Annotated in this window: 109 protein-coding genes (1 of these 109 running past the window's edge); 56 read left to right on the top strand and 53 right to left on the bottom strand. The window is 70.8% G+C overall.

Going from position 1 to position 112,571, the window contains the following annotated elements:
• Nucleotides 1-163 carry the 5' end (the start) of an FAD-binding protein gene (locus tag IF54_RS0110810; RefSeq protein WP_030317006.1) on the bottom strand. 1,265 nt of this gene lie to the left of the window's left edge, so the window shows 163 of its 1,428 coding nt (coding positions 1-163); the start codon lies at nt 161-163; its stop codon lies beyond the left edge, outside the window.
• Between the two features lie 133 nt (nt 164-296).
• Here IF54_RS0110810 and IF54_RS0110805 point away from each other — a divergent pair, with 133 nt between their 5' ends.
• From IF54_RS0110805 to IF54_RS0110795, 3 genes are all read left to right on the top strand, one after another.
• Nucleotides 297-833: a phosphatase PAP2 family protein gene (locus IF54_RS0110805; RefSeq protein WP_030317005.1), complete on the top strand. Its 537-nt coding sequence runs from the start codon at nt 297-299 to the stop codon at nt 831-833.
• Nucleotides 830-1,810, top strand: coding sequence for a decaprenyl-phosphate phosphoribosyltransferase (locus IF54_RS0110800; protein WP_030317003.1), 981 nt, complete (start codon nt 830-832; stop codon nt 1,808-1,810). Before IF54_RS0110805 ends, IF54_RS0110800 begins: the two co-directional genes overlap by 4 nt.
• Before the next feature lie 140 nt (nt 1,811-1,950).
• Nucleotides 1,951-2,997, top strand: coding sequence for a YihY/virulence factor BrkB family protein (locus IF54_RS0110795; RefSeq protein ID WP_030317000.1), 1,047 nt, complete (start codon nt 1,951-1,953; stop codon nt 2,995-2,997).
• On the opposite strand, the gene IF54_RS0110790 is transcribed toward IF54_RS0110795, so the two are convergent.
• Nucleotides 2,942-4,276 (bottom strand): D-alanyl-D-alanine carboxypeptidase family protein, encoded by a 1,335-nt coding sequence (locus IF54_RS0110790; RefSeq protein ID WP_030316999.1) that lies wholly within the window; start codon nt 4,274-4,276, stop codon nt 2,942-2,944. The two genes, IF54_RS0110795 and IF54_RS0110790, sit on opposite strands and share 56 nt — an antisense overlap.
• A 145-nt stretch (nt 4,277-4,421) precedes the next feature.
• On the opposite strand from IF54_RS0110790, the gene IF54_RS43315 reads away from it, so the two are divergent.
• From IF54_RS43315 to IF54_RS0110770, 4 genes are all read left to right on the top strand, one after another.
• Nucleotides 4,422-4,691, top strand: a complete 270-nt coding sequence (locus IF54_RS43315; RefSeq protein ID WP_030316997.1) for an SCO4848 family membrane protein — start codon at nt 4,422-4,424, stop codon at nt 4,689-4,691.
• Nucleotides 4,688-6,049, top strand: coding sequence for a metallophosphoesterase (locus tag IF54_RS0110780; protein WP_030316995.1), 1,362 nt, complete (start codon nt 4,688-4,690; stop codon nt 6,047-6,049). The genes IF54_RS43315 and IF54_RS0110780 overlap by 4 nt, the downstream gene beginning before the upstream one ends.
• 195 nt (nt 6,050-6,244) lie before the next feature.
• The gene (locus tag IF54_RS0110775; RefSeq protein ID WP_030316993.1) at nt 6,245-7,801 is read left to right on the top strand and encodes an ABC transporter substrate-binding protein; all 1,557 of its coding nucleotides are present in this window, start codon (nt 6,245-6,247) and stop codon (nt 7,799-7,801) included.
• A gap of 134 nt (nt 7,802-7,935) precedes the next feature.
• Nucleotides 7,936-8,334, top strand: a complete 399-nt coding sequence (locus IF54_RS0110770) for an ATP-binding protein (RefSeq protein WP_030316991.1) — start codon at nt 7,936-7,938, stop codon at nt 8,332-8,334.
• 85 nt (nt 8,335-8,419) lie between these two features.
• Here IF54_RS0110770 and IF54_RS0110765 read toward each other — a convergent pair whose 3' ends face one another.
• Together IF54_RS0110765 and IF54_RS0110760 are read right to left on the bottom strand one after the other, a co-directional pair.
• Complete coding sequence (locus IF54_RS0110765) at nt 8,420-9,877, bottom strand: sensor histidine kinase (RefSeq protein WP_030316990.1); 1,458 nt, start codon at nt 9,875-9,877, stop codon at nt 8,420-8,422.
• The gene (locus IF54_RS0110760; RefSeq protein ID WP_030316989.1) at nt 9,874-10,575 is read right to left on the bottom strand and encodes a response regulator transcription factor; all 702 of its coding nucleotides are present in this window, start codon (nt 10,573-10,575) and stop codon (nt 9,874-9,876) included. Before IF54_RS0110760 ends, IF54_RS0110765 begins: the two co-directional genes overlap by 4 nt.
• Before the next feature lie 163 nt (nt 10,576-10,738).
• Between IF54_RS0110760 and IF54_RS0110755 the strand changes: the two genes are divergently transcribed.
• On the top strand, nt 10,739-13,177 hold the full coding sequence (locus IF54_RS0110755) for an MMPL family transporter (RefSeq protein ID WP_030316987.1): 2,439 nt from the start codon (nt 10,739-10,741) through the stop codon (nt 13,175-13,177).
• 5 nt (nt 13,178-13,182) lie between these two features.
• Here the strand turns inward: IF54_RS0110755 and IF54_RS0110750 are convergent, their stop codons facing one another.
• The 4 genes from IF54_RS0110750 to IF54_RS0110735 all read right to left on the bottom strand — a co-directional run bounded on the left by IF54_RS0110750 (nt 13,183) and on the right by IF54_RS0110735 (nt 15,371).
• Nucleotides 13,183-13,956 carry a TetR family transcriptional regulator gene (locus tag IF54_RS0110750; RefSeq protein WP_030316985.1) on the bottom strand — a complete coding sequence of 258 codons (774 nt, stop codon included), beginning with the start codon at nt 13,954-13,956 and terminating at the stop codon, nt 13,183-13,185.
• A gap of 11 nt (nt 13,957-13,967) precedes the next feature.
• Nucleotides 13,968-14,462 (bottom strand): thiol-disulfide oxidoreductase DCC family protein, encoded by a 495-nt coding sequence (locus IF54_RS0110745; RefSeq protein ID WP_030316983.1) that lies wholly within the window; start codon nt 14,460-14,462, stop codon nt 13,968-13,970.
• Nucleotides 14,459-14,854 carry a hypothetical protein gene (locus IF54_RS0110740; protein ID WP_020135659.1) on the bottom strand — a complete coding sequence of 132 codons (396 nt, stop codon included), beginning with the start codon at nt 14,852-14,854 and terminating at the stop codon, nt 14,459-14,461. The genes IF54_RS0110745 and IF54_RS0110740 overlap by 4 nt, the downstream gene beginning before the upstream one ends.
• 106 nt (nt 14,855-14,960) lie before the next feature.
• Nucleotides 14,961-15,371, bottom strand: a complete 411-nt coding sequence (locus IF54_RS0110735) for a VOC family protein (protein ID WP_030316981.1) — start codon at nt 15,369-15,371, stop codon at nt 14,961-14,963.
• 126 nt (nt 15,372-15,497) lie between these two features.
• On the opposite strand from IF54_RS0110735, the gene IF54_RS0110730 reads away from it, so the two are divergent.
• From IF54_RS0110730 to IF54_RS0110715, 4 genes are all read left to right on the top strand, one after another.
• The gene (locus IF54_RS0110730) at nt 15,498-15,995 is read left to right on the top strand and encodes a TM2 domain-containing protein (protein ID WP_030316979.1); all 498 of its coding nucleotides are present in this window, start codon (nt 15,498-15,500) and stop codon (nt 15,993-15,995) included.
• Nucleotides 15,967-16,428 (top strand): DUF2752 domain-containing protein, encoded by a 462-nt coding sequence (locus tag IF54_RS0110725; protein ID WP_234438960.1) that lies wholly within the window; start codon nt 15,967-15,969, stop codon nt 16,426-16,428. The genes IF54_RS0110730 and IF54_RS0110725 overlap by 29 nt, the downstream gene beginning before the upstream one ends.
• Nucleotides 16,429-16,614: 186 nt before the next feature.
• Nucleotides 16,615-17,007 (top strand): hypothetical protein, encoded by a 393-nt coding sequence (locus IF54_RS0110720; RefSeq protein ID WP_030316974.1) that lies wholly within the window; start codon nt 16,615-16,617, stop codon nt 17,005-17,007.
• Nucleotides 17,008-17,009: 2 nt separating this feature from the next.
• Complete coding sequence (locus IF54_RS0110715) at nt 17,010-19,478, top strand: DUF4132 domain-containing protein (RefSeq protein ID WP_030316972.1); 2,469 nt, start codon at nt 17,010-17,012, stop codon at nt 19,476-19,478.
• Nucleotides 19,479-19,614: 136 nt separating this feature from the next.
• Here the strand turns inward: IF54_RS0110715 and IF54_RS0110710 are convergent, their stop codons facing one another.
• Both IF54_RS0110710 and IF54_RS0110705 read right to left on the bottom strand, forming a co-directional pair.
• Nucleotides 19,615-20,898 carry a M48 family metallopeptidase gene (locus IF54_RS0110710; protein WP_051735395.1) on the bottom strand — a complete coding sequence of 428 codons (1,284 nt, stop codon included), beginning with the start codon at nt 20,896-20,898 and terminating at the stop codon, nt 19,615-19,617.
• 92 nt (nt 20,899-20,990) lie between these two features.
• Nucleotides 20,991-21,776, bottom strand: coding sequence for a hypothetical protein (locus tag IF54_RS0110705; protein ID WP_030316968.1), 786 nt, complete (start codon nt 21,774-21,776; stop codon nt 20,991-20,993).
• 167 nt (nt 21,777-21,943) lie between these two features.
• Here IF54_RS0110705 and IF54_RS0110700 point away from each other — a divergent pair, with 167 nt between their 5' ends.
• Nucleotides 21,944-22,861 (top strand): hypothetical protein, encoded by a 918-nt coding sequence (locus IF54_RS0110700; protein ID WP_078851942.1) that lies wholly within the window; start codon nt 21,944-21,946, stop codon nt 22,859-22,861.
• A 3-nt stretch (nt 22,862-22,864) separates the two neighbouring features.
• On the opposite strand, the gene IF54_RS0110695 is transcribed toward IF54_RS0110700, so the two are convergent.
• The 8 genes from IF54_RS0110695 to IF54_RS0110660 all read right to left on the bottom strand — a co-directional run bounded on the left by IF54_RS0110695 (nt 22,865) and on the right by IF54_RS0110660 (nt 28,894).
• The gene (locus tag IF54_RS0110695; RefSeq protein ID WP_030316965.1) at nt 22,865-23,176 is read right to left on the bottom strand and encodes a hypothetical protein; all 312 of its coding nucleotides are present in this window, start codon (nt 23,174-23,176) and stop codon (nt 22,865-22,867) included.
• Entirely contained in the window at nt 23,166-23,771 is a 606-nt protein-coding gene (locus IF54_RS40470) for a hypothetical protein (RefSeq protein WP_159002112.1), read from the bottom strand. The genes IF54_RS0110695 and IF54_RS40470 overlap by 11 nt, the downstream gene beginning before the upstream one ends.
• 163 nt (nt 23,772-23,934) lie before the next feature.
• Nucleotides 23,935-24,543, bottom strand: coding sequence for a Uma2 family endonuclease (locus IF54_RS0110685; RefSeq protein ID WP_030316960.1), 609 nt, complete (start codon nt 24,541-24,543; stop codon nt 23,935-23,937).
• A gap of 159 nt (nt 24,544-24,702) precedes the next feature.
• Nucleotides 24,703-25,482, bottom strand: a complete 780-nt coding sequence (locus tag IF54_RS0110680; RefSeq protein ID WP_030316959.1) for a succinate dehydrogenase iron-sulfur subunit — start codon at nt 25,480-25,482, stop codon at nt 24,703-24,705.
• Nucleotides 25,482-27,236 (bottom strand): succinate dehydrogenase flavoprotein subunit, encoded by a 1,755-nt coding sequence (gene sdhA, locus IF54_RS0110675; protein WP_030316956.1) that lies wholly within the window; start codon nt 27,234-27,236, stop codon nt 25,482-25,484. Before sdhA ends, IF54_RS0110680 begins: the two co-directional genes overlap by 1 nt.
• Before the next feature lie 22 nt (nt 27,237-27,258).
• Nucleotides 27,259-27,741 carry a succinate dehydrogenase hydrophobic membrane anchor subunit gene (locus IF54_RS0110670; protein WP_020135645.1) on the bottom strand — a complete coding sequence of 161 codons (483 nt, stop codon included), beginning with the start codon at nt 27,739-27,741 and terminating at the stop codon, nt 27,259-27,261.
• Between the two features lie 5 nt (nt 27,742-27,746).
• Nucleotides 27,747-28,127: a succinate dehydrogenase, cytochrome b556 subunit gene (sdhC, locus tag IF54_RS0110665; RefSeq protein WP_007384241.1), complete on the bottom strand. Its 381-nt coding sequence runs from the start codon at nt 28,125-28,127 to the stop codon at nt 27,747-27,749.
• Between the two features lie 254 nt (nt 28,128-28,381).
• Entirely contained in the window at nt 28,382-28,894 is a 513-nt protein-coding gene (locus IF54_RS0110660) for a 2-oxo-4-hydroxy-4-carboxy-5-ureidoimidazoline decarboxylase (RefSeq protein ID WP_030316953.1), read from the bottom strand.
• 155 nt (nt 28,895-29,049) lie between these two features.
• On the opposite strand from IF54_RS0110660, the gene IF54_RS0110655 reads away from it, so the two are divergent.
• The 4 genes from IF54_RS0110655 to IF54_RS0110635 all read left to right on the top strand — a co-directional run bounded on the left by IF54_RS0110655 (nt 29,050) and on the right by IF54_RS0110635 (nt 32,993).
• On the top strand, nt 29,050-30,720 hold the full coding sequence (locus IF54_RS0110655) for a beta-N-acetylhexosaminidase (protein WP_051735413.1): 1,671 nt from the start codon (nt 29,050-29,052) through the stop codon (nt 30,718-30,720).
• A gap of 196 nt (nt 30,721-30,916) precedes the next feature.
• Complete coding sequence (locus tag IF54_RS0110645; protein ID WP_030316949.1) at nt 30,917-31,699, top strand: DUF4328 domain-containing protein; 783 nt, start codon at nt 30,917-30,919, stop codon at nt 31,697-31,699.
• 109 nt (nt 31,700-31,808) lie between these two features.
• Nucleotides 31,809-32,321, top strand: a complete 513-nt coding sequence (locus IF54_RS0110640) for a hypothetical protein (RefSeq protein ID WP_030316947.1) — start codon at nt 31,809-31,811, stop codon at nt 32,319-32,321.
• A gap of 75 nt (nt 32,322-32,396) precedes the next feature.
• The gene (locus IF54_RS0110635; RefSeq protein WP_030316944.1) at nt 32,397-32,993 is read left to right on the top strand and encodes a hypothetical protein; all 597 of its coding nucleotides are present in this window, start codon (nt 32,397-32,399) and stop codon (nt 32,991-32,993) included.
• A 29-nt stretch (nt 32,994-33,022) separates the two neighbouring features.
• Here the strand turns inward: IF54_RS0110635 and IF54_RS0110630 are convergent, their stop codons facing one another.
• Nucleotides 33,023-33,484 carry a DUF1877 family protein gene (locus IF54_RS0110630; RefSeq protein ID WP_030316942.1) on the bottom strand — a complete coding sequence of 154 codons (462 nt, stop codon included), beginning with the start codon at nt 33,482-33,484 and terminating at the stop codon, nt 33,023-33,025.
• 224 nt (nt 33,485-33,708) lie between these two features.
• Here IF54_RS0110630 and IF54_RS0110625 point away from each other — a divergent pair, with 224 nt between their 5' ends.
• On the top strand, nt 33,709-34,101 hold the full coding sequence (locus IF54_RS0110625; protein WP_030316941.1) for a hypothetical protein: 393 nt from the start codon (nt 33,709-33,711) through the stop codon (nt 34,099-34,101).
• Between the two features lie 103 nt (nt 34,102-34,204).
• Here the strand turns inward: IF54_RS0110625 and IF54_RS0110620 are convergent, their stop codons facing one another.
• Nucleotides 34,205-36,331: an N-acetylmuramoyl-L-alanine amidase gene (locus IF54_RS0110620; protein ID WP_030316938.1), complete on the bottom strand. Its 2,127-nt coding sequence runs from the start codon at nt 36,329-36,331 to the stop codon at nt 34,205-34,207.
• A gap of 294 nt (nt 36,332-36,625) precedes the next feature.
• On the opposite strand from IF54_RS0110620, the gene IF54_RS0110615 reads away from it, so the two are divergent.
• The 4 genes from IF54_RS0110615 to IF54_RS0110600 all read left to right on the top strand — a co-directional run bounded on the left by IF54_RS0110615 (nt 36,626) and on the right by IF54_RS0110600 (nt 40,288).
• Nucleotides 36,626-37,243, top strand: a complete 618-nt coding sequence (locus IF54_RS0110615; protein ID WP_030316936.1) for an RNA polymerase sigma factor — start codon at nt 36,626-36,628, stop codon at nt 37,241-37,243.
• A complete protein-coding gene (locus IF54_RS0110610; protein ID WP_051735393.1) occupies nt 37,240-38,073 on the top strand; it encodes a hypothetical protein in 834 nt (277 codons plus the stop codon). The genes IF54_RS0110615 and IF54_RS0110610 overlap by 4 nt, the downstream gene beginning before the upstream one ends.
• A gap of 431 nt (nt 38,074-38,504) precedes the next feature.
• Nucleotides 38,505-39,167: an RNA polymerase sigma factor gene (locus tag IF54_RS0110605; RefSeq protein ID WP_030316932.1), complete on the top strand. Its 663-nt coding sequence runs from the start codon at nt 38,505-38,507 to the stop codon at nt 39,165-39,167.
• Entirely contained in the window at nt 39,167-40,288 is a 1,122-nt protein-coding gene (locus IF54_RS0110600) for a hypothetical protein (protein ID WP_037819756.1), read from the top strand. The genes IF54_RS0110605 and IF54_RS0110600 overlap by 1 nt, the downstream gene beginning before the upstream one ends.
• A gap of 216 nt (nt 40,289-40,504) precedes the next feature.
• On the opposite strand, the gene IF54_RS0110595 is transcribed toward IF54_RS0110600, so the two are convergent.
• Entirely contained in the window at nt 40,505-41,356 is an 852-nt protein-coding gene (locus tag IF54_RS0110595) for a L,D-transpeptidase family protein (RefSeq protein ID WP_030316928.1), read from the bottom strand.
• 220 nt (nt 41,357-41,576) lie between these two features.
• Between IF54_RS0110595 and IF54_RS0110590 the strand changes: the two genes are divergently transcribed.
• The gene (locus IF54_RS0110590) at nt 41,577-43,157 is read left to right on the top strand and encodes an acyl-CoA mutase large subunit family protein (RefSeq protein ID WP_030316926.1); all 1,581 of its coding nucleotides are present in this window, start codon (nt 41,577-41,579) and stop codon (nt 43,155-43,157) included.
• A 17-nt stretch (nt 43,158-43,174) separates the two neighbouring features.
• Nucleotides 43,175-43,825: a leucine efflux protein LeuE gene (gene leuE / locus IF54_RS0110585; protein WP_030316923.1), complete on the top strand. Its 651-nt coding sequence runs from the start codon at nt 43,175-43,177 to the stop codon at nt 43,823-43,825.
• Here leuE and IF54_RS0110580 read toward each other — a convergent pair.
• The gene (locus IF54_RS0110580) at nt 43,815-45,215 is read right to left on the bottom strand and encodes an FAD-dependent oxidoreductase (protein WP_030316921.1); all 1,401 of its coding nucleotides are present in this window, start codon (nt 45,213-45,215) and stop codon (nt 43,815-43,817) included. The two genes, leuE and IF54_RS0110580, sit on opposite strands and share 11 nt — an antisense overlap.
• Nucleotides 45,216-45,284: 69 nt before the next feature.
• Between IF54_RS0110580 and IF54_RS0110575 the strand changes: the two genes are divergently transcribed.
• The gene (locus tag IF54_RS0110575) at nt 45,285-45,962 is read left to right on the top strand and encodes a TetR/AcrR family transcriptional regulator (RefSeq protein ID WP_030316918.1); all 678 of its coding nucleotides are present in this window, start codon (nt 45,285-45,287) and stop codon (nt 45,960-45,962) included.
• Here the strand turns inward: IF54_RS0110575 and IF54_RS0110570 are convergent.
• The 4 genes from IF54_RS0110570 to IF54_RS0110555 form a co-directional block, all read right to left on the bottom strand.
• The gene (locus tag IF54_RS0110570; RefSeq protein WP_030316917.1) at nt 45,928-46,800 is read right to left on the bottom strand and encodes a class I SAM-dependent methyltransferase; all 873 of its coding nucleotides are present in this window, start codon (nt 46,798-46,800) and stop codon (nt 45,928-45,930) included. The two genes, IF54_RS0110575 and IF54_RS0110570, sit on opposite strands and share 35 nt — an antisense overlap.
• 105 nt (nt 46,801-46,905) lie before the next feature.
• A complete protein-coding gene (locus IF54_RS0110565) occupies nt 46,906-48,039 on the bottom strand; it encodes an acyltransferase family protein (RefSeq protein ID WP_030316916.1) in 1,134 nt (377 codons plus the stop codon).
• Between the two features lie 204 nt (nt 48,040-48,243).
• Nucleotides 48,244-49,629, bottom strand: coding sequence for an alpha-2,8-polysialyltransferase family protein (locus tag IF54_RS0110560; protein WP_234438959.1), 1,386 nt, complete (start codon nt 49,627-49,629; stop codon nt 48,244-48,246).
• Nucleotides 49,629-50,615, bottom strand: coding sequence for a glycosyltransferase family 2 protein (locus IF54_RS0110555; RefSeq protein WP_030316913.1), 987 nt, complete (start codon nt 50,613-50,615; stop codon nt 49,629-49,631). The genes IF54_RS0110560 and IF54_RS0110555 overlap by 1 nt, the downstream gene beginning before the upstream one ends.
• Nucleotides 50,616-50,813: 198 nt before the next feature.
• Between IF54_RS0110555 and IF54_RS0110550 the strand changes: the two genes are divergently transcribed.
• From IF54_RS0110550 to IF54_RS41025, 8 genes are all read left to right on the top strand, one after another.
• Complete coding sequence (locus tag IF54_RS0110550) at nt 50,814-52,229, top strand: DUF6716 putative glycosyltransferase (RefSeq protein WP_030316911.1); 1,416 nt, start codon at nt 50,814-50,816, stop codon at nt 52,227-52,229.
• Between the two features lie 170 nt (nt 52,230-52,399).
• Nucleotides 52,400-53,665 (top strand): N-acylneuraminate cytidylyltransferase, encoded by a 1,266-nt coding sequence (locus IF54_RS0110545; RefSeq protein WP_030316909.1) that lies wholly within the window; start codon nt 52,400-52,402, stop codon nt 53,663-53,665.
• Between the two features lie 14 nt (nt 53,666-53,679).
• Nucleotides 53,680-54,621 (top strand): N-acetylneuraminate synthase family protein, encoded by a 942-nt coding sequence (locus IF54_RS0110540; RefSeq protein WP_020141223.1) that lies wholly within the window; start codon nt 53,680-53,682, stop codon nt 54,619-54,621.
• A gap of 104 nt (nt 54,622-54,725) precedes the next feature.
• The gene (locus IF54_RS0110535) at nt 54,726-55,799 is read left to right on the top strand and encodes a hypothetical protein (RefSeq protein ID WP_030316907.1); all 1,074 of its coding nucleotides are present in this window, start codon (nt 54,726-54,728) and stop codon (nt 55,797-55,799) included.
• Between the two features lie 165 nt (nt 55,800-55,964).
• The gene (locus IF54_RS0110530; protein ID WP_078851931.1) at nt 55,965-56,315 is read left to right on the top strand and encodes an SseB family protein; all 351 of its coding nucleotides are present in this window, start codon (nt 55,965-55,967) and stop codon (nt 56,313-56,315) included.
• Nucleotides 56,312-56,902 (top strand): hypothetical protein, encoded by a 591-nt coding sequence (locus IF54_RS0110525; protein WP_051735392.1) that lies wholly within the window; start codon nt 56,312-56,314, stop codon nt 56,900-56,902. The genes IF54_RS0110530 and IF54_RS0110525 overlap by 4 nt, the downstream gene beginning before the upstream one ends.
• Nucleotides 56,902-61,665 (top strand): putative T7SS-secreted protein, encoded by a 4,764-nt coding sequence (locus tag IF54_RS0110520; protein WP_078851930.1) that lies wholly within the window; start codon nt 56,902-56,904, stop codon nt 61,663-61,665. The genes IF54_RS0110525 and IF54_RS0110520 overlap by 1 nt, the downstream gene beginning before the upstream one ends.
• Nucleotides 61,666-61,679: 14 nt before the next feature.
• Nucleotides 61,680-62,198 (top strand): hypothetical protein, encoded by a 519-nt coding sequence (locus IF54_RS41025; RefSeq protein ID WP_234438958.1) that lies wholly within the window; start codon nt 61,680-61,682, stop codon nt 62,196-62,198.
• Between the two features lie 300 nt (nt 62,199-62,498).
• Here IF54_RS41025 and IF54_RS0110510 read toward each other — a convergent pair whose 3' ends face one another.
• From IF54_RS0110510 to IF54_RS0110500, 3 genes are read right to left on the bottom strand one after another with little or no spacing between them, the layout of a single operon-like run.
• A complete protein-coding gene (locus tag IF54_RS0110510) occupies nt 62,499-63,158 on the bottom strand; it encodes a class I SAM-dependent methyltransferase (RefSeq protein ID WP_030316900.1) in 660 nt (219 codons plus the stop codon).
• Between the two features lie 52 nt (nt 63,159-63,210).
• Nucleotides 63,211-63,411 (bottom strand): DUF397 domain-containing protein, encoded by a 201-nt coding sequence (locus IF54_RS0110505; protein ID WP_030316899.1) that lies wholly within the window; start codon nt 63,409-63,411, stop codon nt 63,211-63,213.
• Between the two features lie 8 nt (nt 63,412-63,419).
• A complete protein-coding gene (locus IF54_RS0110500) occupies nt 63,420-64,271 on the bottom strand; it encodes a helix-turn-helix domain-containing protein (RefSeq protein WP_030316898.1) in 852 nt (283 codons plus the stop codon).
• Between the two features lie 197 nt (nt 64,272-64,468).
• On the opposite strand from IF54_RS0110500, the gene IF54_RS0110495 reads away from it, so the two are divergent.
• From IF54_RS0110495 to IF54_RS0110455, 9 genes are all read left to right on the top strand, one after another.
• Complete coding sequence (locus IF54_RS0110495) at nt 64,469-64,870, top strand: ATP-binding protein (RefSeq protein ID WP_030316896.1); 402 nt, start codon at nt 64,469-64,471, stop codon at nt 64,868-64,870.
• Nucleotides 64,871-65,585: 715 nt separating this feature from the next.
• On the top strand, nt 65,586-66,806 hold the full coding sequence (locus IF54_RS0110490) for a M20 family metallopeptidase (protein ID WP_030316893.1): 1,221 nt from the start codon (nt 65,586-65,588) through the stop codon (nt 66,804-66,806).
• Nucleotides 66,807-67,151: 345 nt separating this feature from the next.
• A complete protein-coding gene (locus IF54_RS0110485) occupies nt 67,152-68,210 on the top strand; it encodes a BMP family lipoprotein (RefSeq protein WP_030316891.1) in 1,059 nt (352 codons plus the stop codon).
• A 200-nt stretch (nt 68,211-68,410) separates the two neighbouring features.
• A complete protein-coding gene (locus IF54_RS0110480) occupies nt 68,411-69,982 on the top strand; it encodes an ABC transporter ATP-binding protein (protein WP_107047819.1) in 1,572 nt (523 codons plus the stop codon).
• Nucleotides 69,979-71,106 (top strand): ABC transporter permease, encoded by a 1,128-nt coding sequence (locus tag IF54_RS0110475; protein ID WP_030316887.1) that lies wholly within the window; start codon nt 69,979-69,981, stop codon nt 71,104-71,106. The genes IF54_RS0110480 and IF54_RS0110475 overlap by 4 nt, the downstream gene beginning before the upstream one ends.
• Complete coding sequence (locus IF54_RS0110470; RefSeq protein ID WP_030316885.1) at nt 71,106-72,389, top strand: ABC transporter permease; 1,284 nt, start codon at nt 71,106-71,108, stop codon at nt 72,387-72,389. Before IF54_RS0110475 ends, IF54_RS0110470 begins: the two co-directional genes overlap by 1 nt.
• Nucleotides 72,386-72,787: a cytidine deaminase gene (locus IF54_RS0110465; protein WP_030316883.1), complete on the top strand. Its 402-nt coding sequence runs from the start codon at nt 72,386-72,388 to the stop codon at nt 72,785-72,787. The genes IF54_RS0110470 and IF54_RS0110465 overlap by 4 nt, the downstream gene beginning before the upstream one ends.
• Before the next feature lie 21 nt (nt 72,788-72,808).
• Entirely contained in the window at nt 72,809-74,092 is a 1,284-nt protein-coding gene (locus IF54_RS0110460) for a thymidine phosphorylase (protein ID WP_030316881.1), read from the top strand.
• Between the two features lie 95 nt (nt 74,093-74,187).
• Complete coding sequence (locus tag IF54_RS0110455) at nt 74,188-74,775, top strand: Uma2 family endonuclease (protein ID WP_030316879.1); 588 nt, start codon at nt 74,188-74,190, stop codon at nt 74,773-74,775.
• 5 nt (nt 74,776-74,780) lie between these two features.
• On the opposite strand, the gene IF54_RS0110450 is transcribed toward IF54_RS0110455, so the two are convergent.
• Nucleotides 74,781-75,704, bottom strand: a complete 924-nt coding sequence (locus IF54_RS0110450; RefSeq protein ID WP_030316877.1) for an AEC family transporter — start codon at nt 75,702-75,704, stop codon at nt 74,781-74,783.
• A gap of 143 nt (nt 75,705-75,847) precedes the next feature.
• On the opposite strand from IF54_RS0110450, the gene IF54_RS41020 reads away from it, so the two are divergent.
• Nucleotides 75,848-76,234 carry an STAS domain-containing protein gene (locus IF54_RS41020; protein ID WP_120051154.1) on the top strand — a complete coding sequence of 129 codons (387 nt, stop codon included), beginning with the start codon at nt 75,848-75,850 and terminating at the stop codon, nt 76,232-76,234.
• Here the strand turns inward: IF54_RS41020 and IF54_RS0110445 are convergent.
• Together IF54_RS0110445 and IF54_RS0110440 are read right to left on the bottom strand one after the other, a co-directional pair.
• Complete coding sequence (locus tag IF54_RS0110445) at nt 76,118-77,134, bottom strand: sigma-70 family RNA polymerase sigma factor (RefSeq protein ID WP_030316875.1); 1,017 nt, start codon at nt 77,132-77,134, stop codon at nt 76,118-76,120. The two genes, IF54_RS41020 and IF54_RS0110445, sit on opposite strands and share 117 nt — an antisense overlap.
• A gap of 177 nt (nt 77,135-77,311) precedes the next feature.
• On the bottom strand, nt 77,312-78,586 hold the full coding sequence (locus IF54_RS0110440) for an MFS transporter (RefSeq protein WP_030316874.1): 1,275 nt from the start codon (nt 78,584-78,586) through the stop codon (nt 77,312-77,314).
• Between the two features lie 63 nt (nt 78,587-78,649).
• Here IF54_RS0110440 and IF54_RS0110435 point away from each other — a divergent pair, with 63 nt between their 5' ends.
• Nucleotides 78,650-79,600, top strand: a complete 951-nt coding sequence (locus IF54_RS0110435) for a LysR family transcriptional regulator (protein ID WP_030316873.1) — start codon at nt 78,650-78,652, stop codon at nt 79,598-79,600.
• A gap of 69 nt (nt 79,601-79,669) precedes the next feature.
• On the opposite strand, the gene IF54_RS0110430 is transcribed toward IF54_RS0110435, so the two are convergent.
• The gene (locus IF54_RS0110430; protein ID WP_037819749.1) at nt 79,670-80,428 is read right to left on the bottom strand and encodes an alpha/beta hydrolase; all 759 of its coding nucleotides are present in this window, start codon (nt 80,426-80,428) and stop codon (nt 79,670-79,672) included.
• 113 nt (nt 80,429-80,541) lie between these two features.
• Between IF54_RS0110430 and IF54_RS0110425 the strand changes: the two genes are divergently transcribed.
• Both IF54_RS0110425 and IF54_RS0110420 read left to right on the top strand, forming a co-directional pair.
• Nucleotides 80,542-81,705 carry an adenosine deaminase gene (locus IF54_RS0110425; protein ID WP_030316871.1) on the top strand — a complete coding sequence of 388 codons (1,164 nt, stop codon included), beginning with the start codon at nt 80,542-80,544 and terminating at the stop codon, nt 81,703-81,705.
• Between the two features lie 138 nt (nt 81,706-81,843).
• Nucleotides 81,844-82,206, top strand: coding sequence for a hypothetical protein (locus IF54_RS0110420; protein WP_020141248.1), 363 nt, complete (start codon nt 81,844-81,846; stop codon nt 82,204-82,206).
• A gap of 196 nt (nt 82,207-82,402) precedes the next feature.
• Here the strand turns inward: IF54_RS0110420 and IF54_RS0110415 are convergent, their stop codons facing one another.
• The 5 genes from IF54_RS0110415 to afsQ1 form a co-directional block, all read right to left on the bottom strand.
• Nucleotides 82,403-82,603 carry a PspC domain-containing protein gene (locus IF54_RS0110415; RefSeq protein ID WP_020141249.1) on the bottom strand — a complete coding sequence of 67 codons (201 nt, stop codon included), beginning with the start codon at nt 82,601-82,603 and terminating at the stop codon, nt 82,403-82,405.
• 92 nt (nt 82,604-82,695) lie between these two features.
• Nucleotides 82,696-83,244 carry a VanZ family protein gene (locus IF54_RS0110410; RefSeq protein ID WP_030316870.1) on the bottom strand — a complete coding sequence of 183 codons (549 nt, stop codon included), beginning with the start codon at nt 83,242-83,244 and terminating at the stop codon, nt 82,696-82,698.
• A 93-nt stretch (nt 83,245-83,337) separates the two neighbouring features.
• Nucleotides 83,338-83,934 carry a hypothetical protein gene (locus tag IF54_RS0110405; protein WP_030316869.1) on the bottom strand — a complete coding sequence of 199 codons (597 nt, stop codon included), beginning with the start codon at nt 83,932-83,934 and terminating at the stop codon, nt 83,338-83,340.
• 194 nt (nt 83,935-84,128) lie between these two features.
• Nucleotides 84,129-85,655 carry a sensor histidine kinase gene (locus tag IF54_RS0110400; RefSeq protein WP_234438965.1) on the bottom strand — a complete coding sequence of 509 codons (1,527 nt, stop codon included), beginning with the start codon at nt 85,653-85,655 and terminating at the stop codon, nt 84,129-84,131.
• A gap of 47 nt (nt 85,656-85,702) precedes the next feature.
• On the bottom strand, nt 85,703-86,380 hold the full coding sequence (gene afsQ1, locus IF54_RS0110395; RefSeq protein WP_020141253.1) for a two-component system response regulator AfsQ1: 678 nt from the start codon (nt 86,378-86,380) through the stop codon (nt 85,703-85,705).
• A gap of 230 nt (nt 86,381-86,610) precedes the next feature.
• Between afsQ1 and IF54_RS0110390 the strand changes: the two genes are divergently transcribed.
• On the top strand, nt 86,611-87,354 hold the full coding sequence (locus IF54_RS0110390) for a SigE family RNA polymerase sigma factor (RefSeq protein WP_030316866.1): 744 nt from the start codon (nt 86,611-86,613) through the stop codon (nt 87,352-87,354).
• A gap of 205 nt (nt 87,355-87,559) precedes the next feature.
• Here the strand turns inward: IF54_RS0110390 and IF54_RS0110385 are convergent, their stop codons facing one another.
• Together IF54_RS0110385 and IF54_RS0110380 are read right to left on the bottom strand one after the other, a co-directional pair.
• Nucleotides 87,560-87,892 carry a DUF6281 family protein gene (locus IF54_RS0110385; protein WP_030316864.1) on the bottom strand — a complete coding sequence of 111 codons (333 nt, stop codon included), beginning with the start codon at nt 87,890-87,892 and terminating at the stop codon, nt 87,560-87,562.
• A gap of 60 nt (nt 87,893-87,952) precedes the next feature.
• Nucleotides 87,953-88,657, bottom strand: coding sequence for a uridine kinase family protein (locus IF54_RS0110380; protein ID WP_078851928.1), 705 nt, complete (start codon nt 88,655-88,657; stop codon nt 87,953-87,955).
• A 60-nt stretch (nt 88,658-88,717) separates the two neighbouring features.
• Here IF54_RS0110380 and IF54_RS0110375 point away from each other — a divergent pair, with 60 nt between their 5' ends.
• The gene (locus IF54_RS0110375; RefSeq protein ID WP_030316860.1) at nt 88,718-89,113 is read left to right on the top strand and encodes a hypothetical protein; all 396 of its coding nucleotides are present in this window, start codon (nt 88,718-88,720) and stop codon (nt 89,111-89,113) included.
• Nucleotides 89,114-89,230: 117 nt separating this feature from the next.
• Here IF54_RS0110375 and IF54_RS0110370 read toward each other — a convergent pair whose 3' ends face one another.
• Genes IF54_RS0110370 through deoC form a run of 3 tightly spaced genes read right to left on the bottom strand, consistent with a single transcriptional unit; the run spans nt 89,231 to nt 92,518 of the window.
• A complete protein-coding gene (locus tag IF54_RS0110370) occupies nt 89,231-90,118 on the bottom strand; it encodes an aldehyde dehydrogenase family protein (RefSeq protein WP_030316858.1) in 888 nt (295 codons plus the stop codon).
• Nucleotides 90,111-91,553: an aldehyde dehydrogenase family protein gene (locus IF54_RS0110365; protein WP_030316855.1), complete on the bottom strand. Its 1,443-nt coding sequence runs from the start codon at nt 91,551-91,553 to the stop codon at nt 90,111-90,113. Before IF54_RS0110365 ends, IF54_RS0110370 begins: the two co-directional genes overlap by 8 nt.
• 5 nt (nt 91,554-91,558) lie before the next feature.
• Nucleotides 91,559-92,518, bottom strand: a complete 960-nt coding sequence (gene deoC, locus IF54_RS0110360) for a deoxyribose-phosphate aldolase (protein ID WP_030316854.1) — start codon at nt 92,516-92,518, stop codon at nt 91,559-91,561.
• Between the two features lie 116 nt (nt 92,519-92,634).
• Here deoC and IF54_RS0110355 point away from each other — a divergent pair, with 116 nt between their 5' ends.
• Complete coding sequence (locus IF54_RS0110355; protein WP_030316852.1) at nt 92,635-93,294, top strand: PH domain-containing protein; 660 nt, start codon at nt 92,635-92,637, stop codon at nt 93,292-93,294.
• Nucleotides 93,295-93,380: 86 nt separating this feature from the next.
• Here IF54_RS0110355 and IF54_RS0110350 read toward each other — a convergent pair whose 3' ends face one another.
• The gene (locus IF54_RS0110350) at nt 93,381-94,550 is read right to left on the bottom strand and encodes a membrane protein (protein WP_030316850.1); all 1,170 of its coding nucleotides are present in this window, start codon (nt 94,548-94,550) and stop codon (nt 93,381-93,383) included.
• A 215-nt stretch (nt 94,551-94,765) separates the two neighbouring features.
• Between IF54_RS0110350 and IF54_RS0110345 the strand changes: the two genes are divergently transcribed.
• On the top strand, nt 94,766-96,328 hold the full coding sequence (locus IF54_RS0110345; protein ID WP_030316847.1) for a purple acid phosphatase family protein: 1,563 nt from the start codon (nt 94,766-94,768) through the stop codon (nt 96,326-96,328).
• A gap of 97 nt (nt 96,329-96,425) precedes the next feature.
• Here IF54_RS0110345 and IF54_RS0110340 read toward each other — a convergent pair whose 3' ends face one another.
• From IF54_RS0110340 to IF54_RS0110330, 3 genes are all read right to left on the bottom strand, one after another.
• Entirely contained in the window at nt 96,426-98,108 is a 1,683-nt protein-coding gene (locus IF54_RS0110340) for a phospho-sugar mutase (RefSeq protein WP_051735391.1), read from the bottom strand.
• Nucleotides 98,109-98,284: 176 nt separating this feature from the next.
• Nucleotides 98,285-99,109 carry a purine-nucleoside phosphorylase gene (locus tag IF54_RS0110335; RefSeq protein ID WP_030316843.1) on the bottom strand — a complete coding sequence of 275 codons (825 nt, stop codon included), beginning with the start codon at nt 99,107-99,109 and terminating at the stop codon, nt 98,285-98,287.
• A 97-nt stretch (nt 99,110-99,206) separates the two neighbouring features.
• Entirely contained in the window at nt 99,207-99,644 is a 438-nt protein-coding gene (locus tag IF54_RS0110330) for a gamma-glutamylcyclotransferase (RefSeq protein WP_020141438.1), read from the bottom strand.
• Nucleotides 99,645-99,740: 96 nt separating this feature from the next.
• Here IF54_RS0110330 and IF54_RS0110325 point away from each other — a divergent pair, with 96 nt between their 5' ends.
• Together IF54_RS0110325 and IF54_RS0110320 are read left to right on the top strand one after the other, a co-directional pair.
• Nucleotides 99,741-101,189 (top strand): NAD(P)H-quinone dehydrogenase, encoded by a 1,449-nt coding sequence (locus tag IF54_RS0110325; protein WP_030316839.1) that lies wholly within the window; start codon nt 99,741-99,743, stop codon nt 101,187-101,189.
• A gap of 166 nt (nt 101,190-101,355) precedes the next feature.
• Entirely contained in the window at nt 101,356-102,324 is a 969-nt protein-coding gene (locus IF54_RS0110320) for a DeoR/GlpR family DNA-binding transcription regulator (RefSeq protein WP_078851927.1), read from the top strand.
• Nucleotides 102,325-102,995: 671 nt separating this feature from the next.
• Here IF54_RS0110320 and IF54_RS0110315 read toward each other — a convergent pair.
• The gene (locus IF54_RS0110315; RefSeq protein ID WP_030316835.1) at nt 102,996-104,768 is read right to left on the bottom strand and encodes an acetyl/propionyl/methylcrotonyl-CoA carboxylase subunit alpha; all 1,773 of its coding nucleotides are present in this window, start codon (nt 104,766-104,768) and stop codon (nt 102,996-102,998) included.
• A 364-nt stretch (nt 104,769-105,132) separates the two neighbouring features.
• Here IF54_RS0110315 and IF54_RS0110310 point away from each other — a divergent pair, with 364 nt between their 5' ends.
• On the top strand, nt 105,133-105,657 hold the full coding sequence (locus tag IF54_RS0110310; protein WP_037819781.1) for a hypothetical protein: 525 nt from the start codon (nt 105,133-105,135) through the stop codon (nt 105,655-105,657).
• On the opposite strand, the gene IF54_RS0110305 is transcribed toward IF54_RS0110310, so the two are convergent.
• The 4 genes from IF54_RS0110305 to IF54_RS0110290 all read right to left on the bottom strand — a co-directional run bounded on the left by IF54_RS0110305 (nt 105,626) and on the right by IF54_RS0110290 (nt 108,344).
• On the bottom strand, nt 105,626-106,246 hold the full coding sequence (locus IF54_RS0110305) for a nucleoside triphosphate pyrophosphatase (protein WP_030316831.1): 621 nt from the start codon (nt 106,244-106,246) through the stop codon (nt 105,626-105,628). The genes IF54_RS0110310 and IF54_RS0110305 overlap by 32 nt on opposite strands.
• Before the next feature lie 50 nt (nt 106,247-106,296).
• Nucleotides 106,297-106,425, bottom strand: a complete 129-nt coding sequence (gene mmpB, locus IF54_RS43890; RefSeq protein ID WP_107047818.1) for a morphogenic membrane protein MmpB — start codon at nt 106,423-106,425, stop codon at nt 106,297-106,299.
• A gap of 110 nt (nt 106,426-106,535) precedes the next feature.
• Nucleotides 106,536-106,742 (bottom strand): acyl-CoA carboxylase subunit epsilon, encoded by a 207-nt coding sequence (locus IF54_RS0110295; protein ID WP_030316829.1) that lies wholly within the window; start codon nt 106,740-106,742, stop codon nt 106,536-106,538.
• 9 nt (nt 106,743-106,751) lie between these two features.
• Complete coding sequence (locus IF54_RS0110290) at nt 106,752-108,344, bottom strand: acyl-CoA carboxylase subunit beta (protein WP_030316827.1); 1,593 nt, start codon at nt 108,342-108,344, stop codon at nt 106,752-106,754.
• A gap of 111 nt (nt 108,345-108,455) precedes the next feature.
• Here IF54_RS0110290 and IF54_RS0110285 point away from each other — a divergent pair, with 111 nt between their 5' ends.
• Together IF54_RS0110285 and IF54_RS0110280 are read left to right on the top strand one after the other, a co-directional pair.
• Complete coding sequence (locus IF54_RS0110285) at nt 108,456-109,319, top strand: biotin--[acetyl-CoA-carboxylase] ligase (RefSeq protein WP_030316825.1); 864 nt, start codon at nt 108,456-108,458, stop codon at nt 109,317-109,319.
• 105 nt (nt 109,320-109,424) lie between these two features.
• Entirely contained in the window at nt 109,425-110,516 is a 1,092-nt protein-coding gene (locus IF54_RS0110280; protein WP_030316823.1) for an adenylate/guanylate cyclase domain-containing protein, read from the top strand.
• A gap of 54 nt (nt 110,517-110,570) precedes the next feature.
• Here the strand turns inward: IF54_RS0110280 and IF54_RS39545 are convergent, their stop codons facing one another.
• A complete protein-coding gene (locus IF54_RS39545; protein ID WP_030316821.1) occupies nt 110,571-111,248 on the bottom strand; it encodes a hypothetical protein in 678 nt (225 codons plus the stop codon).
• 200 nt (nt 111,249-111,448) lie between these two features.
• On the opposite strand from IF54_RS39545, the gene IF54_RS0110270 reads away from it, so the two are divergent.
• Nucleotides 111,449-112,252 carry an enoyl-CoA hydratase/isomerase family protein gene (locus IF54_RS0110270; protein WP_030316819.1) on the top strand — a complete coding sequence of 268 codons (804 nt, stop codon included), beginning with the start codon at nt 111,449-111,451 and terminating at the stop codon, nt 112,250-112,252.
• Nucleotides 112,253-112,571: the final 319 nt, after the last annotated feature.

Raw genomic sequence — 112,571 nt, 5'->3', positions numbered from 1 at the left:
CCGCGTCCCCGTACGCCCGCCCCAGGCCCCGCGGGATGCCGCCGCGGGCCCCGCAGCCCCGGACGGCGGCCACGGCCTCCTCGTAGCTGCGGGGGCGGGTCGGACGGGCCGCGGTGGGGGCGGTGCGGCCCCAGCCCGTGAGGGGAACGGTGTCGGCAGACATGCCGGTGACCGTATCGCCGCTATAGCTGCGATTCGTTCGCAAACATCCCGTTCCTCCCCGAAATGGGTGATTAATGGGATGTCGCTCAATATTGCCGGAGTTCCGGTCGTGGTCCCGTGAACAGTGAGTCCCCATGGACGGCAAGGACGGCATGGACCACCACATTCTCTCGGCGCTCCGGGCCCGGGGCGGCGGCGATCCGCGCGTGGCCGGGGTCGCGCGTGCCCTGTCCCGGGTCGGCGAACACGGGGCGCTGTGGCTCACGGTGGGGCTCGCCGGGGCGGCCATGGACGGCCCGCGCCGGGACGCCTGGTTGCGCGGTACGGCTCTGACCGCGGGCGCGCACCTCGTGAGCATGGGTGTGAAGAGGGTGGTGCGGCGTCCACGCCCGGCGCACGTCGAGCCCCTGGTGCGTACGGCGGGTCGGCACTCCTTCCCCAGCTCCCACGCCACCTCCGCCGCGACCGCTGCCGTCGCCTTCGGCACGCTGGGCGCGCACTTCGTCCCGCCGCTCGCCGCCGCGATGTGCCTCTCCCGGGTGATCGTCGGCGTCCACTACCCGTCGGACGTCCTGGCGGGCGCGGCCCTGGGGGCGCTCACGGCACGCCTGGGAGCCCGCTGGATGAGGGCAGACAGCAACAGGCCGACAGGCAACCAGGAGTGCACGTGACGGAGACTGCGCCCCTCGGCAACGCGACCCGCCCCCCGCTCCACGAACAGCGCACCCCTCCCCGTCGCACCCCGCCACCCCGGTCCCGCACCTTGGCCGGCGTCCTCCGGGGCCTGCTCAGGGCGGGCAGGCCCAAGCAGTGGGTCAAGAACGTCCTCGTCGTCGCCGCGCCCGCCGCCGCCGGCCGGCTCCTCGACCCGCACGCCCTTCCCCGACTCGCCCTCGTCTTCGCCCTCTTCACCGTCTGCGCCGCCGCCGTGTACCTGATCAACGACGCTCGCGACGTCGAGGCCGACCGCGCCCACCCCGCCAAGCGCCACCGCCCGATCGCCGCCGGGCAGGTCCCGGTACCCGTCGCCTACGCCGTCGGCGGCGCCCTGGCCGTCCTCACACCGGCCGCGGCGGCCGAGATGACCTCGCCCCCGGTCGCGGCGCTCCTCGCGGCGTACGTCGGCATGCAACTGGCCTACTGCGTCAGCCTCAAGCACGTCCTCGTCGTCGATCTCGCGGTCGTCACGACCGGCTTCCTGATGCGGGCGGCGGCGGGCGGCCTGGCGCTCGGCATCCCGCTCTCGCGCTGGTTCCTGATCACGACCGGGTTCGGCGCGCTGTTCATGGTGTCGGCCAAGCGCTACTCCGAGGCCGTCCAGATGGCCGGGAACGCGGGCGCCACGCGCGCGTTGCTCACCGAGTACACCACCGGCTATCTGCGCTTCGTCTGGCAGCTCGCGGCCGGGGTCGCCGTGCTCGGCTACTGCCTGTGGGCGCTGGAGGACCACCACGGCCCGTACGGCGGCCTGCTGCCCTGGCGGCAACTGTCCGTGGTGGCCTTCATCCTGGCGATCCTCAGATACGCCGTCTTCGCCGACCGCGGCACGGCGGGCGAGCCCGAGGAGGTCGTCCTGCGCGACCGCGCCCTCGCCCTCATCGCCCTGACGTGGCTCGCGATGTACGGCCTGGCGGTCGCCAGATGGTGACGCCCGCGGAAACCGGCACCTGGCACTGACACCGGCGCCGCCGGCAGAACAACACCGACACCGGCCCCCATACTCGTCACTACCCCACGTTTTCGGGGTACCCGCACATCGGTCGTCCGCACGGAGGGCAAGATCCGATCATGGACTGGCTGAAGAGACTCCCCGTCGTCGGGCCGCTCTGGGTGCGCCTGACGGCCACGCACGCGTGGCGGTCGTACGAACGGCTGGACCGGGTGAAGTGGACCCGGCTGGCCGCGGCGATGACGTTCACCAGCTTCGTCGCGCTGTTCCCGCTGCTCACCGTGGCCGCCGCGATCGCCGCCGCCACACTGAGCACCAAGCAGCAGGACGAGCTCCAGAACAAGATCGCCGACCAGGTCCCCGGCATCTCCGACCAGCTGGACGTCGGCGCCCTGGTGCAGAACGCCGGCACCGTCGGCCTGATCGCCGCCGGCGCCCTGCTGTTCACCGGCATCGGCTGGGCCGGGTCCACGCGCGAGTGCCTGCGCGCGGTGTGGGAGCTGCCCGACGAGGACGAGAACGCCATCCTGCGCAAGGTCAAGGACTTCGGCATCCTGGTCGGGCTCGGCGGCGCCGTCCTGGCGACGATCGCCATCTCCACGATCGCCTCCGCGATGGTCGGCTGGATCACCGACCAGGCCGGCATCGACCGCGAGGGCTGGGGCAGCCTGCTCCTTCAGGCCACCGCCTTCCTCGTCGCCGTACTCGCCGACTTCCTGCTCCTGCTGTACGTCCTGACCCTGCTGCCCGGCGTCGAACCGCACCGCCGCCGGCTGCTGGTCGCCGCGCTGACCGGCGCGGTCGGCTTCGAGCTGCTGAAGCTCCTGCTGAGCGGCTATATGCAGGGCGTGGCGACGAAGAGCATGTACGGCGCGTTCGGCGTCCCCGTCGCCCTGCTGCTGTGGATCAACTTCACGTCGAAACTGGTGCTGTTCTGCGCCGCGTGGACGGCCACAGGCAGCAAAGAGCAGGAGCTCGAGGAGCACGAAATCGAGGACCAGGAACTCGAAGAGCAAGCACTCGAAGAGCAAGCACTCGAAGAGCAAGCACTCGAAGGGCAAGCACTCGAGGAGCAAGAGTTCGACGACCAGGCCCTCGAGGACCGGCGGCTCAAGGACGAGAAGAGCGGCGACGTACCAGATCGGGCAGCGGCCAGCGGCGGTTGACGAGGAACCCCCCGGCAGCGAGCAGCACCAGCAGCCCGCCCGTGATGCCGAGGGCCGTCCACACGCCCCCGGAGCCGCCGCCGGCCGTGGCGGACGTGACGGGCTTGGCGGACGCCCCTGAGCCGTCCGAGCCACCCGAGTCACCCGAGCCCCCGGACCCGCCCCCGGCCTGTCCCGAGGCCGCCGGCTGGGCGCCGGACCCCGCGGCGCCCTTCGGCGGCACCAGCTCACCGACCGGCTCCACCTTGCCGGCCGCCTTGAAGCCCCAGTCGAAGAGCTGGGCGGTCTCCTTGTAGACCTCGTTGTGGTCTTCCTTGGACGGGTTCATGACCGTCACGAGCAGCACCCTGCCATTGCGCTCGGCGACACCGGTGAAGGTGGCCCCGGCGTTGGTGGTGTTGCCGTTCTTCACACCTGCGATGCCCTGGTACTGCGAGATGTCGTAGTCGCCGCTCAGCAGCCGGTTGGTGTTGCGGATCTCGAAGGGCTTGCGGACGGTCTTGCCCTTCTTGTTCTTCGTCGTGGCGCCCGGGAACTCCGCGGTGACCGTCGAGCAGTACTCGCGGAAGTCCTTCTTCTGAAGCCCGGAGCGGGCGAAGAGGGTCAGGTCGTAGGCGGAGGAGACCTGGCCGGGAGCGTCGTAGCCGTCGGGGCTGACCACGTGCGTGTCGAGGGCCTGGAGCTCCTCGGCGTGCTCGTTCATCTCGGCGACCGTCTTGGCGACACCCTTGTTCATCGCCGACAGGACGTGCACGGCGTCGTTGCCGGAGCGAAGGAAGACACCGAGCCACAGGTCGTGGACGGTGTAGGTCTCGTTCTCCTTTATCCCGACCATGCTGGAGCCCGCGCCGATGCCCGCGAGGTCGGAGGGGAGAACCTTGTGCTTCTCGGCCTTGGGGAACTTCGGCAGCACCGTGTCCGCGAAGAGCATCTTCATGGTGCTCGCCGGGGGCAGCCGCCAGTGCGCGTTGTGCGCGGCGAGCACATCGCCCGACTCGGCGTCCGTCACGATCCAGGAGCGCGCGGTGATGTCCTTGGGCAGTACCGGGACCCCGTTGGCCAGATTGACCTGGGTGCCCGCGAGGCCGAGCCGCGCGCCGCCCACGGTCGACATCTTCGCCGGGGGAGTGACCGAGGGACTGGCACTCGGCGAAGGGCCGGTGGGCGAGGGACTGGGGGCCGCGAGCGCGACGGGCGCGGTCAGCGCGAGGGACGACAGGACAGCGGCGGAGGTGACCAGCAGGGATCGCCCGATGGTCTTCTTCTGGGGAGCGGACACGTTCAGGAACGTACATGGCGCTGAGGGTGGAGTCCCACCGCTCAGCGCACCCGGGCCGCCGTAAGGGGTAGTACCAGCCGTGCCGCCGTAAGGCGTGGCGCCACCCCGGCCGCCGCAGGAGGCAGCGGCCCGCGATACTGGACCCATGAAGCTCAGCCGCCCCGTCTCCTGGTTCCTGCTCGCCTTCGGGGTGTGGAGCTGGATCATCTGGATCACTTTCGTCAAGAACCTCGTCAAGGACGCCAGCGGACTCGCGTTCGACGACGCGGGCGACCCGACGGGGTACTTCTGGGTGCACCTGCTGCTGGCCGTCGTCTCCTTCGTACTGGGGACGGTCGTCGGGCTCATCGGGTTGCGTGGGCTGCGCGCACTGCGTGGGAACTCACAGCCGCCCAGTGAAGTTGACTCTGCGTGATCATTGTCTTCGCGCTGCTCGCCCTGACCGTCCTCGTGACGGCCAACTGGTACCTGTGGCGCCGCCTGTTCCGCGACACCACCGCCGGCCCCGGCCGGACCCGCCGGGTGGGTGTCGCGGTCATCGGCGGCGGCTGGGCGCTGGCGATCGGCGCCCTGGTCGCGGAGCGCACCGGCGCCCCCTTCTGGCTCCAGCGCGTGCTCGCGTGGCCCGGTTTCCTGTGGCTGGCGCTGTCGATCTACCTGCTGCTCGCGGTTGTGGCGGGTGAGGTCGTACGCCCCCTGCTGGGACGTCTCCTCGAACGCCGGGACCGGCGCCGCGAGCCGCCCCTGACCGCCGTGCCGCACCCGGAGCGGGTCCCGGCGGGAGCGCCGGCCGAGGAACGGCAGGAGACCGAGCGCGAGGCCCTGAGGCCGCCTCAGGAGACCCGCAAAGCCGACGCGGCGGCCATCGACGACGCGACGACCGCCCCCGCGCCCTCCGCCCCCGCCCCGCCCGGCGACCCCGTCACCACCCCCGTCGGCGAACCCACCCCCTCCCGCCGCCTCTTCGTCTCCCGCGTCGTCGCCGGTGCCGCCGCCGCGGCCGCCGTCGGGACCGTCGGTTACGGCACCTACGGCGTCCTGCGCGGCCCCCGGGTCAAGCGCGTCACCGTCCCGCTGGCGAAGCTCCCGCGCGCGGCGCAGGGCTACCGGATCGCGGTGGTCAGCGACATCCACCTGAGCCCGGTGCTGGGGCGCGGCTTCGCCCAGAAGGTCGTCGACACCATCAACTCCACCCAGCCCGACCTGATCGCGGTCGTCGGCGACCTGGTCGACGGCAGCGTGAAGGACCTGGGCCCGGCGGCCGCCCCCCTCGCCCAGCTCCGGGCACGGCACGGCTCGTACTTCGTCACCGGCAACCACGAGTACTTCTCCGGTGCCGAGCAGTGGGTCGAGGAGGTGCGCCGACTGGGCCTGCGCCCGCTGGAGAACGACCGTACGGAACTGCCGTGGTTCGACCTCGCCGGGGTCAACGACATCGCGGGCGAGAGCGAGGGCCAGGGCCCCGACTTCGCCAGGGCGCTGGGCGACCGGGACACGGCACGCGCGTGCGTGCTCCTCGCCCACCAGCCGGTCCAGATCCACGACGCCGTCGACCACGGCGTCGACCTCCAGCTCTCCGGCCACACCCACGGCGGCCAGCTCTGGCCCGGCAACCTCGTCGCGGAGGCCGCCAACCCCACGGTCGCCGGCCTCGAGCGCTACGGCGACACCCAGCTCTACGTCAGCCGCGGCGCCGGCGCCTGGGGCCCGCCCACGCGTGTGGGCGCCCCCTCGGACATCACGGTGATCGAACTGGCGTCGAAGCGGGCCTGAACAGCGGCTGACGGCAGCTCACGCGAAGCCCCTGTGAGAGCCCTGTGAAATATGGCCGAAACTCCCCGCGGTAACGTCTTGCCCAAATGGACAAATCCCTCTTCCCCCAGGTGAAACACCTGTGATTAGGTGATCCGCGCCACTAGGGGGTGGCATGTGCACTGGGACCCACAGGGGTCCGGGGAGGGCAAACCGATGCGGTCGGTTCGCGTGCGGATTCTCGCGACGCTGCTTGTTCTGGGGGCCGTGGGAGTAGGCGGCTGGCAGCTGCTCCCGTCGGACGGGAGCACAGGCAGGACGATCAAGGTGGGGACGACCGACGAGGTCACCTCGCTCGATCCGGCAGGGGCCTACGACGCCGGTTCCTGGGCGCTGTTCAACAACGTCTTCCAGTCGCTGCTGGCCTTCGAGCCGGGCAGCGCCGCGCCCGTGCCGGACGCCGCCCAGAGCTGCGGCTTCCAGGGCAGCGGCCTGCGCACCTACCGCTGTGTGCTGCGCGAGGGCCTGAAGTTCCCGAGCGGCCGCGAGATGACCGCCGAGGACGTCAAGTACTCCTTCGACCGGGTCAAGAAGATCAACTCCGACGTCGGCCCGGCGGCTCTCCTGGACACCCTCAAGTCGGTCCAGGCCAGTGGGCGCACGGTCACCTTCCAGCTGTCCTCGCCCGACGCCACCTTTCCGTTCAAGCTCGCCACGGGCGCCGGGGCCATCGTCGACAGCCACAAGTACCCCGCCGACTCGCTGCGCAAGGACAACGAGGCCGACGGCACCGGACCGTACGAGCTGACGTCGTACACGAAGGGCAAGAAGGCGGTCCTCGCACCCAACGGGAACTACCAGGGCGAGATCAAGAAAACAGGCCGCCCGATAGAACTCGACTACTACGCCGACTCGGCCAAGCTCAACAGCGCCTGGAAGGCCAAGCAGCTCGACGTCGCCTACCGCCAGCTGCCGCCGCAGGTGCTCGCCGGACTCAATCCGAGCGACCCCGGCCAGCGCGTCTCGGAGGCCGACAGCTCCGAGATCCGCAACCTCTACCTCAACACCCGCGCGGGCAGGCCGCTGCACGAGACCAAGGTGCGCCAGGCCCTGGCCTGGCTGATCAACCGCGAGCAGCTGGCCGCCTCGGTGTACGAGGGGACCGTCGACCCGCTCTACTCGCTGATCCCGACCGGCATCACCGGCCACACCACGTCGTTCTTCGACGCCTACCCGGAGCCGAACATCAAGAAGGCGCGGGCGCTGCTCGCCCAGGCCGGTGTGTCCACCCCGGTCAGCTTCACCTACGGCTACGGCCTGAGCAGCGGTTCCGCCGCGGCGGAGGCCAAGGAGCTCAAGCAGCAGCTGGAGGCGGGCGGCCTGTTCAAGGTGACGCTCAAGGGTTACGAGTGGACCGACTTCCAGAAGCGCTGGGCGAGCGGGAAGCTGGACGCCTACGCGGTCGGCTGGGTGGCCGACTACCCGGACCCGGACACCTACGGCTCCCCGCTCGTCGGCAGCGACGGCACCATGAACACCGGCTACAGCAGCAACGAGGTCGACCACCTCATTCAGGACAGCCGGCGCTACGCCGACCGCAGCGAGGCCGAACAGGACTTCCGGGACCTCCAGTCGGACATCGCCAAGGACGTCCCGGTCATCCCGCTCTGGCAGGCGAAGGACTACGTCGTCACCAGCGAGGACGTCGGCGGCGGCCAGTACCTCTCGGACGGCACCGGAGTCTTCCGCCTGTGGAGCCTGAACTGGATCTGAACCCGACGCGATCGCGCCATGTCCGGCGCGGCGGCTGACGCATTTCCACGGAACCGGCATTCGCCCGCGCGACGCCGGGCAGCCACTCGACGCAGCAGCATGTGGCGGAGGTGTGCGTGGGGTGAGGAGCAGACGTGCTGAGACGCAACTCCTTCCGGCTGCCCCGGCATCCGGCTTCCGTCGGTCTCGCCCGGCGCCGGGTCCGTGACCACCTGGCCGACTGGGGGCACGGGCCGGACGATCCGGCGCTGGCCGACGCCGTACTGCTCGTCTCGGAACTGGCCACCAACGTGGTCCGCCACGGGCCGTTCCGCGAGCGCGAGTTCGAGGTCGCGGTGACCGCACTCGCCGACGGCTCCTGCCTCATAGAGGTCTCCGACGAGGGCCGTGTCGAACCCCGCCTGCGGGTCGTCGGCGAGTCCGAGGAGACCGGCCGCGGCCTGCACCTCGTCGAGAACATCGCCGCGGCCTGGGGCGTCTGGACCCGCGGCAGGCACGGCAAGACCGTCTGGGCCCTGGTCCTCGCCCACTGACGTCAGCGATACGGCCGTACACCCCCGCCCCTTCCCCCACCCACCCGGCCTCCGCCCCCGGCACCCCCCCAGGCAGGGCCCGGCGTCAGGCGTCGGCCACCGGCCTCCCTTCCCGCAGCGTGACCGTCACCGCCAGCCCCTCGCCCGGGGCCGTACGGACGGCCACCTCGCCGCCGTGGGCCCGCACCACCCCCTGCACGATCGCCAGCCCGAGACCGCTGCCCGCGCCGCCGCCGGCCCGGAAGAACCGGTCGAAGACGCGCGCCGCGTCCTCCTCGCCCAGCCCCGGCCCCTGGTCCGCGACACACAGCCGTACGACCCCGTCCGCGCGTTCCACGCACAGCCGCACCGGCACCTCGGCGGGCGTGTGGGTGCGGACGTTGCCCACCAGGTTGCCCAGCACCTGTCTGAGGCCGGACTCGTCGGCCCGCACCAGCAGCGCACCCTCGGCGGCGACCTCCACGGGCCGGTCGGGCTGCTGCACCCGCAGGTCGTCGGCCGCCTCCCGCACCAGCCGGCTCAGGTCGACGTTCCTGAAGCGCAGTTCGGGCTGCTGGTCGAGGCGGGCGAGGGTGAGCAGCTCGTCCACCAGCCGCCCCATCCGGTCGGTCTCCGCGAGGACCCTGGTCCAGGCCCGCTTTCGCTCGTCCGGGTCGGAGAGCATGCCTTTGTCGTACAGCTGGAGATAACCGCGTATCGCGGACAGCGGGGTGCGCAGCTCGTGCGAGGCATCGGCGACGAAGCTGCGCAGCTGGGCCGCGCTGCGCTCGCGCGTGCGGTACGCCGACTCGACCTGGTGGAGCATGGAGTTGAGGGCGACCCGCAGCTGCTCGACCTCCAGGGTGGCCTCGCAGCTGGAGGGGATGCGCCGGGTCAGGTCGCCCTCGGCGATCGCCGACGAGGTCTCCACCATGTCCTCCAGCGGCCGCATCCGGCGCCGGACGCTGAACATCGTCAGACAGGCGAGCAGCGTGAGCAGCAGGCTGCCGATCGCCAGGTCGAGCCGGACGGCCTTGGCGACGCCCTGGTGCAGGACATCGGTGGGTGCGGCGAGCAGCGCGTAGGTGCCGTCGCCGAGCCGGGCCGCCGTCGCGCGGTAGGTGGAGCCGTCGAGCGTGACGTCGTGCGGTCGGGAGGCGGCGGCGAGCGCGCTCGGGTCGCCCACCGCCTCCGCGAGGTCCCGCTGGGACTCGCTCGGATCGAAGCCGAGGATCCCGACCGGCGAACCCTTGCTGTCGACGGCCGCGAAGACGGTCCCCGTCGAGCGGTCCTTGCCGTCGTGCGCGGGGATGAGCCGGTCGCGGACGAAGCTCAGCATGCTCAGCGAGTCGATCTCCCGGAGCGTGAGCTCCGAACCGCCCAGGGAGTCCCGGGTCTTGATGAGCTGGCTGTCGATCTGGTCGAGCAGGTAGTACCGCATGCCCATCACGCTCACGGCGGTCGCCGCGACGATGCCGATCGCCAGCAGCGCCACATTGGCCAGCGTCAGCTTGCCGCGCAGGGAGTGGATGCCGTGCCGGCGACGGGACAGGCGCAACGTCATGCGAGCCCGTATCCGACACCCCGCCGGGTGGTGATCACCGGCGGGCCCAGGACGTCCAGCTTGCGCCGCAGATAGCTGATGTAGGTCTCGACGACGGTCGACTCGGGCGGGGTGTGCTCGTACTGCCAGACATGGCGCAGGAGCTGCTCCTTGGGCACGATCCGGCCGCCGTTGCGCACCAGGAAGCGCAGCAGCGCGTACTCGGTGGGGGTGAGCTCGACCGTGCGGCCGTCGCGGTGCACCGAGTACGTCGTCTCGTCCAGCTCCAGGTCGCCGTAGCGCAGGGGCGGGCGCTGCGGCAGGACGTCGGCCGGGCGGGTGCGGCGCAGCACGGCGGTGATCCTGGCGACGACCTCGTCGATGTTGAACGGCTTGGTGATGTAGTCGTCGCCGAAGCCGAGCGCGCCCACGATCTCGGTGGGGGAGTCCCGCGCGGTGAGGAAGACCAGCGCCAGGCCGGGCGTGCGGGTGCGCAGTTCACGGCCGAGGGCGCGGCCGTCGCCGTCGGGCAGCATGACGTCGAGCAGGGCCACGTCCGGGCAGGTGCGCTCGGCGAGCGCGAGCGCCTCGCGGACGGAGCCCGCGACCATCACCTCGAAGCGGTGGTAGCGCAGGGCGATGGCGAGGACGTCGGCGATGCTCTCCTCGTCCTCCACCACCAGCACGGTCCCCGGACTCTTCGTCTCTCCCCCAGTCATGCCCCCAGTATCGGCCGGGCCACTGACAGTCGGGCCGGTTCGCCCTTTGGAGTTCCTTGAGAGTCATGGGTGTCTCATGTCCACGCGCGTGTGCCGCCGCCGATCCTGTTCCGCAGGACCTGGGGGACCGACCGACTACTGAGGAGAGTTGAGCGTGGCGGCATTGGCACGTTGGTGCTATCGGCACCGGCTGGTGGTCCTGTTGCTGTGGCTGGGGGCGTTGTTCGGGCTGGGCTTCTCGGCCTCGACGGCGGGCACGAACTACGCGAACGTGTTCTCCCTGCCCGACACGGACTCCAAGAGCGCGTACGACCTGATGGAGAAGGCCTTCCCGAACACCTCCGGCGACACCGACACGGTGGTCTGGAAGGTCGACGAGGGCTCCGTGCGGGACCAGGCGGTTCGGGACCGGATACGGCCCGTCCTGGACGACATCGCGAAGATGCCGGGCGTCGGGGCCGTGACCAGTCCCTACGACGCTCGGGGGGCCGCGCAGGTCAGCAAGGACGGCACCATCGCGTACGCCCAGGTCACCTTCGTCAAGCGCGCCAACGAGGTGCCCAAGGAACTCGTCCAGGACGTCCTCGACACCGCGCAGGGGGCCGACCGGGCCGGTCTCCAGGTGGAACTGGGCGGCCAGGCGATCCAGCGGGTGCAGGAGCCGCCGCAGGGGCTGTCGGAAGGGGTCGGCATCGTCGCGGCCGCCGTCGTGCTGTTCCTGGCGTTCGGCTCGTTCTTCGCCATGACGCTGCCGATCGCGATCGCCGTCTTCGGCGTGGGCACCGGCCTGTTCGCCACCCAGCTGCTCAGCCACACCACAGACGTCCCCGACATCGCCCCGCTGCTGGCCTCCCTGATCGGCCTCGGCGTCGGCATCGACTACGCCCTGTTCATCGTCACCCGGCACCGCAAGGGCATCCAGCGGGGCCTGGACCCCGAGGAGGCGGCGGTCACCGCCCTCAACACCTCCGGCCGGGCGGTGCTGTTCGCGGGCGGCACGGTCTGCATCGCGCTGGCCGGCATGCTGGTGACGCGCCTGCGCTTCCTGGACGGCGTGGTGATCGGCACCTCGCTGACCGTGGTGCTGAGCGTCCTGGCCGCCACGACCCTTCTGCCGGCCCTGCTCGGCTTCCTCGGCCCGCGGGTGCTCAGCCGCCGCCAGCGGCGCAGGCTGGCCGCCCAGGGGCCGGAGGCCGAGGGCGCCTCGGGACTCGCCGCCCGCTGGTCGACGGCCGTCGAGAAGCGCCCCCGCAGGATCGCCGCGCTCGCCCTGGTCTTCATGGCCGTGCTGGCCGTTCCCGTGCTGTCGCTGCGCCTTGGCGCCACCGACCAGGGCAACGACGACGCCTCGACGACCACCAGGAAGGCCTACGACCTGCTCGCCGAGGGCTTCGGACCGGGCTTCAACGGACCGCTCCAGGTGGTCACCGAGGGCGCCGAGACGAGCGCCCTGGTCAAGGGCCTCCAGGACACGCCCGGGGTCGCCCAGGTGGCCGCGCTGCCGCCCGCGAGGGGCGTGACGGTCATCCAGGTCGTGCCCACGACCTCACCGCAGTCCGTGGAGACGGACCGGCTGATCGACCGGCTGCGGGACGACGTCATCCCCGCCGCCGGCGTGAAGGCCCACGTGGGCGGGGTGACGGCCGTGTCCAAGGACTTCTCCACCGTCACGGGCGACCGTCTGCCGCTGTTCATCGCGACGATCATCGGACTCGGCTTCCTGCTCCTGCTGGTCGCCTTCCGCTCCCTGGTGGTGCCCCTGACGGCCGCCCTGATGAACCTGATCGCCGCCGCGGCCTCCTTCGGGGTCCTGGTCGCGATCTTCCAGTGGGGCTGGGGCCTGGAACTGCTCGGCCTCGGCAAGGAGGGCCCGATCAACGCCTTCCTGCCGGTCATCATGCTGTCCCTGCTCTTCGGGCTCTCGATGGACTACCAGGTCTTCCTGGTGAGCCGTATGCACGAGGAGTGGGTGCACACCCGCGACAACGCCCGCGCGGTACGCGTCGGCCTCGCGGAGACCAGCCGGGTCATCAACTCCGCCGCACTGATCATGGTCTGCGTGTTCATGGCGTTCGTCCTCAGCGGTGACTCGGGCGCCGCCATGGCGGGCGTGGGCCTCGCGGCGGCTGTCGCCCTGGACGCGTTCATCCTGCGCACCGCCCTGGTCCCGGCCGCGATGCATCTGCTCGGCAACGCCAACTGGTGGCTGCCCGGGTGGCTGGAGAAGCGGCTGCCGCACCTCGCGGTGGAACCGAAGGAGGAGGCGTCGCCCCCCACGGCGGCCGGCGCCGCCGACACCCGCGCCGGGGCTGGTGCGGACGGCGGCCCCGCCTCGGCCGTTCACGGCTACGTCCGTACGACGGAGGGCGACCCGGTGGAGGGCGCGTCCGTGACCCTGCTGTCGGCCGGGGGCCGTCAACTGGACCGCGTGGTCTCGCTGGCCGACGGTTCCTACATCGTCTCGGTCCCGGCACCGGGGACGTACCTGCTGGCGGTCGCGGCTCCCTCCTACGGCTCCCGCGCGCGGCACGTCGTCGTGGGGGAGGGGCCGCTGGTGTACGACGTCGAACTGGCCGAGGGCGAGGTCGACGCCGTCAACTGACGTGACTAGGGCTTCCCGCCGGGGCTCGGCATCACCTTCGTCATCCCCGGCAGGAAGTCCGTGAACAGCTCGTGCACCTCCCGCACGAGCGGCCGCAGCACCCGGAAGCGGGCCAGCGACACGCCCCGCGCGGTGAGCCGGGCACCGCGCTCCGCGAGCCGGTAGCTGCGCTCGCGGCCCTCCGTGCGGTCGAAGATCCAGTACAGGACGAGACCCATCTGGGAGAGCCACAGCAACTCGGGCAGCACATCCCGGAGTTCCTCGGGCACCTTGGTCTTCGTCGCGCCCCGCAGCACCTCCCGGTGCACCGAGATGGCCTCCACGCGCGCGTGCTCGGACTCCGGGGAGAAGGGGCTGAGCGGGCTGTCGGGATCGGCGGCGTTCTTGAAGAACTGCACCGCGAACTCGTGGTACGGCTGCGCGATGTCCAGCCAGACCTTCAGCACCCCCGCGAGCCGCGCCTCCAGGTCGCTCTCCCGGGCCAGTACCTCCCGGACCGCCACCTGGTGCTCGGCGGCGATCCGGTCGTAGAAGCCCTGGATCAGGTGCTCCTTGCCCGCGAAGTAGTAGTACGCGTTGCCCACGGAGACCCCGGCCTCCTGGGCGATGGCCCGCATGGTCGTCTTGTCGTAGCCCCGCTCCTGGAACAGCCGCATGGCCGTCTCCAGGATCAGCGCGCGAGTCTGCTCGGACTTGCTCGAAGCACTCGGGGGAGCGCCCTCTTGGGGGCCGTCGTTGTTCGCGGGGTCGTTGCTGGCGGGGTCGTTGTTCGCAGGCACGACAAGAGAGCCTAGCCAGTGGCACAGCTGTCGCCCGCACAGCCCGGCGGGGTGTGGAACCAGCCCCGGCGGGGGTCGTACGCCCAGCCGTCCGAGCGGCGGTACACCGTGCCGCCCCACTGGCCCTGCTGCCACTGCGCGCCCCGCCACTTGGCGGCGGCGAGCACCGCGCCCCTCGCGAGCCGTGCCCCGGACGGGGTGCTGAGCCGGTGGGCGAGCGGCCGGTGCTCGCGCAGCGCCCACAGGGTCACGATCCAGGCGGCCGTGTCGCGGTAGACCTGCCCCGCGTCACCGACGACGGTGATCTCCTCCAGGGTGGCGCCGTGGTCGAGACCCGGGAACCGCCGCCGGGCCTCCTCGGACCCCGCCGGGACCAGCTCCAGCGGCACCAGTTGCGGCTGTCGTACGAGCCAGCCGCGCAGGAAGGCGCACAGCGAGCACTCGGCGTCGTACAGGACGGTGAGCCGGCGGACCGGGGTGCGGTCCGCCGTGGTGCCGCCGTTCACGCCTGGACCCAGTCCTGGGGCGCGACCGGCGGCACCTGCTCCCGCTCCAGGGCACCCCGCCTGCGGATCCGGTTGAGGACGTACACATTGGCCAGGTGCATCACGCCGAGCACCAGCAGGACGACGCCCAGCTTGGTCGACAGGGCCTCGAAGACGCCTCGGGTGTCCTCGATCGTCCCGTCTCCGCTGAGGTACAGCGCGACGAAGCCGAGGTTCACGAGGTAGAAGCCGACCACCAGGAGGTGGTTGACGGCGTCCGCGAGCTTCTCGTTGCCGCGCAGCACGTCGGCGAGGAAGACCCGTCCGTTGCGGCTGAGCGTGCGGGCCACCCAGACGGTCAGGGCGATGCTGACGACGAGGTAGATGACGTAGGCGACGACCGTGCGGTCCATGCGCCTCCCCCTTCTTGAACATGTTCAAAAAGCTGACAGGGGTGACTCTAGACCTGCTTTTGAACATGTTCAACTCATTGGAGGAGGGCGGTGCCTGAACTGGGCCTCAGGCTCGCCGGGCGAGCTCCGGGCGCTTGGTGTAGTCGGTGAACCCGAGGACGTTCCCCCAGGGGTCGGCGATCTCGGCCGTCCAGCCGGTGGCCACGGAGAAGACCTCGTCGAGCAGTTCGATGCCCGCCGCGCGCAGTTCCCGGGCGGCGGCCCGGGCGTCCGGAACCTCCAGCCACACGCGCGTGGCGGGCCACGGGGGCGGCCGGTGCCCGAGCGCCTCTTCCTGGCGGAGCAGGATCCCGGGTGTCTCGCCGCCGACCTTCAGCAGTGCGATCCCGGCCTCGTCGAGCCGGAAGCCGACCGTGAAGCCCGCGCGCTCGTAGAAGGAGACGGCCTCGCCGAGGTTCCCGACGGGCAGCAGCACGTTGTCGAAACCGAGCAGTTCGTACGACTCGTCATCTGACATGTCGTCAGATTAAGCCGGGAGTCATCGAACGGGCTTCTGCGACGCGGTGTCCGTCGGGCATGATGACCGGGCGCATTGTCGTCTTTTCGCGGGTCGTCCCGCTTAGGTCCCCAGGAGCAGTCCCCCTTGAGCGAGCAGCAGGGTCACGAGCAGCAGGATCCCCAGCAGGGGCCGCGGAAGGAGTCCCCGCAGGGCTTCCAGCAACAGGGTCCGCCGCAGGGGCCGCCGGGATACCAACAGCAGGGGCCGCCACAGGGGCCGCCGGGATACCAACAGCAGGGTCACCAGGAGCAGGGATACCCGCCCCCCGGCTACGCGCCTCCCGGGTTCCCGCCGCCGGGCTACTACCCGCCCCCGGGGACCTACACGGGAGACCCCAACGCCCCCTACGGCTACGACCCGTACGGACGTCCGTACTCCGACAAGTCGAAGGTCATCGCGGGCATCCTCCAGCTCACCCTCGGCGGCTTCGGCGTCGGCCGCTTCTACCTGGGCAACGTCGGCATGGGGCTCGCGCAGCTCTTCACCTGCGGCGGGCTCGGGGTCTGGTCGCTCATCGACGGCATCCTCCTGCTCACCGGGAACGACCACACCGATGAACACGGCCGGATCCTCCGCAGCTAGGACGGAGGGCGCCGGGGCCGGGCCGCCGGCGCCCCCGCGACCTGTACGCCGCTCCCCGCTCCGCCACCCCGCCGCGGCACCCTCGGCGGTGCTCGCCGCGGGAGCGGCGGGAGCGGTGTACCTCTACCGCACCGACCCGCACGAGCCGGGCCACCTCCTGCCGCGGTGCCCGTTCCGCATGCTCACCGGCCTGCTCTGCCCGGCCTGCGGCGGTACCCGCATGGTGTACGACCTGATGCACGGCCACTTCACCGAGGCCTGGCTGGACAACCGCGCCCTGCTGCTGGCCTCCCCGTACGCGCTGTACCTACTGGGCCGCTGGGCATGGGAGGGACTGCACGGCCGCCACTGGCGCCCCACGCTGAGCCCCCGGGCCCAGCTGCTCGTCCTCGCGGTGGCGGTGACGTGGACGGTGGCGCGCAACATCGCGTAGCGGGCCGGGCCTGACCATTTCCCGGGTGAGGTTGACGGGCGGGTGAGGTCGTCGGACGCCCCAAGGTCCGTCGTGGCTGGTCGCGCAGTTCCCCGCGCCCCTGATGAGTCGCAGTCCACGTGCGCCACGACGGGACCGTCACCTGTCTCGCACCCCGTTGTCAGTGGTGGCTCGTAGTGTCTCGGCATGGGAATCGTGATGTTCGTCGACGAGACGACAAGCGGGAGCCGTAGTGACGGCTGGGGGCTGGAGATCGCCGAGGAGCGGCTCGCCGTCCAGGAGTTGATCCGGCGTCGGGTGTTCCAGGAGGTCGCCGAGTACAACGCGCGTACGCCCGCGGTCTTCCAGGGCCTGGTCCAGCCCGAGGACACCGAGCGCGTGCTGAACGGCTACGCGTTGCGCACGCCCCGCCGCATAGATCCCGAGACCCAGACCGAGCTCGCCCTCAAGGCCTTCGCCGGCAACGGATTCCTGGTGCTGGTCGGTGACCGCCAGGTCACCGAGCTCGACGAGGAGATCGACCTCGCGTTCGGCACCGAGGTCACCTTCCTCAAGCTCGTCCCGCTGGTGGGTGGCTGACCATGGGTGAGATCCAGAGGTGCAAGGAGCTGGTCGGCCGCCGGATCGCCGAGGACGACCTGGAGGGGCTGGCCGTCGACCTGCTCAAGGCCGCGGTCGCCAACCACGGCAACTGGACCGGCCTGTGGGACGGCGTACTGGACCGTGCGCGCAGGCTGCCCCCGGAGGGGCGGTCACGGGTCGCCGACGGCCTCGTGACGCAGTACCACTCGGACGAGGCGGGCCCGAACGCCCGGGAGAACGCCCTGATCCTGCTCGGCATCATCTCCCGCGACCTGCCGCCCCACGACCGCCTGGCCGCGGAGCGCCTGGCCCTGCTCGACCAGATCTCCCGCCAGCACTCCTTCTGGTTCGCCGCCGGCTACGAGAACCTCATCGAGGCCGAGCTGGCCGCGGGCCGCCCGATCTCGCCCGCCGTCGTCGCCACCGTCCGGCGCTCGGTCCAGCACGCCTACCACAACGAGGACCTCGTCCGGATGGCGAAGAAGCTGACCGAACCACCCGTCAACGTCGGTGAGGCCTGGGCCGACCAGGCCCTGCGTGACGCGGCCGACGACCCCGACTGGCAGGCCCTGCTGGCGCACGCCGCCACCGCCACCGCCGCCAAGCCCAACGCCAAGTGGGACCAGCGGGCCACGGCCCTGACCACCTCCCTGGGCCCCGACCGCGTCCGCGAGACCGTGCTCGCCTGGCTCGCCCTCGTCGGCCGCCCCCGCACCCTCGAACTGGAACGCGGCACCTACGAACCGGACGTCAACGGCGCCTACGACCCCTACAACGCCAACGCCCTCCGGGGCCTGGCCTGGCTGCTCTCCCTCCTCCCGCCCCACCCCGACACCGCCCGCGCCCTCGGCGCCCTGGTCGAGACCTCCCTCAAGAAGGTCGCCGGCCTGGGCCCCCGCAACCCGAAGGTCGCCAACGCCGGTGTCAACGCGCTGGCCCGCATCGACAGCGAGGCCGCCCTCGCCGAACTCGCCCGCCTGGCCACCCGGGTGACGTACAAGAACACCCTGAAGCTGCTCGACGGGGCCCTGGAGAGCCGCGCCGCGGCCCTCGGCCTCAGCCGCGAGGAGATCGAGGAACTCGCCGTACCCGCCTACGGCCTGACCCAGGTCGGACGCGCCGAGCACCGGCTCGGGGAGGTCACCGCGGTCCTCGAAGTCCAGGGCACGAAGGCCGTGTTGACCTGGCGCAACGCGAGTGGCAAGGCCATGAAGAGTGTCCCCGCGGCCGTCCGCCGCGACCACTCCGAGGAGCTCAAGGAACTCAAGGCGGCCGCCAAGGACATCGACAGGATGCTCTCGGCCCAGAGCGAGCGCCTGGACCGCCAGTTCCTCGCGGACCGGACCTGGTCCTACGCCACCTGGCGCGAGCGCTACCTCGACCACCCCCTGGTCGGCACCCTCGCGCGGCGCCTCCTGTGGACGGTCGACGGCACCACGGTCGGCCACGCCGAAGGCGCCCTGCGCACCCTCGCGGACGCCCCGGTCACCGAGGGCACCGAAGTACGCCTCTGGCACCCGGTGGACCACACCCCCGCCGAGATCGTCGCCTGGCGCGACTGGCTGGAGCGGCACGGCGTCACGCAGCCCTTCAAGCAGGCCCATCGTGAGGTCTACCTGCTGACGGACGCCGAGCGCGCCACGGGCACCTACTCCAACCGTTTCGCGGCCCACGTCCTGCGCCAGCACCAGTTCCACTCCCTGGCGGCGGCGCGGGGCTGGCGCAACAAACTCCGGCTGGCCGTCGACGACGAGGCGCCACCGCCCTCCCGCAACCTGCCCCGGTGGGGCCTGCGGGCCGAGTACTGGATCGAGGGCGACGGCGGCGCGGACTACTCGGACATCACCGACTCCGGCAGCTATCTGCGTCTGCGCACCGACCAGGTCCGCTTCTACCCGATCGACGCCCCGGAGAACTCGGCGCACTGTGCGGGCGGCGAGTACCGCATGTGGCTGCGTGACGGCGCCGAGCCGGTGAACCCCCTGCCCCTGACCGGCATTCCGCCCCTGGTCCTGTCCGAAGTCCTGCGCGACGTCGACCTGTTCGTCGGCGTGGCCAGCGTCGGCAACGACCCCACCTGGCAGGACGGCGGCCCCGGCGGCCGCTTCCAGGAGTACTGGACGTCGTACGGCTTCGGAGAGCTCAACCAGAGCGCCGAGACCCGTCGGCTTCTCCTGGACCGCCTGATCCCGAGGCTCGCGATAGCCGACCGCTGCACCCTGGAGGGCCGCTTCCTCCACGTCAAGGGCGACCGCCACACCTACAAGATCCACCTGGGCTCGGGCAACATCCTCCGCACCCCGAACGACCAGTACCTCTGCATCGTCCCGAAGTCCGCCCCGGCCTCCCCGCAGACCGGTTACCTGCCCTACGAGGGCGACCGCATGCTGGCGGTCATCCTCAGCAAGGCGATGATGTTGGCGGCCGACACCAAGATCACGGACCCGACGATCCTCAGCCAGCTGTGACGGCCGCACGCGGCGCCGGCGCGGGAGGCGCGAAGGGGGCTACCGCCACGGGGTGAAGTGGGAAAGCAAGCCGCCGTCACTGGTTGAATCGGGAAGGGAGCCGGCGTCACTGGTTGAATCGGGAAGAGGGCCGCCGTCACGGGTTGCCGTAACCGTCCCTGACGACTTCGCGGGCCAGCGTGCCGCGGACCTCCGCCAGTTCCCCGGCGATGCGCTCCGTCCGGGAGTCGCCCGCGGTCACGGCGGCGGATGCCGGAGCGCCGCTCAGCAGGAGTTGGCGGCGCAGATGGGTCGGCGGGTGGGTCGCGTCGACGCTGTGCCCGCGCAGCGCCCCGACCCGCCGCTGCCGTTCGAACTCGGACTCCGGCACGGAGTCCAGGTGGGCGGCGAGCGCCTCCCACAGGCCGTCGCCGTCGTGCCGTCCGCCGCGCCCCGAACCGCGCATCCGGCGGCTGTTGGTCTCGCGGTGCAGGGTGGTGACGATCGAGTCGGTGACCATGAGGCGGTCCATCAGACCGACCGCGCCCTCGGTGGACCCGGCGCGGGCCGCCGCCGCGTCGGCCAGGTACTCACCGCGCTGGGAGGCCCGTGCGGTCAGCAGGTCGAGCAGTGCCAGGACGCCGGTGATGAGCAGACGCAGCGGGACACAGGCCAGGTTGGTGATGGCCTGGAGCACGTTCGGGTCGGGCATCGGGCGGACGTAGTAGAGCCAGGTGCCCAGCGATCTGCACGCGGTGCCCACCACCATGCCGTGCCGGGTGTCGCCGTGCGTGAAGTGACCGAGCTCGTGCCCGAGGAGTGCGATCCGCTGCTGCGGGCTCAGCACCTCCCACAGCGGCAGCCCCAGGGTCAGGAGCCGCCGCCGCAGCCCGAGTTGGGTCACACTCGCGTTGGCGTCGACGTCGACCACGACGGCGTCCACGCTCCGGGTGCCCAGGGCGGCGGCGACCTCGTCGACCAGCGCGTACAGCGCGGGCGCGTCCGCGCGCAGCAGGACGCGGTCGTCGTCGGACAGCCGGTTCAGCCGCGGCCGCAGCGACCAGGCCAGCGCCAGCAGGAACAGCCCGAACACCATACCGAGCCCGCCCCAGCCGCGGATCACGCCCAGCAGCCCGATCGCGGCCAGGACGAGGGTCAGGCCGTGCACGGCGAGCGCGAGCGCGAAGGCGAGCAGACCAGGCGCCGTACGCCCGCTCGACCCGCCCCCGCCCTCGCTGCTCAACTCCTCGAACAGGCGCACGCCGTACCGCTGGGCGATCCGGCGACGCACGCGGTCGAGCCCGCGCTTCTGCTCGCCGGGCCCCTGCGGATCCACGTTCCACTCACAGGCGGCGCACCACGTGGTGAACCGTCTGTCCGAACGGATCTCCACCCCGCACTGCGGGCACGACGACACGATCTCTTCTCCAGCGGTACGCACCGCTGCCTCCCCCGACCCCTGGCCCCTCCCCAGGGCCCCGACTCATGACCGCCGCAGTGGATCACGCCCGGCGCAGGGACGCAATCCCGTTCTCAGCCTCCGTTTCCGCAACCCCCCACGCGCCGGGTGCTGAGAGAGACGTCGTCCATACGGATGTCGTACGACGAGGGGGTCGGGTCGGCCTGATAGAGCTGCCAGCCCAGCTTCAGCTTGTCGAAGGCCGGGAAGACGAAGTCGTCCGCGGTTCCCCCGTGCACCTTGGTGGAGACGGTCAGGTCGGACCGCTCCACGCCGTCGGAGTACACCGTGACGCGGTTGTCGCGGGCGTCCAGATGGAACTCGACGCACTGCCACGTCCCGGCGACCGCGGGCGAGGAGGTCTTCCAGGAGGTCCAGTCCCCGGTCGGCCCGAGATCGGACCCGACTCCCCAGAAGTTGTGGTTGTCGGTCGGTGCGTACTGGCCCCCGAGCGGCCGCACCAGCGTGGGCGAGTCCGCCCCCGACGCCTCGGCGACGGTCCAGTGGGCCCAGTCGGGCGCGGTGGGAAACCCGCCTACCCGCAGCCGCACGCGCCCCCAGAAACTGTTGCCGGGAGGCGCGAGCTTGTCGAACACGAGAAAGGCCCGACCGTTCCCCTCGGTACGAATCCGAAGCTCCCGCCCATGCCCCGTCCCACTGGGAACGACGGTCAACGTCCCGCCGGCCGTGTCGCCGACCCAGTCCCGGCCCTGGCTGACGGGCCCGAGCGGAAGCCGGTCGAAGTTCTCCCGGGCCAGAGTCACGTGCGTGTCGGGGGTGGCGGAGGCAGTGGGGGGTATCGCGAGCAGCGCGGCCGACACGGCGAAGAACGTGGCGGCGACTCGTTTCAGGATTGCCATGACGGCAGTGTGCGACTGGCGTACCGCAAGTCACAACGATCACCCGGGACTTGACCAGTGTTGATCACCTTCCTGACCGGATCGCAACACGAGACCCGCCCTCCCCCTGCTTGACACCGCGCTTCATACTGAACAGCTCTCAGATGCGTAACGGGAGGGCGAGCTTCGTGCGACGGGTGCTGTCGGTGCATTTCGCGCCGTGCGCGCTGTTCGTCGCGGGAGTGCTGGCGCTGGTGCGGGCGGGGAGTTTTTCGGGGCGGAGCGACTGGGGTGACGTCTGGCCGGACCGGCCTGAAGCCGCGCTCGGCGTGATCCTCACGGTGATCGTCTGCGCGGTGTTCCTCGGCCTGCTGGCGCAGCCGTTCCAGGTGCGTGCGGTGCGGGTCCTCGAGGGCTACTGGGACCGCTGGTTCGTGACAGCCCGACTCGCGGAGCTGCTTTCCCGTGTGCAGCGCAGGCGTCAGCAGGCCTTGCGGAGGCGGGCGTACGGCAAGGGGGGAGGGGGCGCGGGCAAGCGCGTTCGCGCCGAGGCGCGCCGCCGCCTCGCCGCGTACCCGCCGGCTGATGTCGTGATGCCCACCGCACTCGGCAACGCCCTGCGCGCGGGGGAGTTGAGTGCCGGGGAGCGTTACGGGCTGACGACGCTGACCTCGTGGCCGCGCATCTTCCTCCAGGTGTCTGACCGCATGTCCGAGGTGCTCCGCTCCACCCGCAATGCGCTCGACACCGCTGTGAACCTCTGCTGGGCCCTGCTGGCGCTGGTCGGAACGGGGGGTTACGCCCTGTACGACGAGCCGGCCCTCTGGTGGTGGTGCGGTACCGGTCTGGTGCTCGCGGGAGGGGCCTACAAGGGTGCGGTGACGGCGGCGCAGACCTACTCCGGCCTGATGCATGTCGTATACGACCTGCACCGTTTCGATCTGCTGGACGCGCTGCACTATCCCTTGCCGACGCGCGCCGACGAGGAGGACACCTTCGCGGGGATATCGGCGCTCTTCGCCGGTGCGGAGCGCCCCGATCTGCCGTACGCCCACCTGGTCGACCGTGACTCGGACGCGCAGAGCTGCGAAGGTGAATCCGCTTGAGGGTCAGCTCAGCCCGAGAATCCTCATGAGTTCGGCTGCCTTGGTCAGGGCCTGGCCGCGGGAGATGCCGTTGAAAGCAGGCCCGGGGAGGATCTCGGCCGGGCAGCGGCCGCCATCGACGAGATCGTGCTCGAAGAAGGCACGATCCTTTACGAGATAGTCATTGATGGCGTTCTGGTCGGCATTTTTCAGGAGCTTTTCCCAGCGGTCGGTTGCGCCGCGCGGGTAGACGTCCTCGGGGGTGGGAAACCTGTCGCAGAATGGGCACTGGATCAATTGCACCGGCAGGCCGGGGAGTGTTACGTCATTCATCATGCTGATCCACCTCCTTCAGGGACTGCTGAGCTCTCACGGCCCTACGCCGTAACAGCCAATAGCGCCATCGAAAATAGGTGTTGAGTATCCAGAGGGCCTGGCCGGCCGCCGCGGCGCTGACGAGTCCTGTAGCGATCCATCGGCACCACGCGAGCTCGTTGTGGCCACGGGGGACCAGGACGAGGGCGATACCGAAGCCGAGGAGCACGGTGCCCACGTCGTACGCCATGCCCGCGCGTTCCAGCTTCGCCTTGCCTTTCTGGAAGTGTTTGGCCTGGTTCTTCAGCTGGGCGAGGCTGGGTGCCTCTTGACCGGTCCAGTTCCGAAGTTCTTCGTAAGAGTAGATCCACTGGCGCGCGTGATATCCGAGTTGGATGCTCAACAGCAATGAGATGACCGCTGCCACGATCAGCACGAGTGCAGGGCCTGCGAACCAGAAGTGACCGGCGTCCGCGCAGACCACTCCGATCAACGAAAGTGAACCTGCGGCCAGAAGTGGTGAGGCGATGAACAATGCCGTCTCGGTTGCCCTTACCAGTCCCAGAGGTGCAGGGTGTGCGACATGATCGTGCGCATGAATCACCTCGGTGTTCATTGACCCCCCACGCGCAACCGGTCACCCGAGTGGTACGGTCGCCGAATTCGGAGTGTGACAGATACCTGCCATGTGGGGAATACGGTCAATCGCGTAGGAGCGGCCCCGGCTCCATGCGTACGTTGTATGGAGTCGAGGCCAGTGGTTCAGCTGTGACGAGAAGTCAATCGCTCTTCGGCTGACCGGCTTTCAGAATCTCCGCCACGTCGAGGGTGACCTTGGCACCGAGAAAGTCAGGCAGGGTGACGAGCTCGCCGGAGGCGTGCACGCGGTGGTTGGCGTACTCGTCCCGCGCCGGGTCCGTCAGGACATGGAGACGCTTGTGCCTGCGGTCGACGATGATGTACGCCGGTACACCGGCGCCGGCATAGGCGGAGACTTTCGTGCGCAGGTCCGTCTGGTAGTTGCTGGACGTGACCTCCAGGACGAGGCGGAAGGCGATGGGGTCGTAGCAGTTGTTCTCGACCAGGTGTTCCTGGAAGTCGGCGTCCATCAGCGCGAGGTCGGGGACGGCGTAATCCTCGGTGCCGCTGGGCAGCCACAGACCGACGCCCTGGAGCACCTTGGACTCTGTTCCGTGGAGTCCGGCTGCGAGGAAGGGGACCATGAGCTCGGTCAGCGCTGTGGCGTGGGCACCGTCCGGCGGCGGGGACACGAGGATCTGGCCTCCGATGATCTCGACGCGGTGGCCCGGAAGGCGGTCCAAGAGGCGGTTCGCCTCCGCGATCAGCGGACGGTCGTGGTGAGGCCGCTCGACGGATGCTGCGGACATCGCGTGCCTCCTGCTGGGCTGGTGTCGAGAGCATCATCGTAGGCCGGGCGGCCCGCACGCGTCCCGTTCACGCTGTGTCACCTGAACGTGGCCACACACACGAGAGCCCCCTTCCCGAAAAAGGGAAGGGGGCTCTCGCGGTGATATGTGACTGAACCGTCAGAAGCGCCGAGTGATCAGTGCTCGCTTCACTTCCTGGATCGCCTTCGTGACCTCGATGCCGCGCGGGCAGGCGTCCGTGCAGTTGAAGGTCGTGCGGCAGCGCCAGACGCCGTCGCGGTCGTTGAGGATCTCCAGGCGCTGCTCGCCCGCCTCGTCACGGCTGTCGAAGATGAAGCGGTGGGCGTTCACGATCGCCGCCGGGCCGAAGTACTGGCCGTCGTTCCAGAAGACCGGGCACGAGGACGTGCAGGCCGCGCAGAGGATGCACTTCGTGGTGTCGTCGAAGCGCTCGCGGTCCTCGGCCGTCTGGAGACGCTCGCGCGTCGGCTCGTTGGTGTCCTTCGTGATCAGGAAGGGCATCACGTCGCGGTACGCCTGGAAGAACGGCTCCATGTCGACCACGAGGTCCTTCAGGACCGTCAGGCCCTTGATGGGCTCGACCGTGATCGGCTTCTCGGGGTTGATGTCCTTGATCAGCGTCTTGCAGGCCAGACGGTTCTTGCCGTTGATCCGCATCGCGTCCGAGCCGCAGATGCCGTGGGCGCAGGAGCGGCGGAAGGTCAGCGAGCCGTCCAGGTCCCACTTGATCTTGTGGAGGGCGTCCAGGACGCGCTCCTTCGGGTCGATCTCCAGCTGGAAGTCTTCCCAGACCGCCTCCGCCGAGACCTCGGCGTTGAAGCGGCGCACCCGGATGGTGACCGTGATGTACGGGGAGTCGGCGAAACCGGGCTCGGGCTCGCCGGCCGCGTCCTTCTTGTCCAGAACAGGGGTTGCCATCAGTACTTACGCTCCATCGGCTGGTAGCGGGTCTGGACGACCGGCTTGTAGTCGAGACGGATCGACTCGGCGCCGTCGTCGCCCACCTCGCGGTACGCCATGGTGTGGCGCATGAAGTTGACGTCGTCGCGGTTCGGGTAGTCCTCGCGGTAGTGACCGCCGCGGGACTCCTTGCGGGCCAGCGCGGAGACCGCCATGACCTCGGCGAGGTCCAGCAGGTTGCCGAGCTCGATCGCCTCCAGCAGGTCCGTGTTGAAACGACGGCCCTTGTCCTGGATCGCCACGTTCTTGTAGCGCTCACGCAGCTCGGCGATCTTCTCGACCGCCGTCTTGATCGTCTGCTCGGTGCGGAACACCATGACGTTGGCGTCCATGGTCTCCTGGAGCTCGCGGCGCAGGACCGCCACGCGCTCGGTGCCGGTCGAGTTGCGCAGCGCCTCGACCTGCCCGACGACCAGCGAGGCCGGGTCCTCCGGCAGCTCGACGAAGTCCGCCTTCTGGCTGTACTCCGCCGCCGCGATACCGGCACGGCGACCGAACACGTTGATGTCCAGCAGCGAGTTCGTGCCCAGCCGGTTCGCACCGTGCACCGAGACGCACGCGACCTCGCCGGCCGCGTACAGGCCCGGGACGACGGTGGTGTTGTCCGCCAGGACCTCACCCTCGACGTTCGTCGGGATGCCGCCCATCGCGTAGTGCGCGGTGGGCTGGATCGGGATCGGGTCCGTGTACGGCTCGATGCCGAGGTAGGTGCGCGCGAACTCCGTGATGTCCGGGAGCTTGGCGTCCAGCTGCTCCGGCGGGAGGTGCGTGAGGTCGAGGTAGACGTGGTCGCCCTCGGGACCGCAGCCGCGGCCCTCACGGATCTCCGTGTAGATGGAGCGGGACACGACGTCACGGGACGCGAGGTCCTTCATGACCGGCGCGTACTTCTCCATGAAGCGCTCGCCGTCCTTGTTGCGGAGGATGCCGCCCTCACCGCGGGCGCCCTCCGTCAGCAGGATGCCCATGCGCCAGATGCCGGTCGGGTGGAACTGGAAGAACTCCATGTCCTCCAGCGGCAGACCCCGGCGGTAGACGGCGGCCTGGCCGTCACCGGTCAGCGTGTGCGCGTTCGACGTCACCTTGAAGAACTTGCCGCAGCCGCCGGACGCGTAGATCACGGCCTTCGCCTGGAAGACGTGGATCTCGCCGGTCGCCAGCTCGTACGCCACGACACCGGCCGACTTCTTGACGCCGTCGACCTCGGTGATCAGCTGGTCCAGGACGTAGAACTCGTTGAAGAACTCCACGCCCTCCTTCACGCAGTTCTGGTACAGCGTCTGGAGGATCATGTGGCCGGTGCGGTCGGCCGCGTAGCAGGACCGGCGGACCGGGGCCTCACCGTGGTTGCGGGAGTGCCCGCCGAAGCGGCGCTGGTCGATCGTGCCGTTCGGGGTGCGGTTGAACGGCAGGCCCATCTTCTCCAGGTCGAGGACCGAGTCGATGGCCTCCTTCGCCAGGATCTCGGCGGCGTCCTGGTCGACCAGGTAGTCACCGCCCTTGACTGTGTCGAAGGTGTGCCACTCCCAGTTGTCCTCCTCCACGTTGGCCAGCGCGGCGGCCATACCGCCCTGCGCGGCGCCCGTGTGGGAGCGGGTGGGGTAGAGCTTGGTCAGCACGGCGGTACGGCTGCGCTTCGTCGACTCGATCGCGGCGCGCATGCCGGCGCCGCCGGCGCCGACGATGACGGTGTCGTACTTGTGGATCTTCATCAGGAATTCCTCAGCCCCGTGCCTAGCGGATGTTCGGGTCGAAGGTGAAGATCACCAGCGTGCCCAGCAGGATGGTGAACACCGTGGCGGTGTAGAGCAGGCCCTTGAGCCACAGCCGGGTGTTGGCGCGCTCCGCGTAGTCGTTGATGATCGTGCGCAGGCCGTTGGCGCCGTGCAGCATCGCGAGCCACAGCATCAGCAGGTCCCAGACCTGCCAGAACGGGGAGGCCCAGCGGCCGGCCACGAACGCGAAGCCGATCTTCGAGACACCGCCGTCCAGCACGAGCTGGATCAGCAGGTGCCCGATGACCAGGACGACCAGCACGATGCCGGACAGCCGCATGAACAGCCACGCGGCCATCTCGAAGTTGCCGCGCGTGGACTTGGGGGTCTTCTTGGTGCGCTTGCGCGGGGCCTCGATCAGGGGCGCCGGGTTGTCGACGCCGTAACCGGAGGAGCCCTCGACGGGGCCGATGCCGGAAGCGGTGGTTTCAGTGGTCGCCATCGGTATCAGCTCCCGAACAGTTCACGAGCGGCGTGGCCGAGGACGGGGTAGATCGCCCCGATCATGAGTACGACCCACAGGCCCACCACGGACCAGAGCATCTGCTTCTGGTAGCGCGGGCCCTTCGACCAGAAGTCGACGGCGATGACGCGCAGGCCGTTGAGCGCGTGGAAGAGGATGGCGGCGACGAGGCCGTACTCCAGGCACGCGACGAGCGGGGTCTTGTACGTGGCTACGACCTTGTCGTAGTCCTCGGGCGAGACGCGGACGAGAGCGGTGTCCAGCACGTGAACGAACAGGAAGAAGAAGATGAGGACGCCGGTGACTCGGTGAGCCACCCAGGACCACATTCCTTCCCGGCCGCGGTACAGCGTTCCAGCCGGCACGGAAGTCCCTCCGGGAGCGGGGATTGGGGCCGCGCCGGCTTGGTCTGTCGGTCGGGCCCGGCCGGGTACGGTCCACCGGCCCCCAGCATGCTATCCAAGCGGTGGCTGAAGGCTTACGGGGGGCCTACCGGTGTGATCGAAGTGGCACGCGGATGGGTGAGCCTCGGCGGCATCTGGGGTGGTCTCGGCTGCTATGTGCCGGGTGCGGCGCCGTGGGGGGTTCTCGCGCCCACGCGGCGGTAGCCGCAGATCGACTACCGCCCCGCGCCCCTGAGGAAGCGAACCAGCCGTTCCCTTGCCAGGCGACGGAGCTCCTCCGCAGCCACCACCCGCTCCTCCTCCGGATCGTTTGTCAATCGTGACCGGATGCCTGCCAGGACGTGGTCCAGGGCCTCGTCGGCGGGCAGGCCGTCCAGGCAGATCACGAAGGCGTGGCCGAAGCGGGCCTCGTACGCGGCGTGGGCCGCGTCCATGGCCATGTGGGCCGGCGAGTAGGCCCCCTCGGGGAGCAGCGGGAGCGTCTCGGCCGCGAGGGCCTCGGAGAGGTCCGCGGATGTCAGGTCGTACGCCGCCTCGTCGGAGGCCGCGAGGAGCGCCTCCACGGTCGGGTAGGGGCGGTGGGCCGCGACGCGCTCGGCCCAGCGGAGGCTGTGCAGGCAGTCCAGGAGGAGGCTCCGGGCCTCGGCGGCGGGGGCGATGTTGAAGGCGTCCAGAACCGTGGGCAGGGACGGTATGGCCACTCGGCCAGAAGTGTGTGTGGGCGTCACGTGTGTTTCGGCAGGGGAAGCTGTGAGCGGTGTGACGTCACGTTATCGAGTGTGGACATGACCTGTCCGACGGATGCCCGAATTTCACCCGCAAGGGAGAGTTTCGGAACGTGCGGTGGACGCGCCTTTTCTCCTGAGGCCCTAGCGTGGAGGGTGTGAGCCAGCACAGGAAGCGACCGGAGAAGCAGACGAGGCGGACGAGAGGGCTGATCACCGGAGCGGTCGCCGTGACCGTGGTGGCCGGGGTGGGCCTCGGGCTGTGGACGGGCCACGACGACAGCGCCCCAGCCGGGTCCGCGCAGGCGGAGACGCAGGCGGGAGCCGATCGGCGCGCGCCGTCGCTGTCGCCGTCCGCCGCCGCGCCGAGGCAGAGCCCGACGCCGAGTCCCACCCGCTCGTACCCGCTCTCCACCACCCCGCGCACCATCCCGGCCGTCCGCGCCCACACCCCGGCGCGCGGCCCCGGCTGGCGGCCCGCCGCCGGACGGCGCGTGGTCGTGAACGACGCCGGCCTCGCCGACGAGGGGCGGCTCGTCGCCGGTGAGCTGGGGCTGACGTACGCGGGCAAGAAGGGCGACGTGCGCGCCGGGGACGTACGACTGGCTCTCGACCACGGTGCCGGGGCGGCCCCGGAGTCGTACCGCATGACCGTGCGCGGCGGGCGGGTCGACATCAGCGGGCCGGACGACGCGGGCGTGTTCTACGGCACCCGCACGCTCAAGCAGGAGGTGCACGGGGGCGGTACGGCCCCGGAGGGCGTCGTACGGGACCAGCCGGCCAAGCCGGTGCGCGGGTTCTCCCTGGACATGGCCCGCAAGAGCTTCACGGCGGGCTGGATCGAGGACCGGGTCAGGGAGCTCGGCGACCTGAAGTACAACCGGCTCCAGCTGCACTTCTCCGACGACCAGGGGTTCCGGATCGCGTCCGACTCGCACCCCGAGATCGTCTCGAAGCAGCACCTGACGAAGGCGCAGGTGCGGAGGATCGTCGCGCTCGCGACGCAGCGGCACATCACCGTCGTACCGGAGATCGACTCGCCCGGGCACCTGGGCGCGGTCATCGCGGCCCACCCCGAGCTCCAGCTGCGCAGCGCGGCCGGGAACGCCCCGCAGGGGACCATTGACATCTCCAAGCCCGCGTCCGCCAAAATCGTCGACGATCTGCTCAAGGAGTACGCCGACCTCTTCCCCGGCTCCGACTGGCATCTCGGCGGGGACGAGTACCGGGCGCTGATGGTGTCGAACCCGGCGGCGACCTACCCCCAGCTCGCCGCCGCCGCCCAGAAGGCCTACGGCGCCGGCGGGACCGTCGCGGACCTGACGACGGGGTGGCTCAACGACCGTGCCGACACCGTACGGGCCGCGGGCAAGACGCCGCTGGCGTGGAACGACGGCTTCTTCCGCGGGACGTCGGTACGGCCCGCCGGTGACATCCGGGTCGCCTACTGGACGGGCAAGGAGATCGGCGCCCGGCAGCCGGCGGAGTACCTGAGCGCGGGGCGCAAGGTCGTCAACTACAACGACGAGTTCCTCTACTACGTCCTCGGGCAGCCCAACAAGTTCTTCTATCCCAGGGGCCAGCGGATCTACGAGCAGTGGACCCCGCGGGTGGTGCGCGGCACGACGGCCGTCTCCTCGAAGTACGACGGCCAGATCCTCGGCGGGTACTTCGCGGTGTGGTGCGACTTCCCGAACGCGCAGACGCAGGACCAGGTCGCGGCCGGCGTCCGGATGCCGCTGCGGGCGACCGCGCAGAAGCTGTGGGATCCGCGCAAGCCCGCCCTGACCTGGACGCAGTTCAAGGCGCTGGGCGACCGGCTGGGCTGAGCGGCCCGCGATGGGTGGTGGACGTACGGGGCCGGCGGATCGTATGTTCCGCATGCCGCGTGTGAGGCTCTGGGGAGAACCTGCGCGGTCTGCCGTTCATCACAGCTCGCTCATCACAGCTCGGCTGATCCACAGCTCGCTCATCACACAGCTCGGCTGATCCGCAGCCCAGATCGTGCACACCTCGGGGGACCACATGCTCTGCACGCGCTGCCATCACTTCGAAGCGGCACCGGACGCTGTGCTGTGCACCGCGTGCGCCACGCCCGCCGGCTTCGCGGCCCCGCCCGGCGCCGGGACGCCCGGCGCGGGCAAGCCGAAGGCCAGGCTGCGCTCACCGGTCGGACTCGGGTGGGCGACCGTGGCGCTCCTGGGCGTCGCCGCCGCTGTCGACCTCTTCGCCGTCGTTGCGGACTACCTCCGGTACGACGCCACGGGCGACCTCGCCGCGGGTGCCGGCGGGGCCGCGGTGCTGGACCGGGCCGACACGGCGGACGCGCTGACCGGGCTCGCGGCCGGCGCGCAGTCCGTCGCGCTGCTCGTCTGCGGCATCGTCTTCGTGGTCTGGCTCTGGCGGGTGCGGGTCAACGCCGAGGTGTTCGCGCCCGACGGGCACCGCAAGGCGCGCCCCTGGGTGATCGCGGGATGGCTCGTGCCGATCGCGAGCGCCTGGTACCCGCGCCGGGTCGTGCTCGACGTCTGGAACGCGAGCTGTCTCGGGGACCGGCCCAAGGGGCGCGCGCTGGTGAACCTGTGGTGGACGCTGTGGCTGCTGACCACTCTCGTCGGGTGGTTCCTGGCGAAGGTGGTCAAGGCCGCCCACACGGCCCGGGAGATCCACGACGCCATGCTTCCGATGCTGTTCATCGACGCCGTCGACCTCGCCGCAGCGCTGGTCGCCGCCGTGATGGTGCTGCGACTGACCCGGATGCAGGACGAGAAGGCCCGGCGAGGACCCGAGGTGCCCGCAGCGGTCTGACGGATTCGTGCCGGCCGCGCGCTGACGGATTTGGTCCGTCCCCTGTGAACCACCGTACGGATGTGGTGTATTCGGGCCCGAACCGTACCGAGCAGCGGGGGGACCGGGGATGGGCTACTGGGGTTACTTCGTCGTGGGCCGCTCGGAGCGGCCGCTCGACGGACTGGACGCGCTGGCCGGAGTCGAGGGCCTGGTCCTGCGGGAGTCGGCGCCCGACGGATGGCAGGTCTGGGAGTACGCGAGCGGTGAGGGCGAGGTCGGAAACATGAACTCCCTCGCCCGCGAGACCGGTTCGCCCGCGCTGTTCGGTTACGTCATGGACAGCGCGTCCGTGGTCGTCGAGGCGGCGGCCCCGGAGAGCGGGGGCTGGACGACCTGTCTGGCCCGCGAAGCCATGACCCGGTATCTCGGGCCCGACGACTCCGACGGGGGCGGACTCGCCCTGGACGACTACTTCCTGGAGCCCCGGGACGCGGCCGCGCGGGCGGTCGCCTGGGCGGCGGAGGCGGGGCACGTGGTGGCCGAGGAACCGCTTCTCGACGTACTGGTCTCCGAACCCGACCCGTTGGCCGAAAACCTCTTCTTCCGTATGCTCGACCGACTCGGTGTGGTGCCCCTGTGACACTCCCGGGCCATCGCACGCAGTAAGGGGAAGTGCGGGTTCCGTGAGGGAACGCCGCTCGCGAGGGAGGCGTGGATGAGTCTGGTGGAGCTGATCGGCCAGGCCGACGAGCGCGGGCTGGCGGCCGGCGGGTTGGCTTGTTTGGATCGCTGTGTACCGCTGCTCGGCGGCGACGACGAGGTCCTGCGCCCCCTGTGGGCCGACCTCGCGACCGACACCGGCCGCCCCGGACAGTGGGCCGAACTTCTGGACCAGGCTCGCGGAAAGCTGGGCGGGGGAGGGGAGTTCGGGTCGGCGGCGGAGGGCGCCCCCCAGGGCGCCGGTGCCGACGAGGCCGTGTCACTGGCGCGGCGGATGCTGGAGGCCGCGCCGGCCGCGCGGTCCGGTGCCGAGGTACGGGCATGGGCCGACGTCTGCTCGGTCGCCGCGCTGCGGATCCACCAACTGCTCGACCCTCTGAAGGACACCGCCGGCTCGCTCGACGAGCGCCGCGAGGGCCGTACGGAGGGCATGTCACCCCTCGTCGCCGCCGAGCTCCGCCGCCAGATCACCGTCCTGGAACTCCTCGCCGGCCACGGCGCTGCCGGTGTGCGTCCCGCCCTGGAGGTGTCCACGGAGGGCCGCCGGGTCCTGCGCGCGGTGGTGTCACGGCGGAGCCGGCGGAGGGGCTGAAGGGACGGAGAGGGCCGGGGCGAGCATCCTCACGGGAGCAGCCACTTGACGACCGCGTCCCCGTACCGGGCCGTCTGACCGTAGAACGCCGTCAGGTCCCGGTGCGCCGCCGCGAACACCCCCCGCGCCTCCCGCTCGGCACCCGCCCCGCCGTACCTCGGCAGCAACTCCTCGCGGGCAAGCCGCCACAGGGCCTCGAAGTCGGTGGCTCCCAGGTATGACGAGACCTGGTGCGTCCTGGCCGCGGTCAGCAGGAGGAAGGGCGGCTTTTCGTGGTCGGCGGGGTAGACCGGCAGCCCGCCCAGGACCACCTCGGCGCCGGTGTAGAGGAGTTCGTGGTCCAGGTAGGACTTGTCCAGCACCTCCTCACGGTGGCGGCCGATGCGTTCGCGTACGGCGTCCCAGTCGTCCTCGAACAGCCGTTGCAACCAGTTGGCGCTGTTGCGCAGGGCCGAGGGCGGCACCGCGCGGAGATGGAAGTAGTCACTCATCAGAGACAGGAGCGCACGGAGGCGCCGAAGCGTCACTCCGGCGTCAACCACGGGAGCGAAAGGGTCCTGTGACTGTCCGAAGGGCGTTGCGGTGAAGGTGCGTCGGTCCTGCGCCGATGTCGCTGAAGCCCCCTGGATCGTGTGACGCGCGGCCCCCTTGGAGCGCTGTCACCCGTGTGACGACTGATGTGACCGCTCATGCGACAGCCTGTTCGACCGCCGACGTGAACACCCACCGGGCCCACCGGCCCGCCGCCGCGGCCAGACCCGTGCGCTGGGCGGCGGACGCGGTGTCCGCCCTGCGTGAGGGTGCCCGGGTCCGGCTCGACTACTCCGCGCAGAGCCTGTGGCGGGTCGACCGGCTCATCGAGGAGATACGCCGGGAGGGAGCGCCGTACGCCGCCGTCGAGACCGTGCTGCGCGGGTTCGGTGCCTACGCCGGTGAGGTCGTGGTCCGCCAGACCGGTGCCGAGTGGTGGACGACCGGCGGCGAGTACTGGGTCCGCACGCCCGACGGCCGCCTCTGGGACCCGGTGGACGAGGCCCGCCGCTGTTTCGTCGGCGACGGCTCGCTGCGGCTGCTGTGCCGGGACGCGACGGGTGCCGTACGGCGATGACCGCGCCGACCCCTGTCGCCGCCCGGTGAACGCGGGACGGGCGCCCGCTCCCCGGGATGCGGGGAGCGGGCGCCCGAGTCGGTCAAGCGGGTGCCCAGGACGGCTACTTGACGTAGACCAGACCGTCCGTGGTGATCGTCGGGCGGCCGCTGGTGCCCACCACCACGATCTTGATCTTGTGCTGGGTGCTGCTCGACCAGGACTTGGCCCAGATCGCCTGGCGGTACTTGGTGGTGGAGGACTTCAGGTCGACGGTCGCGACCTTGGTGCCGTCCACGTAGACGTACGCCTGCCCGGAGGTGGACGCCCGCGAGACCACCCACGCGGCGGACCGGCCGGTGAACGTCCAGGTCAGGCTCGCGTTCTTGGAGCCGCTGGAGTACGACTTCCCGCCGAGGTAGCTGGACGACGAACGGGAGGTCCAGGTGCCGGACTTCGTGGCCGAGGTCTCCTGGAGGATCACCGGCGTGAAGGCGGGCGACGAGGTGCGGGTGTTGCCCGCGACGTCGTACGCCGTCATCGACCAGGTGCTCGCCGCGCCGGACTTGGCGGTGCGGTTGGAGCTGGTGATGGTCGGGCCGAAGGTGGCCGTCGTCGGAGACACCAGGTTGACCTGCTTCAGCGCCTGCGCGTCGGTGGCCTTCCAGCCGAGGGTGACCGGGACGGCGGCGGTCTCGACCGTGCCGGTGCGCAGGGTGATCTTCGGGGTGGTGGCGAAGACCGGCGCGGTGGTGTCCGCGACGACCGTCAGCGCGGTGGTCGCAGGCGAGGTCTTGCCCGACTGGTGCACCGCCCGCACCGCGACCTTGTGGCTGCCCGCTGCCAGGGTCGTGTTCGCCGACGTGGCCGTACCCGGGACCGTCGTGACGACGTTGCCGTCGACGAGCAGCTCGAACTTCGAGATCAGCGAACCCGGCGTGGTCGTCGACCACTTCACGGTGATCGCGCCCTTGGTCCAGTACGTCGAACCGGACAGGGTCGCGCCGGTCAGCGAGGTGACCTTCAGGTCCTGCACCGGGCCGGCCGCCCAGGCGCGGATGGTCGGCAGCTGGCCGTAGAGGCTGTTGCCGGGGCACTCGGTGGCGTAGCCGTCGCGGTGACCCGAGATCGCGCTGAAGGGGTAGGAGCTGCCGGACGTGAAGCTCGTACCGGCGAGGTTCTTCTGGGTCGCGCCCGCCTTCAGCTGGACCGTCGAGGCGGGGTCGACGCCGTACTGGCCGAGCTTCCAGGCCGCGATCCGGGCGACCGAGGTGAGGGCGGCGTTCGAGGCGCCCGCGTCGGTGTACTCGCCGAGGACCGCGATGCCGGCGGACTCACGGTTCCAGCCGTAGGTGTGGGCGCCCAGGACCGGCTGGTCGACGCCGCCCTTGCGGCCCTCGAAGATCGTGCCGCACTTGTCGACCAGGAAGTTGTAGCCGAGGTCGTTCCAGCCGTTGCCGCCGGGGGCCGGGGCGGTGTGGTACGCGTAGATGGCCCGCACGATCGACGCCGACTCCGCGCAGGTGTAGTCGTTCGACCCGGCCGTGTGATGGACGAAGACGGCCTTCACATCGGTGTTGTACTCCGACGGGTCGGGGCTCAGGTCCTCGTCGGCGCCCCAGTCGGCGCGCGAGACGATCGGCGGCTCGGGAACGTTGGACGCCGGGCCGGGGGGCGTGGTGGCCGTGGGCGAGGCGGCCGAGGGGCTCGGGGTCACGTCCTCCGCGTAGGCCGCCGGCTCGGTCGCGGCGTCGGACGCTTCGGCGGCGGTCACGCCCGGGTCGACCAGGTTGACCCTGAGACCCGAGGGCAGTCCGGCGCTGGTGGTGCCGTCCTCGTGGACGACCTGGACCTCGACACCGTCCGAAGGTCCCACCCACAGCGGTTCGGACGCGCCGCGCGCCCCGGCCCGCTCGTCGGCGTCCTCCACCGGGTCCGCGTCCGTCTCCAGGTCCTGCCAGGACGTCCACGCGCCGGTGTCGATGCTCCGGGTGCGTACCTGCGCCTTGCCGTCGAGCTTCTTGGTCGCCCCCGTCCAGGAGATCCCGAGCAGCGAGAACTGCTTGGTCTCGGTGCGCGGCAGCTCGCGCTCGCCGGTCTCGGGAGCCTTCAGCCCCAGGTTGTAGACCTTCACCGGTCGCTCGGTCAGATCCCCCGCGGCGTCGGTCGACGGACTGGCGACGGCGTAGCCGGCGATGCCGCCGCCTCCCAGAACCACCGCACCGAGCGTCAGCCACGCACGCCGTTTCATGCTGAGCGGTCTGTACGCACGCCTGTTACGACGACTCACTACCTACCCCACCCCTTGGACTTACCGGAGTTCCCCTGAACCCGGTCACAAAAGTGCCACCTCTTGCACAGGTGGCACTCACACAGCGTTCAAACGATCGCAGACGTCACAGGAGTTGCTCGCAGGGACCTGTGGGACCGGTGCGCGACTGTGACACTTCCGTGCGGGCGGACGCTGTTGACATGGGAGACATGGGCAAGGGCGGGCCCGCAGAACGTGTGGAATCGCCACGAACCGGTACGGACAGGAAAGTTCTTGGGCCAGGGAGGGGAACCCCGCCGCGCGCAGGCGTACGACGGGGAACTGGGCGCGGCCGTCGCGCGGGCCCAGGAGGGCGACGAGGCCGCGTTCGCGGTCGCCTACCGGTTGGTGCAGCCCGGACTGCTCGGGTATCTGCGCGGGCTGGTCGGGGACGACGCCGAGGACGTGGCGTCCGACGCCTGGCTGGAGATCGCCCGGGACCTCGGGCGGTTCCGGGGCGACGGGGCCGGGTTCCGCGGCTGGAGCGCGACCATCGCCCGGCACCGGGCCCTGGACCATCTGCGCCGGCAGAAGGTACGGCCCCGGTCGTCCGCCCTGGAGCAGGACATGCTGGACCTGCCCGGCCCGCACAGCACCCACGACCAGGCGCTGGAGTCCCTGTCCACCGAGTACGCCCTCGACCTGGTCCGGGCACTTCCGCGCGACCAGGCCGAGGCGGTGCTGCTCCGGGTCGTCGTCGGCCTCGACGGCCCGGCCGCCGCCCGCGTCCTCGGCAAACGCCCCGGCGCGGTGCGCACCGCGGCCTACCGGGGTCTGAAGCGGCTGGCGCAGCTGGTAGGCGCCGAGAGTGTGACGGATGAGCGCCCCCGGACGCTGGGGGAGTCGACATGACAGGCGAGCAGGGCACGGCGGACGGGAACGGACACGGCATGGGTGACGAGCGGCCGTACGGCGAGACGTCGCCCGCGCCCCAGCCGTCGTACGACCGGGGCCGGCTCGAGAGGGTGCTGGAGGCCGCGCTTCTCGGGGCGAAGGAGGACGGGGAGGCCGAGCGCCGGGCCGTCGACGCCTTCCGGGTGGCGAGGGACACCGGGGCGCACCGGGCGCGGACCCGGCGGCGGGACGACTGGCGGCCCCGCCCGCAGCGGCACCCGGGGCGGTCGTGGAAGGCGACGCTCTCCGTGCTGCTGGCGAGTCTCACCCTCGGCGGTGTCGCCTACGCGGCGATCGGCGCGGGTGGCGACGGCCCGGCCAAGGGCGCGGCGCGCGACGAGGGCGTACGTCCGGGGGTCACCGCGAGTGCCCCGGCCCCCTCACCGACCTCCCCCCGGTCCTCCGCGACCGCCCCAGCCGACCGTCCGGCCACCGCGAAGGACACCCTGGCCCACTGCCGGGCGTACGAGAAGCTCCGGGGCCGTGGCAAGGCGCTCGACTCCACGGCGTACCGGAGGCTGGCGGCGGCTGCGGGCGGTGAGGCGAAGGTGAGGGCCTACTGCGCCGCGCTGACCGACTCGACCGGGACCGGGGCCGGGACCGGGGCCGAGGCGGGCGCCAAGGGTGCCGCGGGTGCCGCCGACGACGCGAAGCCGGGGAGCGGAAGCGGGAACGGGCAGGAGCAGGGGGCCTCGGGGGCGGACGGCTCGAGCGGGTCGAACGGGTCGAGCGGCTCGAACGGGTCCAAGGGGTCGAACACGGACGGGAACCAGTCCCGGAAGCGCTGATCCTGTGAGCGACTCCTGTGCGACTCCTGTGCGACTCCTGTGCGAGTCCTTCAGGACGACGGCCGTACCCGAGACGCTCGCGCGGTGTACGCGCGTCTGCTGCACCTGATCCCGTGGTCGCCCGGCACCGCGGAGACGGCCGAGGCCGCCACCCCCCACAGGAGAGGCCCCGGCCGTCGCGCGGCACGGGCCGCGCGGCGGCCCGTACTCTCTACAGCGCCGCGGGTGCGGTTTGTGTCACACCCCGCCCCGGATCACGAGGGCGTTGCTTTTTGTACGGACATGGACGAGCAGCGGTTTCAGGTCGTAACGTGCCTTTCGCGCCGGGCGCGGATGTTGAATGATCAAACGTGACTCTCGAACGATCACCACCACCCTCGACGGCTCGAAGCGACGACCATCGATCGCGACCACGTATTGAGGACTCACGGGTGCTGGGGGACGACGCGGAGCTGACTGCCGCGGTGCTTGCGGCGCAGGACGGGGACGAGACCGCGTTCCGTACTGTGTACCGCACCGTGCACCCGCGGCTGCTCGGATACGTCCGGACACTGGTCGGCGATCCGGACGCCGAGGACGTGGCCTCCGAGGCCTGGCTTCAGATAGCCCGTGACCTGGACCGCTTCGACGGCGACGCGGACCGCTTCCGCGGCTGGGCCGCCCGGATAGCCCGCAACCGCGCCCTGGACCACATACGGATGCGCGGCCGCCGCCCCGCCATCGGCGGCGACGAGACAGAACTGACCGGCAAGCCGGCCGAGTCGGACACCGCCGGCGAGGCCATCGAGGCGCTCGCCACCGGCACCACCCTCTCGCTCATCGCCCGGCTGCCCCAGGACCAGGCCGAGGCCGTGGTGCTGCGGGTGGTGGTCGGCCTGGACGCCAAGACCGCCGCAGAGACCCTGGGCAAGCGCCCGGGCGCCGTACGGACCGCCGCGCACCGGGGTCTGAAACGGCTCGCCGAACTCCTCGACGCGGATCCGGAATCCACCGGCGCGCTCGATGCCCTGCCGCCCCAGCGAGAACCGCAGGACCGTGCGGTGACGTCCGCGACTGTGACGCATATGCGTCCACGGACGCAGAAGGACATGTGATGGCCGACGAGAGCTACAGGTGGCTGGACCTCGAGACAGCGGAGCGGTTGCTGCGCGGCGAGTCACTGGAAGCTGTCGACGAGACCACCCGCGACCAGGCCGAACTCCTCGCGCGGGCCCTCGCCGCACTGACCGCGGAACCCCCGCCGACCAGCACCGAACTGCCCGGCGAGGAGGCCGCGTTGGCCGCCTTCCGCAAGGCGCGCGCGGACCGTGCGGACGACTGGGAGAGCCCTCCCGCGCTCAGCCGGCCCCAGGGCGGAGGCGACCCCGCCGACCCCGCCGACGCCGGTCTCGTACGCATCGGTGCCCCCCGTCCGAAGGCCGCGCCGCCCCGCCGGCGCCGCTCCGCGCACTTCGGCCTGACCGCCGTCCTGGCCGCCGGCGTGGTGGGCGGAGCCGCGGTCGTGGCCGGAACCGGAGTCCTGGCGCCGTCCGGCAACGACGAACCGGAGCCCGGTGCGTCGGTGTCCGCGGACGCCTCCCCGACCCGTCCGCTCGGGTCCTCTTCGCCCCGGGCCCCCGAGGTCTCGCCCTCGCCCGAGGGGTCCCCGTCCGGCGGGGCCGGTTCGCGCGACACCGCCCGCGGTGACACCGGCACGGCCCACGGCTCGGCCTCCCAGGGGCTCGGCGTCCGTCCCGAGGGCGACTGGCGATCCGCTCTCTCGTCCTGCCGTGACCTGCACCAGGGCAAGGAACTGAACCCGAACCGCAAGCGCTCGCTGGAGGGTGCGGCGGGCGGCTCGCCGAGGGTGTGGACCTTCTGCAAGGGCGTCCTGTCCGAGGGCGGCGCCCACGCCGGCTCCGACGACCACAAGGGCGGCCGGGGCGGGCACGGCGGCAAGAACGACGACAAGGACGGGGGTGGCCGGGGCGGCGGCAAGGGCCGCGACGACCGCGATCACGACCACGACGGCGACGGCGACGGGCAAGGCGACCGGGGCGACAAGGACGGCCGGAACAACGGCCAGTTCATGGCCCCCCACGACAACCGCCCCGGACCCCACGGCGGCGCCACCCACCCCGCCTCCCTCTCCCCGACGCCCGGCCCGAGCGGGGAAACGATGTCACCGAGCCCCGGCCCGGACCCGGAGCCGAGCCCGTCGTACAGCGCGCTCTGACCCTGCCCGGCCCGCTGACCTGCACCTTTCGCACCCTCCGCAATCATCGTCGCGGTGGGTGTGACGTTTTCGGACGCCGTGGCGCAGTAATGAGTGAGCCGACTGGTCATCGGCCGTCGCACAGAGCCGGGGTTCCCCCCGTACCTACGGCTCGTGCACCTGGCGCGGGCGGGACACGTTCCCCCGGTCCCGTCCGCGCCCCTTAACCTTCAGTGCTCACCAGTAAACGACGACCTTGTCGCCGTTCCGCACCTGGGCGAACAGGCTCGCGATCGCCCCCTCGTCCCGCACGTTGACGCAGCCGTGCGAGCCGCCCGCGTAGCCATGGGCCGCGAAGTCGGCCGAGTAGTGCACCGCCTGGCCCCCGCTGAAGAACATCGCGTACGGCATGGGGGAGTCGTAGAGCGTCGACACGTGGTGGCGTGACTTCCAGTAGACGCGGAACACACCCTCCCGGGTCGGGGTGCCCACCGAGCCGAAACGGACCGACACGGTCGTCAGCGTGCGGCCGTCGATCATCCAGCGCAGGGTCCGGCTCGTCTTGCTGATGCACAGCACCCGCCCGGTCAGACAGCGCGGGTCAGGGGCGTCGGCCGGCTGCCCGCCCATCAGGTACAGCTCCCACTTGCCCGGCTCGTGGGTCATGGCCTTCAGCCGCTTCCAGGTGACCGTGTCGGTCCGCCCGGTCCTCGGCAGCCCGCGCTTGCCCTGGAACCCCTTCACCGCCCGCTCGGTGAGATCGTCGTACGACCCCGTCGGGCCGTCGTAGAGCCAGGCGACCTGCCGCAGCCGGGCCTGGAGCTCCCGCACGCCGGGCCCCGTGTCGCCGCGCGACCACAGCACGGGGCCGGACGCGGCGGAAGTGCTCGGCGGTGTCGTGCCGGGTTTGGGGTCCTGTGCCGACGGCGTCGCCTCGGCGCCGGGGTCCCGCGCCGGCGGGGTACTGCGCTTCGGCACCTCGATCCGCACGGGGAGATGTCGCCCGCCGTCGCCGTCCTCACCGCTGCCCTGCACCGTGCAGCCGCAGGCCATCGCCAGGACCAGCAGTGCCGCGAACCCTCGCCCCATGCCCGTAGTACGCATCCGGACCCCCAGCCGTCTCACCGACATCCCCTCGATGTCTCCCCCCACTCGCCCGCCGACGAACGACCCACTCGCCCGCCGACGAACGACCCGGTCGCCCCCCGACGAACGACCCGGTCGCCCCCCGATGAGCGGCCCGGCCCGTTTCCCCCGGTCGCCGACCACCCGGCGGCGCTCCCCGCGACACCGCAATACGGTGGTGGGCATGACGCGTGAGTCGGAGTCCGGACTGCCCATCCAACCCGTCTACGGTCCCGAGGCCCTTCAGGGCTGGGATCCCGCGGAGAAGCTCGGTGCGCCGGGCGCGTACCCCTTCACGCGGGGCGTGTACCCGTCGATGTACACCGGCCGCCCCTGGACCATGCGCCAGTACGCCGGTTTCGGCACGGCCGTGGAGTCCAACGCCCGCTACCGGCAGCTGATCGCCCACGGCACCACGGGCCTGTCGGTCGCCTTCGACCTGCCCACCCAGATGGGCCACGACTCGGACGCCCCGATCGCGCACGGCGAGGTCGGCAAGGTGGGCGTGGCCATCGACTCGATCGACGACATGCGGGTGCTGTTCGGAGGGATCCCGCTGGGAGAGGTGTCGACGTCGATGACGATCAACGCCCCGGCCGCCCTCCTCCTGCTCCTGTACCAACTGGTCGCGGAGGAACAGGGAGTCCCGGCCGACAGGCTCACCGGCACGATCCAGAACGACGTGCTGAAGGAGTACATCGCGCGCGGCACGTACATCTTCCCGCCGAAGCCCTCCCTGCGTCTGACCGCGGACATCTTCAAGTACTGCGGGGCCGAGATCCCGCGGTGGAACACGATCTCGATCTCCGGCTACCACATGGCGGAGGCGGGGGCCTCGCCCGCGCAGGAGATCGCCTTCACCCTCGCCGACGGCATCGAGTACGTCCGTACGGCGGTCGCGGCCGGCATGGACGTCGACGACTTCGCACCCCGCCTGTCCTTCTTCTTCGTCGCCCGTACGACGCTCCTGGAGGAGGTGGCCAAGTTCCGTGCCGCCCGCCGGATCTGGGCGCGGGTGATGCGGGAGGAGTTCGGCGCGCAGAACCCGAAGTCGCTGATGCTGCGCTTCCACACCCAGACCGCGGGCGTCCAGCTGACCGCCCAGCAGCCGGAGGTGAACCTCGTCCGGGTCGCGGTGCAGGGTCTCGCGGCCGTCCTCGGCGGCACCCAGTCCCTGCACACCAACTCCTTCGACGAGGCGATCGCCCTGCCGACGGACAAGTCCGCCCGCCTCGCCCTGCGCACCCAGCAGGTGCTGGCCCACGAGACGGACGTGACCGCGACGGTCGACCCCTTCGCCGGGTCGTACGTCGTCGAGCGGATGACCGACGACGTGGAGGAGGCCGCGCTGGACCTGATGCGGAAGGTCGAGGACCTCGGCGGCGCGGTGTCGGCCATCGAGCACGGCTTCCAGAAGAACGAGATCGAGCGGAACGCGTACCGCATCGCGCAGGAGACCGACTCGGGCGAGCGGGTCGTGGTCGGCGTCAACCGCTTCCAGCTCGACCTGGAGGAGCCGTACGAGCCCCTCCGGGTCGACCCCGCGATCGAGTCCCAGCAGACCGAGCGCCTCGCCCGGCTCCGCGCCGAACGCGACGGCGCCGCCGTGGACGCCGCCCTGGCCGCCCTCAAGAAGGCCGCCGAGGGCGAGGACAACGTGCTGTACCCCATGAAGAACGCCCTCAGGGCCCGGGCGACGGTCGGCGAGGTGTGCGGCGCCCTGCGCGAGGTGTGGGGCACGTACGTTCCTTCCGACGCGTTCTGAATGCGACACTCGTCTGCATGTTCGGTGTCATCGACCTCCCCACCTACCTGGCAGGCCTCGTCCTGATCGTGCTGCTGCCCGGGCCCAACTCGCTCTACGTCGTCTCCGTCGCCGCGCGGCGGGGCGTACGGGCCGGGTACACCGCCGCGGCCGGGGTGTGGTGCGGGGACACCGTGCTGATGACACTGTCCGCGGCCGGGGTGGCCTCGCTGCTCCAGGCCAACGCCGTGCTGTTCGGGATCGTGAAGTACGCCGGGGCCGGGTATCTGACCTGGCTCGCGGTCGGGATGCTGCGGGCCGCGTGGGGGATGTGGCGGAGTCGCCGCTCACCGGTGGCCGACGCGGAGGTCGCCGCCGAGGGCCCCGCCGAGCGGCCGTACCGCAAGGCCCTCGTGATCAGCCTCTTCAACCCCAAGGCGATCCTGTTCTTCATCGCCTTCTTCGTGCAGTTCGTGGACCCGGCCTACGCGTATCCGGCCGTCTCCTTCGTGGTGCTCGGGGCGTTCGCCCAGGTGGCCAGTTTCCTGTACCTCACCGTGCTGATATTCAGCGGGACGAAGCTGGCGGAGGCCTTCCGCCGCAGGCGGCTGCTGTCGGCCGGGGCGACGTCCGCCGCGGGAGCGCTGTTCCTGGGGTTCGCGGTGAAGCTCTCGCTGGCTAGCGCGTGACCAGCCGCCGGACGTAGTCGGTCAGCGTGCCGGTGTCCTCGCCCGCCCAGCCCACATAGCCGTCGGGACGGACCAGGAACAGCCCCTTGCCGTACGACGGCTGCTCCTCGCCCGTGACCACCCGCACCGCTTCCGGCAGTTCGGGCGCCTCGGTCCCGACGGCCACCAGCGTCCAGTGCGGGCCCCGGAACGCGTCGAAGAGCCGGGTGCCGTCGAGCTTGCCGTCGGGGGCGCGGTCGCCCGCGCGGAGCCCGGTCACCGCCGTACGGGTCTCCTCGCTCAGGGACGACTCCCGGTACCCCAGGTTCAGTTGCCGGGTGGCGTCCCCGCGGCGGACCTCCCCGCGGTGCACGCCCGTCGAGATGCCGAGCATGTGGGCGGCGACGGGCCGGCGCTCCTCCTCGTAGGTGTCCAGGAGATCCGCCGGGGCCCCGGACCGCAGGACCGCTGCCAGTTTCCAGCCCAGGTTGTACGCGTCCTGGACGCTCGTGTTCAGGCCCTGCCCGCCCGCCGGGGAGTGGACGTGGGCCGCGTCGCCCGCGAGGAGGACCCGGCCGGAGCGGAAGGCGTCGGCGAGGGCCGCGCGGGGCCGGAAGTCGGAGGCCCAGCGGACCTCGGTGACGGACTCGGGGGCGAGGTGGGAGCGGGCCGCGACGACCTCGCGGATCGCGTCGGGGGACAGATCCACGTCGGTGCCCTCCGGGAACTGGGCCACGACCTGGAAGTCGTCCGTGCCGGCCAGCGGGCAGATGGCGAGGTAGGCGGAGCCGTCATCGCGGGGCGGGAAGATGTGCCAGTTGTCGCGGTCCAGGCCCGTGATGCGGACGTCCGCGACGAGCATCGGGTGGGGGTCGACGGTCTCGCCGGTCATGCCGATCCCGAGTGTCCTGCGGACGACCGAGCGGCCGCCGTCGGCGGCGACGAGATGGCGGGCGCGGATCTCGGGGCCGGTCGCGAAGCGCACGGTCACCCCGTCGGCGTCCTGTTCGAACCCGATGACCTCCCGTCCGAAGGACACCCGGCCGCCGAGCTCCACGAGCCGCGCGAACAGCACTTCCTGCGTGCGCCACTGGGGCACCATCCAGGGCGCGTTGTACGGCGAGTCGTCCGTGACCTCGGCCGGCTCGAACATCCGGTGCTCGCCCACCCGCTCGCCGTCCTGCCAGACCATCCCGACCGGGTACGTGCCGCCGACGGCATGGATCGCGTCGAGCACGCCGAGGTCGTCGAAGACCTCCATCGTGCGCGGCTGGATGCCCTTGCCGCGCGAGCCCGGGAACAGCCGGTCCGCCTTCTCCACGACCAGCGCGTCCACGCCCCGCCGGGCGAGGTCGATGCCGAGGGCGAGGCCGGTGGGGCCGGCGCCGACGACCAGTACGTCCGTGTTCATGACCACTCCTTAACGCTGTTAAGTGCTCTTCCCTCCGAGCGTGCCCTTAACGCTGTTAAGCTGTCAAGCGTGAGTACGGAGAAACGCCCACCCCTCGACCGCGCACGCGTCGCCGGCACCGCGCTGAAGCTCCTGAACGACGTGGGCCTCGACGGCCTCACCCTGCGGGCCATCGCCAGGGAACTCGACGTCAAGGCACCCGCCCTGTACTGGCACTTCAAGGACAAGCAGGCCCTGCTCGACGAGATGGCCACGGAGATGTACCGGCGCATGGTCGCGGGCACCGCTCTCGACCCGTCCGACACCTGGCGGGAACGGCTGCTCAAGGCCAACCGCGGACTGCGCACCGCCCTGCTCGGCTACCGCGACGGCGCCAAGGTCTACAGCGGCTCACGCTTCACGGGCCTGGTCCACGTCGAGCAGATGGAGGGGACCCTGGCCCTCTTCACGGCCGCCGGATTCACCCTCGCCCAGGCGGTCCGCGCCACCTCGACGTCGTACCTCTACACGCTCGGTTTCGTCATCGAGGAACAGGGCGTGGAGCCCATGCCGGGCGAACGCCGAGAAGGTTTCGACGTGGCCGAACGCGCCCGCCTGATGGCCGACTTCCCCCTGTCGGCCGCGGCGGGCGCGGAGATCTTCCAGGACTTCGACCAGCATTACGAGGAGGGGCTGGCGCTGGTGCTGGCGGGGATCGAGGGGCGGTACGGGGCTACCGGGCCAGCGCCTTCCGCACCGCGCGAGTGACCACGGGCGGCAGCAGGTCCACGGCGATGCGGCGGGCCGGAGAGCGCCGGGGCCTCGGGGCGGCTTCGGGGGTGCCCGCGGGTGCCACGTAGTGACGGGAGTGCGGGAACGGGGGCGGCTGCATCTTCTGGGCCCGCGCCCGCACCAGCCGGTGACCGGCGGCCTCCTGCACACTCAGGCCGACGTCGGTCCGCCCGCGCAGCATCGCCAGCAGCTCCTCCTGGACCGGCTCCGGATCACCCCAGGTGGCGTACAGCTTCTGGGTGCTGAGGCAGACCGGTCGCAGACCGCGGTTCAGCACCGCCTCCCACACGGCGACCGAGACGCCCGGGGTGTGCTCGGAGCGGAAGTCGTCCAGGACGACGATCCCCTCCGGGCGCAGGATCTCGCGGGCGGCACCGATGTCGCCGTGCACGTGCTCGTAGAGGTGCGAGGCGTCGATGTGCACGAACCGGCAGGTGCCCGGAGCCACTTCGCCGGGGACGACCGAGGTGGGGCCCTCGATCACCTTCGGCAGGACGTCGTGAAAGGAGAGGTAGTTCCGCTCGAAGGCCTGCCGGGTGAGGGAGGCGTACGACTTCGTCGCCTCCGCGCGGTTGGCGCCGTCCGGTGCCTCGCCCCCGAACAGATCACACACCGTGAACCGTTCGCCGTCCCGCAGATGCCGACCCAGCAGGATCGCGCTCTTGCCCATGTACACGCCCAGTTCCAGCAGGTCACCCGGTTCCTCCTGGCGTTCCAGGAACCAGTTGAACAGCGTCTGGTCGAGCGGCGGGAACCACCCGGGTACGTCACGGAGTTCACCGGGATACGTGTGCGTCTGCTGTGCGTCGCCCATGAGACCAGTCTGCTCAGTCGGCAACGGCCCCGCGGGCGGAGAAGCGAACGCCGGATGAACAGCTCCGCACGCCTTGTCTGCGCGCCCGGCCCCCGGACGCCCGGCTCAGTGCACCTTGTTGAGTGCCGTGCGCAGCCGTGGCGTAAGGCGGTCCTCGACGAAGCGGGTCAGGAGCCAGGCCAGGGTCAGCATCGAGGTGATCGTCAGGGCGAAGGTCGCCGATGACGGGAGGCCCAGGGTGCGGTGCAGGACGCGGATGACCACCCAGCCCAGGTGTTCGTGCACCAGGTAGAAGGGGTACGTCAGCGCCCCGGCCACCGTCAGCCAGCGCCAGTTCGCCCGGTCCAGCCAGCCCAGCGCGATCGCGGCGACCGCCAGGAAGCCGAAGGCGACGACCAGGATGATGCCGTACGACGTCCGGTGCGCGAAGGCGTGCGGGTCCGAGACGTTCCACAGGTCACGCACCGCGTAGTGCTGGCCGATCAGGAAGCTGACGGCGACGATGCCCCACGCGGTGGCGTCCCTGCGATCGCGGTGGATGAGGTAGAGCCCCATCCCGCCGATGAAGAACGGCGCGTACTCCGGCATCAGCACCATGTCCAGCAGCGGCATCCTCGCACCCTGCGCGATCGCCGCCGCCAGCGTCCAGCAGGCGCAGAACATCACGACCCGGCGCCGGGTCGCCCCCGGCAGGACGACCACCAGCGCGAACAGGGCGTAGAAACGGATCTCCGCCCACAGCGTCCAGTCCACGCCCAGCACCCGGTCCACGCCCAGCGGCTGCTGGAGCAGCGTCAGGTTCACCAGTGCGTCGCTCGGCGAGACCGTCCTGTAGGCCACCCACGGCAGGGCGAACACCCCGGCCACGAGGAGCACGGCCGCCCAGTACGCCGGCATCAGCCGGGACACCCGGGAGGCGAAGAACGAGCGCAGCGGGCGGCCCCAGCCGCTCATGCAGATCACGAAGCCGCTGATGACGAAGAAGATCTGGACGCCGAGACAGCCGTAGGCGAACGGCGTGTGCAGGGTGGGGAACTGCTGGTCGGCCGAGCTGCCCCAGGCTTTCGTGACCTCGCCGCCGCGTCCGCCGTAGTGGTACAGCGCCACCATCAGCGCGGCGATCAGCCGCAGCCCGTCCAGCGCCCGGAGGCGGCCCCCGGAGCGCTTCACGGGGGCGACCTGAACGGGCGCGGCCGGGACGGGCTGCGGCTGGGTGGTGCTCACGACCGTCTCGGTCACGGTGGTAACCCCTAGCAGGGAGAAGTGGCGTCCACCAGCAGGTTAGGCACCACGCTTGAGTACTTTTGTTCGACGAGATCGCTCTTCGCCCAGCTCTCTCCAAGGGTTCACCTGGGCGACGGACAGGATTCCCGCACTGTTCCCGGCCCCTCGGAGCAACCTCGGCCGCTCGCGGAGCAACCCCGACCGCGCGCAGCGCAACCCCTACCGCTTCACGGACTTCTTCAGCGCCCGTGCCCGGCGCACCACCCGGCGGGCGGTCGCGTTGTGGGGCAGGAAGGCCAGCCGTCCGGGAATGCCGCCGGGCAGACCGAGCGCGGTGAGCCGCTTCTTGCGGAAGTAGCGGCGGGTGCGCGGGCCGAAGTGCTTCGAGAGATAGCGCTCCGCGACCGGACGCAGCGGCGGGTAAATCTGCGGCTGAAGGGTGTAACTCAGCGCGGGGATCAGCTCGTTGAGCGTGTCCACCGACAGCGCCTCCTCGCCGTGGCGCCCCTCCAGGTCCGGCAGCACCGCGTCCGCCAGCACCACCGGGACGCGGTTGCTGTTCTGGTACGGCGTCAGCCGCTGGAGGAGCAGCTCGGTACCGATCCGCGCGGCCGGCAGGTCGTAGAGGGCCGAGGCCGTGAACAGCGCGGTGGAGAAACAGCCCACGACCAGCGCCGGCCGGGCCTTCTCGAACAGCACCTCGGCGAGCACCGGCACGTCCAGGACGGTGAGTTCGACGCTCAGCCGCTCGGCCTCGGCCTCCAGGGCGCGGCTGAAGCGGGCCGGTGCGCTCGGGTGCGGCTTGAAGACGAGCGAGCGGTGCCCCTTGGCGGCCGCGCCCTTCAGCATCCGTACGTGCAGGTCCTCCTCCTCCTCGGGGGAGAGGATGTCCAGCGCGGAGAGGTACTGCCCGAGCAGCAGGGCCGTCTCGTCCGGGACCAGCGGCAACTCCTCGACAGACGCGGTGACTTCACCCATCGCCTTGAGGAACGCGGACGTCGGCACCACGACCGGCGGCACGTCGAACTCGGTCAGCAGCATCGGCGTGAGGCCCGCGATCAGGTCCAGGTGCAGCAGGCGGCGCACCCGGGTGCCGACCAGCGGGTCGAGCTTGTTGCGGGTGGGGCCGTAGCTCATCAGGCCGTCCGCGTACACGTCGACGGGGGCACCGGTGAAGATCTGCGCGACGGTGAGGGCCGGGGCGACCTGGATGGACTCCAGGACCAGTTCGACCCGGTCCTCGCCGAGGTCCCACAGCAGACGCAGATAGCGCTCGAAGAGGGGGATGTCGTCGGGGCGCGGAGCCCAGGACCCCGGGTGGAAGGGGCGGATGGCCTCGTTCCAGGACAGCACCTCGTCGAAGTGGTCCCGCAGCGGCGCGAAGCCCGGCATCTCGTCCAGCGGTGTCGAGATCTCCGGTGTCGCGGTGTTGTTGAACACCAGCAGCACCCGCCGCTCGGCCTCGTCGAAGAGGTCCGAGTCGATCGCGGCGGCCAGGGTGACGGCGCCGTAGAGCGTCGAGGCGCAGAAGATCTGGGTGGTACCGGGGCTGGTGCGGGAGATCCGGGCCGTACCGGGGCTGGTGCGGGAGCTGGTCGTGGGCATCACGCGGCCGCCTTCGCTGAGGTGACCCGCCGCCGCAGCCGCCGCAGCTTGGCGGAGCGGTCCAGGTCCATGGTGTCGAGCACGTCACCGAGCATGTCCTGCGGCATCCGCTTGACGGCCGCCGCGCTCAGGGTCCGCAGCTGCCGGGCCACGGAGGGTTCCCACTTGGACTCGTCGGAGAGATGGTGGGCGATGATCGCGCAGTAGGTGCGCACCGCCTTCGGCAGCAGCCGGTCGGCGTCCGGGTCCGCCGCCGTCTCCTCGATGACCTGGTCGAAGGCGCGGATGAAGTCGAGCTGGCGGGCGTCGCCGATCTGGGTGAGGGAGGAGGCCACCCCGCGCCGGTAGAACACGCCGAGCAGGCTCAGCACGGCGAACGACTCCGCCTCGCGGTGCAGCTTCCAGATCCACGGCCGGTCCTCGGCCGTGCGCAGCCCGTCGGTGAAGTGCAGCAGACCCCGGTCGAGCAGCCGGCGGTGGTAGGCACCGGCCCACGCGTACGCGTAGTCCACCGAGGTCGAGCGGTCGGCGGGCAGGATCGCCTCCCGCGGGTTCAGCACCTCGTTCCGCCGTCCTATCGGCACCCGGTGCACGGTCCGGGCGCGCGCCACCGTCTGCACATGGTCGGTGCGGACGAAGTCGCAGCCCAACTCCTCGATGGCGGTGACCAGTTCGGTGAGGTAACCCGGCGCGAGCCAGTCGTCACCGTCCAGGAAGGTCAGGTACTCGCCCCGGGCCGCGTCCAGGCCGGTGTTGCGCGCGGTGGCGAGCCCGCCGTTCGTCTCGTGGTGCAGCACCTGCACCTGGGCGACGTCCGAGAGCTCCTCGGCCGCGCGGTCGAGAATGGCCGGGGTTTCGTCCTTGGATTTGTCGTTCACCAGCACGAACTCGAAATCCTGGCGGGCATTCAGACGCAGACTTCGGAGAGTGTCCGGGGCGTATTGCTGCACGTTGTAGAACGGCACGATGACGGAGAGCTTAGGCACCCGAGAAACGCTAGAAGGCGGTCCGGCAGCTGAACTTTACGGAAAGGGTACTTCGGGTGAACTCGATGTGTCGGATCGGTGCATCCCGTGTACTTCCCGGGCTCCGGCGGGCCAGTTCGGCTCTCGGTGGGGTGTTGTTAACTTTTCGTTGATTCGCGGTTGGGCCGGACCTTGGAATTGCTTCCTAGCGTCTTCCTCGTGCCGCCAAGTTCTCCGAAGTCCCTCCGAATCGCCGTCCTCGCGGACTCCGACACCCGCTGGAAATGGGGTGCGCTGACCGCCGACCGCATCGCCCCCGGTCCGTCCATGGAAGCCGCCCCGCGAGGCGGGGCGCAAGTCGGCTTCACGCTGGACGGATTCCTGCTGCGCGGCCGGGCCACCCCCACCCCGCGCCAGCTCGACGAAGTGGGCGTGCGGGCGGACTCGCTGCGGGAGGTCACCGCCGTCGAGTTCCTGCGCGCCATGGCCGAGACGTCGTACGACATCGTGGTGCTGGCCCTGGTCGGCGGCGGCGTCCAGGCGATGCTGCACGGCCTCGCGCGGGTCTGGGACGGCCTGGGGAAGGGGGCCGGTTCTGAGGGGCGGCCCGGTTCTGAGAGGCAGTCCGGTTCTGAGAAGCAGTCCGGTTCTGAGAGGCGGCCCGTCGTCGTCACCGGGTACGTCGGAGTCGTCTACGAGAAGCTCGCCGACGGCCTGCTCCTGCGGCACGGAGCCGACCTCGTCCTCGCCAACTCCCGCCAGGACGCCGAGCGTTTCCGCGCGGTGTACGAGGGGGTGGGCGCCGACGCCTCCGCGGTGACCGAGGTGGCGCTGCCGTTCCTCGGCGGGACGGCCTACGAAGGCGAACACTCCCCGTACACCGTGGTGTTCGCGGTCCAGCCCTCGGTGCCCGACAACCGCAGGGACCGCACCTACCTGCTGGAGCGGCTGGTCCGGCACGCCCGGCTGCACCCCGAGCGCGAGGTGCTGCTCAAGCTCCGCTCCAGGCCGGGCGAACACACCACCCACATCGAGGAGTTGCCGTACCAGAAGCTGGTCCAGCGGCTCGATCCGCCGGCCAACTTCCGTCTCGTGTACGGGAACATGGGCCAAGTCCTCGACCACACCGACCTGCTGGTCACCATCAGCTCCACCGCCGCCCTGGAGTCCCTGCACCGCCGTATCCCGACGGTCGTCCTGACCGACCTCGGCGTGCGCGAGGTGCTCGGCAACCACCACTTCGTGGGCTCCGGCTGCCTCGCCTCCTGGGACCAGCTCGACGCGGGACACCGGCCGGTGCCCGACGAGGAGTGGGTGGCCCGGCAGGGCGTCGTCGCCGACGGCACGTACGCGCACGCCTTCGACGCGGCCCGCGAGCGCATCACCAAGCTGCTGGCCTCGCCCGAACTGCCCCCGCTGACCCCGTACTACACACCCGTCACGGCCCCCGGCTACCTGCCCGGCATCCTCGCCCGCCACCACCTCGGCCCCGACGGCACACCGCTGCCGGGCGCCCCCGCCGCCGACAAGGACCCCGGCCCGGTACGGCAGATCGTCCGCCGCGCGGCCCGCGGCGCGTACCGGCACGGGGTGCAGCGGGTGGCTCCGGTCATCCGGCGGATGGGGGAGCTGTGAACGCCTTCCGCGACGCGGCGAACACCTTCCACGGGCCGTTCCGGGGAGCCGCGAACACGTCCTACGGCGACTCCTTCGGCGGCCCCGCCCGACACGCCGCCAGCACGTCCCTGGGCCTTTCCGCAGACGCCGCGACCCCCTCCCACGCCTCTTTCCGAGGAGCAGACCCCATGTCCAACCCGCAGACGAGCCGGAGTGGCTCCGTGCGCCGGGTGCTCGCCGTGATCCCCGCGCGTGGCGGCTCCAAGGGCGTGCCCGCGAAGAACCTCGCCTCCGTCGGCGGCGTCCCGCTGGTGGCCCGGGCGGTGCGCGAGTGCCGTGCCACCCGCCTGGTGACCGACGTGGTCGTCTCCACCGACGACCAGGCCATCGCCGCCGCCGCCCGCTCGGCCGGCGCCGAGGTCGTGCTGCGCCCCGCCGCCATCGCCGGGGACACCGCCACCTCCGAGGCCGCCGTCCTGCACGCCATGGACGCCCACGAGGCCCTGCACGGCTCCGCCGTCGACGTGGTCGTGTTCGTGCAGTGCACCAGCCCCTTCATCGTCCGCGAGGACATCGACGGCGTGGCCTCCGCGATCGTCGAGAACGGCGCCGACACGGCCGTCACCGTCGCCCCCTTCCACGGCTTCATCTGGCGCGACGCCGACACGGAGGCCACCGCCGGCACCGTCACCGAGACCGAGGCGGCCGTCGGCGGCGGCTACGGCGTCAACCACGACAAGTCCTTCCGCCCCCGCCGCCAGGACCGCCCCCAGGACCTCCTGGAGACCGGCGCCGCCTACGCCATGGACGCGCCCGGCTTCCGCAAGCACCAGCACCGCTTCTTCGGCCGCACCGAACTCGTGCGCACCGACCCCGCGCGCGTGCTGGAGATCGACGACCCGCACGACCTGGCCCGCGCCCGCGCGCTGGCCCCCCTCTTCGACGCGGACCGCCCCGGCGCGCTCCCGTCCTTCGAGGACGTCGACGCGGTCGTCCTGGACTTCGACGGCACCCAGACCGACGACAGGGTGCTGATCGACGCCGATGGAAAGGAGTTCGTCTCCGTGCACCGCGGCGACGGACTCGGCATCGCCGCCCTGCGCAAGTCGGGCCTGGAGATGCTGATCCTCTCCACGGAGCAGAACCCGGTCGTCGCCGCCCGCGCACGGAAGCTCAAGATCCCCGTGCTGCACGGCATCGACCGGAAGGACCTCGCCCTCAAGCAGTGGTGCGAGGAGCAGGGCATCGCGCCCGAGCGCGTGCTCTACGTCGGCAACGACGTCAACGACCTCCCGTGCTTCGCCCTCGTGGGCTGGCCCGTGGCGGTCGCGAGCGCCCACGACGTGGTACGCGGCGCCGCCCGTGCGGTCACCACCGTCCCCGGTGGCGACGGCGCGATCCGAGAGATCGCCAGCTGGATCCTCGGCCCCTCTCTCGACTCCCTCACCAAGTAAGGAAATCACCCGCCATGTCTGTCAACTCCCGTCTGCGCACCTTCGGCACCGAGCGCATCGCAGGTCCCGGCCAGCCCGTCTACATCTGCGGCGAGATCGGCATCAACCACAACGGTGAGCTGGAGAACGCCTTCAAGCTCATCGACGTGGCCGCCGAGGCCGGCTGCGACGCCGTGAAGTTCCAGAAGCGCACCCCCGAGATCTGCACCCCGCGCGACCAGTGGGACATCGAGCGCGACACCCCCTGGGGCCGGATGACGTACATCGACTACCGCCACCGCGTGGAGTTCGGTGAGGACGAGTACCGCCAGATCGACGAGTACTGCAAGGAGAAGGGGATCGCCTGGTTCGCCTCCCCGTGGGACACCGAGGCCGTCGCCTTCCTGGAGAAGTTCGACGTCCCGGCCCACAAGGTGGCCTCCGCCTCCCTGACCGACGACGAGCTGCTCCGCGCCCTGCGCGCCACCGGCCGTACGATCATCCTCTCCTCCGGCATGTCGACGCCGAAGCAGATCCGCCACGCGGTCGAGGTCCTCGGCTCGGACAACATCCTTCTCTGCCACGCCACTTCGACCTACCCGGCCAAGGCCGAGGAGCTCAACCTGCGTGTGATCAACACGCTCCAGGAGGAGTACCCCAACGTCCCGATCGGCTACTCCGGCCACGAGACGGGCCTCCAGACCACCCTCGCCGCGGTCGCCCTCGGCGCGACCTTCGTCGAGCGCCACATCACCCTGGACCGCGCGATGTGGGGCTCCGACCAGGCCGCCTCGGTCGAGCCGCAGGGCCTTCAGCGCCTGGTGCGCGACATCCGCACCATCGAGGCCTCCCTGGGCGACGGCGTCAAGAAGGTCTACGACTCCGAGCTCGGCCCGATGAAGAAGCTGCGCCGCGTGTCGGGCGTCGTCGCCGAGGCGGAGATCGCCGCGGCGGCCGGCGAGCCGGTCTCGGTCTGATCCGCCAAGTGCCGGGTCCTCAGGTGTCGTTCGCCTGAGGACCCGGCGCCTCTCCTGCTTACGCGCCCCACATGAGCGCCTTACGACGGGACGGTCGTACGTCGATGAGCCCCCGCGCCGGGAACACCGGCCCCCGCACCCTCGCGTTCGTCGAGAGCCCGGTACAGCTCCTGAACGTGCTGGAGTGGGCGCACGCCCACGCGCCCGGCGCCGAGCTCACCCTCGTCGTGCTGTCCCCGATCGACCCCATGACCCGCGGCCAGCTGCGCCGCATGGCCGAACTCGCCCGCGAGGAGGCCCACGAGGTCCGCTGGGAAGAGGCGAGGGGCGGTCCCGGGGCCCCCTTCCAGACCATCGGCGGCCTGGCGGGCATGCTCCGCAGGGCCGACCGTGTCGTCCTGGGCGACCCGTTCTCCCGTTACGTACAACTCCTCCTGACCATCACCCGCGCCCCCGACCTGGTCGTCGTCGACGACGGCACGGCGACGATGGAGTTCGTCGCCCAACTGGCCCGCGGTGAACGCCTGGTGCGCTGGCACCGCAAGGGCGGCCGCCCGAGCCCCCGCGACCTGGCCTTCGCCCCGATCTCGGCGGCGGCCCGCAAGCGCCTGACGCCGGGGGAGGGCAGGGGAGTCGAGATCTTCTCCTCGATGCCGATGACGGAGACGCCGGCGGGAGTGACCGTGTCGGTCAACTCCTTCGCCTGGACCCGCGCCCGCTTCGGCCCGCCCCGCATCACCAAGGGCGCGGACATGGTGGGCACGTCACTCGTCGAGACGGGCGTCGTGGACGCCGACCGCTACCTGGAGGCGGTGACCGGCCTCGCCAAGACCCACGGCGCCACCCGGTACTTCGCCCACCGCCGCGAGGCGACCGACAAACTCCACCGGCTGGCCGTGGAGACGGGCCTGGAGATCGTCCGCCCCGACCTCCCCCTCGAACTGATCGCCCGCCGGGGCCCCATCGGCCGTACGATCCTCAGCTTCCCGTCCACGGTCGTCCACACTCTGCCCCTCGCCCTGGCCGGCACGGAGGTCCGCGTCTCGGTCTGCGACATCGACCCGGACTGGCTGACGGAGACGGCGTCCCCCCGGGCACAGGGATTCCTGTCGGGGGTCACGGGCTCGGCGAAGGACGTCCACCGGCTGTCGGCGGTGTCGGTGGCACCGGTCGTCTGAACCGGCACCGGTCGTCTGAACCGGCGCGGGTCGTTTAAACCGGCACCGGTCGTCTGAGCCGGCACCGGTTGTCTGAAACACCGAGGGCGGCTCTCAGTCGGATCGTCTAGCATCGTCGTTCGCTTGTGCGATCTTCGATGGAGGATGCGACGGGGGGTGGCTGGAGTGGACGAACCGCGGGAGGCCGTGGGGGAGTTCCGACGCAGGGAGCTCCTGGTGCCGGTGGCCGACGGCGCGCTGCTGTCGGCGGAGGTGGGCGGCATCCGCTGGCTGTTTGCGTTCACGGACGTCACCGCCCTGGAACGGTTCGCCGAGGCGAGAGGCGAGGATGTGCCCGCCTGGGTGCCGGTGTACGGCGCGCGTCTGCTGGACCAGGTGGTCCCGAGGGCGGGAGGCCCGTCGGGGATCGCGGTGGACGCGGGCAGCGAGGCGGGCTTCGTGCTGCCGCCGGTCACGGGGATCGTGCCGGACAGGGTGGCCGTGGACCGCGCTCCGGAAGGAGCCGGTGCGGCGTGAGCGACGGCTACCAGGTCGATCCGGAGGCGATGGAACGGATCACCCGTGGCATCAACCAGGCGATGGCGGAGCTGAAGGAGTTCGGCTTCGACCTCGAGGCGAATCTGGGCCGCGGCTTCGGCGACCTCTCGATGACGGGCCTGGAGGTCGGGGACGACGGCCTCCAGCAGGTCTTCGGGGACTTCTGCGACCGCTGGGGCTGGGGCGTGCGCTCCCTGATGCAGGACGCGAACGAGTTCGCGGGCCGCTTGGGCTTGTCGGCGGGGATCTACCACGAGCAGGAGCAGTACGTGTCGGACACGCTGAAGACGGTGTGGACGGCCGGCACGGGCAACCCGTATCTGACTCCCGACGAGGTGAAGGCACGTTCCTGGTCGGACACGCTGAAGGACAACCCCCTCTCCCAGGTGGCGAACGCGGACTACAGCGCGGAGTCGTTCACGTCCGGCCAGGACGAGGTCAAGGCGGCCTGGTCGCAGGCGGCGGAGGACGTGTCGACCTCGACGGTGACACCGGACGCGTTCCTCGATCCGCGGACGGACTGGCAGTGGGGCGGACCGCCCGACTCGGCCGAGGGTGAGGACTGATGGGCTTCGGTGACCTGGTCGACGACTTCGGCGACGGTCTGGAGAGCGCGGCCGAGGGCCTGAACAAGGGCGTCGGCGAGGCGGTCGACTGGGGCACGGGCAAGGCCGCCGGGCTGCTGTCGGACGTGGACGCGGACGGAGCGGCGGAAAAGGTCCGCGACTTCGGCGAGAGCGTCAACAACCGCCTGGGCGGCACGGTCGCGGAACGCGCCCTGGGCGAGACCGACGACCCGAGGGAACTGATCCACGGCAGCGCCGGGGCCCTCCGCGAACGGGCTGGTCACCTGCGGAAGTTCGCCGCGGCCTTCGAGAACGTCGGCCAGGGCATGCGCTCCCTCGACCCGGGCGAGTGGCGCGGCCGCGCGGCGGACGCGTTCCGCGCGAAGTTCGACGTCCAGCCGAAGCAGTGGCTTACGGCGGCGGACGCGTGTACGGCGGCGGCGGGGGCGTTGGAGTCGTATGCGGAGACGGTGACCTGGGCGCAGGGGCAGGCGCGGGCGGCGATCGAGACGTACCGCCAGGCGCAGGAGACCAGCCGCAAGGCACGGGAGGCGTACAACGCCAAGGCGAAGGCGTACACACAGGCGGCCGAGCAGTACAACGCGAAGGCGTCGGCGGGCCAGGACCCTGGGGCTAAGCCGACCGACCCGGGCGAGTACGTCGACCCGGGCACGGCGGGCCGCGAGGAGGCGCAGGAGATCCTTACCCGGGCCCGCGCCCAGCGCGCGGAGGCCGCCGACCAGGCCCGCCGCAAGGTGGCCGCGGCCCTGGAATCCGCCCCACCGAAGCCGGAGTTCACCGACCGCATGGGCGCGGACGCGGCGGACCTCTTCGTGGGCACCCAGCTCAACTCGGTCCACGTCCTGGGCGGTTTGCTGCGGGGCGGCACGGACGTCCTGAAGCTGGCCCGCACGGTGAACCCGCTGGACCCGTACAACCTCACCCACCCCGGCGAGTGGTCGAAGAACTCCTCGCTGCTGCTGGCGGGGCTGGTGGGCACGGCGGCCCACCCCGAGCGCCTGCCGATGTCGATCCTGGGGACGGGGTGGTCGAGCGACCCCGGGGACTCGGCGGGATACCTGCTGTCGAACCTGATCGGCGGGAAGGGCGCGGGCGGCCTGGGCCGGGCGGCTGCGCGGGATGCTCTGCGCGGGGTGGCCAAGGACGTGGCCATCGGAACGGCGCGCAACGGCACGCGCCGGGGCCTCATGGACGTCGCACGGGAACTCAAGTGCAAGATCTTCGGCAGCGACCCGATCGACATGGCCACCGGCCGCATGTCCCTGCCTCAGACGGACCTGTCGCTCCCCGCCCGTCTACCGCTGGTCTTCTCCCGCCAGTTCGAATCGTCGTACCGTGCGGGCCGCTGGTTCGGCCCGTGCTGGACGTCGACGGCAGACCAGCGCCTTGAGATCGACGCCGAGGGAGTCGTCTTCGTCCGCGAGGACGGCTCGTTGCTGGCGTACCCACACCCGGCGCCGGGAGTCCCGACCCTGCCCCTGGCGGGCGAGGGCCACCCCCTGACGGTCGACGAGTACGGCGACTACACCGTCACTGACCCTGTCACCGGCCGCGTCTGGGACTTCGCGGGTCCGGGCGGCGACGGCAACGGCATCGCCCTGCTCTCCCAGGTCATCGACCGTTCGGGCAGCCAGTGGCTGACCTTCGAGTACGACGGCGAGGGCACCCCGACGGGGATCGTGCACTCGGCGGGCCACCACGTGAGGATCACGACCGAGGGCGGCCGCATCACGTCCCTCCATTTGACCTCGTCCGAAGACATCGAGCTGGTCCGCTTCGGCTATGACGCCGGGGGCCACCTGTCGGCGGTGACGAAGTCCTCCGGCCTCCCCACCCGCTTCACCAACGACGCGAACGGCCGCATCACGGCCTGGACGGACACGAACAACTCCTCGTACCACTACGTCTACGACGACGAGGATCGCTGCGTCTCGCAGGGTGGCGAGGCGGGCCACCTGAGCTACACGTACACCTACGGCGACCCGGACCCGACGACCGGTCACCGGATCGTCACGGCAGTCAACTCCCTGGGCCACAGCACGCGTTACGAGATCAACAGGGACGTGCAGGTGGCCGCCGTGACAGCCCCGGACGGCTTTACGACCCGCACCACCCACGACCGCGCCCACCGCCCCCTCACGGTCACCGACCCGCTGGGCCGCACGGCGAGCTACGCGTACGACGAGGCGGGCCGCACGGTCCTGGCGATCCGCCCGGACGGCCGCTACACGAGCATCGCCTACGACGACCAGGGCCTGCCGATCACGGTGACCGGCGTGGACGGCACACGAGTGGAGCAGCAGTTCGACGAGTTCGGCAACCGCACGGCGGTGACGGACGCCTCGGGCACGACGACCCGCTTCACGTACGACGACCGGGGCCACCTGGCATCGGTCACCGACGCCCTCGGCCACGTGTCGCGTGTGCGCTGCGATGCGGCGGGCCTCCCCTTGGAGATCACCGACCCCCTGGGCGCCGTGACCCGCTACGCACGTGACGCCTTCGGCCGCCCGGTGCGGATCACGGACCCCACGGGTGCGGTGACGGCTCTGGAATGGACGGTGGAGGGCCGCCTGTCCCGCCGTACGGCCGCGGACGGCACTACGGAATCCTGGACGTACGACGGAGAGGGCAACTGCACAGCCCACACGGACGCCTCGGGCGCGGTCTCCCGTTACGAGTACACCCACTTCGACCTTCTCGCCGCCCGCACGGGCCCGGACGGCGTCCGCCACGAGTTCACCCACGACACGGAACTACGCCTCACACACGTGGTGAACCCGCAGGGCCTGACGTGGAGTTACACCTACGACGCGACGGGTCGCTTGATCTCGGAAACGGACTTCGACGACCGCACGCTGACGTACACCCATGACGCGGCAGGCCAACTGACCTCCAGCACCACGGCATCCGGCGACTCGATCCACTTCACGCGGGACGTCCTCGGCCAGGTGCTCCGCAAGGACGCGGCCGGAGCGGTCACGACGTACACGTACGACCTGACGGGCGCCCTGACCGAGGCGACCGGCCCGGACGCGACGCTGACCCTTCACCGGGACGAAGCGGGCCGCGTCCTGGCGGAATCTGTCAACGGTCGTGTGATCACCTACGCCTACGACGCCCTGGGGCGGCGCATCGGCCGACGCACTCCGACGGGTGCGACCACCGCCTGGTCGTACGACGCGTCGGGCAACCGCACCGACATGGTGGTGTCGGGCCGCACCCTCACTTTCACGCACGACGAGGCGGGCCGCGAACTGACCCGCCACATAGGCGAGTCGGTGACCCTGACCCAGTCCTTCGACCCATTGGGCCGCCTGACGAAACAGGACCTGGTGGGGCAGGCCGGCACCCGCCTCCAGCACCGCACGTACACGTACCGCCCCGACGGCAACCTCACGGCCATCGACGACGACCTGAACGGTCGGCGCAACTTCGACCTGGACGCGGTGGGCCGGGTGACGGCGGTCCATGCGACGAACTGGACGGAGAGGTACGCGTACGACGAGGCGGGCAACCAGACTTCCGCCTCCTGGCCCGCCGACCACCCAAGCAGCGAATCGACCGGCACCCGGGAGTACGTAGGCACCCGCATCACCCGAGCCGGCTCCGTACGCTACGAACACGACGAGGCGGGCCGCGTCACCCTCCGCCAGAAGACCCGCATCTCGCGCAAGCCGGACACGTGGCGCTACGAGTGGGACGCGGAGGACCGTCTGACGTCGGTGACGACTCCGGACGGCACGCGCTGGCGCTACCGCTACGACCCACTGGGCCGCCGCATCGCGAAGCAGCGCCTGGCCCCGGACGGTGAATCGGTCCAGGAACAGGTGGACTTCACGTGGGACGGCACGACTCTCTGCGAACAGACGACGAGGTCCCCGTCCACGCCTCACCCCGTCACCCTGACTTGGGACCACCAGGGCCTGCACCCCCTGTCCCAGACGGAACGCATCACGACCGCCGAGACCCCACAACACGAGATCGACTCCCGCTTCTTCGCCATCGTCACGGACTTGGTCGGCACCCCGACGGAACTCGTCGACGAACAGGGCGAGATCGCCTGGCGCAGGAGAAGCACCCTGTGGGGCACGACCGCCTGGGCCACGGACAGCACGGCCTACACCCCGCTGCGTTTCCCAGGCCAGTACTTCGACCCCGAAACGGGGCTGCACTACAACTATTTCCGCCATTACGACCCCGAGACGGCCCGCTACTTCACCCCGGACCCGCTCGGTCTTATCCCCGCTGACAACCCAGCCACATACGTCCCCAACCCTTTCGGATGGGTGGATCCCCTTGGGCTGGCGGCCTGTCAGCGGCTGCCCGAGGGCCACACCTCACAACCAGCTTTCAAGAACGACCCGTACAACCCTGATGTCGTCGGCCAGCGTGCCAATGGCAAACGGCAAGAATACGGGATCACGGAACCCTATCCGGATCCGGTTCCGGCCCCGAACGCCAGCGGAATGATCGGCGCCAACGGCACTCAGGTGACCAGTAAGACGATGTGGAACCACGGTCAGTACCGCATCGATGTCGAGAACCCGAATCCCGGTCAGCGCGCTGGACAGATGCACTTCCAGGATCAGGCCAACCTCGCTGCGAAGTACCAGTATAATTTCGAGACCGGTAAGTTCGACGGGCTTCCGCGTTCGATAGAAAAAGAAGTCGGAAAAATTCCCGGATTTAAGGCCGGTATCGACAAGGGGCTGCGCATGCTGGGAGAGACGCGTCCGTGAGAGTAAATGCCAAAATGGCCGACCTGCTTGCAGGTTTCGAAGTGGATGTGCGAGAGGAGCATGTGCCGGACCAGTTCCGTGCCGTGGTGCAGCGTGGCTGGATCGAGCAAGATGGAGCGCAACTTCTGGCTGCCCTTTACTCGAACTACTCGGGTGCCGCGCAATCCGGATTCGAGGACGTAGTTCAATACGAGGCCACGGTGAACGGGCGCGGAATGATGGACTACGACCTCCCGTCCTCGGGTCCCGAGAGGTCCGGGCCGCTCCTAAATCGCACCTTTTCCTATGCCTGCACGGCTTTGCTGGCAGTACCGGCAGGCTGGCCTTGGCCGATTCTGGCATATGTCTCCCTGTCCGAGGGAGGTCTCGATGATGATCTGCTCACTGCTCATGTCACGTTCTGTTCGCGACGTCCTGGGCTTCCGCCCTTCGTGCAGGAAATAGAATCCTATACGCATGAAGCGCTGATGGAGATTTCCCGGGATGACGCGAAGGTCAAGCTCGCTCGGACTTTGCCGTCCAACGGGTGCTGAGCATGCTCGGCAGAAGGCGGGTGTGCTGGTGCATCGGTCGCGTGATGAATTGGTTCGCATAGTTCAGCACCTCATCGACGCGGACCTTCCCGAAGGGGAGGAAGACCGAGTCGTAGAGGAGTTGAAGTCGAGCGTCCTGTACCCGCGAGTGACAGACGTGATCTTCTACAACACCCCCGAACTGACAGCCGAAGAGGCGGTCGACAAGGCTCTCGCCTATCGTCCGATCGAGCTGTAGCCGCAAGTCAGCCGGCCGATATGGCAGCGGGGGCGTCGCCTTCCGGAGAGGTCGGAGCCGTCCTACGCCGCTTTCCTCGCCACCAGATACGCCCGGGACAGCTTCTCCTCGCCAAGGGGCTCCCTGAGCACGCGGAGGATCACCTCAAGGCCTGCCTTGGCGAGGAGCTCGGTCACCGCCTCCGGCGTGCGCAGCCAGTAGTCCAGGGAGATCTTGTGGCCGAAGCGTTCGTCGAGGTGCATGTGGGTGCCGCCGGGCTCGTACTGGAAGCCGATCAGGGCGTGGGCGCCAGGGGCGAGGACGCGGTGGAACTCCGCGAAGGCCGTCGGGAGGTGGTCGTCCGGGACGTGGATGATCGAGTAGAGGGCCGTGATGCCGCCGAGCGTCTCCGCCGGCAGGTCCAGCGATGTCATCGAGCCCACGTGGAAGCGGAGGTCCGGGTGGGCTCGGCGGGCCAGTTCCACCATCCTCGGGGAGACGTCCACGCCGAAGACCGGGACACCGAGGTCGTGGAGCGCCGCGGTCACGTGTCCCGGGCCGCTGCCGACGTCGGCCACCGGGCCCTTCCCCTGCTCCTTCACCAACTCCGCGAAGCCGGTGATCTGCGCTCTGTCCAGCGTGGGGATACCGGCCCAGTCGGAGAACTGCGCCGTGTAGGGCTCGGCAATCGTGTCGTACGCGGTGCGGGTGGCCCGTATGAAGTCGGGGGTCTCGGCGGTCACGGGCCGACCCTAGCGGGGCGTCTCGGAGCGGCGGGTGGAGTTTCCCCGACGGTCATCGGGGGGTCGGGTGCGGGGACTTCAGGGCGTCGAGGAAGGCGGTGAAGGTCCCGGCCGGGAAGGTGAGGGTGGCCCTGGTGGGGGCCTTGGAGTCACGTACGGCTATGTGGGAGCGCAGGTCGGCTATCTCCACGCAGTCGTTGCCCTCGCCTCCGCCGGAGAAGGACGACTTCTTCCACTGGGCGGGGGCGGTCATGGTGGTCCTCACAGTTCCTTGGCCAGCTGGTGGATGAGGTCACGCGACTGTTCCGGAGTCAGCGCCCCCTCCTTCACCCTACGGAAGAGCTTTCGAAAGTGTTCCAGTTGGGCCTCGGAGTCCAGGAACGCCGTTCCGTGTGGGGCATCTCGGATCACGGTGTCCAGGCGGGGAACCGCCCCGCCCAGGTGCACCATGGCGCTTCCGGCGCCCGCGAAGTCGTCCACAGCGAAGGGGATGACCCGAACGGTGACATGCCCGGCCTCGGACATCTCCAGGATGCGAGTCAACTGGGTTCGCATCGGGGCGCGTCCGGCTACGTTGATGCGCAGGGCAGCCTCATGGATCACGGTCTCGTAAGGCATCCGAGCAGGGCCTTCGATCACGACCTTCCGCTTCATCCGGTGCTCCACCCGCAACTCCACCTCGCTCGCCGGGAATTCCGGGTTCATGTAGGCGAAAAGGGCTCGGGCGTAGTCCTCTGTCTGGAAGAGCCCTGGCACATGGATGACGGCCACGTCGTGGCGGAACGTGGCGTGGTGATCCAGTTCGGCCAGGTCCAGGTAGGCAGCGGGGAGGGTCCCTCGGTACGTCTCCCACCAGCCCTGGGTGCGGTCATTGGCCATGGTCACGAGGGCTTCGATCAACTCGGTATCAGAGCAGGTGTAGTTGGCCGCGATCCGACGCAGACGCTTCTCGCTCACGCCGGCCACGCCGTACTCGATTTGGCTGATCTGCGCAGTACTCACTCCGAGCAGGTTGGCGGCCTGCCGGTTTGTCAGCCCTGCCGCTTCGCGGAGCCTGCGCAGCTCGGCAGCCAGGCGCAACTGACGTGCGGTCGGGTCGCGCCTGAGCGCCATCGCGTGCTCCTTCCAACGCGCCGGAAGGCGCGGCTCGTTCGGAGTCAGATTACGGGATCGGCTTGCGGAACCTAAACGTTAATCCCTACTGTCAGTGATGTGATGCACACTCTGCGGAAGTGCACCGATCCGTCCTGCCGTGACGGTTGCGGCGATGCCACCGCCCCAAAATCCCACCACCGGACTGGAGTTGGCCCATGCCCGAGAACGATCCCTGGGAGTACACGCTGTACATCCCCAACGACCTCCGAGCAGTCACCGTCGCCCGCAGAACCCTCCGTCTCGTCCTGACGATGCACGGCCTGATCCGCCTCGTGGACACCGCGGAGCTCCTCGGCGCGGAGTTGGTCTCGAACGCCGTACGGCATACGAAGGGTCCGGCCGCGCTGCGGGTGCGGTGGTCGGCGGGGGTGTTGCGGATCGGGGCGTGGGACGCGGACCCCGAACCTCCGCCGCCGCCGGGTGAGTTGAAGGTGCTGGGGGAGGAGGGGAGGGGGTTGGCCTTGGTCGCGGCCTGTGCGGATCTGTGGGGGTGGCAGCCGTTGGCGAGGCACGGCAACCGGGGCAAGTACGTGTGGTGCGAGCTGTCCGCGGCCTAGACGTGGCCGTCGGACCGCCCGCTTCCTCGGCAGTGTCGTGCCTCCGTGAGCCGAGTAAAGGGCGCTCGCGCGTCGCCTTCGGCGATGGCCCTGCGGGCCACCCTTGACTCGGCTCACTCCAGCACGGGGGAGAAGCGAGCGGGCGGCCGGGAGGGGCGGGGGTCCGGGCGGGTTGTCGCTCGGGGTGTGGAGGCGCGGGCCGGGGTGCAGGGTGCGCGGTCGCTTGTCGCGTCTATGGCTGCCGGGTTGGTGGCGAGCGGGTCGTGGCGGTCTGGGGTAGAGGGACTGTGAGGCAGATGTCCCGTGGAGGATGGAGCGAGCAGGCTCAGCCGGGCAGGTGAATCAGTTCGAGCGGTCAGGGCCGGGCTGGGCGCCGCCCGAAGTGACGTAGTCCATAAGTGGCGGCCGTCGGTGCGCGGGCCCCAGACTTACCCCGCCCCTCACCTGCGACATCGCCCCCCACATCCGGTCGTGACCGTTCCGGCACGCCGTCTCCGCCTCGCCCCCACTCCGTTCCGATCCCGTTTCGACAGATGAACAGGACCACCGGGGGTATGCGCAGCGTGGTATGTGTGGGAAAAGAGGTTCCTACCCACCTCGAAATGTATCCATGCGTCGTGCGGCCGAATTTTCTTCCCGGTGAGGGTTGAAGTTTTGTTGATCTCGGGTCGGTCGGTCGCCCCGGCGTCCTACCCTTTAGAGGGTGAAGCAACTGATGTCACTGGAGTCCGAGGTCGATCTGCCCGGGGAAGCCGTGCTTCCCGGCGTGCTGAGTGACGCGCTGCACGCCGAACTCGTCCACTTCCGTCGTGACCTGCACATGCACCCGGAGCTCGGCAACCAGGAGTTCCGCACCACCGCGGCGATCAAGGAGCGGCTGGAGCGGGCCCGGCTGAAGCCCCGCGTGCTCGCCATGGGGACCGGACTCGTCTGTGACATCGGCGAGTGGGACGGGCAGCGGCCCATGCTCGCGCTGCGTGCCGACATCGACGGCCTGCCGATCCCGGACACAAAGACCGAGTGCTCGTACCGGTCGACGGTGCCGGACCGCGCGCACGCCTGTGGGCATGACGTTCATACGACCGTCGTGCTGGGCGCCGGTCTCGTCCTCGCCGAGCTGGACAAGAAGGGGCTGCTGCCCCGGCCCGTACGGCTGCTCTTCCAGCCCGCCGAGGAAGTGCTGCCCGGCGGCGCCGCCGACGCCATCGACTGCGGGGTGCTGGAAGGCGTCGGGAAGATCATCGCCGTGCACTGCGACCCCCGCGTCGACGCCGGGAAGATCGGGCTGCGGACCGGTGCCATCACCTCCGCCTGCGACCGGCTGGAGATCGCGCTGAACGGCCCCGGTGGGCACACCGCCCGGCCGCACCTCACCACCGACCTCGTCACCGCCGCCGCCCGCGTCGTCACCGACGTGCCCGCGATCGTCGGCCGGCGCGTCGACACCCGGGCCGGGCTCGCCGTGACCTGGGGGCGGATCGAGTCCGGGCACGCCCCGAACGTCATCCCGCAGCACGCCGAGCTCTCCGGGACCGTGCGCTGCCTGGACCTGGACACCTGGCGGCAGGCCCCGGACGTCGTCGTGGCCGCGATCGACGAGGTCGCCAATCTGCACGGGGCCAAGTCCGAGATCAACTACGTGCGCGGTGTTCCGCCCGTCGTCAACGACGCCGAGGTGACCGGGCTGATCCGTGCGGCCATGACCGCCCGGTGCGGAGCCGACTCCGTCGAGAGCACCGAGCAGAGCCTGGGCGGCGAGGACTTCTCCTGGTACCTCCAGCAGGTGCCGGGCGCCATGGCCCGCCTCGGCGTGCGGACACCGGGGGAGCGGACCGTGCGCGACCTCCACCAGGGCGACTTCGACGCCGACGAGTCCGCGATCACCGTGGGCGTGGAAATGTTCACGGCGGCGGCCCTGCTCGACGCCGCGAGCTGACCCGGCCCACTGGCCGGGCAACGGCCCGCCCTGCTCGACGCCGCCCTCTGATCCCGCTGCCACGAAGACGAACGGCCCCCTCGGGGGCCGTTCCGCCGCCCGGCGCAACATGCTCGTAAGCCAATCGTGCACTCTTCGCAATCCAGGTGTGCGAAGGCCGAAGACCCTCAGTTCAGACCCTGTTTGCCTCGAATCGATAACGGCTTCGGAAGAGGTCTGTTTCCGACATCTACGCGCGTTACGATGCCGCGAAGCCGACGCCGCAGGGGCGTCCAGGCCCGAGCACTGGCATGGTGCTCACATGAAGCGCCGACAAGGCGCTCAGGTCAGGTGAAGGAGCCTCCCGTGCGCCGGGTAGCCAAGCTTTCCGCTGCGTGTATCGCGACCGCAGCTCTCGCACTGACTGCCACCGCGTGTGGCAGCACCTCCTCCGAGAACGACAGCTCGTCCTCCTCGTCGTCTGGCGGCGGCAAGGGCGGCATCAAGATCGGTCTCGCCTACGACGTCGGCGGTCGTGGTGACCGCTCCTTCAACGACTCCGCCGCGCGCGGTGCCGACAAGGCCGCGAAGGAGTTCGGCGGCTCCCTCAAGGAGCTGACCGCCAAGAGCTCCGACACGGAGGCCGACCGGGAGCAGCGCCTGACCGACCTCGCGGACGCGGGCTACAACCCGATCGTCGCCGTCGGCTTCTCCTACGCCACCTCGGTCGACAAGGTCGCCGCCAAGTACCCGAAGGTCAACTTCGGCCTCATCGACGCGGTCGCGAAGGCCAAGAACGTCGACAGCATCACCTTCACCGAGGAGCAGGGTTCCTACCTGGCCGGTGTCGCCGCGGCGCTGAAGACCAAGAAGGACCACGTCGGCTTCATCGGCGGCGTGGACACCCCGCTGATCAAGAAGTTCGAGGCGGGCTACGCCCAGGGCGTCAAGGACACCAACCCCAAGGTCAAGGTCGACGTCCAGTACCTGACCCACGGCTCGGACTTCTCCGGCTTCGCCGACCCCGCCAAGGGCAAGGAGGCCGCGTCCGGCATGCTGGACAATGGCGTCGACGTGATCTACGCCGCGGCCGGCTCCTCCGGCAACGGCTCGATCGAGGCCGTCTCCGGCGTCAAGGGCGCCTGGGCCATCGGCGTGGACTCGGACCAGTACAACATCCCGGGTCTGAGCAAGTTCAAGAACTCGATCCTGACCTCGATGGTCAAGAACGTCGACGTCGGCGTCTACGACTTCATCAAGTCCGTCCACGAGGGCAAGCCGCTGACCGGCAACCAGATCTACTCCCTCGCCAAGGGCGGTGTCAGCCTCTCCACCAGCGGTGGCTTCATCGACGACATCCAGCCCAAGCTGGACGCCGCGAAGAAGAAGATCGTCGACGGCACCATCACGGTCAAGACCAGCTGACCTGACGGTTCCCGCCGGAACCCGGGCTCGGCGAGGGGGCCTCGACAGACCCCCTCGTCGAGCCATAACAATGTGTCAACTCTACGCGTGTAGCGCGGAGTTGCCGCGCTAGCGTCGCCGACGCCTGCCCTCCCCTACGCAGCCCCTTTCCCCGAGGAGAGTGCGCCATCAACGCGTCCAGCCCTCCCGCTGCCGTCGAACTGCGCGGCATCACCAAGCGATTCCCAGGCGTCGTCGCCAACAAGGACATCGACATCACCGTCCGCACGGGCACCGTGCACGCCCTGTGCGGTGAGAACGGTGCCGGCAAGTCCACCCTGATGAAGATCCTCTACGGCATGCAGCAGCCGGACGAGGGCACCATCACGGTCAACGGCGAGACGGTCACCTTCCACACCCCCGCCGACGCCATCGGCCGCGGCATCGGCATGGTGCACCAGCACTTCATGCTCGCCGACAACCTCACCGTCCTGGAGAACGTCGTCCTGGGGGCGGAGAAGCTCTTCGGCATCGGCGCCAAGGCCCGCGCGAAGATCCGCGAGATCTCCGACGCGTACAGCCTGAACGTCCGCCCCGACGTCCTCCTGGAGGAGCTCGGCGTCGCCGACCGCCAGCGCGTGGAGATCCTCAAGGTCCTCTACCGCGGCGCCAAGACCCTCATCCTCGACGAGCCCACCGCCGTCCTCGTGCCCCAGGAGGTCGACGCCCTCTTCGACAACCTGCGCGAGCTCAAGGCCGAGGGCCTCACCGTCATCTTCATCTCGCACAAGCTCGGCGAGGTCCTGTCGGTGGCCGACGAGATCACCGTCATCCGCCGCGGCACCACCGTCGGCACCGTCGAGCCCGCCGGCACCACCTCCAAGCAGCTCGCCGAGCTGATGGTCGGCAGCGAACTGCCCACCCCGGAGACCGAGGAGTCCACGGTCACCGACGTGGCGCTGCTCGAGCTGGACGGCCTTCGCCTGGCCCAGACCGACCTCGACGGCGTCGAGCGGATCATCCTCGACGACATCTCCTTCACCATCCACAAGGGCGAGGTCCTCGGGATCGCCGGCGTGGAGGGCAACGGCCAGTCCGAGCTGGTCGAGGCCATCATGGGCATCCGCACCCCGGACGCGGGCACCGTCACCCTCGACGGCACCGACATCTCCCACACCCCCACCCGCCAGCGCCGCGAGGCCGGCGTCGGTTACATCCCCGAGGACCGCCACCGCCACGGCCTGCTCCTCGAGGCCCCCCTGTGGGAGAACCGCATCCTCGGCCATGTCACCGAGAAGCCCAACTCCCGCGGCCAGCTCCTCGACATCAAGGGCGCCCGCACCGACACCGAGCGCATCATCCAGGCGTACGACGTCCGCACCCCCGGCATCGACGTCACCGCCGCCTCCCTGTCCGGCGGCAACCAGCAGAAGCTGATCGTCGGCCGCGAGATGAGCCACGCGCCCAAGCTGCTCATCGCCGCCCACCCCACCCGCGGTGTGGACGTCGGCGCGCAGGCCGCGATCTGGGACCACATCCGCGAGGCCCGCCGCGAGGGCCTGGCCGTGCTGCTGATCTCCGCCGACCTGGACGAGCTCATCGGGCTGTCCGACACCCTGCGGGTGATGTACCGCGGCCGACTGGTCGCCGACGCCGACCCCGCCACCATCACCCCCGAGGAGCTGGGCTCCGCCATGACCGGCGCGGCCAGCGGCCACCTGGAGCACGAAGAGGGCTCCACGGGCGGCTCCGCAGCGGTCTCCGCCGAGGACGACGAGGACGACGCCCGATGAACAAGCTGACCCAACGCATCGACAAGGAGCGGCTGCTCCTCGGCATCGCGGCCCCGCTGCTCGCGGTCGTCGCCGCGCTCGTCGTCACCACCCTGGTGATCCTCGCCACCGGCAAGAACCCGTTCGACGCCTTCAGCGACATGGTGACCTACGGCACCGCCAGCGACAGCCAGGTCTACATCCTCAACAAGGCGACGACGTACTACCTGGCGGGTGTCTCGGTGGCCATCGGCTTCCGGATGAACCTGTTCAACATCGGCGTCGACGGCCAGTACCGCATCGCTGCGTTCTTCGCCGCCGTCCTCGGTGGCGCGCTGACCACGCCGGGCTGGATCTCCATCCCGCTGATCATCCTGTGCGCCATGGCCACCGGTGCCCTGTGGGCGGCCATCGCGGGCGTCCTCAAGGTGACCCGCGGGGTCAGCGAGGTCATCTCCACGATCATGCTGAACTCGATCGCCACCGCGATCATCGCCTACCTCCTCCAGCCCGGAAAGCTCGCCGAGCTCCAGGCCGGCGGCACCGTCGTCTCCACCAAGCCGCTGCCGGAGTCGTCGTACTTCTTCCAGATCGACACCGGCGCCGCGGGCGAGCTGTGGGGCTTCATCGTGATCGCCGTGATCGTCGGGATCGCGTACTGGTTCGTGCTCGGCCGCACCCGCTTCGGCTTCGACCTGCGCACGGTCGGCCAGTCCGAGTCCGCCGCCTCCGCGAGCGGTGTCTCGGTGAAGAAGATGATCGCCACCAGCATGGTGATCTCGGGCGCGGTGGCCGGCCTGATCGGTATGCCGACCCTGCTCAACGACAGCCACCAGTTCAGCAACGACTTCCCCGTCGGCATCGGCTTCACCGGTATCGCCATCGCCCTGCTCGGCCGCAACAACCCGGTCGGCATCGCGCTCGGCGCCCTGCTCTGGGGCTTCCTGGAGCGCACCACCAACCACCTGGAGTTCGAGGGCTACGACAAGGAGATCCTCGGCGTGATCCAGGGCGTCATCGTCCTGTGCGTCGTCATCGCCTACGAGGTCGTACGACGCTACGGACTCAAGCGTCAGCAGCAGCGGGTCGGCGCCGAGCTCGCCGCCCAGGCCGCCACCCCGACCCAGAAGCAGGAGGTGGCGTGATGACTGCCACGATGACCGAGACGCCGCCCCCCGCGGCTCCCAAGGCGGACTCCGCCACCCGGTCGGGCCGCTCGTTCGGCCAGATCCTGATGATCGTCGCCGGTGCGCTGCTGCTGGTCGCCGCGGTCCGCGTCATCTCCGGCTCCGACCAGCTCACCTCCGAGGGCCAGGTCTCCGCCGCCCTCAGCCTCGCCGTGCCGATCGGCCTCGCCGGTCTGGCCGGTCTGTGGTCCGAGCGCTCCGGCGTGGTCAACATCGGACTCGAAGGCATGATGATCCTCGGCACCTTCGGCGCCGGCTGGATCGGCTGGCAGTCCAGCCCCTGGCTCGGCCTGCTGTGCGGTGTCGGCTTCGGCGTCATCGGCGGTCTGCTGCACGCGGTCGCGACCGTCACCTTCGGCGTCGACCACATCGTCTCCGGTGTCGCGATCAACCTCCTCGCGCTCGGTACCACGCAGTACCTCGCCAAGCTGTTCTTCGTGGACGGCAAGGCCGCCGCGGAGGGCGGCAACCCCAAGCAGTCCCCGCCCGTCGACTCGCTGCCCAACTTCGACGTGCCGGGTCTGTCCAGCGGACTGCACTCCATCGAGAACCACCACTGGTTCCTGATCTCCGACATCGCCGGCATCCTCGGCGGCCTGGTCACCGACCTGTCCGTGGTGACGGTCATCGCGGTCCTGCTGTTCGTCGGCAGCTGGTGGCTGCTCTGGCGCACCCCGTTCGGCCTGCGCCTGCGCTCCTGCGGCGAGAACCCGATCGCCGCGGAGTCCCTCGGCGTCAACGTCTACAAGTACAAGTACATGGCCGTGGCCGTCTCCGGCGGCCTCGCCGGCCTCGGTGGCGCCTTCCTGGCCCTGGTCACCTCGCACACCTACCTCGAAGGCCAGACCGGCGGCCGCGGTTACATCGGTCTCGCCGCCATGATCTTCGGCAACTGGCGGCCCGGCGGCCTCGCCATGGGCGCCGGCCTCTTCGGCTACTCCGACGCCCTCCAGCTGCGCAACGGCGGCGAGACCGTCCACGCGCTGCTGCTCCTGCTGTTCGTGCTGCTCCTGGCGATGGCCGGCTGGAAGCTGTACAAGAAGGCGCACTGGCAGGGCGGCATCAGCCTCCTGGTCGCCGCGGGCGTCCTGGTCTGGTACCTGGTCACCGACGAGGTCCCGAGCGACTTCGTGGGCGCCACCCCGTACGTCGTCACCCTGCTGGTGCTGTCGCTGTCCGCGCAGCGCCTGCGGATGCCCAAGGCGGACGGCATGCGCTACCGGAAGGGCCAGGGCAAGTGACATCCCCCGCCGTCGTCGACTGGGGCGCGCTCAGGGAAGCGGCCCAGGACGCCATGTCCCGGGCCTACGCCCCCTACTCCGGCTACCCGGTCGGCGTCGCCGCCCTGGTCGACGACGGCCGCACCATCACCGGCTGCAACGTCGAGAACGCCTCCTACGGCCTCGGCCTGTGCGCCGAGTGCGGACTGGTCTCGGAGCTGCACAACACAGGGGGCGGCCGGCTCACGCACTTCACCTGCGTGGACGGCAACGGAGCGGTGCTCGTCCCGTGCGGCCGCTGCCGCCAGCTGCTCTACGAGTTCGGCGGCCCCGATCTCCTCCTGGAGACCCCGGAGGGGATCCTGCCGCTGTCGGAGATGCTCCCGCAGGCCTTCGGGCCGGAGCACCTCACCAAGTAATTCCCGGAAGGAAAGCCCTGCATGGCCATGGACGTCATCTCCGTCATCCGCACCAAGCGGGACCGCGGCGAACTCAGCGACGAGCAGATCGACTGGGTCATCGACGCGTACACCCGCGGGGAGGTCGCCGACGAGCAGATGTCCGCGCTCGCGATGGCCATCCTGCTCAACGGCATGAACCGCCGCGAGATCGCCCGCTGGACGGCCGCGATGATCGCCTCGGGCGAGCGGATGGACTTCTCGTCGCTCTCCCGCCCGACCGCCGACAAGCACTCCACGGGCGGCGTCGGCGACAAGATCACGCTGCCGCTGGCACCCCTGGTGGCGGCCTGCGGCGCGGCGGTTCCGCAGCTCTCGGGCCGGGGCCTCGGCCACACCGGCGGCACGCTCGACAAGCTGGAGTCGATCCCCGGCTGGCGCGCGCTGCTGTCGAACGAGGAGATGCTTTCGGTTCTGGAGGGGACGGGCGCGGTGATCTGCGCGGCCGGCGACGGCCTGGCCCCGGCCGACAAGAAGCTGTACGCCCTGCGGGACGTCACCGGCACGGTCGAGGCGATCCCGCTGATCGCCTCCTCGATCATGTCGAAGAAGATCGCGGAGGGCACCGGCTCCCTGGTCCTGGACGTCAAGGTCGGCACCGGCGCCTTCATGAAGACCATCGAGGACGCGCGGGAACTGGCGTCCACGATGGTGGGCCTGGGCACCGACCACGGCGTCCGGACGGTCGCGCTCCTGACGGACATGTCCACCCCGCTCGGCCTCACGGCGGGCAACGCCCTCGAGGTCCGCGAGTCGGTGGAGGTCCTGGCGGGCGGCGGCCCCTCGGACGTCGTGGAGCTCACCGTCGCGCTGGCCCACGAGATGCTGGCGGCGGCGGGCATCCGCGACGCCGACCCGGCGAAGGCGCTGGCCGACGGCTCCGCGATGGACGCCTGGCGCCGGATGATCGCGGCCCAGGGCGGCGACCCCGACGCGGAACTGCCGGTGGCGCGCGAGCAGCACGTCATCAAGGCGCCGTCCTCCGGCGTCCTGACCCGTCTCGACGCCTACGGCATCGGCGTGGCCGCCTGGCGCCTCGGTGCGGGACGAGCCCGCAAGGAGGACCCGGTGCAGGCGGGCGCGGGCGTGGAGATGCACGCCAAGCCGGGCGACACGGTGACGGAGGGCCAGCCCCTGCTGACCCTGCACACGGACACCCCGGAACGCTTCGACTACGCCCTCCAGTCGATCGAGGGCTCCTACGACATCGAGGCGGCGGGTACGGCGTTCACGGCGTCGCCTGTGGTGCTGGAGCGCATCGCCTGACCTGCGGCTTCCTCATTCGGGTGAACGGGATCGGTGGACCACTGCCGGTCCCGTTCGGCATGCTGGGATCGGTGACGCACCGATTGGAGACCGCCATGAGCGCACTCGCCGCCGAGCCCGGCTCCCCCGGGAACGCGGACTGGGACGAACTTGTCCGTGTCTGGGAGGAGACGGACGCGCCCGAGGGCAGCAAGGTGGAGATCATTGAAGGGATCGTCACCGTGTCGCCTCCGCCGTCCGAAGAGCACAACGACACAGCTGAGCTGGTTCAGCGTCGCCTGTACACAGCGATTCCGGACGACTGGGGTGTCTATCAGACACTCGGCCTCACGTGCCCGGAGACGGGTGGCCTCTTCGTTCCCGACCTGTGCGTGGTGCCGCGGGCTGCCCTGCGCCGCGGCACGCGCGTGCATGGGGGCGAAGCGGAACTCGTCGTCGAGGTCACGTCCAAGAGCAACGCCAACCACGACCGCATCAAGAAGGCTCACGGCTACGCCGTGGCAGGAGTGCCTCTCTACCTTCTGCTGGATGCCTGGCAGTCAGGACGTCCCACGGCGACGCTCTACGGGGAACCGCAGAATGGCACCTACCGAGTGCTTGAGTCGGTGGAGTACGGTGAGGAGCTGACCTTGCCCGCGCCGTTCAAGCTGGTCATCGACACCGTTGCCTTTCCGCTCAGCTGACCTCGTCACCCCAGCAGCGTCGCCACGACCACCAGCACCGGTACCGACAGCACCGCAGACACCAGGATCGAGTCGCGGGCCAGGCGTTCGCCGACGCCGTAGGTGGACGCGTACGTGTAGAGGTTCTGCGCGGCCGGGAGGGCCGATGTGACCACCACGTCGAGGAGTTGGGCTCCGTGGAGGCCGAAGACGCCCGCCGCCAGGGCCCAGGCCGCCGTCGGCTGGCCCACCGACTTCAGCGCGACCGAGAGCAGGACGAGCCCGCGGTCCGGCCCTCGGCCGGGCATCGTGCTGCCGCACAGGGAGATGCCGAAGGCGAGCAGGACCGCCGGGACCGACATGCCGCCGATCAGGGTCAGGGGGTCCATCACGGGGGCCGGCACCTTCAGGCCCGTCGCCGAGACCGCCACCCCGGCCAGCGAGCCCACCGCGATCGGATTGCGCAGCGGGGTGAGGAGCCGTAGCCACACAGGGCCCTTCGCGCCCGCCCCCGACGCCAGGTCCAGGACCGTCAGCGCGACCGGTGTCACCCCCACCAGCTGGAACAGCAGCACCGGTGCGACGAGGGACGCGTCGCCGAGGACGTAGACCGCGATCGGGATGCCGAGGTTGCCGGAGTTGACGTACGACGAGCACAGCGCGCCGATCGTCGTACGCCCAATACCCCAGCCCCGTACGACACCCACCGCCACGAAGACGCCCGCCGCCGCTGCCGTGCTGAGCGCGGTCACCAGCAGGCGGCTGGAGAAGATCACCGACAGGTCGGCCCGGGCGAGCGTGGTGAACAGCAGGGCCGGGGACGCCACATGGAACGCCAGCTTGGTCAGGACCTCGCGGCCCTGATCGCCGAGATAGCCGCGCAGGCCGATGAGACAGCCGACCCCGATCACCACCGCGATCACCGCGAAGCCGGTCAGCACTCCCTGCACGGAGGCTCCCCAAGGGTGAGGAGGGCGTGGGGTATCCAGGGAGGTGCTGATGGGTGGCGCATACAGGTAACCCTCGGGGGAAGCCGCCGCCCAGGTCAACGTGATCCTGCCCGCGCCGAGCGGGCCGTCCTCACGCGGGGCCGATGAGTTACGCCCACCCGCCCGGTCTACCGATCGTGGACGCCATGACACCCGCTGTACTCGTGCTGACCGGCCCCGTCACCCGGGACGAGGTGACAGGGCTCAGCGACGAGGTCCGAACGCTGCTGGGCGCGACCGGCGCCGGAGTCGTGGTGTGCGATGTCGCCGGGCTCGGGCCGCCAGGGCTCGGCGCGGTGGACCTGCTCGCCCGGCTCCAGCTGGCCGCCCGGCGGGCCGGAGGCCGGATCAGGCTGCGCGATCCCGATCCCGGACTACACGCCCTCCTCGACCTCGTCGGCCTCCGCTTCGAGATGGAGGGGGACACCGAACAGGGGGAACCAGCGCTGGGTGTCCAGGAAGAAGTGGAACCCGGTGAGCCGGCCGTCTGAGATCTCCAGCACCTGGATCGACCAGGGGGTGTAGCCGCCCTTCTCGGGGTCCGGCTTGTACTGGGCGAACCCGGGCAGTCCGTTGACCTGCACCGGGATCAGGCGGGAGCCCTCGCAGGCCGAGCCCAGGGTGGTCATGAACCCGGTGATGTCGTCGTGGCCCGTCAGCCACAGGTCGAACGGCGGCATCGTCATGATGGCGTCCTCGTGGAGGAGGGCCGTCAGGGCCGTCATGTCGTACCCCTCGAACGCCTTCACATAGCGGTCCAGGAGCTTCTGCTGCTCCTCGTCCAGCGGGTCGGAGACGGCCGCGTCGGCGCCCTGCTGCTCCCGCTCGGCGAGGGTGGCACGGGCGCGCTGGAGGGCGCTGTTGACCGAGGCGACGGAGGTGTCGAGCAGCTCGGCGACCTCGCTCGCCTTCCAGGCGAGGACCTCGCGCAGGATCAGCACCGCACGCTGCTTGGGGGGCAGTTGCTGGAGGGCGGCCATGAAGGCGAGACGCACGGTCTCCTTGGCGACGGCCGCCTCGGCCGGGTCCTCCACGGTCGGCAGGACGCGGTTGTCGGGCATCGGCTCCAGCCAGGTGTGGTCCGGGCGGGGGGAGAGGGCGGCCTGGGCGAGGGGCGTCGACTCGGAGAGGTCCATGGGACGGGCGCGCTTGTTGCCGGCCGTCAGCATGTCCAGACAGACGTTGGTCGCGATGCGGTACAGCCAGGAGCGCAGGCTGGAGCGGCCCTCGAACTTGTCGTAGCTGCGCCAGGCCCGCACCATCGTGTCCTGCACCGCGTCCTCGGCCTCGAAGGAGGAGCCGAGCATGCGGTAGCAGTACCCCGTGAGCTCGGTGCGGTGTTTCTCGAGCCTGATGTCGAGGTCCGTCGTCGTCGCCGTGCTGTCCGTCATCGTCCACCCACCCCTGTGGCCGTGCTGTCTCGCGCCTTTGCGCCCAGTACTCGGAAACTACCGCAGCCCACTGACAACGGCCCCTGGAGCGGGTGAACACACAGGTCAAAGGCCCGCTGGAGAAAAACCGATCCCCCCGGTCGACCGACCTCGACCAGGGGGAAGCGAACGTACGGCTCAGGCCGTCGCGAGCCGCTGCTGGGCCCGGGCCGCACGTGTTCCGAGGACGGTGATCGACACCACGCCGAGCACCGCCAGTAGTCCGACCCCGACCGTCCCGGCCCAGCCCCCCGCGTGGAAGGCGAGCGCGCCGACCGTGCTGCCGGCGCTGGAGCCGATGTAGTAGGCGGACTGGTAGAGGGCCGAGGCCTGGGCGCGGCCGTGGGTGGCCGTCTTGCTGACCGCCGAGGACGCCACCGCGTGCCCCGCGAAGAAGCCGCCCGTGATCAGGACCAGGCCGAGCAGGACCAGCGGCAGGGAGCCCGCGAGGGACAGGACCAGACCCGTCGCCGTCGTGCCGCCCGCCGCGTACAGGGCGCCCCGGCGGCCGAGGCGGCCGACCAGGCGGCCCGCCGTCGACGCGGACACCGTGCCCACGAGGTAGACCAGGAAGATCGAGCCGATGATGCCCTGGGGCAGCGAGAAGGGTGCCTCGGTCAGGCGGTAGCCGATCACGGTGTAGACGCCGCCGAAGACCGTCATGAACAGCGCGCCGATGGCGTACAGACGGCACAGCAGGGGGTTGGAGAGGTGGGCGCGGACCGTGCCGAGCAGCACGCGCGGCCGCAGCGAGCCCGCCGTGAAGTGCCTCGGCGCCGGCAGCAGCAGGCGGAACGCCACCGCACAGGCCACCGCGAGCGCGCCGATGACCCCGACGGCCACCCGCCAGCCCCATTCCTGCGCGACCCAGCCCGTGATGACCCGGCCGCTCATCCCGCCGACGCTGTTGCCGGCGACGAACAGGCCGATCGCCGTGACCAGGGCCTTCGGGCGGACCTCCTCCGCCAGATACGCGGTCGCGGAGGCCGGCAGCCCGGCCAGGGCCGCCCCCTGCACCGCGCGCAGCGCGACCAGCGCGGGCAGCGAGGGCGCGAAGGGGACCAGGAGACCGACCGTCACCGCGACCGCCAGTGAGGCCGTCATGACCGTACGGCGTCCGAAGCGCTCGGAGAGGGCGCTCATCGGGAGCACGAACAGCGCCAGTCCGCCGGTCGCCGCCGCCACCGTCCAGCTCGCCTCGCTCGCCGCCACCCCGAACTCGCCCGAGATCAGCGGGAGGAGGGCCTGCGTGGAGTACAGCAGCGCGAAGGTCGCGACGCCGGCGAGGAAGAGGGCGAAGCTCATCCGGCGGTAGCCGGGGCCGCCCGGGGCCATACGGGAGTCGGGGGCGTCGGAGGCAGGGACGGGTGACACGGCGCCCACGCGGGTGGACGCCTCGGTACTGGCAGGCATGCCTCGAAGTTACGTACGACGTCTCTCATCCGTCCAATGCATGGATTCGCCATAATCGTTCCCATGGAGCATCAGCAGAGGTCACAGGCCCGCCTGTCACCGTCCAGTGACACAGAAGACATCGTCCCGCTCCTCGCGCCCCGCCTGGCCTACTTCGCCGGCGTCGCCCGCACCGAGCACGTCACCCGCGCCGCCCAGGAGATGGACGTACCCCAGTCGACGCTCTCGCGTGCGATGGTCCGCCTGGAGCAGGACCTCGGCGTCGACCTGTTCGCCCGCATCGGCCGTACGGTCTCCCTCACCCCCGCGGGTCGCACCTTCCTCGCCTCCGTCGAGCGGGCCCTCGCCGAGATCGAGCGCGCCGCCGACGAGGTCCGGGCCGACGCCGACCCGGCCACCGGCAAGGTCGCCTTCGGGTTCCTCCACACGATGGGCTCGGAGACCGTGCCCGGTCTGATCCGTGCCTTCCGCGCCGACCACCCCCGGGTCCGCTTCAGCCTGGTCCAGAACTACGGCGAGGCGATGATCGAGCGCCTGCGCGCGGGCGAACTCGACCTCTGCCTGACCTCACCGGTCCCCGACGCCCCGGACCTCGTCGCCCGCCGCCTCGACGAGCAGAAGCTGCGGCTCGTCGTCCCCGCCGACCACCCCCTCGCCGGTCGCAGACGCGTCCGCCTCGCCGAGGCCGCCGACGAGGTCTTCGTCACCCTGGAACCCGGCTACGGCCTGCGCCGCATCACCGACGACCTCTGCCAGGAGGCCGGCTTCAGACCGCGGATCGCCTTCGAGGGAGAGGAGGCGGAGACCCTGAGGGGCCTGGTGGCAGCGGGACTCGGGGTCGCGCTGCTCCCGCCGCCGGCCTTCCCCCGCCCGGGGGTCTCGGAACTGACGGTCACCGCGCCACGAGCGGTACGCGAGATCGGCGTCGCCTGGCTGGACGGCCACCCGGACACGCCCCCGGTGGCCGCCTTCAAGAAATTCCTGCTGTCGAGAAGGGGCAGCCTCCTGCCCTGACCCACCGGCTGCCCTGGCCTACCGCCCGCCCTGGCTTACCGCCCGCCCTGACCTACCGCCCGCCCTGACCTACCGCCGCCGTGCCCCGAACCCCGAAGCCAGCGGCATCCGCAGCCCCAGCGGCGGAGGCGCCACCAGCGCGTCCTGCACCGGACGGGACAGCGCCCGCCCGAACAACGCGCCCATCACGAAGTCCTCGGTGAGCGCCTGGACTTCGGAGCGGTACTGGTGCAACCCGTGTCCGTCGGAGTGGACTTCGAACCGGCACACCTCCCGGTTCGCCTTCTTCGCCCGCGAGGCGAGCCTGAACGACAGTTCGGGGTCGGTGCGCCGGTCGTTCGTCCCGTGCACCAGGAGCACTCGCCGCCCCGCGAGCTGCTTCACCGGTTCGGGGGAGGCCGCCACGTCCTCCTCGGGCAGCCAAGGTGCGATCGCCACCACGGAGTTGACGGCCTCGTGCCCACCCGCGTGCAGCGCCGCCCGCCCGCCCATGTCGACACCGACCAGGGCCACGGGCACGTCCCCGTAGCGCCGTACGGCCTCGTCCGCGGCCCAGTTGGCGTCGTGCGCGAGATGCGCCTCGCTGCCGTTCCACCCGCGGTAGCGGTAGTGCACCAGGTGCGCCGCCAGTCCGTCCCGACGGCCCGCGCGGGCCAGTCGCCGCCCCAACGCCCTCGCGGGGCACGGCAGTCGCACGGCGGAGGGCCTGCGCAGAGAGGTTTCGTCGCCGCTCGGGAGGAGCAGCACCACACCGCTCACCGCCGCCGGCTCCGGGCCGAGTGTCCTGCCCAGTCGGGCGCTGCGAACCGGCGTCGCTTGCTGTGCCATGACAGAACAGTGTCAGAAGTGCGGGTGTACGACACGGGGCGGGGCGGTCACCGTTACGTATCGACGGATTCGTACAGCGGGCGATCTACGCGCGTAGGCGTTAGAGTGCGGAAATGACGAGCACGACTGACCGGACGGGGAACTCCCCGAGCTCGGACCAGATCCGCCGAGCACCCAAGGTTCTGCTGCACGATCACCTAGACGGCGGGCTGCGCCCCGGCACGATCGTCGACCTCGCCCGCGAGACCGGGTACACCGGCCTCCCCGAGGACGACCCGGACCGGCTCGGCGTCTGGTTCCGCGAGGCCGCCGACTCGGGGTCGCTGGAACGCTACCTGGAGACCTTCTCGCACACCGTCGGGGTCATGCAGACCCGCGAGGCGCTGGTGCGGGTGGCCGCCGAGTGCGCCGAGGACCTCGCCGAGGACGGCGTCGTCTACGCGGAGGTGCGGTACGCCCCCGAACAGCATCTCGAAAAGGGCCTGACCCTCGAAGAGGTCGTCGAGGCCGTCAACGAGGGCTTCCGGGAAGGCGAGCGCAGGGCGCGGGCGAACGGCCACCGCATCCGCGTCGGCGCCCTGCTCACCGCGATGCGGCACGCGGCCCGGGCCCTGGAGATCGCCGAACTCGCCAACCGCTACCGCGACCTCGGCGTGGTCGGCTTCGACATCGCGGGCGCCGAGGCCGGCTACCCGCCCACCCGGCACCTCGACGCCTTCGAGTACCTCAAGCGCGAGAACAACCACTTCACGATCCACGCCGGCGAGGCCTTCGGGCTGCCGTCCATCTGGCAGGCCCTCCAGTGGTGCGGCGCCGACCGGCTCGGGCACGGGGTGCGCATCATCGACGACATCCAGGTCCACGAGGACGGCACGGTCAAGCTCGGCCGGCTCGCCTCCTACGTCCGGGACAAGCGGATCCCGCTGGAACTGTGCCCCAGCTCCAACCTCCAGACCGGGGCGGCCGCCTCGTACGCCGAGCACCCGATCGGACTCCTGCGGCGGCTGCATTTCCGGGCGACCGTGAACACCGACAACCGGCTGATGTCCGGTACCGGCATGAGCCGCGAATTCGAGCACCTGGTCGACGCGTTCGGCTATACGCTCGACGACATGCAGTGGTTCTCCGTCAATGCGATGAAATCAGCGTTCATTCCTTTCGATGAACGACTCGCGATGATCAATGACGTCATCAAGCCCGGATATGCCGAGCTGAAGTCCGAATGGCTGTTCCAGCAGACGGCCTCCACCAGCGGTTCTGTGGCCGAGGAAGGCTGAGCGCGGGAATGCGCGGGTACGGAATGCGGGCGGGTGTTCACAATCCGTCCGCATTTCGATGTTTGCGGCGGGCGGGTCTGCATGTTTACGGTCGTGGACCGCTCACATCCCCGTAAACCCATTTCGAGGACGCATTTCATGAAGCAGTCTGCTGCCAAGACCCTCGGTGTCGCCGCCCTCGGTGCCGCCTTCGCCGCGGCCGGCGCGGGTGCCGCGAACGCCGCTCCGGCGGTCCCCGACGCCACGCAGGCGCTCGGCTCCGTCTCGCAGGGCCTTCCCACCGAGAACCTCACCAAGGCGCTGCCGGGTGCCGGTGAGGCGCTGGCGCAGGCCCAGCCGGCTCTCGGCGCGGGCCTCGCGGCCGCGCAGCCCGCCGCCGAGCGTGTGCTCGCCGACGGTCCGACCGCGCCCGTCGCCGGTCTCCTCGGCGGCCTGCCGATCGGCAAGGTCCTGCCCGGCGGTGGCGCCGGCACCGGCGTGAACGGCCTGCCGCTCGGCTGAGCCACGGAATCCTCGCTCGGCTGAGCTGCGGACCGTCCTCGGCTGAGCCACGGAGGCACCGCTCGGCTGAGCTGCGGAGTCATGAGGCAGGCCCGGGACCGTAAGGGTCCTCAGGGCCCGCCGCTCCTCGCACGCGCCGGTGGGGCGCACCCCTGGACACGGGGTGCGCCCCACCGGCGTACGTGCGCACGGGAGGTCACCAGGCGGTCTGTGCCTTCTCCTCCGAGGGGAAGAGGATCCACAGCGCTATGTAGAGCAGGAACTGGGGGCCCGGCAGCAGGCAGGAGACCAGGAAGATCACGCGCATGGTGGTCGCGGAGGTGCCGAAGCGCCGTGCCAGCGCGGCACACACGCCGCCGATCATGCGGCCGTTGGTGGGGCGGGCGAGGCGGGACATTGCGGCTCCTTCGTGAGCGTCGGTGGGGGAGTCCGAGTGACCCTTCCCAGCTGCTTTCCACGCTACGGAGACGAAAGACACAAAGCGTCGCTCTACGGGGCGATCCCGACCCTGGGAATCGTCGGGGTCCTACCCTGAGCCGGCTCCTCCTGGCGGACGGCGGGGCGCGGGCCTCGCCCCGCCCCGCGGCGGAGCCAGTGGCGGGCGGCCGGCACGACCGCGAGGTGCGCGAGCGCCACACCGGCGGTGTTCAGGAGCAGCGAGTCGATGTCGACGACCTGGCCGGGGACACCGGTCTGGAGCAGCGCGATGCCCAGCGAGATCAGGGCGCCCGCGGCGGACGTGCGGATGAGGGAGCCCAGTGTGGACGCCCAGAGCCTGCCGTGCGCCACCGGGATCAGGATGCCGAGCGGGGCCAGCAGGGCGAGCCCCTCGCCGATCCGGCGGGCCGCCTCCTGCCAGCCGAGGGCGAGGTCGGCGCGGATGCCGGCCAGGGGGTGCAGGTTGGCGGGGACGACCCAGGGGACGTCGAGGGGCCGCAGGGTGAACCAGGCGACGAACGCGAGATGTGCGACGAGGAGGACACCTCCTGCCACACGGACGCGAAGGGCGGTATTGCCGCCGATGAAGCCTTGCTGCACGACCCCGTAGACGCCGCGCTCGGCACGATCGGTTCCGGAACACCCCGAGGTACCTGGGTGAGGTCTGCGCCACACGGGGTGGCCGGACCCCCGTCAGCCCTTCGGCACCTCGCTCGACGGCGGCTGGTGGCTGCTCGGCTGGGAGCGGACCTCGTCCGTGCAGTCGTAGCGGCGCACGGGGGCGGTGCCGGGGCCGCCCAGGATGACGGAGCCGTCTCCCTCGGCCGCGGCCGAGTCGGAGAACGTGCACACGAGCTGGGCGAGGGCGTAGCGGGAGAGCTCGGCGGGCGGGGTGCTCAGCCGGAGGGTGTCCTCGGGGTCCTTGGGGCGCGGCCCGCTGACGGTCGTGCCGCCGCGGACGTACGTCTGGTAGCCGGCGTCCCGTTCCGCGGCGGACGGTGTCTCGGCGAGCTGGTCGAGGAGTCCCTGCGCGACCAGCACCCGCCGGGCGGAGTCCTCGGTGCCGTCCGGTACCCGTACGGTCCGGTCCACGGCGACCAGCGACGACCCGCACAGCAGGAACACCTGCACGGCGAGGCCTCCGGACGCCCGGGCCGCCCCCGACTCCGACAGCGAGCAGCGCACCCGGGAGGGCGCGGGCCCGAAGTCGGTGGGCACCTCGGTGGACCGGATACCGCACCCGGCGACCAGCACGGCGAGCAGGGGCACGGCGAGCAGCCGCCGCACGATGACACCGGGGCGCCGCGTCCGGGACTGTTCCGTGTCTTGCCGCCGCGACGGGGAATCGCCGCCCTGACGGGCCGCGCGGCCGTCGAGCGAGGGAGCGGCGGGAGGCGCCGGCGAGGCCGCGGGAGGCACCGCCCCGGCGGCCCGCGTCCGTGTCACCCGGCTGCCATGGCCCCGCTGTTCCCGCTGCCCGGTCATCACGCGTCCCCCTTCGTCGCCCCGGCTTCGTCCTTCTCGGCATCCGTCGGCTGTTCCGTCAGGGCCGAGGCGTCTCGGGGGAGGTGGAGGGTGAACACGGCACCGCCGTCGGGGGAGTTGGCCGCGGTGATCTCGCCGCCGTGGATGTGGGCGTTCTCCAGGGCGATGGAGAGGCCGAGGCCGCTGCCCTCGGAGCGCGGGCGGGAGGCGCTGGCCTTGTAGAAGCGGTCGAAGACGTGCGGCAGGACGTCCTCGGGGATGCCGGGGCCGTGGTCCCGGACCCGGATGACCACCTCGTCGTCGGCGGCCCGGACGGCCACCCGCACCGGGGAGCCGCCGTGCTTGAGCGCGTTGCCGATGAGGTTGGCCAGGATGACGTCGAGGCGCCGCGGGTCCAGGCGGGCGTGGATACCGCGCTCGGCGTCCAGCTCTACCGCGTCCAGCCACGCGCGCGCGTCGATGCACGCGGTGATCTGGTCGGCCACGTCCACGTCGTCCAGGACCAGCCGGGCGGTACCGGCGTCGAAGCGGGTGACCTCCATGAGGTTCTCGACCAGGGAGTTGAGCCGGCGGGTCTCGCTGACCACCAGACGCACCGCCGGTTCGATCATCGGGTCTATCGAGCCGGACTCCGCCTCGAGCTCCTCCTCCAGGATCTCCGTCACCGCGGTGATCGCGGTGAGCGGTGTCCGCAGCTCATGGCTCATGTCCGCCACGAAACGCCGGGAGGCGTCGTCCCGGGCCGCCATGTCGTCGACCCGCTTCTCCAGCGCCTCGGCGGCGTAGTTGAACGTCCTTGACAGGTCCGCGAGTTCATCGGTGCCGGACACCCTGAGCCGGGTGTCGAGGCGGCCCTCGCCGAGCCGCCGGGCGGCAACCCCCAGCCGGTGCACGGGCTTCAGTACGGTCGTCGCGGCGGCCTGCGCGAGCAGCGCGGAGCCGATCAGCGCGAGGCCGGTGGCGATCCCCAGCGACCAGGCGAGGGAGTTGAGGTCCTTGGCCTCCGGCTCGAGGGACTTGAGCATGTAGCCGGTCGGGCCACCGCCGATCACGCGCGTGCCGGCGACCAGATACGGCGTGTCGTGGTCGACGATCCGCTGCCAGTACAGGTGGTAGGCGGACTTGTTGGCGGAGTCGACGCTCTGCTTCTCGTTCACCGCCTCGCGCAGCGACACCGGCACGTCCTGGAGCGTGAACCCGTCCAGGGCGCCCGAAGTGCCGTACACCGTCTTGCCGTTCCCGTCGGTGCCCACCAGCAGCACGCTGAAGCGCTGGCTGCTGCCCGCCATCTGCCCCGCCGCCTGCTGGAGTTCGTCCTGCGTGGCCTCCTCGGGCAGCGCGCCCGCGCGGTTCTGCATCTCCTGCTGGAAGTCGCGCAGCACCGCGTCCTGGGCGCGGGTGAGGACCGCCTCGCGGTTGAGCCAGTAGGCGATACCGGACGCGGACACGGCCGCGGTCAGCGCCACCAGGCCGAACACCACGACGAGACGCAGCCGCAGGCTGGTGAAGCGCAGCCGTGACCACATGCCCTTGCGCGCCGCGAACCAGCCGCGGAGCCCCCCTTGCGCTTCGGTCACTGAGGTGTGTCCAGCCGGTAGCCCACACCGCGCACGGTCCGGATCAGCGTCGGGGACGACGGCACGTCCTCGACCTTGGCGCGCAGCCGCTGCACACAGGCGTCCACCAGGCGCGAGTCACCGAGGTAGTCGTGCTCCCACACCAGCCGCAGCAACTGCTGCCGGGACAGCGCCTGTCCGGGCCGCCGGCTCAGCTCCAGGAGCAGCCGCAGCTCGGTCGGCGTGAGCTGGAGGTCCTCGCCGTTCTTCGTGACGGTCATGGCCGCACGGTCGATGACCAGGGAGCCGAAGCTCGCCGCGTCGGTCGACTCGCGTTCGCCGCGGCGCAGCACGGCCCGGATCCGGGCGTCGAGGACCCGTCCCTGGATCGGCTTGACCACGTAGTCGTCGGCGCCGGACTCCAGCCCGACCACCACGTCGATGTCGTCGCTGCGCGCGGTCAGCAGAATGATCGGCAACTGGTCCGTGCGCCGGATGCGCCGGCACACCTCGAACCCGTCGATACCGGGCAGCATCACGTCCAGCACGATCAGGTCCGGCCGCTGCTCACGCAGCAGTTTGAGGCCGTCCTCACCGGTGGCAGCGGTGGCAACCCGGTGGCCCTGGCGCGTGAGACTCAGCTCCAGGGCCGTACGGATGGCGTCGTCGTCCTCGATCAGCAACAGGGAAGGCACGGGCTCATTCTGGCCCATGGCACGGTCGGGTATCGACACCTGTACACGTGCGTGCGCATACCGCTGCTCTCTGTGCCCGTCCTGTGCGATTCCTGCGACGGGGCCCTGTGACAGGTCTGTGACAGTCGGCGGACACGGCCATGAAGGTGCGAGGGCAAGCTTCTCGGCACGGGCAAGGAAGTACCGCCCGGAACGACCGAACACCGGAAGTCCACGACGGGGGGCGCGAGATGAACACGCTGCACAGCACCAACACTGGCGCAGTGATCACGCGTCTCCACGACGTGAACGGGGGCCGGGGTCCGGAGAAGTCCGGTGCCGCAAGCGGGCGGGGGTGCGCTCGCGGCACCGGGCGTCAGCACACCACGTACATGTCGGTGGTTGACACCTGCACGGGGGAAACGCACGGGGGATCGTCGTACAGGGAGGAGACGGGGGAGCGTCGTTCGCTGTCGGAGGCGGAGTTCACCGCCTACGTCCAGGAGCGCCGCGCCTCCCTGTACGCCACCGCCTACCACCTGACCGGTGACCGCTTCGAGGCCGAGGACCTGCTCCAGAGCGCGCTGTTCTCGACGTACCGGGCGTGGGACCGGATCAGCGACAAGGCCGCGGTCGGGGGCTACCTCCGCCGCACCATGACGAACCTGCACATCAGCGCGTGGCGCCGCCGCAAGCTGAACGAGTACCCGACCGAGGAACTGCCGGAGACGCCCGGCGACACGGACGCGATGCGCGGCACCGAACTGCGCGCGGTCCTGTGGCAGGCGCTCGCCCGGCTCCCCGAGCTCCAGCGCACGATGCTGGTCCTTCGTTACTACGAGGGCCGCACCGACCCGGAGATCGCGGAGATCCTCGACATCAGTGTCGGCACGGTGAAGTCCAGCATCTGGCGGTCGCTCCGCCGGCTGCGCGAGGACGAGGTCCTCAGCTTCGGCCGTGACGAGGAGAACGCCTTCGGGGAGCTCGTGGCCTGAGGGTTCGGGGGGTCGCACCGCCAGTGGTCCGGGGGGACCGCACCACCGGTGGGGGACAGCACCACAAGCGGGGGGACCGCACCACAGAGTGGGGGACCGGGTATCGGCTGGGGGGCCGGTACCCGGGCGGGGGACAACGGGGAAGCACCAAGAAGCGGGACTGGAGGGCCGGGGGGTCCGTCCAGTCCCGCTTTGGCGTGTGCGGTCAGCCGGCCTCCATCAGCCGCGCCCCGGCGGGTGTGTCACCGACGGCGACGGCCTCGGCGGTCTCGCGCCCCTGGACGGCGTACGCGCCGGTGGTGCCCCGCGGAATCGTGACCTCGGAGTCGCCCGGAGTGTCGTCGCACTCCGGGATCTCCGCGGTCCCCAGCCGCTCGCCCACCGTGAAGCCGATCTCCCCGGCGGGCAGATAGACACGGTTCTCGTACCGCACCGCGCCCGCGCAGGAGGAGGCCGCCTCACCGTGCTCCTCGGCCGGGCCGCAGCCGGCGACGGCCGCGAGGAGGGCGAACGCGAGGACCCGCAGGGCAGTTGTCATCGGCTTCCTTTCCGAAGGACCGTGTTTCCGGTCCTACGACGGAGAAGGAGCCGTTCGCGTTCAGGGCGCCGGCGTCGGTGCCGGGCGGGGGGCGGCCGCCGCGGCCGTGAGGCGGGTGAGGGCCTCGTCCTTGTCGCAGGGGTGGGCGCCGAGGGCGGTCTGGCGGGCGACGATCGAGCGCTCCAGGCGCATCAGCCGCCAGCCGCGACGCAGCAGGAACGGCACCGACTTGCGGCCCTCCCGCAGATCCCGCAGGAACCGGCGCCGGAAGGTGCGCACCGGGCCCCGGCTCAGACACAGCGCGTCGGCCAGCACACCCAGCTCCCGGCAGCGCGTGACGATCTCCGCGGCGAAGATGCCCTCCGCGATGAACAGCGGGGTGCGGCCCAGGTCGACCGTCTCCTCGCCGGTGCGGGCGCTCAGCGAGATGTCGTAGACCGGGATCTGCGTACGGCCCGTACGGCACAGGTCCACGATCGCGGCCACCGCGGTGTCCGCGTCCCAGGACCCGGGATGGTCCCAGTCGATGTCGGAGCTCCCCGCCACCAGCGGCAGCGTGGGGTCGGTGCCCTCCTTGTAGAAGTCGTCGAGCCGGAGGACCGGAAGTCCGGACCGGGCCGAGAGGAGGGACTTGCCGGAGCCGGAGGGGCCGCAGAGCAGCACGACTCGCATCGGTATGGGCGGTTGGGAGCTCACGGGACACCAGTGTGAGGCATTCACCTGCTGTTCATCGACCCCGCGGGTCGGCTTTGAAGCGCGCGTCACACTTCAACTACCCTTCGTGCCGACTCGATTACCCCGCGTACGGATAAGGTGGCAGCAACGATGGCCCGATACGAGAACCCGACCGCCCAGCGGGCGCTGGTCGCCCTGGCGACCGCGGGAGTGGCGCTCGGCGCCGGAGCGGCGGCGGCCTCCGCTGCGGAACCGGTCGTCGACGTGATGCGCACCCGGCCGACCTCCCTGGGGAACGTCGACCCGCAGGCGGGGTTGCAGGGACTCACCGGCACGGTCGGATACGTCACCGGGCCGGTGGCCGGACTCAAGCCCAACCCCCTCGCCGGCACGGGAGTCGACCCGCTCGACAACGGGGTCGGCACCCAGCTCGCCGACTTCCAGCCGCTGGCCACGCAGGCGCTGACGGGGCCGGTGGCTCAGGCGCAGTCGATCGGGTCGCTGCCGGTGGTGGGGCAGGTGGCGGGGTTGCTCGGGAACGGGTGACGTTCGGTGGGGCGCGGAGGGCGTCGGGGAGCTGCGGACCGTTGCCGGGTGCGGGTGCGTCCTGGCTGGTCGCGCAGTTCCCCGCGCCCCTGAAGACGCGGCCTGCGGCCGCTGTCTTCAGTACGAGGAGCCCCCGGCGCCCAGCGAACCCGTCGGGTGCCAGACCGTCTTCGTTTCCAGGAAGGCCGTCAGGCGGTCGATGCCCGGTGTTGCCGTCCAGTCGTCCACAGGCTGTGGACGCAGAACCCGCTTCAGGTTGTCCGCCGCCGCGATCTCCAGCTCCTTCGCGAGGACCTCGTCCGCGCCCGCCAGGTCGATCGCGTTGACGTCCTGGTGGGAGGCGAGCGGGGCCGCGATCTCCGCCGTACGGCCCGAGAGGACGTTGACCACGCCTCCGGGGACGTCCGAGGTGGCCAGGACCTCCGCCAGCGAGAGGGCGGGCAGCGGGGACCTCTCCGAAGCCACCACGACCGCCGTGTTGCCCGTGGCGATCACCGGGGCGAGGACGCTCACCAGGCCCAGGAGCGAGGACTCCTGCGGGGCCAGGACCGCGACCACGCCAGTCGGTTCCGGTGAGGACAGGTTGAAGTACGGGCCCGCCACCGGGTTGCCGCCGCCGACCACCTGGGCGATCTTGTCGGTCCAGCCCGCGTACCAGACCCAGCGGTCGACCGCCGTGTCCACCTGCTCCGCGGCCTTCGACTTCGACAGGCCCTCCGCGTCGGCCACCTCGTGGACGAACTGCGCCCTGCGGCCCTCCAGCATCTCCGCGACCCGGTACAGGACCTGGCCGCGGTTGTACGCGGTGGCGCCCGCCCAGCCGCCGAACGCCTTGCGCGCGGCCACGACCGCGTCACGGGCGTCCTTGCGGGAGGACTGCGGCGCGTTCGCCAGCCAGTTGCCCTTTGCGTCGGTCACCTCGTACACCCGGCCGCTCTCGGAACGCGGGAACTTCCCGCCGACGTACAGCTTGTAGGTCTTGAGCACATTCAAGCGGTCAGACATCGAGGTATGCCTCCAGGCCGTGGCGACCGCCCTCGCGGCCGAAGCCCGACTCCTTGTAGCCGCCGAAGGGCGAGGTCGGGTCGAACTTGTTGAAGGTGTTGGACCAGACGACCCCGGCCCGGAGCTTGTTCGCGACCGCCAGGATCCGCGAGCCCTTCTCGGTCCAGATGCCGGCCGACAGGCCGTACTGCGTGTTGTTCGCCTTGGCGACCGCCTCGTCGGGCGTGCGGAAGGTCAGCACCGAGAGGACCGGGCCGAAGATCTCGTCGCGTGCGATGGTGTGCGCCTGGGTGACGTTCGTGAAGAGCGTCGGGGCGAACCAGTAACCGGCGGACGGCAGTTCGCACTCCGGGGACCACGGCTCGGCGCCCTCGGCCGCGCCCTTGTCGACCAGCGAGGTGATCCGCGCGAGCTGCTCGGCGGAGTTGATCGCGCCGATGTCCGTGTTCTTGTCGAGCGGGTCGCCCAGACGGAGCGTGGACAGGCGGCGCTTGAGGGAGTCCAGCAGCTCGTCCTGGATCGACTCCTGGACCAGGAGCCGGGAGCCCGCGCAGCAGACCTGGCCCTGGTTGAAGAAGATGCCGTTGACGATCCCCTCCACCGCCTGGTCGATCGGGGCGTCGTCGAAGACGATGTTGGCGCCCTTGCCGCCCAGTTCGAGGGTGAGCTTCTTCCGCGAACCCGCCACCGTCCGCGCGATCTCCTTGCCGACGGCCGTGGAGCCGGTGAAGGCGACCTTGTTGACGTCCGGGTGCGCGACGAGCGCGGCGCCCGTGTCGCCGTAGCCCGGCAGGATGTTGACGACGCCCTTGGGCAGGCCCGCCTGGCGGCAGATGTCCGCGAAGAAGAGCGCGGAGAGGGGGGTCGTCTCGGCGGGCTTCAGCACGACGGTGTTGCCGGTCGCGAGCGCCGGGGCGATCTTCCACGCCAGCATCAGGAGCGGGAAGTTCCACGGGATGACCTGGCCGGCCACGCCGAGGGGCCTGGGGTTCGCACCGAACCCGGCGTGCTCCAGCTTGTCGGCCCAGCCCGCGTAGTAGAAGAAGTGCGCGGCGACCAGGGGGAGGTCGGCGTCGCGGGTCTCCTTGATGGGCTTGCCGTTGTCCAGGGTCTCCAGGACGGCGAGCTCGCGGCTGCGCTCCTGGATGATCCGGGCGATCCGGAACAGGTACTTCGCGCGCTCGGAGCCGGGCAGCGCCGACCACTTCTCGAAGGCCCTGCGGGCGGCCCCCACCGCGCGGTCCACGTCCGCCTCGCCCGCCTGGGCGATCTCGGACAGGACCTCCTCGGTGGACGGGGAGACGGTCTTGAAGACCTTGCCCTCGGCCGCCTCCACGAACTCGCCGTCGATGAACAGCCCGTAGGAGGGGGCGATGTCGACGACCGAGCGGGACTCGGGCGCCGGTGCGTACTCGAATGCGGATGCAGATGCCATGGTGATCAGTCCACCGTCACGTAGTCGGGGCCGGAGTAGCGGCCGGTGGCCAGCTTCTGACGCTGCATCAGCAGGTCGTTCAGGAGCGAGGAGGCGCCGAAGCGGAACCAGTGGTTGTCCAGCCAGTCCTCGCCGGCGGTCTCGTTGACCAGGACGAGAAACTTGATCGCGTCCTTGGACGTACGGATGCCGCCGGCCGGCTTCACACCCACCTGGACGCCGGTCTGCGCGCGGAAGTCGCGCACCGCCTCCAGCATCAGCAGGGTGTTGGCGGGGGTGGCGTTCACCGCGACCTTGCCGGTGGACGTCTTGATGAAGTCCGCGCCGGCCAGCATGCCGAGCCAGCTCGCGCGGCGGATGTTGTCGTACGTCGACAGCTCGCCGGTCTCGAAGATGACCTTGAGCCGGGCGTCGGTCCCGCAGACCTCGCGCACGGCGACGATCTCGTCGTACACCTTCATGTAGTGGCCCGCGAGGAACGCCCCGCGGTCGATGACCATGTCGACCTCGTCCGCACCGGCGGCCACGGCGTCGCGCACGTCGGCCAGCTTCACGGGCAGGGCGGCCCGGCCGGCCGGGAAGGCGGTGGCCACGGAGGCGACCTTCACACCGGAACCGGCGACGGCCTCCTTGGCGACGGCCACCATGTCGGGATAGACACAGACCGCGGCCGTGGCGGGGGTCGTCCGGTCGGTCGGGTCGGGGCGGACCGCCTTGGCGCCGAGCGCCCGGACCTTGCCCGGGGTGTCCGCGCCTTCCAGCGTCGTCAGGTCGACCATCGAGATGGCGAGGTCGATGGCGTACGCCTTCGCGGTCGTCTTGATGGAACGGGTACCGAGGGAGGCGGCGCGGGCCTCCAGACCGACGGCGTCCACGCCGGGCAGCCCGTGAAGGAACCGGCGCAGCGTGCTGTCGGACGCGGTCACGTCCGTGAGCGGGTGTGCGGCTGATGCAGTGGTGGGCATGGTCACCAGACGAGCATATCTACGCGCGTAGCGGCTGTACAGGGGGGCAGGTCACCCACACGGAAGGCGAGTGGGTCGAACGGACGCTCTTACCGGCGGCGCTTAGGATCGCGAGCATGTCGTCCGCAACCCCGGAATCCAGGGACCGCATCTACCGCTCACCCATGGCGCTGATCGGCGGTTTCCTCCTCCTCGTCATCATCGGCTGGCTCGGCTTCGACGCGGTCGTCTCCGGCAGCGGCAACACGCCGTGGTTCGCCCTCGCCACGCTGCTCCTGCTCGTGCCGCTGGTGATCGCCTTCACCCTCCGCCCGGCCGTGTTCGCCAACCACGACCGGCTGCGCATCCGCAACCCCTTCCGGGTGATCGTCCTGCCCTGGGGCGAGATCGAGATGCTGCGCTCCGGGTTCTCGAACGAGGTCCTCAGCAAGTCCGGCACCAAGTACCAGCTGTGGGCGATCCCGGTCTCGCTGCGCGGCCGCAAGAAGGCGGCCCGGCAGACCGCCCGGCAGGAGTCCGGGCGCGGACCGAGCCGGGGGCTCGGGCTGTTCGGCGGGGGGATGCAGATGGACGGCCTCGGTGGCCGTACGCCGGTTCCCGAGGGGCCGACGCGGGCGGAGACCGACCAGATCATGGATGACCTGGGGGATCTGCTGGAGGCGCGCGGTCCTGCGGCGGCGTCGCAGGGGGAGGTCTCGGTGCGGTGGGCATACGAGATCGTGGGGCCTGCGGTGGCGGGGGCGGTGCTTCTTTTGATTTTGGCAGTAGTCATGTGACGCCTGCGGGGGTGCCACGCTTTGGCGTCTGGCGGGTGCGGGTTCGCTGTGGCTTGTCGCGCAGTTCCCCGCGCCCCTGAAGGCCCTCATGGCGGGCCTGTCCATACAAGGGCCATGTAGGCGCCCCAGTACGCCGAGCCCAGCACAGCCAAGCTCACGACGATGTGGCGGTAGCGGGCCGGTGCCTTCATCAGCCGTACGGCGATCGGGAGCAGCAGCGGGAACGCGGGGAGCAGGTAGCGGGCTCGGGGGAAGTAGACGCCGCCGCTGGTCAGGACGATCAGCAGGGTGAGGGCTGTGAAGACCAGCAGTGCTGCGGGCTGGCGGTCTCGCAGGGACAGGGCGAAGAGGGCCGTCGACGCCAGCAGGGTCGCCGTCACCAGGAGCAGGAACAGCTCCGGTGTCGGGTCGTACAGCAGCAGGCTTCTGAACTGGCGCAGGGTGTCCAGGCCGCCGTCCACCTCGTTCCGCCAGGTGCGCTGTACGGCGAAGTAGCCGTCCCAGCGGTGCAGGCGCAGGCCCACCCAGCCGACGTACGCGCACCAGCCGAGCGGGGCCAGGACGGCGGCCAGGAGTGCGCGAGGGCGGCGCCAGGAGAGCAGGCAGGTCAGGGTGACGGCGGCGGCCACCGCGATGCCCGTCGGACGGGTCAGGCCCGCCAGGGTCGCGAGACCGGCCGCGGTGAGGGGGCGGTCGGTGAGCAGGGCGTACAGGGCCCAGGCCGCGCACGCCGTGAACAGGGACTCCGTGTAGCCCATCCACTGGACCAGGCCGACCGGGAGCGCGGCCCACAGCACGGTCAGCAGGACGCCCGCCCGCGGGCCGTGGAGGCGGTCGCCGACCGCGTGGACGCCCCAGGCCGCGAGCAGGGAGGCGGCGACGGCCAGGCACAGGCCCGTGGTGGCGCGGGTGCCCGGGGTGACGGCGGCGACGGCCTTGGCGAGGACCGGGTACAGCGGGAAGAAGACCAGGTTGTTGCCGCCGTCCATGCCGCCCAGCGCATGGGCGTAGCCGTGGTCGGCGATGCCGAGGTAGTACTCGGCGTCCCACTGGGTCGCCAGGATCGGCCAGACGCCGTGGTGCTGGCGGTGCGCCCACAGGGTCAGCACGGCTAGGCCCAGGGCGCGCACGCCGACGTACGCGAGGAGGGCCCGTGCCAGGGCCGGGACGCGGTGGTGGGGTGCGTCCGGGGCGTCGGTGGCGTCGGCCGTGCCGTTCGCTCGGTTCGGGGGCGGCCGGAGGGCGGTCGAGGACACGGTGACGGGCCTCCAGGACTGGCTCGGGTGCGCTTCCCGTCCACCGTTGCCCGGGAGTGGGGGCCGGACGCGGAACCAAGGTCAACATCCATTCCTAAATCACCCGATGGGGTGCTACGGACCCGTACATGGGCCAACGCAGAGGTCCAGTCCAATCGCCATTCACCGGCCGCTGTCAGCCTCCGGCCATGAACGCACCCCTGAACACCCCGCGCATGGGCATCCCCGCCCGTCTCGCGGACACCCTGAGCATGCCGGAGCGGCACGAGTACCTCCGGCGGTCCCTGTCCCGGCGCGGCCTGCTCGCCGCGACCGCGGTCGCCGGCGCGGCCGGACTCGCCGCGAGCGGTACGGCGCGGGCGGCCGGCCCCGACCTCGTCACCCGCTCGGCCACCGAGCACGTCGACGGCGCGCTCGTGGCGCCGTTCGGCCGGCACCTCGCCTACGGCGCCGACCCGCGCACCCAGATGCGGGTGTCCTGGCAGGTCCCGCTGCCCGTCCGCGACCCCTTCCTGCGGATCGGGCTCAGCCCGCTCGACCTCGGCCACAAGGTCCCCGCCGAGGTGCGGGACCTGTTCACCCCGGCCGGTGTCGGCAAGAGCGCCGACATCGACCAGTACTACGTGCACGCGGCCCTGGACAACCTGCGGCCCGGGACCACCTACTACTACGGCGTCGGCCACCGCGGCTTCGACCCGGCCCACCCCGGTGCCGCGCACACCGTCTACTCCTTCACCACCGCCCCCGACGCCCGCAGCAGGCGGCCCTTCACGTTCACGGCCTTCGGCGACCAGAACCCGAGCTACACGTCGATCGGCCTCAACGCCCTCGTCCAGGCCCAGAACCCGGCCTTCCACCTGCACGCCGGTGACATCTGCTACGCCGAGGAGACCGGGCACGGGCTGCCCGCCGACAGCAGCAACTACGACGCCCGGCAGTGGGACCAGTTCCTCGCGCAGATCGAACCGATGTCCAGCCGGGTGCCGTGGATGGTGGCGTTCGGCAACCACGACATGGAGGCCTGGTACTCGCCCAACGGCTACGGCGGCAACGAGGCCCGCTTCACGCTCCCCGGCACCGGGTTCGACCCGGAGAAGGCACCGGGCGTGTACTCCTTCGTGCACGGGAACGTGGCCGTCGTCTCGGTCGACGCCAACGACGTGTCGTACGAGATCCCGGCCAACCGGGGTTACACGGACGGCCGTCAGACCGCGTGGCTGGACCGGCGGCTGGGGGAGCTGCGGAAGACGCCGGGGGTCGACTTCGTGGTGGTGTTCCATCACCACTGCGCCTACTCCACCACCAGCTCGCACGCCTCCGAGGGCGGGGTGCGGGAGCAGTGGGTGCCGCTGTACGAGAAGCACCAGGTGGACCTCGTCGTCAACGGGCACAACCACGTCTACGAGCGGACCGACCCCGTGGTGCGGGACAAGGCCGTGCGGGCACTGCCCATCGGGGGCACGCACGAACCGGCCCGTGGCGGTGTCGTGTACGTGACCGCGGGCGCGGGCGGGGAGAGCGTCTACAGCTTTCCCGTGGCCGACAGCTACGAAGGGCACGAGGACGAGGTCGGGGCGGTGCCGACGTACTGCACCGGTGCGGGGGGCAAGGTCACCGAGAGCGTGGACTGGTCGCGGGTGCGGTACACCGGCTACTCGTTCATCCGGGTCGATGTGCAGCCGGCTGCGGCGGGGCGGACGGCCACGTTGACCGTGCGGGCGTTGGCGGCGACGGGGGCGGAGGTGGATCGGTTCGTCGTGGCGCGGAAGGCGCGCTGACGGATGGGGTGAGGGGCGGCCCGGACGGGGGCCGCCCCTCGGATCGGGGGTGGGGGGCAGGAGGCGTGGTGCGGTGCCTGGGTGGGGGCGGGTGTGGTCAGATGCCGGCTGCTGCTGAGAGGTCCTGCTTGATCGTCGCCAGGAGGGCGGTCGCCTTGGCGCGGGCCGTCGGCAGGTCCGCGTGGCCGGCCACCGGGATCACCACCTCCAGGTAGCACTTCAGCTTCGGCTCCGTGCCGCTCGGGCGGACGATGACCCGGGCGCCCGTGAGGGTGTAGCGCAGCCCGTCGGTGGGCGGGAGCCGGTCCGTGCCCCGGGTGAGGTCCTCCGCCTTGGTGACGGGCAGGCCCGCGAGCTCGGTCGGCGGGTGCTCGCGGAGCCGCTCCATCGCCCTGGCGATGATCGACAGGTCCTCCACGCGGACCGAGAGCTGGTCCGTGGCGTGCAAGCCGTGTTCCACGGCGATGTCGTCGAGGAGGTCGGTGAGCGTGCGGCCCTGTTCCTTCAGCCCGGAGGCGAGCTCCGTGATGAGAAGGGCCGCGGTGATGCCGTCCTTGTCCCGTACGCCCTCGGGGTCCACGCAGTAGCCGAGGGCCTCCTCGTAGCCGAAGCGCAGGCCCTCCACGCGGGCGATCCACTTGAAGCCGGTGAGGGTCTCCTCGTAGGAGAGGCCCGCCTTCTCGGCGATCCGGCCGAGGAGGGAGGAGGAGACGATCGACTCGGCGAAGGTGCCGTGGGCTCCGCGGGCCACCAGGTGGGTGGCGAGGAGGGAGCCGACCTCGTCGCCGCTCAGCATGCGCCAGCCGTTGTCGTCCTCGGTGCCGTTGTCCTTGGGGCGGTTGTCCTTGACGGCCACTGCGCAGCGGTCGGCGTCGGGGTCGTTCGCGATGATCAGGTCGGGGTCGGTCTCGCTCGCCTTCGCGAAGGCCAGGTCCATCGCGCCGGGCTCTTCCGGGTTGGGGAAGGCGACGGTCGGGAAGTCGGGGTCCGGGTCGGCCTGTTCCGCGACCAGGTCGGGGGTGGGGAAGCCCGCGCGGGCGAACGCGGCGAGGAGGGTGTCCTTGCCTACTCCGTGCATCGCCGTGTAGACGGTACGGGCGGTGCGGGGGGAGCCGGCGGCGAGTACGGCGTCGGTGCGGGTGAGATAGGCGTCGAGGACCGTGTCGTCGAGGGTCTCCCAGCCCGTGTCGGGGCGGGGGACGTCGAGGAGGGAACCGATCGCCTCGATCTCCGCGGCGATCTCCGCGTCGGCGGGCGGGACGATCTGGGAGCCGTCGCCGAGGTAGACCTTGTAGCCGTTGTCGCGGGGCGGGTTGTGGCTGGCGGTGACCTCCACGCCGGCCACCGCGCCCAGGTGCCTTATGGCGAACGCCAGGACGGGGGTGGGGAGGGGGCGGGGGAGGACGGCTGCCCTGAGGCCGGCGCCGGTCATCACGGCGGCGGTGTCCCGTGCGAAGTCCTTCGACTTGTGGCGGGCGTCGTAGCCGATGACGACGAGGCCGTTCTCGTTGCCGTGCTTCTTGAGGTAGGCGGCGAGGCCGGCGGCGGCTCGGATGACGACCGTGCGGTTCATGCGCATCGGTCCGGCGCCGAGTTCGCCTCGCAGGCCGGCGGTGCCGAACTGGAGGGTGCCGCTGAAGCGGGCTTCCAGTTCCTTGACGTCTCCGGATTCGATGAGCTGGGCGAGCTCGGCGCGGGTGGGGGGTGTCCGTCCTCGGTCCGGCGGCTCGGTCTCTCGGTCAGTTCTCGGTTCCGGACGCCGGCCGCTGCGGGCGGACACCCCCCACCCCGGCCCCTTCACGCCGTACGCGGCCGGCGGCCCGGTGGGGGTTCCGTCGTGGCGCAGGTGGACTGCAACTCCTCAGGGGTGCGGGGAACTGCGCGACCAGCCACGACGGAACCGCACTCGCCGAACAACCGCACCTGGCACCCCGTAGGCGCAGCCCACACGTACCGTCAGATTCGTTCGAGTACCTGTGCCAGCAGCGAACCCATCCGCGTCGCGCTGTCGCGGCCCGCCTGGAGGACCTCCTCGTGGTTGAGGGGCTCGCCCGTCATGCCGGCCGCCAGGTTCGTGACCAGGGAGATGCCGAGGACCTCCGCACCAGCCTCGCGCGCGGCGATCGCTTCGAGGACCGTCGACATGCCCACCAGGTCCGCGCCGATGACGCGGGCCATGCGGATCTCCGCCGGAGTCTCGTAGTGCGGGCCGGGGAACTGGGCGTAGACGCCCTCCTCCAGCGTGGGGTCGACCTCCTTGCACAGGGCGCGCAGGCGCGGGGAGTACAGGTCGGTCAGGTCGACGAAGTTCGCGCCGATGATCGGGGACGTCGCCGTGAGGTTGATGTGGTCGCTGATCAGGACCGGCTGGCCGGGGCGCATGCCCTCGCGGAGGCCGCCGCAGCCGTTGGTGAGGACGATCGTCTTGCAGCCGGCGGCCACCGCGGTGCGCACGCCGTGGGCCACGGCCGCCACGCCACGGCCCTCGTAGTAGTGGGTGCGGCCGAGGAAGACCAGGGCCCGCTTCGCACCGATCCGGTACGAGCGGATCTTGCCGCCGTGTCCCTCCACCGCCGGCGGCGGGAACCCGGGCAGCTCGGTGACCTGGAACTCGGCGTCCGGGGCGCCGAGGGCGTCCACGGCCGGCGCCCAGCCGGAGCCCATCACGAGGGCGACGTCGTGGGTCTCGGCGCCGGTCAGTTCGCGCAGGCGGGCGGCAGCGGCGTCAGCGGCGGCGTGCGGGTCGCCCTGGATGTCGTCCGGAAGAAGAGATGCGTTCACGCGGACGAGGGTAGCCGGTCGGAGCCTACGCGCGTAGATGACAGAGCTGACGGGATGGCGATCGTTGTCTTGTCGTTTCCAACCAAAGGCGGGAACGTCAGCAGGGACGCTTGCGGAGTTCCATCACGTAGTCGTGCGGGGCGCCCGCCGATTCCGCCGCGTCGGCCACCTCGCCCAGGTAGCGGGCCGAGGGGAGGCCGCCCTCGTAGCCGTTCAGGACGTACGTCCAGGCCTGCTCCTCGCCCTCCAGGGTGTGGATCCGGACGCGGGTGCGGCGGTAGATGTCCAGGCCGACGCCCTCCCAGCGGTCCATCGAGTCGTCGTCGGCGGGCGCGATGTCGTAGAGCGCGACGAAGACCTGGGAGAGGGGGTCCTCGACGATCGTGGCCAGCGCCCCTTCCCAGCCCATGTGCTCACCGCCGAAGGTCAGCCGCCAGCCGTTCAGCCACCCCGTGGCGCGCATCGGCGAGTGCGGGGCGCGGCGGGTCATCAGCCGCGCGTCGAGGTTGCCGGCGTAGGCGGCGTAGAGCGACATGCGACGAGGGTACGGCAGCCTTCCCCGGCGTCTCTCCCGTAACAGAGGTATCTCGGGACGGGCCCCAGGCAGTGGCACCCCGGCTCGTGCGGGACAATGGAGTACGTGACTCGGATCGTGATCATCGGTGGCGGACCCGGCGGATACGAGGCGGCCCTGGTGGCCGCCCAGCTCGGCGCGGAGGTGACCGTCGTCGACTGCGACGGTCTGGGCGGGGCGTCGGTGCTGACCGACTGCGTCCCGTCGAAGACCCTAATCGCGACGGCTGAGGTCATGACGACCTTCGACTCGTCCTACGAGGAGCTGGGAATCATCGTCGCCGATGACACCCCGCCCCTGGAGCAGGCCGCGCGGGTGGTGGGCGTCGACCTGGGGAAGGTCAACCGGCGTGTGAAGCGGCTCGCCCTCGCCCAGTCCCACGACATCACCGCCTCCGTGACGCGCGCCGGAGCCCGGGTGCTGCGCGGACGTGGACGGCTCGAGGGCATGCAGGCCCTCGACGGGTCCCGGAAGGTCGTCGTGCGGGCCGTCGACGGCAGCGAGGAGACCCTCGTCGCGGACGCGGTGCTCATCGCCACCGGCGCGCACCCCCGCGAGGTTCCCGACGCGCAGCCCGACGGAGAGCGCATCCTCAACTGGACCCAGGTCTACGACCTCGACGAGCTCCCCGAGGAGCTCATCGTCGTCGGGTCCGGTGTCACCGGTGCCGAGTTCGCCGGTGCCTACCAGGCGCTCGGGTCCAAGGTGACCCTCGTGTCGTCCCGGGACCGGGTGCTGCCCGGGGAGGACCCGGACGCGGCCGCCGTCCTGGAGGACGTCTTCCGGCGGCGCGGCATGAACGTCATGGCCCGCTCCCGTGCCCAGTCCGCCAAGCGGGTCGGGGACCGGGTCGAGGTCACGCTGGCGGACGGCCGGGTCATCAGCGGGTCGCACTGCCTCATGGCCGTCGGTGCCATCCCCAACAGCGCGGGCATGGGGCTGGAGGAGGCCGGCGTCAAGCTGCGGGACTCCGGGCACATCTGGACCGACAAGGTGTCCCGCACGACGGCTCCCGGTGTGTACGCCGCCGGTGACGTCACCGGCGTCTTCGCCCTCGCCTCCGTCGCCGCCATGCAGGGCCGGATCGCCATGTACCACTTCCTCGGCGACGCGGTGGCCCCGCTGAACCTCAAGACGGTCTCCTCCAACGTCTTCACCGACCCCGAGATCGCCACCGTCGGCTACTCCCAGGCCGACGTGGACGGTGGCAAGATCGACGCCCGGGTCGTGAAGCTGCCGTTGCTCAGGAACCCGCGCGCCAAGATGCAGGGCATCCGCGACGGCTTCGTCAAGATCTTCTGCCGGCCCGGCACCGGGATCGTCGTCGGCGGTGTCGTCGTCGCCCCCCGCGCCTCGGAACTCATCCATCCCATCTCGATCGCGGTCGACAACAATCTGACGGTCGAACAGATCGCGAACGCGTTCACCGTTTACCCCTCCCTTTCGGGGTCGATCGCCGAGGTGGCACGGCAGTTGCACACGCGCAAGGAGATCGGCGGGGCCTGACGGCCGAAAGCGATTCCTGCCTGGTCACGGGGAGTCGTCGACCATTCGTGCGGCATAGGCGGGTGGATTAGGCCCTATACCACTTCCCGTCCTACTGTGCGAACAACTTCGGTAATTCGGCGCATACTGCTGAAAGCAGACGGTCGTTGGGGTTACTGTCAGTTTCGTGTTCGCTGCAGAACGTCGCCAATTGATCCTCGAAATGGTGCGGGCCAACGGAGCCGTGTCGCTCCGTGAGCTCGCCCGCGTCGTCCAGACCTCCGAAGTGACCGTACGGCGGGACGTGCGCGCACTGGAGGCAGAAGGACTCCTCGACCGCCGACATGGCGGTGCGGTATTGCCGGGCGGGTTCACGCGGGAGTCCGGCTTTCCGCAGAAATCGCATCTCGCGACCGCCGAAAAGACGGCCATCGCCGATCTCGCCGCGGGTCTCGTCGAAGAGGGCGAGGCCATTGTGGTGGGGGCGGGTACCACCACACAGGAGCTGGCCCGCCGGCTCGCCCGGGTGCCCGGTCTGACCGTCGTGACCAATTCCCTCCTGGTGGCCCAGGCGCTCGCCCATGCCAACCGGGTGGAGGTCGTGATGACCGGTGGCACCCTGCGCGGTTCCAACTACGCCCTGGTGGGCTCCGGAGCCGAACAGTCGCTCCAGGGGCTCCGGGTCTCGCGCGCCTTCCTCTCCGGGAGCGGGCTCACCGCGGAACGCGGTCTCTCCACGTCCAACATGCTGTCGGCGTCCGTCGACCGGGCGCTGGTGCAGGCCGCCGCGGAGGTCGTCGTCCTCGCCGACCACACCAAGCTCGGCACCGACACCATGTTCCAGACCGTGCCGACGGATGTGATCACCCGCCTGGTCACGGACGAGCCCCCGGCCCATGACGACCGGGCCGGCACGGAACTCCAGGCGCTCGCCGACCAGGGGGTGCAGATCGCCGTGGCCGGCGCGTCGGGAGCGCCGGGGGGTGATCAGGTCCCGGCGCGCCGGGGTCAGGAGCGCCGGGACGTACCCCTGCCGGGGCCTCGCCGCGGTCAGGTCCCGGCCGGCGCCGGCCCCGCCCTCCGGACGGCCGCGGTACTGGGGGAGACACCTCCGGGCGCGGAGCGTGCGCGCGTGGCGGATCTGCGACGACGGTGACGGGCGCGGGGCGCTTCGGCTGGGGGCCGGGGCGGGCTTCGGGTTCGGCTTCGGCTTCAGGTCCGACTTCGGGTGAAGGGCCGGGGTGAGTCGTCCGGCTGTCGTAGGCCCGGGGGCCGGGTCTGGGGGCATCGGGGAAGTGCCGGGAGGCGGGGCCGGGGGCGGAATCCGGGTGTCGCGGCGGGGGTGCCGGGGACATTCGGGGGCGGGGTCTGGGCGTCATCACGGTGGTGACCAGGTCTGTTACAGGGGTCATCCTGTCCGTGTACGCCCGTTCGGGCGGGGCGGGCCCAGGAGCCCGGGTGGTGCGATCGTTGGCGGCTGCTGGTTCGTTCTGGCTGGTCGCGCAGTTCCCCGCGCCCCTGAGTGCGGCGCAGTCGCGCCTGCACCGGATGCCGGGACACTCGGGGCCGCATCTGAGAGTCGTCGCGGGCGTCTGGTGTGGTCGTAGCGCGGACGCGGCCGGGGCGTCAGGGCTCGGTGCGTTCGTGTGGTGGGTGTCGTGGACGGGGTGCAGCCTCGCGCACGCGCACCTGGGTGAGACGCCGCCCTTGTTGAGGTGTGGCGGCCGCCGTCGAAGCCACTGTCACGGGGAACGGGGAAACGAGGCGCCCCGCGGACCTGCGCTCAGGTTCGCGGGGCGTCTCGGAGGTGTCGTACCGGAAGAGCCGTCAGTCCTTGATCTCGCAGATCGCCGCACCGGAGGTGATCGAGGCGCCGACCTCCGCGGTCAGGCCCTTGATGGTGCCGGAGCGGTGGGCGTTGAGGGGCTGTTCCATCTTCATCGCCTCGAGGACGACGACGAGGTCGCCTTCCTTGACCTCCTGGCCCTCCTCCACGGCGATCTTGACGATCGTGCCCTGCATCGGCGAGGCGAGGGTGTCACCGGAGGCGACGGGGCCGGACTTCTTGGCGGCCCGGCGCTTGGGCTTGGCACCCGCGGCCAGTCCGGTGCGGGCCAGCGACATGCCCAGCGAGGAGGGCAGGGAGACCTCGAGCCGCTTCCCACCGACCTCCACGACGATCGTCTCGCGGTCGCCGTCCTCCTCCGCCTCGGTGTCGGCCGGGGCGGCGAAAGGCTTGATGTCGTTGACGAACTCGGTCTCGATCCAGCGGGTGTGGACCGTGAACGGGTCGGTGCTGCCCGTCAGTTCGGGGGCGAAGGCCGGGTCCTTGACCACCACGCGGTGGAAGGGGATCGCGGTGGCCATGCCCTCGACCTGGAACTCCTCCAGGGCACGCGCGGCGCGCTGAAGGGCCTGCTCGCGGGTGGCGCCGGTGACGATCAGCTTGGCCAGCAGGGAGTCCCAGGCCGGACCGATCACGCTGCCGGACTCCACGCCGGCGTCCAGGCGCACGCCGGGGCCGGAGGGCGCCTCGAACTTGGTGACGGTGCCGGGGGCCGGGAGGAAGTTACGGCCCGGGTCCTCGCCGTTGATGCGGAACTCGAAGGAGTGACCGCGCAGTTCGGGGTCGCCGTAGCCGAGCTCCTCGCCGTCGGCGATGCGGAACATCTCGCGCACCAGGTCGATGCCGGCGACCTCCTCGGTGACCGGGTGCTCGACCTGGAGTCGGGTGTTGACCTCCAGGAAGGAGATGGTGCCGTCCTGGCCGACGAGGAACTCGCAGGTGCCCGCGCCCTCGTAGGAGGCCTCCTTGAGGATGGCCTTGGACGCCCGGTACAGCTCGGCGACCTGCTCGTCGGAGAGGAACGGCGCGGGGGCCTCCTCGACCAGCTTCTGGTGGCGGCGCTGGAGCGAGCAGTCACGGGTGGAGACGACGACCACGTTGCCGTGCTTGTCGGCCAGGCACTGGGTCTCCACGTGCCGGGGGCGGTCCAGGTACCGCTCGACGAAGCACTCACCGCGGCCGAACGCGGCCACGGCCTCGCGGACCGCGGAGTCGTACAGCTCGGGGACCTCTTCGAGGGTGCGGGCGACCTTCAGACCGCGTCCGCCACCGCCGAAGGCCGCCTTGATGGCGATCGGCAGGCCGTGCTCCTCGGCGAAGGCCACGACCTCGTCCGCGCCGGAGACCGGGTCGGAGGTGCCGGCCACCAGCGGGGCGCCGGCGCGCTGGGCGATGTGCCGGGCGGCCACCTTGTCGCCCAGGTCGCGGATGGCCTGCGGCGGCGGGCCGATCCAGATCAGACCCGCGTCCAGGACCGCCTGCGCGAACTCGGCGTTCTCCGAGAGGAAGCCGTAGCCCGGATGGACGGCGTCCGCGCCCGCCTCACGCGCGGCCCCCAGGACCTTCTCGATGTCGAGATAGCTGCTGGCCGGAGTGTCACCGCCCAGGGCGAACGCCTCATCCGCGGCGCGGACATGCAGAGCGTCCCGGTCCGGGTCGGCGTACACGGCCACGCTCGCGATACCGGCATCCCGGCAGGCCCGGGCAACGCGGACAGCGATTTCGCCACGGTTGGCGATGAGCACCTTGCGCACGATTGAGGCTCCCTCCTTGAAACAAGCCGAGTTTAGGGACTGCCGACACGGCTCTTCGACCCGTCCCCCGTGGTGAGCTTCCCCACACGGAGCGTGATACGGGGGTCACTCCACGAGCGAAATCCCTTGTCGCACCTCGGTACGCAGGACTCCTCCCGAAAACCCTAGCCCTCCTCTGTGGTCAAGGTCTCTGTAAGAGCGTGCTGCGGACCACTTCGTTTCTTTGTGGAGTCCCTACGAATGGCCCAATGATTCTTTGCCCCCGGCGGAACCCTTGTCCCAGGGTTTACCCGTTAGTAGCGTTCGCGCTGGTATTGAACGTACTTCGGGTAACAAGAGCGCGGCTCGAAAGTGGGTGGGACCGGTGATACGCAGGCCGGTGGCGTGGATCGTGGCGGTCGTCCTCTTCGCCGAGGCGTTCGGTGTCGCCCTGTTGAACTGGATCATGGCCAACGTCGTGGACGGGCAGAACATGTCCCTCGCCGGCCTCGACCCGGACGCCATGGTGATGTCCTCGAAGGTGGGCGCGGTCGTCTTCGGCCTCTACTTCGCCCTGTGTGCCCTGGTGGCCCTGCGCAACCGTCCACCGGCCGGCCTCGGCCGCATCCTGCTGATCAGCGTGGCCGTGGTGCACGGGCTGCTCGCCGCCGTCGCCTGGGCGCTGATCGGCCGGCCGCAGTTCGCGTTCATGATCGTGATGCTGGCGCTCATCGTCCTGCTGCTGATGAGCTACGACGACCATCCGGAGCCGGCGGCTGCCACGGGGCCGCAGGACACCGACGGGCCCGGCGACTCCGAGGCCTCCGACGAGCCGAAGGACGTCACGGAGGCAGCCCCGGAGGCCGCCGAGTCGCCGCTCACGCCTCCGCCGGCGCCCACAACTCCGTGATGCCCACGTCCAGTCGGGCCAGCAGCCGGCGCAGCAGCGGCAGGCTCAGGCCGATCACGTTGCCGTGGTCGCCGTCGATGCCCTCGATGAACGGGGCCGAACGGCCGTCCAGCGTGAACGCCCCCGCGACGTAGAGAGGTTCGCCGGAGGCGACGTACGCGGCGATCTCGTCGTCGGTCGGCTCGCCGAAGCGGACCACCGTGGAGGCCACGGCGGAGACGTACCGGCCGCTCGTCGTGTCGTAGACGCAGTGGCCGGTCTGCAAGGTCCCCGCGCGGCCGCGCATGGCCTTCCAGCGGGCCGTCGCCTCCTCGGCGTCGGCGGGCTTGCCGAGCGCTTGGCCGTCCAGGTCGAGCACCGAGTCGCAGCCGATCACCAGGGCTCCCTTGACCGCGGGCTGCGCGGCCACGACGGAGGCCTTCGCCTCGGCCAGGGCCAGGGCCAGGTCGGCGGGGGTGGGGGCCGTGACGGCGTCCTCGTCGACGCCGCTGACGATGACCTCGGGGGTCAGGCCCGCCTGGCGGAGCAGGTTCAGCCGGGCGGGGGACTGGGAGGCGAGGACGAGGCGGCGGCGCGGCTGATCGGTCATGCGGTCAGCGTAGTGCCGCCCGGCGGTGGGCCGGGCGGCGGAGTGGCGTGTCAGCGCAGTCCGATCACGATCATCGCGAGCACCATGGCCAGGGCCATGAAGATGCCCAGCCGCCGAAGCATCTCCTGCATGTCGCGGAGTTCCTTCGGGGGTTCGTTCTCGGGGTCGGACCACAGCATGCCACCAGCGTGGGGCTTGGCCGGGGGAGGGCGCCTGAGTACGGGTACTTAAATAGGCGCCCTTTGTCGGCCTACTGTGCGCGGTTCCCCGCGCCCCTGGGTGGGTCCGGTTAACCCGGCCAGTAGGTGCGGGTCCACGCCGTTGGGCCCGGCTGCGGCAGGCGGCGGGCTGCGATCCTTGACGGGTCGGACCAAGCCGGCCTGGGGTCTTCCGCGCCGGACGGCTCCGGTGCCGCCGCGGCGCGGGCCCTGACCACCGCCAGGGCGGCGGCCAGTTCCTCCGGAGTGGGGTTGCCCCGGACGACCTTGATGTTCACAGCGTCTCCTTAGAGGGGGATGTTGCCGTGCTTCTTCGGGGGCAGGGACTCGCGCTTGGTGCGCAGCTGGCGCAGGCCCCTCACGACGTGGCGGCGGGTGTCCGACGGCATGATCACCGAGTCGATGTAGCCGCGCTCGGCCGCGATGTAGGGGTTGAGGAGGGCGTCCTCGTACTCCTGGATCAGCCGGGCCCGGGTCGCTTCCACGTCACCGGCGGCCTCGGCCTCGGAGATCGTGCGGCGGTGCAGGATGTTGACCGCGCCCTGGGCGCCCATGACGGCGATCTGGGCGGTCGGCCAGGCGAGGTTGAGGTCCGCGCCGAGGTGCTTGGAGCCCATGACGTCGTACGCGCCGCCGAAGGCCTTGCGGGTGATCACGGTGATGAGCGGGACGGTCGCCTCGGCGTAGGCGTAGATGAGCTTGGCGCCCCGGCGGATGATGCCGTCGTGCTCCTGGTCGACGCCGGGCAGGAAGCCCGGCACGTCCACGAAGGTGATGACCGGGATGTTGAACGCGTCGCAGGTGCGGACGAACCGCGCGGCCTTCTCCGACGCCGTGATGTCGAGGCAACCCGCGAACTGCATCGGCTGGTTGGCGACGATGCCGACCGGGTGGCCCTCCACCCGGCCGAACCCGGTGAGGATGTTCGGCGCGAACAGCGGCTGCGTCTCGAAGAACTCGGCGTCGTCCAGGATGTGTTCGATCACCGTGTGCATGTCGTACGGCTGGTTCGCGCTGTCCGGGACGAGCGTGTCCAGCTCGCGGTCCTCGTCGGTGACCGCGAGGTCCGCCTCCTCCGGGAACACCGGCGCCTCGGACAGGTTGTTGGACGGCAGGTACGACAGCAGCTGCTTGACGTACTCGACGGCGTCCTTCTCGTCCCCGGCCATGTGGTGGGCCACGCCGGACACCGCGTTGTGGGTGCGGGCGCCGCCCAGCTCCTCGAAGCCGACGTCCTCCCCGGTGACCGTCTTGATGACGTCCGGGCCGGTGATGAACATGTGCGAGGTCTGGTCGACCATCACCGTGAAGTCGGTGATCGCCGGCGAGTACACGGCTCCACCGGCGCACGGCCCTACGACCAGGCTGATCTGCGGGATGACCCCGCTCGCGTGGGTGTTGCGGCGGAAGATCTCGCCGTACGCGCCGAGGGAGGCCACACCCTCCTGGATGCGGGCGCCACCGGAGTCGTTGATGCCGATGACCGGACAGCCGGTCTTCAGCGCGAAGTCCATCACCTTGACGATCTTCTGGCCGTAGACCTCGCCGAGGGCGCCGCCGAAGACGGTGAAGTCCTGGGAGAACACGGCGACCGGGCGGCCGTCGACGGTGCCGTAACCGGTCACCACACCGTCCCCGTAAGGGCGGTTGTTCTCCAGGCCGAAGTTGGTGGAGCGGTGCCGGGCGAACTCGTCCAGCTCGACGAAGGAACCCTCGTCGAGGAGCAGGTCGATGCGCTCACGGGCCGTCAGCTTGCCCTTGGCGTGCTGCTTCTCGACGGCACGTTCGGAGCCGGCGTGCGTCGCCTCCTGGATGCGGCGCTGGAGATCCGCGAGCTTGCCCGCGGTGGTGTGGATGTCGATCTCTTCCGGCTCGGACATCGGTCTCGCGGCTCCCTGCCTGCTCAAAAGGGGGGACGGTTACTCATCCGTAGAGTAGTGGTGCCCCTACGAATCAGCAGTGCGGCGTTTCACACACCTAGGGTGGCTTGCATGACGCCGCGAGATGTTCCAGGAGACGACAGCCGCTGGTCGGACCTCGACCGGCCGCCCCTCAACGCCGCCGCGCTGCGCCGCGGGCTGGTGCGGGAGGGCGGGCTCTGGTCCGGGATCGAGGTGGTGGCCGGCACCGGCTCCACCAACTCCGACCTGGTCGCCCGCGCCGCCGCGGGCAAGGCCGCCGAGGGCGCGGTCCTCGTGGCCGAGGAGCAGACCGCCGGGCGGGGCCGCCTGGACCGGCAGTGGAGCGCGCCGGCGCGCTCCGGCCTGTTCTTCTCCGTCCTGCTGACCCCGACCGACGTCCCGGTCGCCCGCTGGGGCTGGCTCCCCCTGCTGACGGGCGTGGCGGTGGCCACGGGCCTGTCCCGGTCGGCCGGCGTCGACACGGCCCTGAAGTGGCCCAACGACCTGCTGGTGACCGTCGGCGGCGAGGAGCGCAAGGCGGGCGGCATCCTCGCGGAGCGGGCCGGGGACCACGGGGTCGTCGTGGGCGTGGGCATCAACGTCACGCTGCGCGAGGACGAGCTGCCGGTGCCGACCGCCGGGTCGCTGGCCCTGGCCGGAGCGGTGAGCACGGACCGGGACCCGCTGCTGAGGGGCGTACTGCGCGCCCTGGAGGAGTGGTACGACCGCTGGCGTGCGGCGGCGGGGGACCCCACGGTGAGCGGCTTGCAGGAGACGTATGCGGCGGGGTGCGCGACGCTGGGAAGACGGGTGCGGGCCGAGCTGCCGGGAGATCGTTCGCTGGTGGGCGAGGCGGTGGCCGTGGACGGCGACGGCCGCCTGGTGATCGCGACCGAGGAGGGCGTACAGGAACCGGTGGGAGCGGGGGACATCGTCCACCTGCGACCCGCGTAGAGCCGGCACCGCTTCTCCACGCCCACGGGAGTGAGCTACCGCACACCTGCCGTACAGTTGAGGCCGGTCGATACCTGACCGTGACAGATCGGAAGGGCAGCAGGCGTGACCGTAGACGACACGGGCTCCGGCGCGGACGCGACCCCGCACCCGCTCGCCGTGCGTCTCGAACAGCTCATTCTCGGCGCCGAGCGGCGCTACACCCCCTTTCAGGCGGCCCGCACCGCCGGCGTCTCCATGGAGCTGGCCACCCGCTTCTGGCGGGCGATGGGCTTCGCGGACGTCGGCCAGGCCAAGGCGTTCACCGAGGCGGACGTCCTCGCGCTGCGCCGGCTCGCCGGCCTCGTCGAGGCGGGGCTGCTGAGCGAGGCCATGGCGGTACAGGTGGCGCGGTCCACCGGGCAGACCACCGCCCGGCTCGCCGAGTGGCAGATCGACTCCTTCCTCGAGGGCCTGACCGACCCTCCGGAACCGGGCATGACCCGCACCGAGGTGACGTACCCGATCATCGAGCTGCTCCTGCCCGAGCTGGAGGAGTTCCTCGTCTACGTCTGGCGCCGCCAGCTCTCCGCCTCCGCGGGGCGGGTCGTGCAGGCCGCCGACGACGAGGAGATGGTCGACCGGCGGCTGTGTGTCGGCTTCGCGGACCTCGTGGGGTTCACGCGGCTGACCCGCCGGATGGAGGAGGAGGAGCTCGGCGAGCTCGTCGAGGCCTTCGAGACCACCGCCGCGGACCTCGTGGCCGCGCGCGGCGGCCGGCTCATCAAGACCCTCGGCGACGAAGTCCTGTACGCGGCCGACGACGCGGCGGTGGCCGCGGAGATCGCGCTGCGGCTGATCGAGACCATGGCCAACGACGAGACCATGCCCGAACTGCGGGTCGGCATCGCCTTCGGCACCGTGACCACCCGAATGGGTGATGTCTTCGGTACGACGGTGAACCTCGCCTCCCGGTTGACCTCGATAGCTCCCCGGGACGCCGTGCTCGTCGACTCCGCCTTCGCGGAGGAGCTCATCCGGCACGGCGAGGCACCGGCCTCCGAGGCGGAGGCGGCCGAGGCCGCGGCCGCCGCCGAGAAGGAGGGCGAGGATCCGCCGACGTACCGCTTCGCGCTCCAGCCGATGTGGCAGCGGCCGGTGCGCGGGCTGGGCGTGGTCGAGCCGTGGCTGCTGACCCGCCGGGACGCGGCGCTCTAGCGCATTCGGCTCCCGCGTGACCGGCCGGTGGGCGTCACCGCTGCTGCACGGGCTTCAACGCTGCTGCACGCACAGGCCGATGATCGGTACGCACAGGCCCGGGGCGGGGCGGGACGACTGCGTCGGCTGTGCCGTGGGGGCCGGGGCCGGGGTCGTCGGCGCTGTGGTCGGCGCCGGGTGCGGTTGCGGGGCGGCGGTCGTCGTCGGGGCGTGGGGTGCGGTGCTCGCCACGGGGGTCGGGGCCGGTGCGTTCGGAGCCTCCGGGATCGTCGTGGGAGCCGCCGCGAAGGGCTGGGGCACGGCGGAGGCGGTCCCGGTGGGTGCGAGGGGTGCGCCCGCTGTGGGGGTGGCAGAGATCCCGCCCATGACGGCCGTGGCGGACGGGCTCACCTTCGGGACGGAACCGATGGTCGCTGCGGCGTTGGTCGCGCGGTCCGTGCCGGGGTCGGTGCCCTCGTCGGTGCCTGGGCCGATGCCCGTGCCGATGCCTGTGTCCGGGGCCGCCTGGGGGTCCGTGTCCGGCGCGCCGAAGCCGCCCACCGTGTGGTCGGGGGCCAGCCGTACGAGGCTCAGCGCGCCCGCGGCCAGCGCGAGGCCGCCCGCCGCGAGGAGGACCTTGCGGGGGCGGGGCTTGCGGTGGCGGCCCCGGGGGCCTCTCGGCCCGCGTGAGCCGAAGAGGCGGGTGCCTTCGCCGTCCGCGAGCCCCGTCGTCATCGTGACCGTCGCCGTCATCGTGCCTCCCCTGTGTGCCCGCGCCCCCTGTGCGCCGTGGCGGGGCGCACGTTATGCGCTGGGATGGGCGGTGGGGGATGAGTTGGGCGGGATGTCACTCGAACGGGGTGTCGGGCGGTTCGACGGGAACCTTTCGTGGACGGGGCGGGGCTGCGATGATCGGAGCGTTCTTGTTAACCCGCGTTAACTTGGAGGGCCTGGTGGGCGAGGAGCGGTTCGGGGAGTTCGTGCTGGTGCGGCGGCACGGGGAGGAAGGGGTCGTCGAGCTGGTTCTGGACCGGCCCAAGGCGATGAACGCGGTCTCGACGGAGATGGCGCGGTCGGTGGCGGCGGCGTGCGCGGCGCTCGGGGGTGACGCAGGCGTGCGGGTCGTCGTGGTGACCTCCACGCATGAGCGGGCGTTCTGTGTCGGGGCGGATCTGAAGGAGCGGAACTCCTTCAGCGACGCGGATCTGGTCCGGCAGCGGCCGGTGGCTCGGGCGGCCTACACCGGGGTGCTGGAGCTGCCGATGCCTACGATCGCCGCGGTGCACGGGTTCGCGTTGGGCGGGGGGTTCGAGCTGGCGCTCGCGTGCGATCTGATCGTGGCCGACGGTACGGCGGTGGTGGGGCTGCCGGAGGTGTCGGTGGGGGTGATTCCCGGGGGCGGGGGGACGCAGTTGCTGCCCCGGCGGGTGGGGGCGGCTCGGGCCGCCGAGCTGATCTTCACCGCGCGGCGGGTGGAGGCGGAGGAGGCGTACCGGCTCGGGCTGGTGGATCAGCTGGTGCCGGCGGGGGAGGACCGGTCCGCTGCGCTTTCTTTGGCGGGGCGGATCGCGGCGAACTCGCCGGTGGGGTTGCGGGCGGCGAAGCGGGCGTTGCGGCTGGGGCAGGGGTTGGATCTGCGGGCGGGGCTGGAGGTGGAGGACGCGGCGTGGCGGTCGGTGGCGTTCTCGGAGGACCGGGCGGAGGGGGTGGCGGCGTTCGCTGAGCGGCGGGCTCCGCGGTGGCCTTCGGCGGGGTAGCGGTGTTTGTCTGCGGGTTCGGTGGGGGCGGGCGTTTTTGCGCAGTTCCCCGCGCCCCTGGGGGCCTGCGGCGGCCCGTGCGGCTTCGGTGTCGGTGCCGGGGTGGGGGGTGTCCGTCCTCGGTCCGGCGGCTCGGTCTCTCGGTCAGTTCTCGGTTCCGGACGCCGGCCGCTGCGGGCGGACACCCCCACCCCGTCCCCTGCGCGCCGTACGCGGCCAGCGGTTCGATGGGGCGGGCGCGCGCGGCTGACGGTCCCGTCGTGGCGCAGGTGGACTGCAACTCCCCAGGGGCGCGGGGAACTGCGCGACCAGCCACGAC

Source organism: Streptomyces sp. NRRL B-3229 (assembly GCF_000719505.1).
GTDB lineage: Bacteria > Actinomycetota > Actinomycetes > Streptomycetales > Streptomycetaceae > Streptomyces > Streptomyces griseorubiginosus.
Note: the sequence above shows the minus strand (reverse complement) of the source record. Positions and strands in the feature narration are given on the sequence as shown.

Coding starts and splice junctions, on each gene's coding strand:
- IF54_RS0110805 (WP_030317005.1), top strand. CDS start 297: ATGGACGGCAAGGACGGCATGGACCACCACATTCTCTCGGCGCTCCGG.
- IF54_RS0110795 (WP_030317000.1), top strand. CDS start 1,951: ATGGACTGGCTGAAGAGACTCCCCGTCGTCGGGCCGCTCTGGGTGCGC.
- IF54_RS43315 (WP_030316997.1), top strand. CDS start 4,422: ATGAAGCTCAGCCGCCCCGTCTCCTGGTTCCTGCTCGCCTTCGGGGTG.
- IF54_RS0110775 (WP_030316993.1), top strand. CDS start 6,245: ATGCGGTCGGTTCGCGTGCGGATTCTCGCGACGCTGCTTGTTCTGGGG.
- IF54_RS0110765 (WP_030316990.1), bottom strand. CDS start 9,877: ATGACGTTGCGCCTGTCCCGTCGCCGGCACGGCATCCACTCCCTGCGC.
- IF54_RS0110760 (WP_030316989.1), bottom strand. CDS start 10,575: ATGACTGGGGGAGAGACGAAGAGTCCGGGGACCGTGCTGGTGGTGGAG.
- IF54_RS0110740 (WP_020135659.1), bottom strand. CDS start 14,854: ATGGACCGCACGGTCGTCGCCTACGTCATCTACCTCGTCGTCAGCATC.
- IF54_RS0110735 (WP_030316981.1), bottom strand. CDS start 15,371: ATGTCAGATGACGAGTCGTACGAACTGCTCGGTTTCGACAACGTGCTG.
- IF54_RS0110725 (WP_234438960.1), top strand. CDS start 15,967: ATGAACACGGCCGGATCCTCCGCAGCTAGGACGGAGGGCGCCGGGGCC.
- IF54_RS0110720 (WP_030316974.1), top strand. CDS start 16,615: ATGGGAATCGTGATGTTCGTCGACGAGACGACAAGCGGGAGCCGTAGT.
- IF54_RS0110715 (WP_030316972.1), top strand. CDS start 17,010: ATGGGTGAGATCCAGAGGTGCAAGGAGCTGGTCGGCCGCCGGATCGCC.
- IF54_RS0110705 (WP_030316968.1), bottom strand. CDS start 21,776: ATGGCAATCCTGAAACGAGTCGCCGCCACGTTCTTCGCCGTGTCGGCC.
- IF54_RS0110695 (WP_030316965.1), bottom strand. CDS start 23,176: ATGATGAATGACGTAACACTCCCCGGCCTGCCGGTGCAATTGATCCAG.
- IF54_RS40470 (WP_159002112.1), bottom strand. CDS start 23,771: ATGAACACCGAGGTGATTCATGCGCACGATCATGTCGCACACCCTGCA.
- IF54_RS0110685 (WP_030316960.1), bottom strand. CDS start 24,543: ATGTCCGCAGCATCCGTCGAGCGGCCTCACCACGACCGTCCGCTGATC.
- IF54_RS0110680 (WP_030316959.1), bottom strand. CDS start 25,482: ATGGCAACCCCTGTTCTGGACAAGAAGGACGCGGCCGGCGAGCCCGAG.
- sdhA (WP_030316956.1), bottom strand. CDS start 27,236: ATGAAGATCCACAAGTACGACACCGTCATCGTCGGCGCCGGCGGCGCC.
- IF54_RS0110670 (WP_020135645.1), bottom strand. CDS start 27,741: ATGGCGACCACTGAAACCACCGCTTCCGGCATCGGCCCCGTCGAGGGC.
- IF54_RS0110645 (WP_030316949.1), top strand. CDS start 30,917: ATGCTCTGCACGCGCTGCCATCACTTCGAAGCGGCACCGGACGCTGTG.
- IF54_RS0110640 (WP_030316947.1), top strand. CDS start 31,809: ATGGGCTACTGGGGTTACTTCGTCGTGGGCCGCTCGGAGCGGCCGCTC.
- IF54_RS0110635 (WP_030316944.1), top strand. CDS start 32,397: ATGAGTCTGGTGGAGCTGATCGGCCAGGCCGACGAGCGCGGGCTGGCG.
- IF54_RS0110630 (WP_030316942.1), bottom strand. CDS start 33,484: ATGAGTGACTACTTCCATCTCCGCGCGGTGCCGCCCTCGGCCCTGCGC.
- IF54_RS0110620 (WP_030316938.1), bottom strand. CDS start 36,331: ATGAAACGGCGTGCGTGGCTGACGCTCGGTGCGGTGGTTCTGGGAGGC.
- IF54_RS0110610 (WP_051735393.1), top strand. CDS start 37,240: ATGACAGGCGAGCAGGGCACGGCGGACGGGAACGGACACGGCATGGGT.
- IF54_RS0110600 (WP_037819756.1), top strand. CDS start 39,167: ATGGCCGACGAGAGCTACAGGTGGCTGGACCTCGAGACAGCGGAGCGG.
- IF54_RS0110595 (WP_030316928.1), bottom strand. CDS start 41,356: ATGGGGCGAGGGTTCGCGGCACTGCTGGTCCTGGCGATGGCCTGCGGC.
- IF54_RS0110590 (WP_030316926.1), top strand. CDS start 41,577: ATGACGCGTGAGTCGGAGTCCGGACTGCCCATCCAACCCGTCTACGGT.
- leuE (WP_030316923.1), top strand. CDS start 43,175: ATGTTCGGTGTCATCGACCTCCCCACCTACCTGGCAGGCCTCGTCCTG.
- IF54_RS0110580 (WP_030316921.1), bottom strand. CDS start 45,215: ATGAACACGGACGTACTGGTCGTCGGCGCCGGCCCCACCGGCCTCGCC.
- IF54_RS0110570 (WP_030316917.1), bottom strand. CDS start 46,800: ATGGGCGACGCACAGCAGACGCACACGTATCCCGGTGAACTCCGTGAC.
- IF54_RS0110560 (WP_234438959.1), bottom strand. CDS start 49,629: ATGCCCACGACCAGCTCCCGCACCAGCCCCGGTACGGCCCGGATCTCC.
- IF54_RS0110545 (WP_030316909.1), top strand. CDS start 52,400: ATGTCCAACCCGCAGACGAGCCGGAGTGGCTCCGTGCGCCGGGTGCTC.
- IF54_RS0110540 (WP_020141223.1), top strand. CDS start 53,680: ATGTCTGTCAACTCCCGTCTGCGCACCTTCGGCACCGAGCGCATCGCA.
- IF54_RS0110535 (WP_030316907.1), top strand. CDS start 54,726: ATGAGCCCCCGCGCCGGGAACACCGGCCCCCGCACCCTCGCGTTCGTC.
- IF54_RS0110520 (WP_078851930.1), top strand. CDS start 56,902: ATGGGCTTCGGTGACCTGGTCGACGACTTCGGCGACGGTCTGGAGAGC.
- IF54_RS41025 (WP_234438958.1), top strand. CDS start 61,680: ATGGCCGACCTGCTTGCAGGTTTCGAAGTGGATGTGCGAGAGGAGCAT.
- IF54_RS0110505 (WP_030316899.1), bottom strand. CDS start 63,411: ATGACCGCCCCCGCCCAGTGGAAGAAGTCGTCCTTCTCCGGCGGAGGC.
- IF54_RS0110500 (WP_030316898.1), bottom strand. CDS start 64,271: ATGGCGCTCAGGCGCGACCCGACCGCACGTCAGTTGCGCCTGGCTGCC.
- IF54_RS0110495 (WP_030316896.1), top strand. CDS start 64,469: ATGCCCGAGAACGATCCCTGGGAGTACACGCTGTACATCCCCAACGAC.
- IF54_RS0110490 (WP_030316893.1), top strand. CDS start 65,586: ATGTCACTGGAGTCCGAGGTCGATCTGCCCGGGGAAGCCGTGCTTCCC.
- IF54_RS0110475 (WP_030316887.1), top strand. CDS start 69,979: ATGAACAAGCTGACCCAACGCATCGACAAGGAGCGGCTGCTCCTCGGC.
- IF54_RS0110470 (WP_030316885.1), top strand. CDS start 71,106: ATGACTGCCACGATGACCGAGACGCCGCCCCCCGCGGCTCCCAAGGCG.
- IF54_RS0110460 (WP_030316881.1), top strand. CDS start 72,809: ATGGCCATGGACGTCATCTCCGTCATCCGCACCAAGCGGGACCGCGGC.
- IF54_RS0110455 (WP_030316879.1), top strand. CDS start 74,188: ATGAGCGCACTCGCCGCCGAGCCCGGCTCCCCCGGGAACGCGGACTGG.
- IF54_RS41020 (WP_120051154.1), top strand. CDS start 75,848: ATGAGTTACGCCCACCCGCCCGGTCTACCGATCGTGGACGCCATGACA.
- IF54_RS0110445 (WP_030316875.1), bottom strand. CDS start 77,134: ATGACGGACAGCACGGCGACGACGACGGACCTCGACATCAGGCTCGAG.
- IF54_RS0110440 (WP_030316874.1), bottom strand. CDS start 78,586: ATGCCTGCCAGTACCGAGGCGTCCACCCGCGTGGGCGCCGTGTCACCC.
- IF54_RS0110435 (WP_030316873.1), top strand. CDS start 78,650: ATGGAGCATCAGCAGAGGTCACAGGCCCGCCTGTCACCGTCCAGTGAC.
- IF54_RS0110430 (WP_037819749.1), bottom strand. CDS start 80,428: ATGGCACAGCAAGCGACGCCGGTTCGCAGCGCCCGACTGGGCAGGACA.
- IF54_RS0110425 (WP_030316871.1), top strand. CDS start 80,542: ATGACGAGCACGACTGACCGGACGGGGAACTCCCCGAGCTCGGACCAG.
- IF54_RS0110420 (WP_020141248.1), top strand. CDS start 81,844: ATGAAGCAGTCTGCTGCCAAGACCCTCGGTGTCGCCGCCCTCGGTGCC.
- IF54_RS0110415 (WP_020141249.1), bottom strand. CDS start 82,603: ATGTCCCGCCTCGCCCGCCCCACCAACGGCCGCATGATCGGCGGCGTG.
- IF54_RS0110400 (WP_234438965.1), bottom strand. CDS start 85,655: ATGTGGTCACGGCTGCGCTTCACCAGCCTGCGGCTGCGTCTCGTCGTG.
- IF54_RS0110390 (WP_030316866.1), top strand. CDS start 86,611: ATGAACACGCTGCACAGCACCAACACTGGCGCAGTGATCACGCGTCTC.
- IF54_RS0110385 (WP_030316864.1), bottom strand. CDS start 87,892: ATGACAACTGCCCTGCGGGTCCTCGCGTTCGCCCTCCTCGCGGCCGTC.
- IF54_RS0110375 (WP_030316860.1), top strand. CDS start 88,718: ATGGCCCGATACGAGAACCCGACCGCCCAGCGGGCGCTGGTCGCCCTG.
- IF54_RS0110370 (WP_030316858.1), bottom strand. CDS start 90,118: ATGTCTGACCGCTTGAATGTGCTCAAGACCTACAAGCTGTACGTCGGC.
- IF54_RS0110365 (WP_030316855.1), bottom strand. CDS start 91,553: ATGGCATCTGCATCCGCATTCGAGTACGCACCGGCGCCCGAGTCCCGC.
- deoC (WP_030316854.1), bottom strand. CDS start 92,518: ATGCCCACCACTGCATCAGCCGCACACCCGCTCACGGACGTGACCGCG.
- IF54_RS0110355 (WP_030316852.1), top strand. CDS start 92,635: ATGTCGTCCGCAACCCCGGAATCCAGGGACCGCATCTACCGCTCACCC.
- IF54_RS0110345 (WP_030316847.1), top strand. CDS start 94,766: ATGGGCATCCCCGCCCGTCTCGCGGACACCCTGAGCATGCCGGAGCGG.
- IF54_RS0110330 (WP_020141438.1), bottom strand. CDS start 99,644: ATGTCGCTCTACGCCGCCTACGCCGGCAACCTCGACGCGCGGCTGATG.
- IF54_RS0110325 (WP_030316839.1), top strand. CDS start 99,741: ATGGAGTACGTGACTCGGATCGTGATCATCGGTGGCGGACCCGGCGGA.
- IF54_RS0110305 (WP_030316831.1), bottom strand. CDS start 106,246: ATGACCGATCAGCCGCGCCGCCGCCTCGTCCTCGCCTCCCAGTCCCCC.
- mmpB (WP_107047818.1), bottom strand. CDS start 106,425: ATGCTGTGGTCCGACCCCGAGAACGAACCCCCGAAGGAACTCCGCGAC.
- IF54_RS0110290 (WP_030316827.1), bottom strand. CDS start 108,344: ATGTCCGAGCCGGAAGAGATCGACATCCACACCACCGCGGGCAAGCTC.
- IF54_RS0110285 (WP_030316825.1), top strand. CDS start 108,456: ATGACGCCGCGAGATGTTCCAGGAGACGACAGCCGCTGGTCGGACCTC.
- IF54_RS39545 (WP_030316821.1), bottom strand. CDS start 111,248: ATGACGGCGACGGTCACGATGACGACGGGGCTCGCGGACGGCGAAGGC.